At 70.8% G+C, this 113,880-nt stretch carries 113 protein-coding genes and 4 tRNA genes (2 of these 117 only partly in view); 33 read left to right on the top strand and 84 right to left on the bottom strand.

The features are described from left to right. From M1P99_RS15635 to iolC, 7 genes are all read right to left on the bottom strand, one after another. On the bottom strand, positions 1–717 hold the 5' portion of the coding sequence (locus tag M1P99_RS15635) for a substrate-binding domain-containing protein (protein ID WP_304453359.1). Its footprint begins 267 nt before the window's first position; 717 of the gene's 984 nt are visible here — the first part of the coding sequence; its start codon is at positions 715–717; its stop codon lies beyond the left edge, outside the window. A 117-nt stretch (positions 718–834) separates the two neighbouring features. Next, positions 835–1,746, bottom strand: a complete 912-nt coding sequence (locus M1P99_RS15630) for a TIM barrel protein (RefSeq protein ID WP_304453358.1) — start codon at positions 1,744–1,746, stop codon at positions 835–837. A 32-nt stretch (positions 1,747–1,778) separates the two neighbouring features. After that, complete coding sequence (locus M1P99_RS15625) at positions 1,779–3,275, bottom strand: CoA-acylating methylmalonate-semialdehyde dehydrogenase (RefSeq protein ID WP_304453357.1); 1,497 nt, start codon at positions 3,273–3,275, stop codon at positions 1,779–1,781. Positions 3,276–3,301: 26 nt separating this feature from the next. After that, a complete protein-coding gene (iolD, locus tag M1P99_RS15620) occupies positions 3,302–5,212 on the bottom strand; it encodes a 3D-(3,5/4)-trihydroxycyclohexane-1,2-dione acylhydrolase (decyclizing) (protein WP_304453356.1) in 1,911 nt (636 codons plus the stop codon). Beyond that, positions 5,209–6,105, bottom strand: a complete 897-nt coding sequence (iolB, locus tag M1P99_RS15615; RefSeq protein WP_304453355.1) for a 5-deoxy-glucuronate isomerase — start codon at positions 6,103–6,105, stop codon at positions 5,209–5,211. The genes iolD and iolB overlap by 4 nt, the downstream gene beginning before the upstream one ends. Beyond that, on the bottom strand, positions 6,102–6,995 hold the full coding sequence (locus M1P99_RS15610) for an aldolase (protein ID WP_304453354.1): 894 nt from the start codon (positions 6,993–6,995) through the stop codon (positions 6,102–6,104). Before M1P99_RS15610 ends, iolB begins: the two co-directional genes overlap by 4 nt. Next, entirely contained in the window at positions 6,985–7,968 is a 984-nt protein-coding gene (gene iolC, locus M1P99_RS15605) for a 5-dehydro-2-deoxygluconokinase (protein ID WP_304453353.1), read from the bottom strand. Before iolC ends, M1P99_RS15610 begins: the two co-directional genes overlap by 11 nt. 280 nt (positions 7,969–8,248) lie before the next feature. Here iolC and M1P99_RS15600 point away from each other — a divergent pair, with 280 nt between their 5' ends. Continuing rightward, on the top strand, positions 8,249–9,319 hold the full coding sequence (locus M1P99_RS15600) for a LacI family DNA-binding transcriptional regulator (protein ID WP_304453352.1): 1,071 nt from the start codon (positions 8,249–8,251) through the stop codon (positions 9,317–9,319). A gap of 2 nt (positions 9,320–9,321) precedes the next feature. On the opposite strand, the gene M1P99_RS15595 is transcribed toward M1P99_RS15600, so the two are convergent. After that, positions 9,322–10,326 carry a Gfo/Idh/MocA family oxidoreductase gene (locus tag M1P99_RS15595; protein ID WP_304453351.1) on the bottom strand — a complete coding sequence of 335 codons (1,005 nt, stop codon included), beginning with the start codon at positions 10,324–10,326 and terminating at the stop codon, positions 9,322–9,324. Positions 10,327–10,520: 194 nt separating this feature from the next. On the opposite strand from M1P99_RS15595, the gene M1P99_RS15590 reads away from it, so the two are divergent. Both M1P99_RS15590 and M1P99_RS15585 read left to right on the top strand, forming a co-directional pair. Next, on the top strand, positions 10,521–11,261 hold the full coding sequence (locus tag M1P99_RS15590; RefSeq protein WP_304453350.1) for a GntR family transcriptional regulator: 741 nt from the start codon (positions 10,521–10,523) through the stop codon (positions 11,259–11,261). A 139-nt stretch (positions 11,262–11,400) separates the two neighbouring features. Continuing rightward, positions 11,401–11,997, top strand: coding sequence for a Uma2 family endonuclease (locus M1P99_RS15585; protein WP_304453349.1), 597 nt, complete (start codon positions 11,401–11,403; stop codon positions 11,995–11,997). Between the two features lie 37 nt (positions 11,998–12,034). Here M1P99_RS15585 and M1P99_RS15580 read toward each other — a convergent pair whose 3' ends face one another. The 5 genes from M1P99_RS15580 to M1P99_RS15560 form a co-directional block, all read right to left on the bottom strand. Next, positions 12,035–13,015, bottom strand: coding sequence for an ROK family glucokinase (locus M1P99_RS15580; RefSeq protein WP_304453348.1), 981 nt, complete (start codon positions 13,013–13,015; stop codon positions 12,035–12,037). A 131-nt stretch (positions 13,016–13,146) separates the two neighbouring features. Continuing rightward, positions 13,147–14,484, bottom strand: a complete 1,338-nt coding sequence (gene glmM / locus M1P99_RS15575; protein ID WP_304453347.1) for a phosphoglucosamine mutase — start codon at positions 14,482–14,484, stop codon at positions 13,147–13,149. A 160-nt stretch (positions 14,485–14,644) separates the two neighbouring features. Continuing rightward, positions 14,645–15,154 carry a 30S ribosomal protein S9 gene (gene rpsI / locus M1P99_RS15570; RefSeq protein WP_304453346.1) on the bottom strand — a complete coding sequence of 170 codons (510 nt, stop codon included), beginning with the start codon at positions 15,152–15,154 and terminating at the stop codon, positions 14,645–14,647. Positions 15,155–15,190: 36 nt separating this feature from the next. Then, positions 15,191–15,640 (bottom strand): 50S ribosomal protein L13, encoded by a 450-nt coding sequence (gene rplM / locus M1P99_RS15565; RefSeq protein ID WP_053616342.1) that lies wholly within the window; start codon positions 15,638–15,640, stop codon positions 15,191–15,193. A 745-nt stretch (positions 15,641–16,385) separates the two neighbouring features. After that, the gene (locus M1P99_RS15560) at positions 16,386–16,952 is read right to left on the bottom strand and encodes a hypothetical protein (protein ID WP_304453345.1); all 567 of its coding nucleotides are present in this window, start codon (positions 16,950–16,952) and stop codon (positions 16,386–16,388) included. Between the two features lie 366 nt (positions 16,953–17,318). On the opposite strand from M1P99_RS15560, the gene M1P99_RS15555 reads away from it, so the two are divergent. Then, positions 17,319–18,338, top strand: a complete 1,020-nt coding sequence (locus M1P99_RS15555; RefSeq protein ID WP_369696560.1) for a hypothetical protein — start codon at positions 17,319–17,321, stop codon at positions 18,336–18,338. 60 nt (positions 18,339–18,398) lie between these two features. On the opposite strand, the gene truA is transcribed toward M1P99_RS15555, so the two are convergent. The 41 genes from truA to rplJ all read right to left on the bottom strand — a co-directional run bounded on the left by truA (position 18,399) and on the right by rplJ (position 53,983). Continuing rightward, positions 18,399–19,244: a tRNA pseudouridine(38-40) synthase TruA gene (gene truA / locus M1P99_RS15550; protein WP_304453344.1), complete on the bottom strand. Its 846-nt coding sequence runs from the start codon at positions 19,242–19,244 to the stop codon at positions 18,399–18,401. A gap of 106 nt (positions 19,245–19,350) precedes the next feature. Further along, positions 19,351–19,830 (bottom strand): 50S ribosomal protein L17, encoded by a 480-nt coding sequence (gene rplQ, locus M1P99_RS15545; protein WP_304453343.1) that lies wholly within the window; start codon positions 19,828–19,830, stop codon positions 19,351–19,353. A 67-nt stretch (positions 19,831–19,897) separates the two neighbouring features. Beyond that, on the bottom strand, positions 19,898–20,920 hold the full coding sequence (locus M1P99_RS15540) for a DNA-directed RNA polymerase subunit alpha (protein ID WP_304453342.1): 1,023 nt from the start codon (positions 20,918–20,920) through the stop codon (positions 19,898–19,900). Between the two features lie 182 nt (positions 20,921–21,102). Further along, positions 21,103–21,507: a 30S ribosomal protein S11 gene (gene rpsK / locus M1P99_RS15535; protein ID WP_053616319.1), complete on the bottom strand. Its 405-nt coding sequence runs from the start codon at positions 21,505–21,507 to the stop codon at positions 21,103–21,105. A gap of 66 nt (positions 21,508–21,573) precedes the next feature. Beyond that, the gene (rpsM, locus tag M1P99_RS15530; protein ID WP_304453341.1) at positions 21,574–21,954 is read right to left on the bottom strand and encodes a 30S ribosomal protein S13; all 381 of its coding nucleotides are present in this window, start codon (positions 21,952–21,954) and stop codon (positions 21,574–21,576) included. 211 nt (positions 21,955–22,165) lie between these two features. Further along, complete coding sequence (gene rpmJ, locus M1P99_RS15525; protein ID WP_026117481.1) at positions 22,166–22,279, bottom strand: 50S ribosomal protein L36; 114 nt, start codon at positions 22,277–22,279, stop codon at positions 22,166–22,168. Positions 22,280–22,334: 55 nt separating this feature from the next. Then, positions 22,335–22,556: a translation initiation factor IF-1 gene (gene infA, locus M1P99_RS15520; protein ID WP_013156135.1), complete on the bottom strand. Its 222-nt coding sequence runs from the start codon at positions 22,554–22,556 to the stop codon at positions 22,335–22,337. Positions 22,557–22,836: 280 nt separating this feature from the next. Further along, the gene (locus tag M1P99_RS15515; RefSeq protein WP_304453340.1) at positions 22,837–23,292 is read right to left on the bottom strand and encodes a DUF1707 domain-containing protein; all 456 of its coding nucleotides are present in this window, start codon (positions 23,290–23,292) and stop codon (positions 22,837–22,839) included. A gap of 69 nt (positions 23,293–23,361) precedes the next feature. Further along, a complete protein-coding gene (map, locus tag M1P99_RS15510) occupies positions 23,362–24,186 on the bottom strand; it encodes a type I methionyl aminopeptidase (RefSeq protein ID WP_304453339.1) in 825 nt (274 codons plus the stop codon). Further along, positions 24,186–24,851, bottom strand: coding sequence for an adenylate kinase (locus M1P99_RS15505; protein WP_304453338.1), 666 nt, complete (start codon positions 24,849–24,851; stop codon positions 24,186–24,188). The genes map and M1P99_RS15505 overlap by 1 nt, the downstream gene beginning before the upstream one ends. Next, positions 24,852–26,180, bottom strand: a complete 1,329-nt coding sequence (secY, locus tag M1P99_RS15500) for a preprotein translocase subunit SecY (RefSeq protein WP_304453337.1) — start codon at positions 26,178–26,180, stop codon at positions 24,852–24,854. It abuts the gene before it with no gap. Between the two features lie 284 nt (positions 26,181–26,464). Beyond that, positions 26,465–26,929, bottom strand: coding sequence for a 50S ribosomal protein L15 (gene rplO, locus M1P99_RS15495; RefSeq protein ID WP_304453336.1), 465 nt, complete (start codon positions 26,927–26,929; stop codon positions 26,465–26,467). Next, positions 26,926–27,111 (bottom strand): 50S ribosomal protein L30, encoded by a 186-nt coding sequence (rpmD, locus tag M1P99_RS15490; RefSeq protein WP_304453335.1) that lies wholly within the window; start codon positions 27,109–27,111, stop codon positions 26,926–26,928. Before rpmD ends, rplO begins: the two co-directional genes overlap by 4 nt. 2 nt (positions 27,112–27,113) lie before the next feature. Then, positions 27,114–27,716, bottom strand: coding sequence for a 30S ribosomal protein S5 (gene rpsE, locus M1P99_RS15485; RefSeq protein ID WP_053616311.1), 603 nt, complete (start codon positions 27,714–27,716; stop codon positions 27,114–27,116). 49 nt (positions 27,717–27,765) lie between these two features. Then, on the bottom strand, positions 27,766–28,146 hold the full coding sequence (gene rplR, locus M1P99_RS15480; protein ID WP_053616310.1) for a 50S ribosomal protein L18: 381 nt from the start codon (positions 28,144–28,146) through the stop codon (positions 27,766–27,768). Between the two features lie 2 nt (positions 28,147–28,148). Further along, positions 28,149–28,685, bottom strand: coding sequence for a 50S ribosomal protein L6 (gene rplF, locus M1P99_RS15475; protein ID WP_304453334.1), 537 nt, complete (start codon positions 28,683–28,685; stop codon positions 28,149–28,151). Between the two features lie 17 nt (positions 28,686–28,702). Beyond that, complete coding sequence (gene rpsH / locus M1P99_RS15470; RefSeq protein WP_053616308.1) at positions 28,703–29,101, bottom strand: 30S ribosomal protein S8; 399 nt, start codon at positions 29,099–29,101, stop codon at positions 28,703–28,705. 283 nt (positions 29,102–29,384) lie between these two features. Next, on the bottom strand, positions 29,385–29,570 hold the full coding sequence (locus M1P99_RS15465; RefSeq protein ID WP_017573364.1) for a type Z 30S ribosomal protein S14: 186 nt from the start codon (positions 29,568–29,570) through the stop codon (positions 29,385–29,387). 13 nt (positions 29,571–29,583) lie between these two features. Next, on the bottom strand, positions 29,584–30,159 hold the full coding sequence (rplE, locus tag M1P99_RS15460; RefSeq protein WP_073700511.1) for a 50S ribosomal protein L5: 576 nt from the start codon (positions 30,157–30,159) through the stop codon (positions 29,584–29,586). Further along, the gene (rplX, locus tag M1P99_RS15455) at positions 30,159–30,464 is read right to left on the bottom strand and encodes a 50S ribosomal protein L24 (RefSeq protein WP_121182388.1); all 306 of its coding nucleotides are present in this window, start codon (positions 30,462–30,464) and stop codon (positions 30,159–30,161) included. The genes rplE and rplX overlap by 1 nt, the downstream gene beginning before the upstream one ends. Before the next feature lie 3 nt (positions 30,465–30,467). After that, positions 30,468–30,836 carry a 50S ribosomal protein L14 gene (gene rplN, locus M1P99_RS15450; RefSeq protein WP_053616305.1) on the bottom strand — a complete coding sequence of 123 codons (369 nt, stop codon included), beginning with the start codon at positions 30,834–30,836 and terminating at the stop codon, positions 30,468–30,470. 106 nt (positions 30,837–30,942) lie between these two features. Next, positions 30,943–31,215, bottom strand: a complete 273-nt coding sequence (gene rpsQ / locus M1P99_RS15445) for a 30S ribosomal protein S17 (protein ID WP_053616304.1) — start codon at positions 31,213–31,215, stop codon at positions 30,943–30,945. Beyond that, a complete protein-coding gene (gene rpmC / locus M1P99_RS15440) occupies positions 31,212–31,466 on the bottom strand; it encodes a 50S ribosomal protein L29 (RefSeq protein ID WP_053616303.1) in 255 nt (84 codons plus the stop codon). The genes rpsQ and rpmC overlap by 4 nt, the downstream gene beginning before the upstream one ends. Then, positions 31,466–31,879, bottom strand: a complete 414-nt coding sequence (rplP, locus tag M1P99_RS15435) for a 50S ribosomal protein L16 (RefSeq protein ID WP_053616302.1) — start codon at positions 31,877–31,879, stop codon at positions 31,466–31,468. Before rplP ends, rpmC begins: the two co-directional genes overlap by 1 nt. 3 nt (positions 31,880–31,882) lie before the next feature. After that, the gene (gene rpsC / locus M1P99_RS15430) at positions 31,883–32,686 is read right to left on the bottom strand and encodes a 30S ribosomal protein S3 (protein ID WP_304453333.1); all 804 of its coding nucleotides are present in this window, start codon (positions 32,684–32,686) and stop codon (positions 31,883–31,885) included. Beyond that, positions 32,686–33,054 carry a 50S ribosomal protein L22 gene (rplV, locus tag M1P99_RS15425; RefSeq protein WP_017598542.1) on the bottom strand — a complete coding sequence of 123 codons (369 nt, stop codon included), beginning with the start codon at positions 33,052–33,054 and terminating at the stop codon, positions 32,686–32,688. The genes rpsC and rplV overlap by 1 nt, the downstream gene beginning before the upstream one ends. Before the next feature lie 72 nt (positions 33,055–33,126). Continuing rightward, positions 33,127–33,405, bottom strand: coding sequence for a 30S ribosomal protein S19 (rpsS, locus tag M1P99_RS15420; protein ID WP_053616300.1), 279 nt, complete (start codon positions 33,403–33,405; stop codon positions 33,127–33,129). 12 nt (positions 33,406–33,417) lie between these two features. Continuing rightward, entirely contained in the window at positions 33,418–34,257 is an 840-nt protein-coding gene (gene rplB / locus M1P99_RS15415) for a 50S ribosomal protein L2 (RefSeq protein WP_304453332.1), read from the bottom strand. Between the two features lie 58 nt (positions 34,258–34,315). Continuing rightward, positions 34,316–34,606: a 50S ribosomal protein L23 gene (rplW, locus tag M1P99_RS15410; RefSeq protein ID WP_121182385.1), complete on the bottom strand. Its 291-nt coding sequence runs from the start codon at positions 34,604–34,606 to the stop codon at positions 34,316–34,318. Continuing rightward, positions 34,603–35,274 carry a 50S ribosomal protein L4 gene (gene rplD / locus M1P99_RS15405; protein WP_304453331.1) on the bottom strand — a complete coding sequence of 224 codons (672 nt, stop codon included), beginning with the start codon at positions 35,272–35,274 and terminating at the stop codon, positions 34,603–34,605. Before rplD ends, rplW begins: the two co-directional genes overlap by 4 nt. Positions 35,275–35,277: 3 nt before the next feature. Continuing rightward, the gene (rplC, locus tag M1P99_RS15400; protein ID WP_053616296.1) at positions 35,278–35,928 is read right to left on the bottom strand and encodes a 50S ribosomal protein L3; all 651 of its coding nucleotides are present in this window, start codon (positions 35,926–35,928) and stop codon (positions 35,278–35,280) included. A 12-nt stretch (positions 35,929–35,940) separates the two neighbouring features. Then, positions 35,941–36,249: a 30S ribosomal protein S10 gene (gene rpsJ, locus M1P99_RS15395; RefSeq protein WP_013156110.1), complete on the bottom strand. Its 309-nt coding sequence runs from the start codon at positions 36,247–36,249 to the stop codon at positions 35,941–35,943. A 247-nt stretch (positions 36,250–36,496) separates the two neighbouring features. Further along, positions 36,497–37,690: an elongation factor Tu gene (gene tuf, locus M1P99_RS15390; RefSeq protein WP_304453330.1), complete on the bottom strand. Its 1,194-nt coding sequence runs from the start codon at positions 37,688–37,690 to the stop codon at positions 36,497–36,499. 78 nt (positions 37,691–37,768) lie between these two features. Then, positions 37,769–39,883 carry an elongation factor G gene (fusA, locus tag M1P99_RS15385; protein ID WP_304453329.1) on the bottom strand — a complete coding sequence of 705 codons (2,115 nt, stop codon included), beginning with the start codon at positions 39,881–39,883 and terminating at the stop codon, positions 37,769–37,771. Between the two features lie 45 nt (positions 39,884–39,928). Then, the gene (gene rpsG, locus M1P99_RS15380) at positions 39,929–40,399 is read right to left on the bottom strand and encodes a 30S ribosomal protein S7 (protein ID WP_053616293.1); all 471 of its coding nucleotides are present in this window, start codon (positions 40,397–40,399) and stop codon (positions 39,929–39,931) included. A gap of 2 nt (positions 40,400–40,401) precedes the next feature. Beyond that, positions 40,402–40,773 carry a 30S ribosomal protein S12 gene (gene rpsL, locus M1P99_RS15375; protein WP_014912437.1) on the bottom strand — a complete coding sequence of 124 codons (372 nt, stop codon included), beginning with the start codon at positions 40,771–40,773 and terminating at the stop codon, positions 40,402–40,404. 651 nt (positions 40,774–41,424) lie between these two features. Beyond that, on the bottom strand, positions 41,425–44,670 hold the full coding sequence (locus M1P99_RS15370; RefSeq protein WP_304453328.1) for a hypothetical protein: 3,246 nt from the start codon (positions 44,668–44,670) through the stop codon (positions 41,425–41,427). Positions 44,671–44,811: 141 nt separating this feature from the next. After that, complete coding sequence (locus M1P99_RS15365; RefSeq protein WP_304453327.1) at positions 44,812–48,690, bottom strand: DNA-directed RNA polymerase subunit beta'; 3,879 nt, start codon at positions 48,688–48,690, stop codon at positions 44,812–44,814. A gap of 34 nt (positions 48,691–48,724) precedes the next feature. Continuing rightward, complete coding sequence (gene rpoB, locus M1P99_RS15360; protein ID WP_304453326.1) at positions 48,725–52,192, bottom strand: DNA-directed RNA polymerase subunit beta; 3,468 nt, start codon at positions 52,190–52,192, stop codon at positions 48,725–48,727. A 777-nt stretch (positions 52,193–52,969) separates the two neighbouring features. After that, entirely contained in the window at positions 52,970–53,356 is a 387-nt protein-coding gene (rplL, locus tag M1P99_RS15355) for a 50S ribosomal protein L7/L12 (RefSeq protein ID WP_304453325.1), read from the bottom strand. Between the two features lie 99 nt (positions 53,357–53,455). Further along, positions 53,456–53,983, bottom strand: coding sequence for a 50S ribosomal protein L10 (gene rplJ, locus M1P99_RS15350; RefSeq protein WP_053618571.1), 528 nt, complete (start codon positions 53,981–53,983; stop codon positions 53,456–53,458). 433 nt (positions 53,984–54,416) lie between these two features. Here rplJ and M1P99_RS15345 point away from each other — a divergent pair, with 433 nt between their 5' ends. After that, a complete protein-coding gene (locus tag M1P99_RS15345) occupies positions 54,417–55,274 on the top strand; it encodes a hypothetical protein (RefSeq protein WP_304453324.1) in 858 nt (285 codons plus the stop codon). Between the two features lie 87 nt (positions 55,275–55,361). On the opposite strand, the gene rplA is transcribed toward M1P99_RS15345, so the two are convergent. The 5 genes from rplA to M1P99_RS15320 form a co-directional block, all read right to left on the bottom strand. Next, positions 55,362–56,039: a 50S ribosomal protein L1 gene (gene rplA, locus M1P99_RS15340; protein ID WP_179823082.1), complete on the bottom strand. Its 678-nt coding sequence runs from the start codon at positions 56,037–56,039 to the stop codon at positions 55,362–55,364. Between the two features lie 88 nt (positions 56,040–56,127). Next, positions 56,128–56,556, bottom strand: coding sequence for a 50S ribosomal protein L11 (gene rplK / locus M1P99_RS15335; RefSeq protein ID WP_053618569.1), 429 nt, complete (start codon positions 56,554–56,556; stop codon positions 56,128–56,130). Between the two features lie 252 nt (positions 56,557–56,808). Then, a complete protein-coding gene (gene nusG, locus M1P99_RS15330; protein ID WP_304453323.1) occupies positions 56,809–57,606 on the bottom strand; it encodes a transcription termination/antitermination protein NusG in 798 nt (265 codons plus the stop codon). A 246-nt stretch (positions 57,607–57,852) separates the two neighbouring features. After that, positions 57,853–58,107, bottom strand: a complete 255-nt coding sequence (gene secE, locus M1P99_RS15325) for a preprotein translocase subunit SecE (RefSeq protein WP_304453322.1) — start codon at positions 58,105–58,107, stop codon at positions 57,853–57,855. Between the two features lie 92 nt (positions 58,108–58,199). Next, positions 58,200–58,272: transfer RNA gene (locus M1P99_RS15320), tRNA-Trp, on the bottom strand. A gap of 326 nt (positions 58,273–58,598) precedes the next feature. Here M1P99_RS15320 and M1P99_RS15315 point away from each other — a divergent pair. Beyond that, complete coding sequence (locus M1P99_RS15315) at positions 58,599–59,798, top strand: pyridoxal phosphate-dependent aminotransferase (protein WP_304453321.1); 1,200 nt, start codon at positions 58,599–58,601, stop codon at positions 59,796–59,798. A gap of 77 nt (positions 59,799–59,875) precedes the next feature. Then, on the top strand, positions 59,876–60,919 hold the full coding sequence (locus M1P99_RS15310; RefSeq protein WP_304453320.1) for an adenosine deaminase: 1,044 nt from the start codon (positions 59,876–59,878) through the stop codon (positions 60,917–60,919). 104 nt (positions 60,920–61,023) lie between these two features. Here the strand turns inward: M1P99_RS15310 and M1P99_RS15305 are convergent, their stop codons facing one another. From M1P99_RS15305 to M1P99_RS15225, 17 genes are all read right to left on the bottom strand, one after another. Continuing rightward, positions 61,024–61,617 carry a TMEM165/GDT1 family protein gene (locus M1P99_RS15305; protein ID WP_304453319.1) on the bottom strand — a complete coding sequence of 198 codons (594 nt, stop codon included), beginning with the start codon at positions 61,615–61,617 and terminating at the stop codon, positions 61,024–61,026. A gap of 400 nt (positions 61,618–62,017) precedes the next feature. Next, positions 62,018–63,121 (bottom strand): UDP-N-acetylmuramate dehydrogenase, encoded by a 1,104-nt coding sequence (locus tag M1P99_RS15300; RefSeq protein ID WP_304453318.1) that lies wholly within the window; start codon positions 63,119–63,121, stop codon positions 62,018–62,020. Between the two features lie 35 nt (positions 63,122–63,156). Then, positions 63,157–63,585, bottom strand: coding sequence for a MaoC family dehydratase (locus tag M1P99_RS15295; RefSeq protein ID WP_304453317.1), 429 nt, complete (start codon positions 63,583–63,585; stop codon positions 63,157–63,159). A gap of 35 nt (positions 63,586–63,620) precedes the next feature. Beyond that, a complete protein-coding gene (locus tag M1P99_RS15290; protein ID WP_304453316.1) occupies positions 63,621–64,064 on the bottom strand; it encodes a MaoC family dehydratase N-terminal domain-containing protein in 444 nt (147 codons plus the stop codon). 172 nt (positions 64,065–64,236) lie between these two features. After that, on the bottom strand, positions 64,237–64,386 hold the full coding sequence (gene rpmG, locus M1P99_RS15285) for a 50S ribosomal protein L33 (protein ID WP_158613006.1): 150 nt from the start codon (positions 64,384–64,386) through the stop codon (positions 64,237–64,239). A gap of 113 nt (positions 64,387–64,499) precedes the next feature. Next, positions 64,500–64,575: transfer RNA gene (locus M1P99_RS15280), tRNA-Met, on the bottom strand. 102 nt (positions 64,576–64,677) lie between these two features. Then, a tRNA-Thr gene (locus M1P99_RS15275) sits at positions 64,678–64,753 on the bottom strand. A 256-nt stretch (positions 64,754–65,009) separates the two neighbouring features. Next, on the bottom strand, positions 65,010–67,106 hold the full coding sequence (locus M1P99_RS15270; RefSeq protein ID WP_304453315.1) for an AAA family ATPase: 2,097 nt from the start codon (positions 67,104–67,106) through the stop codon (positions 65,010–65,012). Between the two features lie 202 nt (positions 67,107–67,308). Beyond that, positions 67,309–72,132: an SbcC/MukB-like Walker B domain-containing protein gene (locus M1P99_RS15265; protein WP_304453314.1), complete on the bottom strand. Its 4,824-nt coding sequence runs from the start codon at positions 72,130–72,132 to the stop codon at positions 67,309–67,311. After that, a complete protein-coding gene (locus M1P99_RS15260) occupies positions 72,110–73,477 on the bottom strand; it encodes a TIGR02678 family protein (RefSeq protein WP_304453313.1) in 1,368 nt (455 codons plus the stop codon). Before M1P99_RS15260 ends, M1P99_RS15265 begins: the two co-directional genes overlap by 23 nt. Further along, entirely contained in the window at positions 73,468–74,880 is a 1,413-nt protein-coding gene (locus M1P99_RS15255; protein ID WP_304453312.1) for a DUF2397 family protein, read from the bottom strand. Before M1P99_RS15255 ends, M1P99_RS15260 begins: the two co-directional genes overlap by 10 nt. A 171-nt stretch (positions 74,881–75,051) precedes the next feature. After that, complete coding sequence (locus M1P99_RS15250; RefSeq protein ID WP_304453311.1) at positions 75,052–75,591, bottom strand: hypothetical protein; 540 nt, start codon at positions 75,589–75,591, stop codon at positions 75,052–75,054. A gap of 128 nt (positions 75,592–75,719) precedes the next feature. Further along, positions 75,720–75,989 (bottom strand): hypothetical protein, encoded by a 270-nt coding sequence (locus tag M1P99_RS15245; RefSeq protein ID WP_304453310.1) that lies wholly within the window; start codon positions 75,987–75,989, stop codon positions 75,720–75,722. A gap of 11 nt (positions 75,990–76,000) precedes the next feature. Further along, positions 76,001–76,255, bottom strand: a complete 255-nt coding sequence (locus M1P99_RS15240; protein ID WP_304453309.1) for a hypothetical protein — start codon at positions 76,253–76,255, stop codon at positions 76,001–76,003. Positions 76,256–76,267: 12 nt separating this feature from the next. Beyond that, positions 76,268–76,519: a hypothetical protein gene (locus M1P99_RS15235; protein WP_304453308.1), complete on the bottom strand. Its 252-nt coding sequence runs from the start codon at positions 76,517–76,519 to the stop codon at positions 76,268–76,270. 57 nt (positions 76,520–76,576) lie between these two features. Further along, a complete protein-coding gene (locus tag M1P99_RS15230; protein WP_179823114.1) occupies positions 76,577–76,822 on the bottom strand; it encodes a hypothetical protein in 246 nt (81 codons plus the stop codon). 603 nt (positions 76,823–77,425) lie between these two features. Then, positions 77,426–77,507 (bottom strand) — tRNA-Tyr (locus tag M1P99_RS15225). A gap of 233 nt (positions 77,508–77,740) precedes the next feature. Between M1P99_RS15225 and M1P99_RS15220 the strand changes: the two genes are divergently transcribed. Next, entirely contained in the window at positions 77,741–78,238 is a 498-nt protein-coding gene (locus M1P99_RS15220; protein ID WP_053618554.1) for a YajQ family cyclic di-GMP-binding protein, read from the top strand. 144 nt (positions 78,239–78,382) lie between these two features. On the opposite strand, the gene M1P99_RS15215 is transcribed toward M1P99_RS15220, so the two are convergent. Then, the gene (locus M1P99_RS15215) at positions 78,383–79,246 is read right to left on the bottom strand and encodes a M48 family metalloprotease (RefSeq protein WP_304453307.1); all 864 of its coding nucleotides are present in this window, start codon (positions 79,244–79,246) and stop codon (positions 78,383–78,385) included. Between the two features lie 497 nt (positions 79,247–79,743). Here M1P99_RS15215 and M1P99_RS15210 point away from each other — a divergent pair, with 497 nt between their 5' ends. From M1P99_RS15210 to M1P99_RS15125, 18 genes are all read left to right on the top strand, one after another. Next, entirely contained in the window at positions 79,744–81,597 is a 1,854-nt protein-coding gene (locus M1P99_RS15210; protein WP_304453306.1) for a 2-oxoacid:acceptor oxidoreductase subunit alpha, read from the top strand. Between the two features lie 58 nt (positions 81,598–81,655). Then, positions 81,656–82,642 carry a 2-oxoacid:ferredoxin oxidoreductase subunit beta gene (locus tag M1P99_RS15205; protein ID WP_304455702.1) on the top strand — a complete coding sequence of 329 codons (987 nt, stop codon included), beginning with the start codon at positions 81,656–81,658 and terminating at the stop codon, positions 82,640–82,642. Between the two features lie 217 nt (positions 82,643–82,859). Beyond that, positions 82,860–83,522 (top strand): SDR family oxidoreductase, encoded by a 663-nt coding sequence (locus M1P99_RS15200; protein WP_304453305.1) that lies wholly within the window; start codon positions 82,860–82,862, stop codon positions 83,520–83,522. A 162-nt stretch (positions 83,523–83,684) separates the two neighbouring features. Beyond that, a complete protein-coding gene (locus M1P99_RS15195; RefSeq protein ID WP_304453304.1) occupies positions 83,685–84,236 on the top strand; it encodes a hypothetical protein in 552 nt (183 codons plus the stop codon). A gap of 302 nt (positions 84,237–84,538) precedes the next feature. Next, positions 84,539–84,748, top strand: coding sequence for a hypothetical protein (locus M1P99_RS15190; protein ID WP_304453303.1), 210 nt, complete (start codon positions 84,539–84,541; stop codon positions 84,746–84,748). 75 nt (positions 84,749–84,823) lie between these two features. After that, on the top strand, positions 84,824–85,036 hold the full coding sequence (locus M1P99_RS15185; protein WP_304453302.1) for a hypothetical protein: 213 nt from the start codon (positions 84,824–84,826) through the stop codon (positions 85,034–85,036). Between the two features lie 208 nt (positions 85,037–85,244). After that, complete coding sequence (gene sigJ / locus M1P99_RS15180) at positions 85,245–86,150, top strand: RNA polymerase sigma factor SigJ (RefSeq protein WP_304453301.1); 906 nt, start codon at positions 85,245–85,247, stop codon at positions 86,148–86,150. A 4-nt stretch (positions 86,151–86,154) separates the two neighbouring features. After that, positions 86,155–87,300, top strand: coding sequence for an FAD-dependent oxidoreductase (locus M1P99_RS15175; RefSeq protein WP_304453300.1), 1,146 nt, complete (start codon positions 86,155–86,157; stop codon positions 87,298–87,300). Positions 87,301–87,558: 258 nt separating this feature from the next. Beyond that, positions 87,559–89,688: a SpoIIE family protein phosphatase gene (locus M1P99_RS15170; RefSeq protein ID WP_304453299.1), complete on the top strand. Its 2,130-nt coding sequence runs from the start codon at positions 87,559–87,561 to the stop codon at positions 89,686–89,688. Between the two features lie 262 nt (positions 89,689–89,950). Then, positions 89,951–90,742 (top strand): sugar phosphate isomerase/epimerase, encoded by a 792-nt coding sequence (locus tag M1P99_RS15165; protein WP_304453298.1) that lies wholly within the window; start codon positions 89,951–89,953, stop codon positions 90,740–90,742. 137 nt (positions 90,743–90,879) lie between these two features. Further along, positions 90,880–91,347 carry a helix-turn-helix domain-containing protein gene (locus M1P99_RS15160; protein WP_304453297.1) on the top strand — a complete coding sequence of 156 codons (468 nt, stop codon included), beginning with the start codon at positions 90,880–90,882 and terminating at the stop codon, positions 91,345–91,347. Positions 91,348–91,376: 29 nt separating this feature from the next. Continuing rightward, on the top strand, positions 91,377–91,910 hold the full coding sequence (locus M1P99_RS15155; RefSeq protein WP_304455701.1) for a PIN domain-containing protein: 534 nt from the start codon (positions 91,377–91,379) through the stop codon (positions 91,908–91,910). A 281-nt stretch (positions 91,911–92,191) separates the two neighbouring features. Beyond that, positions 92,192–92,590: a DUF427 domain-containing protein gene (locus tag M1P99_RS15150; RefSeq protein ID WP_304453296.1), complete on the top strand. Its 399-nt coding sequence runs from the start codon at positions 92,192–92,194 to the stop codon at positions 92,588–92,590. A gap of 2 nt (positions 92,591–92,592) precedes the next feature. Next, on the top strand, positions 92,593–92,976 hold the full coding sequence (locus M1P99_RS15145) for a hypothetical protein (RefSeq protein WP_304453295.1): 384 nt from the start codon (positions 92,593–92,595) through the stop codon (positions 92,974–92,976). Next, complete coding sequence (locus M1P99_RS15140; RefSeq protein WP_304453294.1) at positions 92,973–94,355, top strand: NAD(P)/FAD-dependent oxidoreductase; 1,383 nt, start codon at positions 92,973–92,975, stop codon at positions 94,353–94,355. The genes M1P99_RS15145 and M1P99_RS15140 overlap by 4 nt, the downstream gene beginning before the upstream one ends. A gap of 26 nt (positions 94,356–94,381) precedes the next feature. Next, the gene (locus M1P99_RS15135) at positions 94,382–95,182 is read left to right on the top strand and encodes a class I SAM-dependent methyltransferase (RefSeq protein WP_304453293.1); all 801 of its coding nucleotides are present in this window, start codon (positions 94,382–94,384) and stop codon (positions 95,180–95,182) included. A 65-nt stretch (positions 95,183–95,247) separates the two neighbouring features. Then, positions 95,248–95,655: a heavy metal-responsive transcriptional regulator gene (locus tag M1P99_RS15130; protein WP_304453292.1), complete on the top strand. Its 408-nt coding sequence runs from the start codon at positions 95,248–95,250 to the stop codon at positions 95,653–95,655. A 49-nt stretch (positions 95,656–95,704) separates the two neighbouring features. Further along, positions 95,705–95,980, top strand: a complete 276-nt coding sequence (locus M1P99_RS15125) for a thioredoxin family protein (RefSeq protein ID WP_304453291.1) — start codon at positions 95,705–95,707, stop codon at positions 95,978–95,980. A gap of 88 nt (positions 95,981–96,068) precedes the next feature. On the opposite strand, the gene M1P99_RS15120 is transcribed toward M1P99_RS15125, so the two are convergent. Together M1P99_RS15120 and M1P99_RS15115 are read right to left on the bottom strand one after the other, a co-directional pair. After that, on the bottom strand, positions 96,069–96,875 hold the full coding sequence (locus M1P99_RS15120; RefSeq protein WP_304453290.1) for a class I SAM-dependent methyltransferase: 807 nt from the start codon (positions 96,873–96,875) through the stop codon (positions 96,069–96,071). Beyond that, positions 96,876–98,483, bottom strand: coding sequence for a radical SAM protein (locus tag M1P99_RS15115; RefSeq protein WP_304453289.1), 1,608 nt, complete (start codon positions 98,481–98,483; stop codon positions 96,876–96,878). Between the two features lie 239 nt (positions 98,484–98,722). Here M1P99_RS15115 and M1P99_RS15110 point away from each other — a divergent pair, with 239 nt between their 5' ends. The 4 genes from M1P99_RS15110 to M1P99_RS15095 all read left to right on the top strand — a co-directional run bounded on the left by M1P99_RS15110 (position 98,723) and on the right by M1P99_RS15095 (position 103,458). After that, entirely contained in the window at positions 98,723–99,910 is a 1,188-nt protein-coding gene (locus M1P99_RS15110; RefSeq protein WP_304453288.1) for a DUF3179 domain-containing protein, read from the top strand. Positions 99,911–100,185: 275 nt separating this feature from the next. Further along, complete coding sequence (locus tag M1P99_RS15105) at positions 100,186–102,027, top strand: glycoside hydrolase family 15 protein (protein ID WP_304453287.1); 1,842 nt, start codon at positions 100,186–100,188, stop codon at positions 102,025–102,027. Between the two features lie 187 nt (positions 102,028–102,214). Then, positions 102,215–102,940: a Crp/Fnr family transcriptional regulator gene (locus M1P99_RS15100; protein ID WP_304453286.1), complete on the top strand. Its 726-nt coding sequence runs from the start codon at positions 102,215–102,217 to the stop codon at positions 102,938–102,940. Between the two features lie 209 nt (positions 102,941–103,149). Next, positions 103,150–103,458 (top strand): thioredoxin family protein, encoded by a 309-nt coding sequence (locus M1P99_RS15095; protein WP_304453285.1) that lies wholly within the window; start codon positions 103,150–103,152, stop codon positions 103,456–103,458. 275 nt (positions 103,459–103,733) lie between these two features. Here M1P99_RS15095 and msrA read toward each other — a convergent pair whose 3' ends face one another. Continuing rightward, positions 103,734–104,423 carry a peptide-methionine (S)-S-oxide reductase MsrA gene (msrA, locus tag M1P99_RS15090; RefSeq protein WP_304453284.1) on the bottom strand — a complete coding sequence of 230 codons (690 nt, stop codon included), beginning with the start codon at positions 104,421–104,423 and terminating at the stop codon, positions 103,734–103,736. Between the two features lie 70 nt (positions 104,424–104,493). Between msrA and rarD the strand changes: the two genes are divergently transcribed. The 3 genes from rarD (at position 104,494) to M1P99_RS15075 (ending at position 107,905) form a co-directional block, all read left to right on the top strand. After that, entirely contained in the window at positions 104,494–105,429 is a 936-nt protein-coding gene (gene rarD / locus M1P99_RS15085) for an EamA family transporter RarD (RefSeq protein ID WP_304453283.1), read from the top strand. Between the two features lie 116 nt (positions 105,430–105,545). Then, a complete protein-coding gene (locus M1P99_RS15080; protein ID WP_304453282.1) occupies positions 105,546–106,430 on the top strand; it encodes a hypothetical protein in 885 nt (294 codons plus the stop codon). Between the two features lie 221 nt (positions 106,431–106,651). Beyond that, complete coding sequence (locus M1P99_RS15075) at positions 106,652–107,905, top strand: hypothetical protein (protein WP_304453281.1); 1,254 nt, start codon at positions 106,652–106,654, stop codon at positions 107,903–107,905. A gap of 178 nt (positions 107,906–108,083) precedes the next feature. Here M1P99_RS15075 and M1P99_RS15070 read toward each other — a convergent pair whose 3' ends face one another. The 4 genes from M1P99_RS15070 to nuoL all read right to left on the bottom strand — a co-directional run. Beyond that, positions 108,084–109,088 carry a polyprenyl synthetase family protein gene (locus M1P99_RS15070; RefSeq protein ID WP_304453280.1) on the bottom strand — a complete coding sequence of 335 codons (1,005 nt, stop codon included), beginning with the start codon at positions 109,086–109,088 and terminating at the stop codon, positions 108,084–108,086. 140 nt (positions 109,089–109,228) lie between these two features. Beyond that, positions 109,229–110,899: an NADH-quinone oxidoreductase subunit NuoN gene (gene nuoN / locus M1P99_RS15065; RefSeq protein ID WP_304453279.1), complete on the bottom strand. Its 1,671-nt coding sequence runs from the start codon at positions 110,897–110,899 to the stop codon at positions 109,229–109,231. Beyond that, a complete protein-coding gene (locus M1P99_RS15060; RefSeq protein ID WP_304453278.1) occupies positions 110,896–112,536 on the bottom strand; it encodes an NADH-quinone oxidoreductase subunit M in 1,641 nt (546 codons plus the stop codon). The genes nuoN and M1P99_RS15060 overlap by 4 nt, the downstream gene beginning before the upstream one ends. Positions 112,537–112,539: 3 nt before the next feature. Then, positions 112,540–113,880, bottom strand: partial view of an NADH-quinone oxidoreductase subunit L gene (gene nuoL, locus M1P99_RS15055; RefSeq protein WP_304455700.1) — the 3' portion only. It continues 603 nt past the right edge of the window; the window shows 1,341 of its 1,944 coding nt (coding positions 604–1,944); its start codon lies off the right edge, out of view; the stop codon is at positions 112,540–112,542.

Raw genomic sequence — 113,880 nt, 5'->3', positions numbered from 1 at the left:
GGCGTCGATCGCGGTCATGGCGATCGGGGCGCCCAGAGTGACGACGTAGTCGATGTCGTCGTCCTCCTGGAGCTTGGCGGAGATGCTGGAGCGGACCTCCGGCATGTTCGCGCTGTCCACGTAGAGCACCTCGGAGTCGCCCTCGAAGGCCTCGCCCAGGGACGAGCAGCGGGTCTCCAGCGCGACGTGGCCCTGTTCCTGGATCACGCACAGGGCGTTCTGGGCGCCGACCTCGGTGAGCCGTTCGCCGAAGGCGGTCCCGGCGAGGTGCTCGTCGGTGCCGAAGTACTGCTGGACGCCCATGTCCGCCCACTCCTCGATGCCGGAGTTGAACGCCACCACGGGGATGCCCGCGGCCTCGGCGTCGGCGATGGCGCCCTCCAGGACGTCGGGCGTGGAGAGGGTGACGGCGATGCCGTCCACCTCCCGGTCGATCGCGTTCTGGATCAGACTGGCCTGCTCGCGCGCCTCCGGGTCGGAGGCGTACTCCAGGTCGATGTTGCTCTTCGCCGCCGCGTCCTCGGCTCCCGCCCGGACGATGTCCCAGAACGTGTCGCCCGGGACCTCGTGGGTGATCATCGCGATGGTGAGCTCCGGGGTGTCCACACCCTCCTCGGAGGCCGTGTCACGGCCTCCCTCGGACGAGCACGCCGTGCCCAGGAGCAGGAGGCTCGCGGTGCCCGCGAGCAGTGCGGTGTAGGTGGTGTTGCGCTTCATGTGTCGACCTCTTGTCGGTCTGAAGGGGATGCACTCATCTGTGGTGAAGGAGGTCACGAGGGGCGACGCGACTTGCGGGGAGCCGCCGCACCGGCGGCTCAGCGTGGTGGAACCGTGTCAGGCCTTCTGGTGGCGTGCCCCCAATCCGCAGCTGTCGAGGTACTTGCGGGTCCGCACCGCGATGGGCAGCGGGACCTCCGGCTCGCAGGGGTACAGGTCCTGCTCGACGATCACGAAGAGCCGGGCGTCGACGTCGCGGAGCGCGTCGAGGACCGCGGCGGGCGCGGGTTCCCCGGCGGGCGGCTCCACGCACACGCCGCGCTTGACGGCCTCGCCGAAGCCGAGCTTCTCCTCGTTGACCTGCCGGATGACCTCCGGGTCCATCTGCTTGATGTGGACGTAGTCCACGCGCTCGGAGTACCGGTGGATCAGGTCGACCGCGTCGCCGCCGCCGTAGGCGACGTGACCGGTGTCCAGGCACAGGGAGACGTACTCGGGGTCGGTCCCGTCGAGGAACCGCTCGATCTCCGGCTGGGTCTGGATGTGGGTGTCGGCGTGCGAGTGCAGGCACAGGCGCACGTCGTAGTCGCCCAGCAGGATCCGGCCGAGCTCGTCGGCGGACCTGGTGAGGTTGCGCCACTGCCCGTCGTCGAGCGTCGGGGACTCGCTGAACTCGCCGGTCTTCTCGTCCCGGTACATCGGCGGGATGAACACCAGGTGGTGCGCGCCCACCGCGGCGGTCAGCTCCGCCACCTTGCGGACGGTGGCGACGGTGTCGTCCCAGGCGTGCGGGTCGTGCAGGTTGCCGAACACGGTGCCGCCGGAGACCTTCAGGCCGCGCCGTCCCACCTCGTCGGCCAGCTGGGCGGGGTCGGTGGGCAGGTACCCGTAGGGGCCCAGTTCGAGCCACTCGTACCCGGCCTCGGTCAGCTCGTCGAGGAACCGGTGCCACGGTGTCTGGTGCTCGTCCTCGGGGAACCACACGCCCCAGGAGTCGGGTGCGGATCCGAGGACCAGTCGGTCGGTCATGTCTGCCTCGTTTCGGGGAGTACGTGCGGGTGTCAGCCGTGGGAAGGGAAGTGGAAGGCGGCCCCGACCGAGCGGTCGACGTGCGGCCACCGGCTGGTGACGACCTTGGCGCGGGTGTAGAAGTGCACGCCCTCGGGGCCGTGGATGTGGTGGCCGCCGAACAGGGAGTCCTTCCACCCGCCGAAGGAGTAGTGCGACATGGGCACGGGGATCGGCACGTTGACGCCGATCATCCCGACGGTGACCGCGCGCTGGAAGCGGCGCGCGGACTCGCCGTCGCTGGTGAACACGGCGGTGCCGTTGCCGTACGGGTTGGCGTTGACGATCTCGATCGCCTCGTCGAGGTCGGCCGCGCGGACCACGACCAGCAGCGGCCCGAAGACCTCCTGCCGGTACACGTCCATGTCCGCGGTGACCCTGTCCAGCAGCGACGGGCCGACGAAGAAGCCCTCCTCGTGCCCCTCCACCTGGAGGTCGCGGCCGTCGACGACCACGACGGCGCCCTGCTCCCGGCCGGAGGCCACGAACGAGGCGACGCGGTCGCGGGCCTGGGCGGTGATGACCGGGCCCATGTCGTTGGCGGCGTCCTGGCCGGGGCCGACCCTGATCGCCTCGGCCTTGGCGGCGAGCACCGGCACCAGGGCGTCGGCGGCCTCGCCCACGGCGACGGCCGCGGAGACGGCCATGCAGCGCTGTCCGGCGGAGCCGAACGCGGCGGCGGTCAGGTGGTCGGCGGCGAACTCCAGGTCGGCGTCGGGCAGGACCACCGCGTGGTTCTTGGCGCCGCCGAGGGCCTGGACGCGCTTGCCGGCCGCGGTGGCGCGCTCGTGGACGTACTGGGCGATCGGCGTGGAGCCGACGAAGGAGACCGCCTCGATCCCCGGGTGGTCGAGGATGCCGTCGACCGCGCCCTTGTCGCCGTGCACGACGTTGAACACCCCGTCGGGCAGTCCGGCGTCGGCGTACAGCCGGGCGACGAAGTTCGACGCCGAGGGGTCGCGCTCGCTCGGCTTGAGGACGAACGTGTTGCCGCAGGCGATCGCGATCGGGTGCATCCACAGCGGCACCATGATCGGGAAGTTGAACGGGGTGATGCCGGCGACCACGCCCAGCGGCTGGCGGAAGTCGAAGGTGTCGACCCCGGTGGAGATCTGGTCGGAGTAGCCGCCCTTGAGGGCGCTGATGATGCCGCACGCGTACTCGACGACCTCGCGGCCGCGGACGATCTCGCCCCTGGCGTCGTCGATGACCTTCCCGTGCTCGGCGGCGATGATCCGCGCCATCTCGTCCTCGTGCCTGGCCAGGAGCTCGCGCAGGGAGAACAGCACGCGGGTGCGCTTGGTCAGGGAGGAGTCGCCCCAGCTCTCGAAGGCCCTGGCGGCGGCCGCGACCGCGGCGTCGACGTCGGCCCGCTCGGCGAGCAGGACGGCGGCCTGCTGACGGCCGGTGGCCGGGTCCCACACCGGTGCGGTGCGGGTCGAGGCCCCGGAGGTCGCGGCCCCGTCGATCCAGTGCTGAACGGTCTTCACTGTCGTTTCCTTCTTCCGGGAGGGCGTCACAGGTAGTGGCGCTGTCCCTGCTGGTGGGAGCGGTAGGTGCGGTACGCGTCGCGGGTACTGTCCAACTCGGACACCTGGCTGACGGGCACGTCCCACCAGGCGCTGCCGGGCGGGTTGGGACCCTCCAGGTCGGTCTCGACGTGCACGACCGTGGTGGTCTCGGCCGCCTTGGCCTCGGTCAGGGCCGCGCGGAACTCCGTGATCCCGTCGGCGCGGATGACGCGGGCGCCCAGGCTGGCGGCGTTGGCCGCCAGGTCCACGGGCAGGACGGGCCCGTCGAGCCGGCCGCTGTCCGGGTCGCGGTAGCGGTACTTCGTTCCGAAGCGCTGGGAGCCGAGCGACTCCGACAGGGACCCGATCGAGGCGAAGCCGTGGTTCTGGACGATGACGATGATGACCTTCAGGCCCTCGGAGACCATGGTCACGATCTCCTGGGCCATCATCAGGTAGGAGCCGTCTCCGACCAGTACGACCACCTCGCGCGAGGGGTCGGCCATCTTCACGCCGGTCCCGGCGGCCACCTCGTAGCCCATGCAGGAGTAGGCGTACTCCACGTGGTAGGCCCTGGGGTCCCGCGCCCGCCACAGCATCTGCAGGTCGCCGGGCATGCTCCCGGCCGCGTTGATGACCACGTCGCGGTCGTCGAGGACGTCGTTGAGCGCCCCGAGCACGGCCGTCTGGGCGGGCAGCGGACCGTGGTCGACGGCGTAGCAGGCGTCGGTGGTCCTGGCCCACTCGTCGGCCAGTTCCCGGGTGCGGGCCCGGTAGCCGGCCCCGACCTCCCAGCCGGCCAGTTCCCGGCGCAGCGCCTCCAGGCCCGTGCGGGCGTCGGAGACGAGCTGGGCGGCCGCGTGCTTGGCGGCGTCGAGCCGGGCCACGTTCAGGTTGACGAACGTGACGTCGGGATCGGCGAAGACGGTGTGGCTGGCGGTGGTGAAGTCGCTGTAGCGGGTGCCGACGCCGATCACCACGTCGGCCTCGCGGGCCAGCTCGTTGGCGCTCCGGGCGCCGGTGGACCCGATCCCGCCGACCGCGCGGTCGTGGTCCCAGGGCAGCGCGCCCTTGCCCGCGTGGGTGTCGGCGACCGGGACGCCGGTGGCCTCGGCGAACGCGCGCAGCGCGGTCTCGGCTTCGGAGTAGACCACGCCGCCGCCCGCGACCAGCAGGGGCCGCTCGGCCCCGCGGATCACCGAGGCGGCGCGGGCCAGGGCGTCCGGCTCCGGGAGCGGGCGGCCGATGTGCCACACGCGCCTGCGGAAGAACGCCGTCGGCCAGTCGTGGGCCTCGGCCTGCACGTCCTGGGGCAGGCACAGGGTGACCGCGCCGGTCTCGACCGGGTCGGTCAGGACCCGCATGGCCGCCTGGGCGGCCGGGATGAGCTGCTCGGGGCGGGTGACGCGGTCGAAGTACTTGGAGACCGGGCGGAACACGTCGTTGACGGTGACGTCGCCGCCGCGGGTGTCCTCCAGCTGCTGGAGCACCGGGTCGGGGCGGCGGGTGGCGAACATGTCGCTGGGCAGCAGCAGGACGGGGACGCGGTTGGTGGTGGCCAGCGCCGCTCCGGTGACCATGTTCGTGGAGCCGGGGCCGGTGGAGGCGGAGCAGGCGAAGGTCTGCAGCCGGTTGCGGGTCTTGGCGAACGCGACGGCGGCGTGCACCATGCCCTGCTCGTTGCGGGCCAGGTAGTAGGGCAGCTCCCCCGGCCCCGGGCCCGTCCGGGCGGCCTGGAGCAGCGCCTGGCCCAGGCCGGCGACGTTGCCGTGCCCGAAGATGCCCCACGCGCCGGGGATGAACCGCTGCTCGACGCCGTCGCGCTCGCTGTACTGCGCGGCGAGGAACCGGACCAGGGCCTGGGCCGTGGTGAGGCGGACGGTCGCGGCGCCGGTGGGATCGGTGGAGTCGCTCATCGTGCCGGGCCCCCCTTCTCCACGGTCGAGGTGAGCGGGAGGCGGTGGTCGGTCTCCTGGTCGGCCCAGGTCCGGCGCACCCAGCCGTGCGCCGGGTCGTCGCAGATCCTCCACGCCCGCTCCGGGCCGGGGCCCGCCATGACGTTGAGGTAGTAGAGGTCGTAGCCGGGCGCGGCCATCGACGGGCCGTGCCAGCCGTGCGGGATGAGGACGGCGTCCTCGGAGCGCACCTCGGCGAAGACGTCGATGGGGCGCTCCGGCGTGCCGTAGACCCGCTGGTAGCCGATACCCGGGCCCACCGGCCCGTCGGCGACCTCGAAGTAGTAGATCTCCTCCAGCTCGCACTCGGTCGCGGTCGCCTCGTCGTGCTTGTGCGGCGGGTAGGAGGACCAGTTCGAGCCGGGCGTGAGGACCTCGCAGGCGATGAGCCGGTCCGCGTCGAACGTGGCGGGGGTGCAGAAGTTGTTCACCTGGCGGCTGGACTGGCCCGCGCCGCGCAGTTCGACCGGCACGTCCTCGGCGGCGCGGTAGCGCGGCTCCAGGCGCCGCTCGCAGCGCGCCGAGGGGAGCGCGAACCGGCCGCCGGACTCGCTGGAGACGACGGCGCGGGCGTCGCGCGGCAGGTAGACGAAGTCGGTGACGCGGGAGAAGACCGACCGGCGCCCCGTCACGGCGAACTCGCGCCCCTCGACCGACACCGCGCACCCGCCGGTGAGCGGCAGGACGAGGGTCTCGGCGTCGCCGGTGGCGATCTCGCGGGCCTGGCCGGGCGCCAGCTCCAGGACGTGCAGGCCGGAGTAGCCCCACCCGGCGGTCCCGGGGGTGATGACGGTGCGGAAGGGCGGGGCGGCGGTGCTCCCCGCGGGCAGGTAGTACTTGTCGTTCGAGCTCACAGCAACCCCACAGCGGTGTCGACGGCGGCCACGACGTCGTCGTCGGCCGGGTACAGCAGGGACCGGCCCACGGTCAGGCCGATGACGTTGGGCAGCTTCAGCGCCTCGCCCCAGCGGGCGAACGCGGCGTCGGGGTCCTCCGACAGCTCGCCGCCCAGCAGCACGGTCGGCAGGGTGGAGGTGGCCATGACCCGCTCCATCTCGGCGACCACCGGCAGCTTGAGCCAGGTGTAGGCCGAGGTGTTGCCGAGCCCGGAGGCGATGGCCATGGAGCGCGCGACCGAGTCCGGGGACAGGTCGTTGCGGATGACGCCCTCGGTGCGGGCGGAGATGAACGGTTCGACCATGGCGGTGACACGGGCGGCGTTCAGCTCGTTCACCGCCCGGGCGCAGCTCTCCAGTGTGGGCACCGTCCGGTCGTCGTCGTAGTCCAGACGGAGCAGCATCTTGCCGCCCTCGAAGCCCATGCGGGCGATCCCGGCGGCGTCGTAGCCGGTGAACCGGTCGTCGATCTCCCAGGCTGCGCCCGCGAGGCCGCCGCGGTTCATCGAACCGAAGACCGACTTGCCGTCCAGCACGCCCGAGCCGTCCGGGTTCCGGAGCAGCAGCAGGTCCTCCAGGATGTCCGCGGTCGCCAGCACGCCGGTGACACCGGGACGCGCCAGCGCGGCGCACAGCCGCTCCAGCAGGTCGGCGCGGTCGGCCATGGCCATCGGGCGGCTGCCCGACCGCAGGGCGCCGCGCGCCGGGTGGTCGGCGGCGACGATCATCGCCTTGCCGCCCGGGCCGACCGGAGAGGTGGGGCGCACCCGCCCGGCCGCGGCCTCGGCGATCGCGCCCGGGTTGTGCAGCCGGGTCTCGACGATGGAGCGGAAGGCGTCAACCGACATGGGCGGCCTCCCCCAGTTTGGCCTCGACCTCGGCCGAGGTGGGCATGGCGTCCGAGCAGGAGAGCCGGGAGGCCACGATGGCGCCCGCCGCGTTGGCGAAACGCATGACGCGCTCGGTGTCCCATCCGCTGAGCAGTCCGTGGCAGAGCGCACCGCCGAAGGCGTCGCCCGCTCCGAGACCGTTGACGACGTCGACAGGGACGGGCGGGACCCGGACCCCTCCGGTGCCGTCGACGGCGAGCACGCCCTCGGGGCCCTGTTTGACCACGGCGAGGGCGATCCCGGCGTCGCGGCCGGCGTCGGCCGCGGCACGGGGGTCGCGGACACCGACGGCGGTCTCCCACTCGTCGAGGTTGCCCGCGGCGACCGTGGCGTACGGGAGCGCCTCGGCGACCCAGCGCCGGGCCTCCTGGCGGGAGGACCAGAACATCGGCCGGTAGTCGAGGTCGATGATGGTGATGCCGCTCCTGCCCCGGGCCCTGAGCGCCTCCAGCGTGGCGGTGCGGCTCGGCTCCTGGCACAGGCCGGTGACGGTCACCCAGAACACGTCGGCGGCGGTGATCGCGTCCAGGTCCAGCTCGTCGGCGCGCACCTGGAGGTCGGGGGCGCTCGGGTCGCGGCCGTAGAAGTACAGGGGGAAGTCGTCCGGCGGGTGGATCTCGCAGAAGGTGACGGGGGTGGGCAGGCCGGAGACCGGTGCGACGAAGCGGTCGTCCACGCCGAACCCGCGCAGGGCCCGGTGGACGAAGGTACCGAAGGGGTCGTCGCCGGTGCGGGTCACGACCGCCGACCGGCGCCCGTGCCGGGCGGCCGCGACGGCGACGTTGGTGGGACTGCCGCCGAGGAACTTGCCGAAGGAGCGCACCGCGTCCAGGCCGACCCCGATCTGTTCGGGGTAGACGTCGACGCCCACGCGGCCCATGGTGACGACCTCGAAGGGCGCGTCGGGGCTACGGCTCGCACTGCCGTTCACTGGTACCTCCGTAGGTAGCACTGCACCGGTGGTTCTCTTCCTTGCGTCGGTCGGGGCCTCCGGCGGAACCGGCGACCGTCCTGGCGGGTCTCACGGAGGGCCGGGGAGTGTCCGGCGGGTACACGCCCTGCTGCCCGTCGCACCGGCAGCACCCGCCGCACCTTCCCTAGCGCGCTCTACTGGAGCGCTCTAGTATGAGACAGAGTGATTCACGACACATCACGTGTCAACCGTCCCCCTCCGGTTTTGGTAGAAGGGGGCAGGAACGGGAGGAGACAGCGTGAGGGGTCGAGACGGGCGCGCCGACGGCGCACCTGAGCCCGCGGGGCCGTCGTCGAACGGCGGCCGGCGGCCGACGATGGAGGACGTCGCCGCCCGGGTGGGCGTCTCGCGCGCCCTGGTCTCCGTGGTGTTCCGCGGCGCCCCGGGCGCCAGTGCCAGCACCCGTGAGCGCGTGCTGGCCGCGGCCGAGGAGATCGGCTACCGGCCGGACCTGGCCGCGCGCACCCTGGCGAGTACCCGGAGCCGCGTGCTCGGGGTCATGCTCACCGTGCACAACACCTTCCACGCGGACCTGGTGGAGGCGATGTACACCGAGGCAGAGGAGGTCGGCTACGACCTCGTGCTGTCGGCGCACGCGCCGACCCGGCACTCGGAGAAGGCGGTCGGCGCCCTGCTGGGCCACCGCTGCGACGCCCTGGTCCTGCTGGGGCCCGAGACCAGCGCGCGCTTCCTGCAGGAGCTGGCCGGACGGGTGCCCGTGGTCTCGGTCGGGCGCCGCTTCCCCGGTACGCCGGTCGACATCGTCGCCACGGCGGAGGGCCCGGCCGTGCGCCAGGCGCTGGACCACCTCCGGGACCTGGGCCACCGCGACATCGCCCACCTGGACGGCGGTGGCGGCGCCGGTTCGGCCGAGCGCAAGCGCGCCTACCGCGACTGGATGCGCCGGAGCGGCCTGGCCGACCACGTACGCGTCCTGCCGGGCGACCACACCGAGGCATCCGGCGCCGAGGCCGCGCGGCGGCTGCTCGCCGAGGGACGCGTCCCCACCGCGCTGCTCGCCGGCAACGACCGCTCCGCGATCGGCTTCCTGGACGCGATCACCCGCGCGGGCGTCCGCGTACCGCAGGACATCTCCCTGGTCGGCTTCGACGACATCCCCCTGGCCGGGCTCGCGCACATCCAGCTGACGACCGTCCGCCAGGACTCCGTCGGACTGGCCCGTCAGGCCGTGCGCCTGGCGATCGAGCGCGTGGAGGAGCCCTCCCTGCCGCCGCGGTCGAGCGTGCTGGAGCCGGCGCTGATCGTGCGCGGCACCACGGCGGGTCCCCGCGCCGACGGGAACGACTGAGGTCACGGCCGCACCTCCTCGACCAGGACGGGACGGCCCTCGCGGCGCGAGCGGTCGGCCGCGTCGGCCACCAGGACCGCCTCCAGGGCGTCGGCGACCGTACAGGGGCTCGCCCCGCCGTCGCGGACCGCCCCGAGGAACGCGGCGATCTCGGCCTCGTAGGCGGGCCGGAACCGGGACCAGAACTCCTGCCAGGGGCTCCGGCCGGGGAAGTCCACCCCGGGTTCGGCGGAGCGTACCGGCGCGCGCTCGTCCAGGCCGACCGCGATGGTCCCGGCCGTCCCGGCCAGTTCCATCCGCACGTCGTAGCCGCCGCCGTTGTAGCGGGAGCCCTGGACGGTCGCGAGCGTCCCGTCGCTCAGCCGCAGCACGGCGGCGGTGGTGTCCACGTCGCCGGCCTCGGCGAAGTACGGCGCGCCCCGGTTGGCGCCGTAGGCGTGGACCTCCACGACCTCCGCGCCGGTGACCCAGCGCAGGATGTCGAAGTCGTGCACGTGGCAGTCCCGGAAGATGCCGCCGGAGGTGGGGACGTAGGCGGCGGGCGGGGGCGCGGCGTCGCACGTCACGGCGTGGACGCGGTGCAGGGTGCCCAGTTCTCCGTCGGCCAGGGCCCTGCGGGCCCGCGCGTATCCGGCGTCGAAGCGGCGCATGAACCCGATGTGCACGAGGGCTTCCCGCTTGTCGACCTCCCGCAGGACCTCGACGGTCTCGGCGACGGTCGGCGCGACCGGCTTCTCGCAGAAGACCGGTGTACCGGCTCGTACGCCGGCGAGGATGAGCTCGGCGTGCGCGCTGGTGGCGGCGGTGACGACGAGGGCGTCGACGGCGGCGGGGTACAGCAGGTCCTGGATGGATCCGGCCACGTGCGCCCCGACGCGGCCCGCGACCTCGCGGGCACGGCCGCTGTCGGCGTCGGCCAGGACGAGCTCGTCGACCTCGGGCCGCCGAACGATCGCGGCCGCGTGCGACTCGCCGATGCGGCCGGTTCCCACCAGTCCTACGCGCATGCCCGCCCCTTCCGGTGCCCTGGATGTCGGTCGGCTGTTGCCTGGGTCACAGCCACGACCCCATGTTCACCCAGGCGAAACACCGATGTCAATACTTTGTCTAGACATATGCACGTATGGACCTCACGACAATCGGGCATCCTTACACTGATCAAGGAACCGCCTTCCTGCCCCGACGACGAACGGAACAGCCCGTGACCCCGACCCCGCTGTCGATCGCGATCGATCGCAACAGCCCCGTGCCCCTGTACTTCCAGGTCGCGCAGGAGCTCGAACGGCGCATCACGAGCGGGGAGATCGCCGTGGGCACCCGACTGGAGAACGAACTGCTGCTCGCCGAGCGCCTCGGGCTCTCACGCCCCACGCTGCGGCGCTCCATCGAGTACCTGGTCGACCGCGGTCTCCTGGTGCGCAAGCGCGGCGTGGGCACGCAGGTGGTCATGCCGCGGGTCCGCCGCCCGCTCCAGCTGTCCAGCCTCTACGACGACCTGACCCGCGCCGGGGAGCACCCCCGCACGGAGGTCCTGCGCCTGGCCGTGGAGGCGCCGCCGGACGCGATCGCCGCGTCCCTGGAGGTCGCGCCGGACACCGAGGTCTACGTCATCGAACGGCTGCGCTACACCCGCGACGAACCGCTCGCCCTCATGCACAACTACGTCCCCGTCGGGCTGGTCGACCTCGACGAGGAGACACTCGTCCACCAGGGCCTCTACCAGCTGCTGCGCGCCGCGGGCGTCTCCCTCAAGATCGCCTCCCAGAGCATCGGGGCGCGCAACGCCACGGCGGCCGAGGCCCGCGTGCTGGACGAGTCGCGCGGCGCTCCGCTGCTGACGATGGACCGCACCGTCTACGACGACGTCGGCACGGTGGTGGAGGTGGGCTCACACGTCTACCGCGCCTCGCGCTACTCCTTCGAACTCACCCTCACAGACTGACGTCCACCCGGTTTCGGTTCGCCCCCTATCCAACGTGTTCGAGAAACCGCACACACGGCCCGTCACAGAGCGCTGCGTTCCTGCCATGGCGAAACCACCAGCACTAGTGTGGGCTCAGGAATCGACGCTGGAGGTTGCGATGACCGCTGAGCCGCTCCCCGCCTGGTTCACGCCCCCGCCCGGCGGTTGGACCGCCGACGATATCGACAAGCTCCCTCCGGGCGCCCCCCGGATGGAACTCATCGACGGAGCGCTCATCTTGTTGTCCCCCCAGACCCCCTTCCACTCCAAGGTCATGCTTCGGCTGGCCCACGCCCTGGAGGAAGCCGCGCCCCGCGGGGTCGACGTCCTCCAGGAAATGACCATGAAGCTCGGCAAGCACCAGCGACCGGAGCCGGACCTGCTCGTCTACCGCTACGAGGACGAAGACGACGAACACCTCGACTGGTACAAGGCCACCCACGTTCCGCCCGAGGACGTACTCATCGCCGTGGAGATCGTGTCCGAGGAGTCCCAGGACCGCGACCGGACCACCAAGCCCCTCAAGTACGCCCTGGCCGGGATCCCGCACTTCTGGCGGATCGAGCGGGAGGAGCAGGGTCCCGCGATCCATGTCTTCGAGCTCGACGGGACGCGGGACCCGAGGTACGTCCCGACCACCATCGCTCGGGAGCGCCTCAAGCTCGATGTCCCGTTCCCCATCGACATCGAGGTCAAGGCCCTGAGTCGACGGTAGGCCGCCACACGGCCGCGACGCGGGCGGAGCCGCCGGGTCAGTCCGCGAGTGCCTCGCGGGCGAGGACGGCGGCACCGATGAGGCCCGCCTCGTTGCCGAGCCGCGCCGCCACCACCCGCGCGGTCGGCCGGTAGCCCCGCCCGGTCAGGTTGCGCTCGAACGCGGACCTGGCCGGACCGAGGAGCAGCTCACCCGCCTCCGAGACGCCCCCGCCGATGATGAACAGCTCCGGGTCGAAGGCGGCCGCCAGGTTCGCCAGGCCCGTGCCCAGCCACGTTCCGACCTCGTCCAGCAGCTCGACGCACGCCCGGTCGCCCTTGCTGGCCAACTCGCTGACCAGCGGTCCGGTGATCAGGCGCGTGTCCCCGCCCACGGCCTGGTGGAGCACCCTGGCCACCGGCGACTCCGCCCGCACCAGTTCCCTGGCCTCACGCGTCACGGCGTTGCCGCTGGCGTACTGCTCCCAGCAGCCCCGGTTCCCGCACTCGCACCGGTGGCCGCCCGGCACCACCGTCATGTGCCCGAACTCACCGGCCAGACCGTAGCGCCCGCGGTGCAGCCGACCGCCCAGCACCACCGCCCCGCCGATCCCGGTCCCCAGGTTCACCACGACGACGTTGTCCACGCCCTGGCCCGCCCCGACCCAGACCTCGGCCCAGGCCGAGGCGTTCGCGTCGTTCTCCACGGCCACCGGCAGGCCCAGCCGCGCACTCAGGGCGTCGCGCAGCGGCTCCCGGCGCCAGGACAGGTGTGGCGCGAACAATACGTTCGCGCGCTGCTCGTCCACGAACCCGGCGGCGCCGACTCCCACGGCGCGCACCCGGTACTCGCGGCGCAGGTCCCGGACGACCTCGGCGATGGTGTCCTCGACCACCGCGGGGCTCTTGCTGCGATCGGGTGTCTCGGTCCGGATGCGCGCCAGCACCCGACCGTCGCGCGTGACCACGCCCCCGGCGACCTTCGTCCCCCCGATGTCGACCCCGATCGTCAGGTCGTCCGCCCGCTGCGCGTCCGTCATCGTGACCGCTCCACTCCACCGATCATGGGCCTGTCGGCCGAAGGGGCCCGCCCCCGTGCCGGACCTCCCTGCACGACACAACGCGCGCCCGGGCGTCCTTCTGCCCGAGCGCGCGTGCGGCGTGTCCTGGGTCAGGACAGTGCCGAGCGCACGACTCCGGCCAGCCGCTCGGCCACCGCCTGAGCCTGGTGCTCTTCCGGGGCCTCGACCATCACGCGCACCTTGGGCTCGGTCCCGCTCGGGCGGATGAGCACCCGGCCGGTCTCGCCGAGCTCGGCCTCGGCCAGGCCCACGGCCTCCGCCAGTTCCGCGCTGTCGTCCACCTTCGACCGGTCCACGTCGGGCACGTTGATGAGCACCTGCGGCAGGCGGGTCATCACCTTCGCCAGCTCCGCCAGGCCCAGCTGGCGCCGGGCCATGGCGCCGAGCAGGTGCAGGCCGGTCAGCACGCCGTCGCCGGTCGTGGCGTGGTCCAACAGGATCACGTGACCGGACTGCTCCCCGCCCAGGCCGAAGCCGCCGTTCTTCATGGCCTCCAGCACGTAGCGGTCGCCGACCGCGGTCTCCACCACACGGATGCCCTCACGGCTCATCGCGAGCTTCAGCCCCAGGTTGGACATGACCGTGACGACGAGGGTGTCCTCGACCAGCCGGCCCTCCTCCTTGGCCTCCGTGGCGAGGATGCCGAGGATCTGGTCACCGTCCACCACACTGCCCTCGGCGTCCACGGCCAGGCAGCGGTCGGCGTCACCGTCGTTGGCGATGCCCGCGTCCGCCCCGTGGGTGCGCACGGCCTCCTGGAGGCGCGCCAGGTGGGTGGAGCCGCAGCCCTCGTTGATGTTGTAGCCGTCGGGCTCGTCGCCGATGGCCACGACCTCGGCGCCCGCGCGCCGCAGGGCGTCGGGCGCGACCTTCACGGCGGCGCCGTTGGCGCAGTCCACCACGACCTTGAGGCCCTCGAGGCTGTGCGGCAGCGAGGCCAGGATGTGCCCGACGTAGCGGTCGGCACCGTCCAGGGAGTCGCTGACCCGGCCGACCCGGTCTCCGACCACCGGGTTGGCTGGCACACCGAGCATGCCCTCGATCTCCTCCTCCAGGGCGTCCTCGAGTTTGTGGCCGCCGCGGGCGAAGAACTTGATGCCGTTGTCGGGCGCGGGATTGTGGCTGGCCGAGAGCATGACGCCGAAGTCGGCGCCCAGGTCCCCCGTGAGGTAGGCCACGGCCGGTGTGGGCAGCACGCCCACACGCACGACGTCGACCCCGGTGCTCGCCAGACCGGCGACCACGGCGGCCTCCAGGAACTCACCCGACGCACGCGGGTCGCGCCCCACGACCGCCAGCGGTCGGCGCTCACCGGGGTCGCGCGCGAGCACGCGCGCAGCCGCGATGGACAGATCCAGAGCGAGCGTTGCGGTCAGGTCCCGACCAGCGACACCGCGGACACCATCTGTTCCGAACAGCCGAGCCACAGGCGACAGCCCCTTTCGAGAACGGCGCCGCGTCCGGCGCCGGTGGAGAACGACGTGGCGGAAGGAGCCACGGGAAAACACGAACGCCCGCACGCCGCCCCTGCGGACAGGAGCGACGTACGGGCGGAAACTCAGCCGAGCGAGCGCCGGCGCATGAGCACTAGCGCTTGGAGAACTGAGGAGCCTTGCGCGCCTTCTTGAGACCGGCCTTCTTCCGCTCCACCTCACGGGAGTCGCGGGTCAGGAAACCGGCCTTCTTCAGCGTCGGGCGGTTGTTCTCCGGGTCCAGCGAGGCCAGCGCACGGGCGATGCCGTGACGCAGGGCACCCGCCTGGCCGCTGGTGCCGCCGCCGTTCAGACGGGCGAAGACGTCGTAGGCGCCGTCGAACCCGAGAGAGACGAGCGGGTCCTTGATGGTCTGCTGGTGGACCTTGTCCGGGAAGTAGACCTCGAGGGGCTTGCCGTTGACCTTCCACTCACCGGAACCGGGAGCGATACGGACGCGGGCGATGGCCTCCTTGCGGCGGCCGGTACCGGCGCTGGGGCCGGACGCGGTGGGGACGTAGGCGGCGACCGTCTCGTCGGACTCGCTGGTGTACTCGGAGGGGAACTCCTCCGGGTTGTCAGCGACTTCCTGCGCGACGTCTTCGATGCCGGTGGGCTCGGACACGGTTATCCTCGTGCTTCCTGTAAGTCTCGCGAACGCCTAGGCGGGCTGCTCGATCTTCCTGATTTCGAACGGAACCGGCTGCTGGGCCTGGTGCGGGTGCTCCGGACCGGCGTACACCTTGAGCTTCTTGCCCATCTGGCGGCCGAGGGAGCCCTTGGGCAGCATCCCCTTGACAGCCTTCTCGATGGCGCGCTCCGGGTTCTTCTCCAGCAGGTCGGCATATGCGACCGAACGCAGACCGCCCGGGTAACCGGAGTGACGGTAGGCCCGCTTCTGCTCCAGCTTGTTACCGGTGAGCGCGACCTTGTCGGCGTTCACGACGATCACGAAGTCGCCGGTGTCGATGTGGGGCGCGTAGTAGGGCTTGTGCTTGCCCCGGAGAAGCGTGGCAACCTGGCTCGCCATACGCCCGAGCACGAGATCGGTAGCGTCGACAACGTGCCACTGACGCTGGACATCGCTAGGTTTGGGGCTGTATGTGCGCACGATCGTTTGCCTTCGCTCTTCAGTCGGCTGCCCCATCCCATGGGCGGGATGGAGGACTCGTATTTCGAAACACTCCCGCGGGTTTGCGGGGCGTTACTTGGCCGGATGCCCATGCCAATCAGGACGACCCGGAGGTGAGTGCGCAGACGATGGTGCGTGGATCGGCGCCCGACAGTCCGGGGCCCACGGCAACTCAACGCACAACAACGGAATATCCTACCTGGCCACCGCAGCGCAGGTCAAAGCCAGCGGCGGGGTAGACCGGCAGGACCACGCTCGGCGGGGAAAGCGCCGGCACGGGGTCACATCCGTGACCTCTCCGCCTTTTATTATGCCTGTCGCCGAGAGTGCTTCGTCCTGTCCGCGTCCGGGCGTTGGCTACTCTTGCACCGGAAGGCCGGTCTCCGCAGAGCACGACGAGCCCTGACACGCACCTTGGAGACACCCGTCACGTTCGCTTCGGCACCCCGGAACCGGCAGCTTATCCGCGCCGACGGGACGGTGCCACGGACACCACGGCGCGGATCTGGTCACGGACCCGGTCCGCCGCGGTCCAGTCCCACATCCTCCAAAGCCCTCGGAGACTCCCATCAGCACGTATCCGAACCCGCCCCAGCACGGTCCCGACGGTCACCCCACCGGCCCGGAGAGCGGTGACGGCCAGGACCTCCTCGGATCAGCGCCAGGCTCTTCCGAAGGTCAGGATTCCACATCGGGGCCGAGACCGGCACACGGCGCGCCCGGATCACACGGCCTGCCCCCGCACCCGCCCGCGAACCCCTACGCCGCCCCCGACCAGGGCCAGGGGCCGTACGCCCCCGGACACCAGCCCTACGGAGCGTCGGCGCAACAGCCCCTGGCGGCTCAGGGGCAGCACGGACCCCGGGAGCCTCAGCCCGGCGCGCCGGGACAGCCACCGTTCGGGGCTCCCGGCCCCCAGGGCGCGCACCCGGGCCGACAGCCCCTGGGGGCTCCGGGCGAGCACGCGCCGTACGGACACCAGCCGGGGCAGGGCGGTGTGCCCTCCGGGCCCCAGCAGACGCCCTCGGCACCGGGGCAGCACGCCCCTCAGGGGTACCAGCCCGGCGCGCCCGGCCAGCCGCCCTTCGGAGCTCCCGGCCCCCAGGGCGCACAGCCGGGCCACCCCGCACAGCCCTCCGGGCCCCAGCAGCCCTTCGCGGGCCAGGGCCGACCCGGTGTCCTGCCCACTGGGCCGGGACAGCAGGGACACCCGTCCGGCGCTCCCGGGCAGCCGCCCTACGAGCCTCCCGGGCCGCAGGGCGCGCAGCAGCCGCCCGCGGGCCCCGGGCACCCCGGCATGCCTTTGGGACCCCAGCAGCCGCCCACGGCGCCAGGACCGCACGGGCCCCAAGGACACCAGCCCGGCGCGCCCGGCCAACCGCCCTACGCACCCCCCCACGGCCCGCACCCCGGACAGCCGGGCCCGCCCTCCGGGCCCCAGCAGCCGCACACGGCACCGGGACAACACGAACCCCCACACCAGACCGGCGCGCCGGGACAGCCTTTCGGACCTCCCGGCGACCACGGCCTCCCGGGGCACCCGTCCGGGGTGCCCGGCCAGCCGCCCTACACACCCCCCGGAACCCACGGCCCGCACCCCGGACAGCCGGGCCCGCCCTCCGGGCCCCAGCAGACGCACACGGCACCGGGACAGCAGATGCCCGGGGCAGCCCCGACCGGCGGCCAGCCCGCCGTGGGGTACCCGCCGACCGGACCGGGGATGCCGCCGAACGGCCCCGTGCCGATCGCCTCGCCCTACCCCACGGGCGGCCAGCCCGGCATGGGGCAGCCCCCCGGGCCCGAGCCGGCCTTCCCCGCGGACGCCATGGGCGCCACCGAGAGCATCCATGCCGTCCCGCCGGCCCCCGGCCGGGGCGACGACCGGCCGCTGTACCGGGACGAGCTGCCCGACGACTCCGGCGCGGACACGGCCCAGTTCGACATCGCCGCCGTGGGCGACGACGACTCCTACGACGACTACGCGGGCTACGACGACGCCCCGCCCCGGGGCGGCGGCAACCGCACCCGGATGCTGGTCATCGCGGGCTTCGTCGTCCTGCTGGTGGTCGCGGGCGGCGGCGCGTTCTTCCTCGCCAGCGGCACCGGCGGCGACAGCGGCTCGCCGGACGCCGCGTCGGTCGCCGACGAGGCCGACGACCCCGGCGCCCTCACCACCGGCGCCCTCTTCCCGGAGACCGTCGAGATCGAGGGCCAGGGCACCTTCACCCGCGTGGTCGACCAGGACACCGAGGACTGCGCCGCGGGCACCCACGGCGGTTACGGCGAGGTCCTGGCGAACAACGACTGCCGCCAGCTCGTCCGTGCCTCCTACGTCAGCGAGGACGAGAACCACGCCGTGACGGTCGGCGTCGCCGCGCTGCCCACCGAGGCCGAGGCCACCGCGGCCATGGACGCGCAGGACCTGGTCGCCGCCGAGTGGTTCGCCGGCCTGCCCGGTGAGGAGGGCACCCCCGCCGAGCGCCTGGACTACTCCGGCGGCCACGGCAGCAGCGGCCAGTGGGGCCGCTACGTCCTGTTCTCCCTGGCCACCAACAGCGACGGCACCGAGGAGGACGCAGAGGCCGAGGGTGAGAGCGAGGACGCCGCGCTCCTGCGCGACATCGGCGAGGGCTTCCTCGACGAGGCCTTCGCCCGGCTCACCGACGACCGCGCCTGACCGCGTCCCGACACGTGAGGGGGGCACCGCGCCGGTGCCCCCTCACGTCATCTCCTCACGTCATCCCGCGTGTCCCGGGCACGGCAGTTCCCGGACCCGCCGCGTGGAGCGCGCCCGCTCGGCCATCTCCCCCGCGGGCGGGAAGCGCACCTCCTCCAGGCTCAGCCCCTGCGGGCCGACCACATGGACCGACGAGTCGCGCACAGCGGCTCCGAGGACCTCTCCGGGCCACTCCGGTCCGCGCCGACCGTCCCCGACCGCCAGCAGCGCTCCCACGAGCGCGCGGACCATGTTGTGGCAGAAGGCGTCCGCCTGGATCGTCCCGTGGACGAGATGGGTGTCCACCCGCTCCCACTCCAGGCGCAACAGCTCCCGGATGGTCGTGGCGCCCTCCCGCTTCTTGCAGAAGGCCGCGAAGTCGTGCTCCCCGACCAGGCGCGCCGCCGCCGCGTTCATCCGGTCCACGTCCACCGGGTTGCGGTGCCACAGCACGTCCCTGCGCAGCAGCGGGTCCACCCCGTACGGAGCGTCGCTCACCCGGTACAGGTAGCGCCGGTACAGGGGTGAGAAGCGTGCGTCGAACCCCGGCGGCGCCGTCCGCGCCCCGGTCACCCGCACGTCCTTGGGCAGAACCCCGGCCAGTCGGCGCAGCAGGGCCTCCCCCTCGCGCTCCCAGGCCGCCCGCGGGACGTCCGCGTGCGCCGCCTGCCCCCGGGCGTGCACCCCCGCGTCCGTGCGCCCCGAGCACGTCAGCGCCACCTCCGGCAGCCGCAGCACCTTGGCCAGACCCGACTCCAGCTCCCCCTGGACCGTGCGCCGCGTCGGCTGGCGCGCCCAACCGGAGAAGTCCGTGCCGTCGTAGGCGATGTCCAGCCAGATCCGGACCGTCGTCTCGTCGTCGTCCATCGCACCCCATCGCATCCCGGAAATGACGAGTGCCCGACCCCCAGGGGATCGGGCACTCGGCGAGCGGTCCGCGCCCGGGCTGGCGCCCGGACGCGTCGGATCCGCCCTACTTGCTCTCGGAGCTCTCCTCGGCGGCCGCGGGGGCCTCCGTGGTCTCCTCGGCGGCGGCCTCGGGGGCCTCGGCGGCCTCCTCGGCGGGGGCCGTGGCCGGAGCGGCGGCGGGCGCGCTCAGCGCCTCCACCAGCTCGATCACGGCCATCGGGGCGTTGTCGCCCTTGCGCGGACCGATCTTGGTGATACGGGTGTAGCCACCGGGGCGGTTCTCGTAGCGAGGACCGATCTCGGTGAACAGCTCGTGCACCACGGACTTGTCCGTGATCTTGGTCAGGACCTGACGACGGGCGTGCAGGTCACCGCGCTTGCCGAGGGTGATGAGCTTCTCGGCGTAGGGGCGAAGGCGCTTGGCCTTGGCCTCGGTGGTGCGAATGCGGCCGTGCTGGAACAGCGAGGTCGCGAGGTTCGCCAGGATGTGCCGCTCGTGAGCGGGCCCGGAACCCAGACGGGCGCCCTTGGTAGGCGTGGGCATGGTGTCGTTCTCCTAGTGATGCGATCCGCGGCCGCACTCGGCCGTGGACCATGGGCGACGAGGTCGGTTAGTACTGCTCCGTCTCGACGAAGGACTCACCCTCGTCATCCTCGGAGCCGTAGTTGTCGGCCGCCGTGCTGGGGTCGAATCCGGGCGGGGAGTCCTTCAGGGACAGGCCCATGTCGATGAGCTTCTGCTTGACCTCATCGATGGACTTGGCACCGAAGTTGCGGATGTCCAACAGGTCCTGCTCGGAGCGGGCCACCAGCTCACCAACGCTGTGGATGCCCTCACGCTTGAGGCAGTTGTAGGACCGGACCGTGAGGTTGAGGTCCTCGATCGGCAGCGCCAGGTCCGCCGCGAGCGCGGCGTCCGTGGGCGACGGGCCCATGTCGATGCCCTCGGCGTCGACGTTGAGCTCTCGCGCCAGACCGAACAGCTCGACCAGGGTCTTGCCCGCGCTGGCCACGGCGTCACGGGGACGGATGGCCGGCTTGGTCTCGATGTCGACGATCAGGCGGTCGAAGTCGGTGCGCTGCTCGACACGGGTGGCCTCGACCTTGTAGGTCACACGCAGCACCGGCGAGTAGATGGAGTCGATCGGGATCCGACCGATCTCCTGGCCCTGCTGCTTGTTCTGCGTCGCCGAGACGTAACCGCGGCCGCGCTCGACCGTCAGCTCCATCTCCAGCTTGCCCTTGCCGTTCAGCGTGGCGATGTGCAGGTCGGGGTTGTGCACCTCGACACCGGCCGGCGGAGCGATGTCCGCCGCGGTCACCACACCGGGGCCCTGCTTGCGCAGGTACATCAGCACCGGCTCGTCGTGCTCGGAGCTGACGACCAGGCCCTTGAGGTTGAGGATCATCTCGGTGACGTCCTCCTTGACCCCGGGCACGGTGGTGAACTCGTGCTCGACGCCCTCGATGCGGATGCTGGTGACAGCCGCACCGGGGATGGAGGACAGCAGGGTACGCCGAAGCGAGTTACCGATCGTGTAGCCGAAACCCGGCTCCAGCGGCTCGATGACGAACTTCGAGCGCAGGTCCGAGATGGCTTCCTCGGCGAGCGTGGGACGCTGTGCGATCAACATGGTCCGTGACTTCCCTTCCACATGGCCGCCCGCTATTTGACGGCCACCGGATGGACACCGCCCGATCGGCGGTGCCCTCTACTCGGATTCCTACCCCGCCCGCGCGGGTCCCAGCCGGGACCGCGCGGGGCGAGCGCGACGTGGCACCCGCGTGGTAGGAGACGCGGGCACCCGCTGCCGGATCAGACGCGGCGGCGCTTCGGCGGACGGCAGCCGTTGTGCGGCACCGGGGTGACGTCCTGGATGGAGCCCACCTCGAGGCCGGTCGCCTGCAGCGAACGGATGGCGGTCTCCCGGCCGGAACCCGGGCCCTTGACGAAGACGTCCACCTTGCGGACGCCGTGCTCCTGCGCGCGGCGGGCAGCGGCCTCGGCGGCCATCTGCGCGGCGTAGGGGGTCGACTTACGCGAACCCTTGAAGCCGACCTGTCCGGAGCTGGCCCACGCGATCACGGCACCCGTGGGGTCCGTGATGCTCACGATCGTGTTGTTGAACGTGCTCTTGATGTGAGCGTGTCCGTGGACAATGTTCTTCTTTTCCTTGCGACGCACCTTGCGCGCGGCACCCTGACGGCCCTTAGGCGGCATTAGCGAAACTCCCAGAGATCATCGGTCCGTTGACGGTTCTCGGACGCGGTGGACAGTCCGAGCGGACTACTTCTTACCGGCCTTCTTCTTACCGGCCACGGTCTTCTTCTTGCCCTTGCGGGTACGCGCGTTGGTCTGCGTGCGCTGACCGCGGACCGGAAGGCCGCGGCGGTGGCGGATGCCCTGGTAGCTGCCGATCTCCATCTTGCGACGGATGTCGGCCTGGACCTCACGGCGCAGGTCACCCTCGACCTGGTAGTTCGCCTCGATCCACTCGCGGAGCTTGACCAGGTCCTCTTCGGTCAGCTGGTAGACGCGGGTGTTCCCGTCGACACCGGTGTTCGCCAGGGTCTCGAGCGCGCGCGTGCGCCCGACCCCGAAAACGTACGTGAGAGCGATCTCCACCCGCTTGTCGCGGGGAAGGTCAACGCCGGCAATACGTGCCATGTGGGCGAGACTCCATCCATGCTGTGCGGAGGTCTGACCCGTTCCACCCTCCCGTCGCCCAATCGACGAGGCCCCGGCCTCCGACCGGGGGTTGTTCCCGGGCCTCCGCGGCCCCGGAATCGGAACAGGTATTCGTTCTTTCAAGCCCGTCGGGGATGGGACCCCTCCGGGTAACTCGCTGTGCGGAAGCCGCGGACAGCGAACCGGGGAACTAGCCCTGGCGCTGCTTGTGGCGCGGGTCCGAGCAAATGACCATGATCCGGCTGTTACGGCGGATCACGCGGCACTTCGCGCAGATCTTCTTCACGCTCGGCTTGACCTTCATCGGTGACTCCGAACTCATCACATCACTCGTCACGGGCCCGGACGGCCCGCGACGGCTACTTGTAGCGGTAAACGATGCGCCCGCGCGTGAGGTCGTACGGGCTCAGCTCCACGACGACACGGTCGTCGGGAAGGATACGGATGTAGTTCATCCGCATCTTGCCACTGATATGGGCAAGGACCTGGTGCCCGTTGTCGAGCTCTACCTTGAACATAGCGTTGGGTAGGGACTCGACAACGGAACCCTCGATCTCGATGGCGCCGTCTTTCTTCGCCATGTCCTCCACGCCTCGCTCATCGATTGGTTGATCAGGACAACCCGACGCGACTCCAGCGGCCTCGCATGACGCGACGGCCCCGACGACGGCGGACCGAGCCGGACGTCGTCGAAGCCAAGACACACTGGAAGATCAGGTCAACTGCAAGAGCGTACGTCACGTGGTGGACGTGGTACAGAGATGGCAGACTGACCCAACGGCCCGCGTATGGGCAGTGCCAGTCTATCCCCTCCGGACAAGTACTCATTACCACGCCGGAGGGGGCGGGTGGAGACCGCGCTCAGCGCAGCAGCCGGGGCGCGGCGAGCACCCCCAGGGTCACCAGGCCCATCAGGATGCCCCACGGCCCCAGGACCCACAGGAACCAGGGGTAGCCGTGGCCGCCGGTGAGGAACAGGATCAGCCAGATCACGAAGCACAGGAGGTTGACCCCGCCGTAGAGCGCCCACGGCACCATCAGCGCCGGGTCGCGTATCGTCAGCTGGGGGCCGGGCGGACCGTCCTCGCCCGGGGCCGGATTCACGCCGACGCCCTGGATGTCGGCCAGGTCGCGCTCGGGCAGGTCCCGGGTGACGAGTTCCAGCTCGTCGACCGTGCGGGACTTGTAGGTGCGGCTCAACCGGTCGGTGAACTCCTCCTGGTCCAGTCGCCCCTGGGCGAAGTGCTCCTGGAGGAGTTGCGCGACACGGTCGCGGTCAGAGTCGGACGTTCGTATCGACGGCACCGGGTCGGACATTGCGCGCACCTCGCATCTTCGACCGTTCGTGGTGGCGTCCTGCGCGCGAGGCGCGTAGGGCCGGGTCCGCTACCAGGTCGGCTGGACGAAACCCATCTGTGTGATTTTATCGCGATCGGACTCGCGCGCGGTCAGGACGAGCGGCCCCTGCGCGGTGATGGCCACGGAGTGCTCGAAGTGGGCGGCCCGTCGGCCGTCGCGCGTGACCACGGTCCAGCCGTCGTCCAGTTCGACGACGTTCGGCCTGCCCAGCGTGGTCATCGGCTCGATCGCCAGGCACATGCCCTCGACCAGCCGGACGCCCCTGCCGCGCTTGCCGTGGTTGAGAACGTGCGGGTCCATGTGCATCTCGGTGCCGATGCCGTGGCCGCCGTACTCGCGCACGTTGCCGTAGCCGCCGTGCTTGCTGATGTGGCCCGCGATCGCGTGACCGATGTCACCCAGGCGTCCGCCCGGCCGCATCTGCGCGATCCCCTGCCACATGGACTCCTCGCAGGTCTCCATCATCGCCAGGTCCTCGGAACGGCCCTCGCCGACCGCGACGGTGATCGCCGAGTCGCCGTGCCAGCCGTCCAGGACGGCCCCGCAGTCGATGGAGATGATGTCGCCCTCGGCCAGCACGCGCTCGGCGCTGGGGATGCCGTGGACGACCTCCTCGTTGACCGACGCGCAGATGGACCCGGGGAAGCCGTGGTAGCCCTTGAAGGACGGCACGGCCCCCGCGTCGCGGATGACCTTCTCCGCGACCGAGTCGAGTTCGAGGGTGGACACCCCGGGCCGCACCGCGGCCCGGAGGGTGTCCAGGGCGCGGGCCACGATCTGGCCCGACGCCCTCATCTTGGCGATCTGTTCCGGCGTCTTGATCTGCACGTCCGGCTCCGCCTTCCGAAACATCAGACGCCGGTCCCGTCGGCCTTCTCCGCGATGGCGGCCTTGGCCCGGTCCGTGACCTGCTCCACGGGACCCGTGGCCGCGATGGTGGCCAGGAGTCCCTCGCGCTCGTAGAACTCCACCAGCGGAGCGGTCTGCTCGCGGTAGACCTTCAGGCGGTGCCTGATGGTCTCCTCGCGGTCGTCCTCCCGCTGGTACAGCCGAGCGCCGTCGTCGTCGCACACGCCCGCCGTCCTGGGGGCGTCGTACTCGACGTGGTAGACGCGGCCGCACTCCGGGCAGGAGCGGCGCCCGGACAGGCGCTTGACGACCTCGTCCTCGTCGACCCTCAGCTCCAGGACGACGTCCAGGCGCCCTTCGAGGTCGGCGAGCATGCCCTTGAGGGTCTCGGCCTGGGGAACGTTGCGCGGGAACCCGTCGAGCAGGAACCCGTCGGCCGCGTCGTCCTGTGCCAGGCGGTCCTTGACCATGGCGTTCGTGACCTCGTCGGGAACGAGGTCGCCACGGTCCATGAACTCCTTGGCCTTCTTGCCGAGCTCCGTACCACCGCTGACGTTGGCCCGGAAGATGTCACCGGTGGACACCTTCGGGATCGACAGCTCCGACGCGAGGATCTGGGCCTGGGTGCCTTTTCCGGCCCCAGGCGGCCCCACCAATACTGCACGCATTTATCGCAGAAAACCTTCGTAGTTCCTCTGCTGGAGGTGACTCTCGATCTGCTTCACCGTGTCCAGCCCGACACCGACCATGATCAGGAGGCTCGTTCCTTGCATCGCGATGCCCATGCCGGCACCGCCGGCGCCGCTGGCACCGAGAGCGACCATCGGAAGGAGCGCGATCACACCCAGGTAGATGGAACCGGGAGTCGTCAGCCGCTTCAACACGTAGTCGAGGTACTCCGCGGTCGGACGCCCCGGCCGGATCCCCGGGATGAACCCACCGTACTTCTTCATGTTGTCGGAGACCTCATCGGGGTTGAAGGTAATCGACACGTAGAAGAACGCGAACCCGACGATCATGGCGAAGAACGTCACCATGTACACCGGGTGGATACCTGTGCCCGTGCTGAAGTAGGTCTGGATGAAGGTCACGACCGGGTTGGTGGAGTCCTGCCCGATCAGCCCCACGACCAGCTGCGGAAGGTACAGCAGCGAGGAGGCGAAGATCACGGGGATGATGCCCGCCTGGTTGACCTTGAGCGGGATGTAGGTGGAGCTGCCGCCGTACATCCGGCGTCCCACCATGCGCTTGGCGTACTGCACCGGGATGCGGCGCTGGGCCTGCTCCATGAAGACCACCGCGGTGACGAGCACCAGTGCGGCGATGCAGATGATGGTGAAGATCCAGACCGAGCGCTCCTGGTACAGGCCCATGATCATGGCCGGGAAGCTCGAGATGACCGTGGTGAAGATGAGCAGCGACATGCCGTTGCCGACGCCGCGCTCCGTGATCAGCTCGCCGAACCACATGATGATGGCGGTACCGGCGGTCATGACGACCACGATCGTGACCAGGGTGAGGATGTCCTGGTTGGGGAGGTAGGTACTGACCGGGATGGAGCCCTGGAACAGCGCGCCCGTCCGGGCCATGGCGACGATGCTGGTCGACTGCAGGACCGCGAGCATCAGCGTCAGGTAGCGGGTGTACTGGGTGATCTTGGTCTGGCCGGACTGGCCCTCCTTCTTGAGGGCCTCCAGCCGGGGGATCACCACCGTGAGGAGGTTGATGATGATGCTCGCGGTGATGTAGGGCATGACCCCGAGCGCGAACACCGCCAATTGCAGAAGCGCGCCGCCGCTGAAGAGGTTCACCAGCGCGTACACCCCGGACTCGTCCGCCGCGGTGATGGCCTCCATCTGGTCCCGGATCGCCGCGGAGTCGATTCCCGGCGCGGGGATCACCGACCCCAGACGGAAGATCGTCAGGATGAACAGTGTGAACAGCAGCTTGTTGCGCAGGTCGGGCGTGCGGAATGCACGAACGAACGCACCTAGCACGTCTCCTCCTGCGCGGCTTCGGCGGCGGAACGGGTTCCAGACATCGCGGCCGATCCTGAATCGTCGTAGAACGTCAGCACGGGGCCCATTGCCCAGTGCTCGGAAGTTTTCACTTTACGTCAAGCGGGGAGCCCAAACAGATGGCACTGTAACAGCCATCACGCCGGTCGTGCGTACGTGAGCCATAACGATCATCGCTCACAACGCGCGAGGGCGCCCGCCGGCTGGTCGTTCTCGGACCCACCGGGCGGACGCCCCCAGTCGCTCATCGCGGGGATGATCCCCTACAGCTCGGTGACGGAGCCACCGGCAGCAGCGATCTTCTCCTTCGCCGAGGAGGAGAACGCGTTCGCGCTCACCTGCACGGCGACGGTGATCTCACCGGTACCCAGCACCTTGACGAGCTCGTTCTTGCGAACGGCGCCCTTGGCGACCAGGCCCTCGACGGTGACCTCGCCACCCTCGGGGTACAGCTCGCTGAGCCGGTCCAGGTTGACGACCTGGTAGTGCTTCTTGAAGCGCGCGTTGCTGAAGCCCTTGAGCTTCGGCACCCGGCGGATGAGGGGCATCTGCCCGCCCTCGAAGCCGGGACGCACGGTGTTACGAGCCTTCGTGCCCTTGGTGCCGCGACCGGCGGTCTTGCCCTTGGACGCCTCGCCGCGGCCCTTGCGGACCTTGGACTTGTTGGCGCCCGGAGCGGGCCGCAGGTGGTGCAGCTTGAGCAGCTCGTCGGGGTTGTAGTCGCTCATTCGGCAACCTCCTCGACGGACACGAGGTGCGAGACGATCGTGATCTGTCCACGAACCTCGGGGCGGTCCTCACGGACGGTGGACTTGCCGATCCGGCCCAGACCGAGGGTCTGGAGGGCAGCGCGCTGCTTCTCCTTGCCGCCGATCTTGGAGCGGGTCTGCGTGATCTTGAGCTTGGCCATGGTCAGGCTCCTGCCTTCGCCTCAGCGCGAGCACGGAGCATGGCGGCCGGGGCAACGTCCTCGATCGGCAGGCCACGACGGGCGGCGATCTCCTCGGGCTGGTTGATGCCCTTGAGAGCCGCGACCGTGGCGTGCACGATGTTCAGCGGGTTGGACGAGCCGAGCGACTTGCTCAGCACGTCGTGGATGCCGGCGCACTCAAGGACGGCGCGCACGGGGCCGCCGGCGATCACACCGGTACCCGGAGCGGCCGGACGGAGCATGACGACGCCGGCGGCGTCCTCGCCCTGGACCTGGTGCACGATCGTGCCCTGGATGCGGGGGACGCGGAAGAAGTTCTTCTTCGCCTCCTCGACACCCTTGGCGATCGCGGCCGGGACCTCCTTGGCCTTGCCGTAACCGACACCGACCATGCCGTTGCCGTCACCGACGACGACCAGAGCGGTGAAGGAGAAGCGACGGCCGCCCTTGACGACCTTCGCGACCCGGTTGATGGTCACGACCTTCTCGATGTAGGAGACACCCTTGTCTGCGGCGCCGCCGCGGCGATCGTCACGGCGATCACGCCGCTCGCCACCGGCGCCGCGCCGCGGTGCTGCAGCCATCAGTGGTTCCTCTTCTCGTGGTTGATCTTGTCCAGTACGAAGGTCATCCCTAGAACTCCAGTCCGCCCTCGCGCGCCGCATCGGCGAGCTTGGCAATACGGCCGGAGTACTGGAAGCCACCGCGGTCGAACACGACCGCGGAGACGCCGGCGTCCTTGGCACGCTGGGCGATGAGCTGGCCGACCTTGACGGACTTGTCCGACTTGGTGCCGTCCACGCCGCGCACGTCGGCCTCAACGGTGGAGGCCGCGGCCAGCGTGTGGCCCCGGGAGTCGTCGATGACCTGGACGACGATGTGCTTGGAGGAGCGGAACACGGCCAGGCGGGGACGCTCGGCGGTGCCCTGGATCCGCTTGCGGACGCGGAACTGGCGGCGCGCACGGGAAGTGGCGCGCTTGGCGGTCCGCTTGCGGCTCACGGTGATACCCATGCCTACTTACCAGCCTTTCCGGCCTTGCGGCGGATGTGCTCACCCTTGTACCGCACGCCCTTGGCCTTGTACGGGTCAGGCTTGCGCAGCCCGCGGATGTTCGCGGCCACCTGGCCCACCAGCTGCTTGTCGATGCCCTCGACGTGGAGGATCGTCGGCTTCTCAACGCGGAAGCTGATGCCCTGCGGAGGCTCGATCACCACGGGGTGGCTGTAGCCCAGCGAGAACTCCAGGTTGGCGCCGCGGGCCTGGACGCGGTAACCCACGCCGTGGATCTCCAGCGTCTTGGTGTAGCCGTTGGAGACGCCCTCGATGAGGTTCGCGAGCAGCGCACGGGTCAGACCGTGCAGCGAGCGGTTCTCCGGCTTGTCGTCGGGACGCGCCACCGAGATGATCTCGCCGTCCTTGGAGACGGTGATCGGCTCGGCGACGGTGTGCTTCAGTTCGCCTTTCGGCCCCTTGACAGTGACGTCTTGCCCGTTAATCGTGACTTCGACGCCCTTGGGGGCCGAGATCGGCAGTCGACCGATTCGCGACATGCTTCAATCTCTCCCTGTTACCAGACGTAGGCGAGAACTTCGCCGCCAACGCCACGCTTCTTGGCCTGCTTGTTCGTCATCAGGCCACCGGACGTCGAAATGATCGCCACGCCGAGGCCACCCAGCACCCGCGGCAGGTTCTCCTTCTTGGCGTACACCCGCAGACCGGGCTTGGAGACCCGTCGGATGCCCGCGATCGAACGCTCACGGGTGGGGCCGTACTTCAGTTCGAGGACGAGGCTCTTGCCCACGGGGGCCTCCTCGGTCCGCCAGCCCTGAATGAAGCCCTCCTGCTGGAGGATCTCGGCGATGTGCGCCTTGATCTTGGAAAACGGCATCGTCACGGTGTCGTGGTAAGCCGAGTTCGCGTTACGCAGACGAGTCAGCATGTCTGCGATCGGGTCGGTCATCGTCATGGCCGATTGGCCCTTCCTCACCGCGGTTTCCGAGTGCGGGCTTTCCCAGAGCCTGCCCTCCTGCGGGTCTCCCCTGGAGGTGCACAAACGGACCTACGGCGCGGTCGTGGGCACCGCGGTCCCTCGCGGGACTACCGTGCCCTGATGGTTGGATGTTGCCGGACCGCGGCCGCCTGGTGCGGTCACGGTCACTGCAGTGAAGCGACCAAGCAGTGGCGCTTCGGGGGGCCGACCTCGTGGAGCCCTCCCAGAGGGAGGAGCGCACGGTCGGCCCCGCCGGAAACTACCAGCTCGACTTGGTGATACCGGGCAGCTCGCCGCGGTGAGCCATCTCGCGGAAGCAGATACGGCACAGGCCGAACTTCCGGAAGACGGCGCGCGGACGGCCGCACCGAGAGCATCGAGTATACGCACGAACGCCGAACTTCGGCTTCCGCTGCGCCTTCGCGATCAGGGACTTCTTAGCCATGTGTGCTTACCCCTCAGGCTTCCTTGAACGGGAAACCGAGCCGCTTGAGCAGGCTGCGGCCCTGGTCGTCGGTCGTGGCCGTGGTGACAACCGTGATGTCCATCCCACGCTGCCGGTCGACCTTGTCCGGGTCCACCTCGTGGAACATGACCTGCTCGGTCAGACCGAAGGTGTAGTTCCCGTTCCCGTCGAACTGCTTCGGGGAGAGTCCGCGGAAGTCCCGGATCCGGGGCAGGGCCAGCGAGAGCAGCCGGTCCAGGAACTCCCACATCCGGTCGCCGCGCAGCGTGACGCTGGCGCCGATCGGCTGTCCCTCGCGCAGCTTGAACTGCGCGATGGAGTTCTTGGCACGGTTGATCTTCGGCTTCTGCCCGGTGATCGCCGACAGGTCGGCGACCGCGCCCTGGATGAGCTTCGCGTCACGAGCCGCCTCGCCGACACCCATGTTGACCACGATCTTCGTCAGACCGGGGACCTGCATGATGTTGGCGATGTCGTGCTCTTCCTTGAGAGCAGCGACGATCTCGTTACGGTACTTCTCCTTCAGCCTCGGCATCGGAGGGGCCGTGATGTCGTTGGTAACCGTCATCAGATGTCCTTACCGGTGCGGCGGGAGACCCGAACCTTGGTTCCGTCTTCCTCGAAGCGGTAGCCCACCCGCGACGCCTTGCCGTCCTCCGCGAGCGCAACGTTGCTCACGTGGATGGGGGCCTCCTTGGTGACGACCTCGCCCTGCTGGCCGCCCGCCGGGTTGGCCTTCCTGTGCTTCTTGACCAGGTTGACGCCCTCGACGACGACACGGTCCTCCCTCGGCAGGGCCTTGACGACCTTGCCGGTGGCACCCTTGTCCTTGCCGGCGATGACGATAACCTCGTCGCCAGATTTGATCTTCATCGCCTACAGCACCTCCGGCGCCAGCGAAATAATGCGCATGTACTTCTTGTCACGCAGCTCACGGCCCACCGGGCCGAAGATGCGGGTGCCTCGCGGGTCCCCACCGTCCTTGATGAGCACGGCAGCGTTCTCATCGAAGCGGATGTAGGAGCCGTCGGGCCGGCGGCGCTCCTTGACGGTGCGCACGACAACGGCCTTGACGACGTCGCCCTTCTTGACTGCAGCGCCAGGCTGGGCGTCCTTCACCGTGGCGACGATCGTGTCGCCGATCCCGGCGTAGCGCCGACCCGAGCCACCGAGTACACGGATGGTCAGGATCTCCCTGGCACCCGTGTTGTCGGCGACCTTGAGTCGCGACTCCTGCTGAATCACGTCTGCTCCTGATGTGATGCGTGCGGTCCACTGCCGCACGGCTAGGTGGTCTCACCCCTCGCGGCGGCGGCCGACAACGTGTGCCGGCCGCCACCACAGGCTGGGGTTACTTAGCCTTCTCCAGGATCTCCACGACGCGCCAACGCTTCGTCGCGGAAAGCGGCCGGGTCTCCATCAAACGGACCCGGTCACCGACGCCACAGGAGTTCGCCTCGTCGTGCGCCTTGTACTTGGTCGTCCGACGGATGACCTTGCCGTACATGGCGTGCTTGATGCGGTCTTCGACCTCGACGACGACGGTCTTGTCCATCTTGTCGCTGACGACGTAGCCCTCGCGCACCTTGCGGTAGTTGCGGGTCGCGGTCTGGTTCTCACTCATTCGGCTGCTTCCTTCGTCTCCTCAGCCGACTCACCAGACAGCGGGACGATGCCCAGCTCGTGCTCCCGGAGGATCGTGTAGATCCGCGCGATCTCTCGCTTGACGGTACGCAGCCGGCTGTGGTTGTCGAGCTGGCCTGTGGCGGCCTGGAAGCGGAGGTTGAAGAGCTCGGTCTTCGCTTCCTTGAGCTTGGCGACCAGGTCCTCGACGGACTGGTCACGCAGCTCCTGGGCAGTCACGGACTTCGCCATCACTCCCCCTCCCGCTTAACAAACTTGCACTTCATCGGGAGCTTGTGCATCGCACGGCGCATGGCTTCCTTCGCCACGGCCTCGGGCACGCCCGACAGCTCGAACATCACACGGCCGGGCTTGACCGGGGCGACCCACCACTCGGGCGAGCCCTTACCGGAACCCATGCGGACCTCGGCCGGCTTCTTGGTCAGCGGACGGTCCGGGAAGATGTTGATCCACACCTTGCCGCCACGCTTGATGTGCCGGGTCATGGCGATACGAGCGGACTCGATCTGCCGGTTGGTGACGTAGGCCGACTCCAGAGCCTGGATGCCGAACTCGCCGAAGTTGACCGACGTGCCGCCCTTGGCCTTGCCGCGCAGGTCCGGGTGGTGCTGCTTGCGGTACTTGACCTTACGAGGAATAAGCACGGCTCAGCTCCCCTCGGTCTTCGCGGACTCGGCCGGGGCCTTGGCCTCGGCTCCCTGCTGCTGGGCGCCACCGGGAGCGGCACCGCCGCGACGACGCCGCTGCGGGCGCTCACGACGCTGGCCGCCGCCACCGCCGCCGGCGGAACGCTGGGCGGCCTGGGCCGCCTCGCGCTCGGCGCGGGTCGCGGGAGCGTCGCCCTTGTAGATCCACACCTTCACGCCGATGCGACCGAACGTCGTACGGGCCTCGAAGAAGCCGTAGTCGATGTCGGCGCGCAGCGTGTGCAGCGGGACCCGGCCCTCGCGGTAGAACTCCGAGCGGGACATCTCAGCCCCGCCCAGGCGGCCACCGCACTGGATACGGATGCCCTTGGCACCGCTCTTCATCGCGCTCTGCATCGCCTTGCGCATCGCGCGGCGGAACGCCACGCGGCTGCTCAGCTGCTCGGCGACGCCCTGGGCGACGAGCTGCGCGTCGATCTCGGGGTTCTTCACCTCGAAGACGTTCAGCTGGACCTGCTTGCCGGTCAGCTTCTCGAGATCCGTCCGGATGCGGTCGGCCTCCACGCCGCGGCGGCCGATGACGATGCCCGGCCGGGCGGTGTAGACGTCCACGCGAACACGGTCACGGGTGCGCTCGATCTCGACCTTGGAGATGCCCGCGCGCTCCATGCCACGGGTCAGCATCCGACGGATCGCCACGTCTTCCTTGACATAGTCCTTGTAGGACTTGTCCGCGTACCAGCGACTCTTGAAGTCGGTGGTGATGCCGAGGCGGAACCCGTGCGGGTTTACCTTCTGCCCCACTATCGGGTCCTTTCCTTCGTCTTGGACGAGGCGCCCGAGTTCTCAGCGACCACCACGGTGATGTGGCTGGTGCGCTTGGTCACCCGGAAAGCGCGGCCGAAGCCTCGCGGACGAATGCGCTTGAGGGTCGGACCTTCGTCCACCCACGCGCGCTCGACCACCAGCGTCTCGCGGTCCAGCTTGTCGTTGTGCTCAGCGTTGGCGATAGCACTAGCCAGTACCTTGCCAACAGGCTCGCTCGCCGACTGGGGCGCGAACCGGAGCACCGCCTGTGCCTCGTCAGCGGGCAACCCGCGAATAAGGTCCACCACCCGGCGGGCCTTCCGGGGCGTAACACGGACGAACCGTGCCTGTGCCCTCGTTCCCATCGCTTTTCCCTCGCTCACGGAAATTCATCCCCACTCACCGTGGAGAAATGGTTCTTACTCCTGCTGCAACCGCTAACGGCGGCTACGGCGGTCTTCCTTGACGTGGCTACGGAAAGTACGCGTGGGAGCGAACTCGCCGAGCTTGTGGCCGACCATCGACTCGGACACGAACACGGGAACGTGCTTGCGGCCATCGTGGACGGCGATCGTGTGACCGATCATCTCCGGGACGATCATGGACCGCCGGGACCACGTCTTGATGACGTTCTTGGTCCCCTTCTCGTTCTGGACTTCCACCTTCTTGATGAGGTGGTCGTCGACGAAGGGACCCTTCTTAAGGCTACGTGGCATCAGACGTGCTCCTTACCGCTTCTTCTTACCGCTACGCCGACGCCGCACGATCAGCTTGTCGCTGGCCTTGCCCTTGGTCCGGGTCCGGCCTTCCTTCTTGCCCCAGGGGCTGACCGGGTGGCGACCACCGGAGGTCTTGCCCTCACCACCACCGTGCGGGTGGTCGACCGGGTTCATGACCACACCGCGGACGGTCGGGCGCTTGCCCTTCCACCGCGAGCGGCCGGCCTTGCCCCAGTTGATGTTGGACTGCTCGGCGTTGCCGACCTGTCCAACGGTCGCGCGGCAGGAGATCTCCACCATGCGCATCTCGCCGGAGGGCATACGCAGCGTGGCGTAACGGCCCTCCTTGGCGAGCAGCTGAATCTGGGACCCGGCGGAACGGCCCAGCTTGGCACCGCCGCCCGGCTTCAGCTCGACCGCGTGCACGAACGTACCCGTGGGGATGTTGCGCAGCGGGAGGCAGTTGCCCGGCTTGATGTCGGACTGCGGGCCGTTCTCGACCCGGTCCCCCTGCTTGAGGCCGGCGGGCGCCAGAATGTAGCGCTTCTCACCGTCCACGTAGTGCAGCAAGGCGATGCGAGCGGTGCGGTTGGGGTCGTACTCGATGTGAGCGACCTTGGCCGGAACGCCGTCCTTGTCGTGGCGACGGAAGTCGATCACGCGGTAGGCGCGCTTGTGGCCGCCACCCTGGTGGCGAGCCGTGATCCGGCCGTGGCCGTTACGCCCACCCTTGGAGTGGAGCGGACGCACCAGGGACTTCTCCGGCTCGGAGCGCGTGATCTCGACGAAGTCGCTCACGCTCGAACCGCGACGACCCGGCGTCGTCGGCTTGTACTTACGAATGCCCATCTTCTTCGCGCATTCCTTTACGTATTGCTTGGTGTGTAGCGGTCAGACCCGAGAAAGGTCAGACACCGAAGATGTCGATCCGGTCGCCTTCGGCGACGCTGACGATCGCGCGCTTGGTGTCGGGACGCTTCCCGTAACCGAAGCGGGTGCGCTTGCGCTTGCCCTTGCGGTTGATCGTGTTCACCGAGGTGACCTTCACTTCGAAGATCTTCTCGATGGCGATCTTGATCTGCGTCTTGTTGGCGTCGGGGCGGACGATGAACGTGTACTTGTTCGCGTCCATGAGCCCGTAGCTCTTCTCGGAGATCACCGGCTCGACGATGATGTCGCGGTGGTCAGCGATCCTCACTGGTCGTCCTCCTCGGACTCAGCGGCCTTGGAGGTGCCGGCCGCGTGGGCCAGGAACTCGGCGTAGCCCGCCTCGGTGAAGACCACGTCGTCCGAGTACAGGACGTCGTAGGTGTTCACCTGGTCCGCGTCGAGGATGTGCACCTCGCCGAGGTTGCGCAGGGCGCGCCGGTTGTGCTCGTCCTCGCGGGCCAGGACGACCAGGACCTTGTCGGACTCGGTCACCTGACGCAGCGCCTTGAGAGCGGTCTGCGTGAGCTTGCCGACCGCGTCCTCGGCCACGAAGTGGCTGACGACGTGGATACGGCCGTGGTTGGCCCGGTCGGAGAGGGCTCCGCGCAGGGCGGCGGCCTTCATCTTCTTCGGGGTCCGCTGGCTGTAGTCACGCGGCTGGGGACCGTGGACGGTTCCACCACCGGTGTACTGCGGGGCGCGGATCGAGCCCTGACGGGCCCGGCCGGTGCCCTTCTGGCGGTAGGGCTTCTTGCCACCGCCGCGGACGTCACCGCGGGTCTTGGTGGCGTGCGTGCCCTGGCGGCCGGCGGCCATCTGACCGTTCACGACCTGATGGATCAGCGGAATGCTGACCTTCTGGGCGAAGACGCTCTCCGGCAGCTCGACGCTGCCCTTGGCGCCGCCCTCGGGGTTCTTGACCTCGATCTGGGCCATGGCTTACTTGTCCCCCTTCACAGCGGTACGGACAAGCACCAGACCGCCGTTGGGACCGGGCACAGCACCCTTGACCAGGATGAGGCCCTTCTCCGCGTCGACGGAGTGCACGGTCAGGTTCTGGATGGTCTTGCGCACGTTGCCCATGCGCCCGGCCATCCGCATGCCCTTGAAAACGCGGCCGGGTGTGGCGCAGCCGCCGATGGAACCGGGCGAGCGGTGCTTGCGCTGCGTGCCGTGCGATGCGGACAGACCACGGAAACCGTGGCGCTTCATCACACCGGCGAAGCCCTTGCCCTTGCTCTTGCCCGTGACGTCGACCTTCTCGCCGATCTCGAAGCTGTCCGCGGTGACCTCCTGGCCGAGCGTGTACTCGGTGGCGTCGGTCGTGCGGACCTCGACGTAGTGACGGCGCGGGGTCAACTCGTTCTTGCGCAGGTAGTCGCCGAGCGGCTTGTTGACCTTGCGCGGGTTGATCTGCCCGTAACCGATCTGGACAGCGGAGTATCCGTCGGTGTCGGGAGTCCGGATGCGGCTGACGACGCACGGACCGGCCTTCAGAACCGTCACGGGCACCATCTTGCCCGCGTCGTCGAAGACCTGGGTCATGCCGAGCTTCTCGCCCAGAACTCCCTTGATCTGCTTGGTGGCCATGTCTGTGCGTCCTTAAAGCTTGATCTCGATGTCAACGCCGGCCGGGAGGTCGAGTCGCATGAGCGAGTCGACCGTCTTCGGCGTGGGGTCGATGATGTCGATCAGCCGCTTGTGGGTGCGCATCTCGAAGTGCTCGCGCGAGTCCTTGTACTTGTGCGGCGATCGGATGACGCAGTAAACGTTCTTCTCCGTCGGCAGCGGCACCGGGCCCGCGACCTGTGCGCCAGTTCGCGTCACAGTCTCAACGATCTTGCGCGCCGAGCTGTCGATGACCTCGTGGTCATAGGCCTTTAGCCGAATGCGGATCTTCTGTCCCGCCATATGGCCTGTTCGTCCTTCGCTTCAGTGTCCGTAACGGTGTCCGGTCACAGACGCCCCAGGCCCGACGGAATCCGCCGTGTGCCGTGAGCCCCTATTTCCTTGAGAAACCGCAACAGGGCTTGCCCCTGCGGTGCGTCACCGTCACAGAGCCCGATGACGTCTTGAGTGTGTGGGGGCGGGCCGTGCGGGACACGGCCCGCCCACCACGCCGGGGCGGCTCCATGAGGGGGCCACCCCGGCTTGCGTACTACTTGATGATCTTCGTGACGCGACCGGCGCCCACGGTCCGGCCACCCTCGCGGATGGCGAACTTCAGACCCTCTTCCATCGCGACCGGCTGGATCAGCACGACGGACATCTCGGTGTTGTCACCGGGCATGACCATCTCGGTGCCCTCCGGCAGCGTCACGACGCCGGTGACGTCGGTGGTGCGGAAGTAGAACTGCGGGCGGTAGTTGTTGAAGAACGGCGTGTGCCGGCCACCCTCGTCCTTGGACAGGATGACGACCTGGCCCTCGAACTCGGTGTGCGGGGTGGTCGTACCGGGCTTGATGACGACCTGGCCGCGCTCGACGTCCTCGCGCTTGATGCCGCGCAGGAGCAGACCGACGTTGTCGCCGGCCTGGCCCTGGTCGAGCAGCTTGCGGAACATCTCGACACCGGTGACGGTGGTGCTCTGCTTGTCTTCCTTGATACCGACGATGTCAACGGTCTCGTTGACGTTGACGATACCCCGCTCGATGCGGCCGGTGACGACGGTGCCGCGACCGGTGATCGAGAACACGTCCTCGATCGGCATGAGGAAGGGCTTCTCGGTGTCCCGCTCGGGCTCCGGGATGAAGCTGTCGACGGTGCCCATGAGCTCGAGCACCTTCTGGCCCCACTCGGCGTCGCCCTCGAGGGCCTTGAGCGCGGAGACCTTGGTGACCGGAACGTCGTCACCGGGGAACTCGTACTCGCTGAGCAGCTCGCGGACCTCGAGCTCGACGAGCTCGAAGATCTCCTCGTCGTCCACCATGTCGGCCTTGTTGAGGGCGACGACGATGGCGGGGACGCCGACCTGGCGGGCCAGGAGCACGTGCTCCTTGGTCTGCGGCATCGGGCCGTCGGTCGCGGCGACGACCAGGATGGCGCCGTCCATCTGCGCCGCACCCGTGATCATGTTCTTCACGTAGTCCGCGTGACCGGGGCAGTCGACGTGGGCGTAGTGACGCGCCTCGGTCTGGTACTCGACGTGGGCGACGGAGATGGTGATACCGCGCTCGCGCTCCTCGGGAGCGTTGTCGATGTCCTCGAACGGCGTGTACGGGTTCAGGTCCGGGTACGCGTCGTGCAGCACCTTGGTGATGGCCGCGGTCAGCGTGGTCTTGCCGTGGTCAATGTGACCGATGGTGCCGATGTTGACGTGCGGCTTAGTCCGCTCGAACTTTTCCTTCGCCACTGGATGTCTCCTAGACGTACAGAGCTATCTGGTGTCCTGCCCCGCGTGGGCAGAACAGGACTGGTTACGTGTTCGCGACTACTCGCCGCGAACCTTCGCCACAATTTCTTGGGCGACAGCGGACGGAACCTCCGCGTAGGAGTCGAACACCATCGAGTAGTTGGCTCGACCCTGCGTACGGCTGCGCAGGTCACCCACGTAGCCGAACATTTCGGAGAGGGGCACCTGGGCCTTGACGAGCCGGACGCCGGAACGCTCGTCCATGGACTGGATCTGTCCACGGCGGGAGTTCAGGTCACCGATGACGTCGCCCATGTACTCCTCAGGAGTGGTGACCTCGACCGCCATGACCGGCTCCAGGAGAGTCGGCTTCGCGAGCTTGACGGCCTCCTTGAAGGCCATCGAACCGGCGGTCTTGAAAGCCATCTCGGAGGAGTCGACCTCGTGGTACTGGCCGTCCTGCAGCGTCACCTTGATGCCGACGAGCGGGTAGTGCGCGAGCACACCCAGCTCCGCGGCCTCCTGGGCTCCGGCGTCCACCGACGGGATGTACTCCCGCGGGATACGGCCACCGGTGACGGCGTTGACGAACTCGTAGCCGGAGGCGTCGCCGTCCCCGGTCTCGAGCGGCTCCAGGTCGATCTTGACCTTGGCGAACTGGCCCGACCCACCGGTCTGCTTCTTGTGGGTGTAGACGTAGCCTTCGACCTTCTTGCGAATGGTCTCGCGGTAGGCCACCTGGGGCTTACCGATGTTCGCCTCGACCTTGAACTCGTCGCGCATGCGGTTGACCAGCACCTCGAGGTGCAGCTCGCCCATGCCGGAGATCACGGTCTGGCCGGTCTGCTCGTCCGAGGCCACCTGGAACGAGGGGTCCTCGTCCGCCAGGCGCTGGATCGCGATGCCCAGCTTCTCCTGGTCGCTCTTGGTCTTGGGCTCGATGGCCACCTCGATGACCGGAGCCGGGAACGTCATGGACTCCAGGACGATCGGCTGGGACGCGTCGCACAGCGTCTCACCGGTCGTGGTGTCCTTGAGACCCATGACCGCGACGATGTCGCCGGCGCCCGCCTCGGCGATCTCCTCACGCTTGTTCGAGTGCATGCGGTAGATCTTGCCGATGCGCTCCTTGCGGCCCTTGAGACTGTTCAGCACCTGGGTGCCGGTCTTCAGGACGCCGGAGTAGATGCGCACGTAGGTGAGCTTGCCCAGGTGGGGGTCGCTCATGATCTTGAAGATCAGTGCCGACATCGGCTCGGCGTTGCTGGGCTTGCGGACCAGCTTGGTCTGCTCGGTCTCGTCCTTGGGGTCGTGACCTTCGACGGACTCGACGTCCAGGGGCGAGGGAAGGTAGGCGGTGACCGCGTCGAGCAGGGGCTGGACGCCCTTGTTCTTGAACGCCGTGCCGCAGACGATCGGGATCGCGGTACCGGCGATGCACGCGCGGCGGATCGCCGGAACGAGCTGCTCCAGGGTGGGCTCCTGGCCCTCCAGGTACAGCTCCATGATCTCGTCGTCGGCCTCGGCCAGCGTCTCGATGAACTGGTCGCGCGCCTCGCGGGCGGCGTCCACGTGCGTCTCGGGGATGTCGACGGTGTCGTACATCTCGCCGAGCGCGGCCTCGTCGTTCCAGATGTAGGCGACCATCCGGACGAGGTCGATCACGCCCTTGAAGTCGCTCTCAGCGCCGATGGGCAGCTGGATCGGCATGGCGTTGGCGCCGAGGCGCTCACGGAACATGTCGACGCAGCGCTGGAACTCGGCGCCGATCTTGTCCATCTTGTTGACGAAACAGATACGCGGAACGCCGTACCGGTCAGCCTGGCGCCAGACCTGCTCGGACTGGGGCTCGACGCCTTCCTTGGCGTCGAACACCGCGACGGCACCGTCCAGAACACGCAGCGAGCGCTCGACCTCGATCGTGAAATCGACGTGGCCGGGCGTGTCGATGATGTTGATGGTGTGGTCGTCCCAGTGGGTGGTGGTAGCAGCCGAGGTAATGGTGATACCCCGCTCCTGCTCCTCCTTCATCCAGTCCATCGTGGCGGCGCCATCGTGGACCTCGCCCACCTTGTGGGTCACACCGGTGTAGTAGAGGATCCGCTCGGTGGTCGTGGTCTTGCCCGCGTCGATGTGGGCCATGATCCCGATGTTGCGGACCTTGGCCAGGTCAAGCTCAGTCTTAGCAGCCATGAGGCTCGTCTTCCCTAGGTCTCAAGGAATCGAATCGCCGCGGGGTTACCAGCGGTAGTGGGCGAAGGCCTTGTTCGACTCGGCCATCTTGTGCGTGTCTTCACGCTTCTTGACGGCCGCGCCGAGACCGTTGCTGGCGTCGACCAGCTCGTTCATCAGACGCTCGGTCATGGTCTTCTCACGGCGCTTGCGCGAGTAGTCGACCAGCCAACGCAGAGCCAGCGTGGTGGAACGGGAGGCGCGAACCTCGACCGGCACCTGGTAGGTCGCGCCACCGACACGGCGGCTGCGGACCTCGAGCGCGGGCTTGACGTTGTCCAGGGCGCGCTTGAGAACAACGAGCGGGTCCTGTCCGGTCTTCTCGCGAGCACCCTCCAGGGCGTCGTAGACGACGCTCTGGGCGATGGAGCGCTTGCCGTCGAGCAGCACCTTGTTGATGAGTGCGGTGACGAGCGGCGAGCCGTAGACCGGGTCTGTGATGAGCTGGCGCTTCGGCGCCGGTCCCTTGCGCGGCATGCTTACTTCTCCTTCTTGGCGCCGTAGTGGCTACGTGCCTGCTTGCGGCCTCGGACGCCCTGGGTGTCGAGCGAACCGCGGACGATCCGGTAACGGACACCCGGCAGGTCCTTCACTCGGCCACCGCGCACGAGCACGATGGAGTGCTCCTGCAGGTTGTGGCCGATGCCGGGGATGTAGGCCGTGACCTCGATGCCGCTGCTGAGCTTCACACGAGCGACCTTGCGCAGAGCGGAGTTCGGCTTCTTCGGCGTAGTGGTGTAGACACGCGTGCACACACCACGACGCTGCGGACTCCCCTTCAGCGCCGGGGTCTTGTTCTTTGCGACCTTGTCCTGTCGGCCCTTGCGGACCAGCTGCTGGATGGTGGGCACCGCGTCTCCGTCTTCCTCGTGACCTACGCCGGTTCTCTTAGCCGATATCGCTATTGACCTGCTGGATTTCCCGAACCTCCCCGACCCCCGATGTCGGGCGTGTCGCGCTAGTTCCCAAGCACGGCAAAGCCGATGACACCCGGCCGGAGGCCGATTTACGGGAGGGGGTTCACGCACGCGGCGCGCCCTGTGCCTACTCGGGAAGGCCTGAAGCCACTCCCGAGGAACGAAGGGTGCCGCACACATACGTGATGACCCGTCGACTCACGGGCACAATCACACAGGCTACCGCCTGCCGACTACGCGGTCAAAACGGTGTGCGACAGGGCGAGAACCGCATGAACAGTCCTCGCTCAGCCGTGGGTCACCCCTAGTCTACGCGCTTCGTGACTGCTTTCGTCCGTGGTTTTCGCGGATCGGCGGTCCGACTCGGGAGGTTTCGCTCCGGTATGCGTTCCGTCACTACGGCGGGAACCCGTCCCGAGGTGCACAGAGTCCGCCCCGTAGGAGATCCGGCCGAACACGTCCTGGCCGGCCCGGGGCGCGTGGTGACGGAGGTCATGGGCGACGGCACGGCTCTGCGGTCCTCGGCCGACGAAAAAGGTCCGTGTCCGGTGGAGGGAACCCACCGGACACGGACCTCACTCCGGTTCAGAGCAGGAAGAACACCAGTGCCGAGGCCACGGTCACCAGGATGCCGACCACCGCGAACACGGTTCCGGTGGTGATGAAGCCGAGACCGTCGAGCTGTCCGTTCGACCCGCGGATCGCGCGCTTGGCCCTGGGGCCGGTGACGACCAGCGCGAGGACGGCCGTGATGAGACCGATGCCGGGCAGCAGCGAGGCGAGACCCAGCCACAGGGTGACCACCGCCCCCCGCTCGGTGTCCGCGAGGTAGTCGATGCTGTCGTACCCCGGGTAGGCGTCGCCGGCCTCGCCCCCGAGGGGACGGTCGCCGAATCCGGGGAAGTCGTCGGCGATCGGGTCCTTGCGTCGCTTCCTCGGTTCGGGCCGCGCGGGCATCCCGTAGTCCGCGGGAGTGAAGCCGTCGTCGTACTCGGACTCGTCCCGCAATTCCTGGGGAACGACGTCCGACGGTGCCCCCTGGGCCACGGGTGCGTCGTACTCGCCCTGGTCGTCCTCGTCGTAGGCGTCGAACATCTGCGTCGCGCCGCCGCCGTGCGGACCGTCGTGGGCCGGTTCGTCATGGCCGGGGGCGTCGTAGGCGGGGTCGTCGTAGCCCGGAGCCTCGTAGGCGGGAGCGTCGTAGGCGGGAGCGTCGAACATCTGCGTCGCGCCCTCGTCGTACCGGGCCGCCGGCTCGTCGTAGCCGCGCGCACCCGGCTCCGCGGCCCGCGCCTGCATGTCCGCGATGGCGGCCAGCGGGTCGGCCGGCGCCTCGGGCCCGCCGCCCCAGTCCTGGTACTCCGGGCCGCCCGCCGCCTCCCGGCGGCGCTGCTCCGCCTCGCGCACGACGTCGGGCAGCCGCATGTCGTCCCGGCCGAAGGCCCAGGTGTTGCCGCTCGCTCCCGGACCGGGGTCCGGTGCCTCGGGCGACAGTTCGTCGGCGTAGCGGTCACCGTTCCAGGGCTCGGGGTCGGCCGGGGGCGCCCAGGCGTCGTCGCCCTCCCGGGCGGGTGCCCAGGACTCCAGGCCCTCGGTGCCCTCGTCCCGCAGGTCCGAGCGCCGTTCGTCCCCCCAGCTACGGGAGCCGAGCTCGTCGTGGTCCCAGTCCCGTGAGGGGCCGCGGAAGGGGTCCTCGGCCGCGGGAGCCGGGGACCACCCCTCGGTTCCCTCCGGCCGTTCCGGGCTCCACCCGCCAGCCTCGGGCGCGTCCGGCCCCACGGCGGCGGTGCCCCACGGGGTGTCCTCGGCGGTCGGAACCGGGGTCCAGCCGTCCGTGTCCTCCGGCTGTCCCGGGTTCCACGAACCGTCGTCCTGCCCGGCACCCGTGCTCATGGCGCCGTCCGGCGAGCCCCACGGCGCATCGTCCGCGGGCCGCTCCTGGTTCCACCCGCTCGCGTCGGGTGCGACCGGTCCGTCCAGCGTCGGATCCGCGCCGAGGCCGGTGCCCGGATCCGCCTCCGGGGTCCAGCCGGTACCGCTCTCCGCCGGGGCGGCGGCGCCCCACGGGGCGTCGTCCGCACGGGACGGGGGATCCCAGGGCGCGTCGCCCGCGGGCTCTCCCGGGGTCCAGGCACCCGTGTCGGGTGCGAGCGGGCCGTCCAGGCTCGGGTCCGCGCCCACCGGCGCCTCCCACGAGACGTCGGAGGTCCCCGACGACGCGGCGCCACCCCACGGCACATCCGCGTCGGGCCCCGGATCCGGCGCCGGGGCGGGCGCACCCCACGGAGCGTCGTCGGAGGGGTGAGCCGGGGTCCAGGCTTCCTCATCGGGCCTGACCGGGCCGTCCAGGCTCGGGTCCGCGCCCACCGGCGCCTCCCACGAGACGTCGGAGGTCCCCGAGGACACGGCGCCACCCCACGGAGCGTCATCCGCGGAGGGGGACGGAGTCCAGGTCTCGGCGTCCTCCGACCGGTCCGGGCCACGCGAACCCGCGTCCACGTCCGGAACCGCACCGTCCGGCGCACCCCATGGCGCGTCGGCGCCGAGGCCCTCTTCCGGGGCCGGGTGCGGGCCCCAGTCGCCACCGGTCTCGGCGGGGGCACCCCACGGAGCGCCCGCACCAGGGGTCGGGTCCCCCACCGGGGCGGAGGCTCCCCACGGCGTATCGTCCGCGGCGGCCGGGGTCCACGGAGCGTCGTCGGCGGGTTGCGCGGGGGGCCAGGCACCCGCGTCGGGGCCGACCGGACCGTCCAGGCTCGGGTCCGCGCCCACCGGCGCCTCCCACGAGACGTCGGAGGTCCCCGACGACGCGGCGCCACCCCACGGAGCGTCCGCCTCGGGCGCCGCATCCGACACCGGAGCCGGCGCACCCCACGGCGCGTCCGCGTCGAGACCGGCGTCCGGAGCCGTCTGCGGGCTCCAGTCGGCACCGCTCTCCGCCGGGCCGGCGGCACCCCACGGAGCGTCATCCGCGGAGGGGGACGGAGTCCAGGTCTCGGCGTCCTCCGACCGGTCCGGGCCACGCGAACCCGCGTCCACGTCCGGAACCGCACCGTCCGGCGCGGCCCACGGCGACTCTCCCGCCGCCGGGGCACCGGAAGCACTCCACGGGGCGTCAGCGCCCCGCACATCGTTCAGTGGCGCGTCCAGGGCGGCCCAGGGAGCACCCTCGTCGGCCCCCGGAGCCGTGTTCCACGCCGAACCGGCCTCCTCCGGCCGACCGGGGTTCCACGCGCCCGCGTCCGCCTCGGCGGTCGCCGGGTTCGCGGGCGCGCCCTCCGGCGCGTCCCACGAGAAGTCAGTGGTCCCCGACGGCTCCGCAGAGCCCCACGGGGTGTCGTCCGCCGCCGGCTCCGCGCCCTCGGAGCCGGCCTGTGCGCGGGAGTCGGGCCGGGCCCAGGAATCGCGACCCCACACCTCGTCGCCCGTCCGACCCGACTCGTCGGGCGGCAGGGGCACCTGGGCGCTCGCGGCGACACCGGGGAACTCCCGCTCCCCCGCGTCCTGGGACGGGTTGTCGTCGTCGTACTCCCCCGGCACGCGGGTCAGGGGCTGGAAAGCCGCCTGGCTCGCGCCAGGGTAGGAGATGGAGGGTGTCGACGGCGGAGCGGCCGGCGGGGGGCCGCCGAGCGCCTCCGGGTACGGCTCCACCATGGGCGGGCGCGACGAGCTCAGCCCGGCGTAGCCCCCGCTGTCCGGGAAGACCGTCGCGTCCTCGTTCTCTTCCTCGAGCGGGTCCTGGTACTCGGACTGCGTGCGGTAGCGGTTCTCCGTCGGCTTGAACCACGAATCCGCCGCACCGGAGCCCCGTCCGCCCCCGTTATCAGTCACTGTGTGCCTGCTCTCCAGCCGGCGCCGCAGCGCCCTCTACCCCGTCCACACCATCGTGTGCGGACCGACCACGACGAACGGCGGCGGCACCACCCCCAGCCGGGGGTGGCTGACCGCCGCCGTCAGTTCAGCCAATCGCTCTTACCTGTTGTAGGGACCGAAGTCGTACTCCTCCAGCGGGACGGCCTCGCCCGAACCCTGTCCGAAGGTGTACTCGCTCGGCTCCTCGTACCCGGAGACCGAGTACATCGAAGCCTTCGCCTCCTCGGTCGGCTCCACCCGGATGTTGCGGTACTGGGGGATGCCCGTACCGGCCGGGATGAGCTTACCGATGATGACGTTCTCCTTGAGGCCCAGGAGCGGGTCGCTCTTGCCGTGGATCGCGTTCTCGGTGAGCACCCGGGTCGTCTCCTGGAAGGAGGCCGCCGACAGCCACGACTCCGTGGCCAGCGACGCCTTGGTGATACCGAGCAGGACCGGACGTCCGGCCGCGGGCTGACCGCCCTCGGAGACGACGCGGCGGTTGATCCGCTCGAACTTCGGCCGCTCCACCATCTCACCCGGCAGGAGCTCGGTGTCACCCGACTCCAGGATGTTCACCCGCTTGAGCATCTGGCGGACGATGATCTCGATGTGCTTGTCGTGGATGGACACACCCTGCGACTTGTACACCTCCTGGACCTCCGACACGAGGTGCTGCTGCACCGCGCGCGGGCCCTGGATACGGAGGACCTCGTGCGGGTTGATCGCACCCTGGATCAGCTGCTGGCCGACCGTGACGTGGTCACCGTCACTGACGAGCAGCTGGGCACGCATCGGCACCGGGTAGGCGATCTCGTCCGTGCCGTCGTCGGGGATGACGACGATCTTACGGCTCTTCTCGGTGTCATCGATCCGGATCCGGCCCTCCATCTCGGAGATCGGGGCCACACCCTTGGGGATGCGGGCCTCGAAGAGCTCCTGGACACGGGGCAGACCGTGGGTGATGTCCTGACCGGCCGAACCACCCATGTGGAAGGTCCGCATGGTCAGCTGGGTACCGGGCTCACCGATGGACTGGGCCGCGATGATACCGATCGCCTCACCGACGTCCACCGGCTTGCCGGTGGCCATGGAGCGGCCGTAGCAGGTGGTGCACACACCGATCTTCGCCTCACAGGTCAGCGACGAGCGGATGCGCACCCGGGTGAGCCCGGCCGCCACCAGCTTGTCGATGTTCTGCTCGGAGGTGTCGCTCAGCGCGGGCAGCACGAGGTTGCCGTCGCTGTCGAACGTGTCCTCGGCCAGGGTGCGGCCGAAACCGGTGTTCTCGACGTTGTGCTTGCGCACCACGGTGCCGGCGGCGTTCTTCTCGCCGACCTCGTGCCACAGCGACCGGTCGGTGCCGCAGTCGATCTCGCGGACGATGACGTCCTGCGCCACGTCCACCAGACGACGGGTCAGGTAGCCCGAGTCGGCGGTACGCAGGGCGGTGTCGGCCAGACCCTTGCGCTGACCGTGCGTGGAGATGAAGTACTCCAGCACGGACAGGCCCTCACGGTAGGAGGACTTGATCGGACGCGGGATCGTCTCACCCTTGGTGTTGGAGACCAGACCACGGATACCCGCGATCTGACGCACCTGCATCGGGTTACCACGGGCGCCGGACTGGACCATCATCCACACCGGGTTGTCGGCGGGGAAGTTGTCCTCCATGTTCCGCGCGACCTCGGCGGTGGCCTGGGTCCACACCTCGGTGAGCTCCTGACGGCGCTCGTCGTCGGTGATGAGACCGCGGTCGAACTCCCGCTGGATCTTGTCGGCCTTGCGGTCGTACCCGTCGAGGATCTCGGCCTTCTGCGGCGGCGCGACGACGTCCTCGATGCCGATGGTCAGGCCGGACCGGGTGGCCCAGCGGTAGCCGGCGTCCTTCAGGGCGTCCAGGGTCGTGGCGACCTGGACCTTGGGGTAGCCCTCGGCGAGGTCGTTGACCAGGGTCGAGACCTGCTTCTTGCCCACCTGGAAGTTGACGTACGGGTAGTCGACCGGGGTGGCCTCGTTGAAGAGGTACCGCCCCAGGGTCGTCTCCAGGGTGTACGGCTCGCCCTCTTCCCAGCCCTCCGGCGGCGTCCAGTCCTTCGGCGCCGGGGCGCCGTCGGCGATCCGCAGGCGGATCTTCGCCTGCAGGTCCAGGGCGCCCAGGTCGTAGGCCATGATCGCCTCGGCCGGGGAACGGAAGGCCCGTCCCTCGCCCGCGGCACCGGGCTTCTCCGTCGTCAGGTAGTACAGGCCGATGATCATGTCCTGGGTGGGCATGGTCACGGGCTTGCCGTCGGACGGCTTGAGGATGTTGTTCGTGGCCAGCATCAGCAGCCGCGCCTCGGCCTGGGCCTCGGCGGACAGCGGCAGGTGCACGGCCATCTGGTCACCGTCGAAGTCGGCGTTGAACGCCGTGCACACGAGCGGGTGGATCTGGATGGCCTTGCCCTCGACGAGCTGCGGCTCGAAGGCCTGGATGCCCAGGCGGTGCAGCGTGGGAGCACGGTTCAGCAGCACCGGGTGCTCGGTGATGACCTCTTCGAGGACGTCCCACACGACCGGACGGGACCGCTCCACCATGCGCTTGGCGCTCTTGATGTTCTGCGCGTGGTTCAGGTCGACCAGGCGCTTCATCACGAACGGCTTGAAGAGCTCCAGCGCCATCTGCTTGGGCAGACCGCACTGGTGCAGCTTCAGCTGCGGGCCGACGACGATGACCGAACGGCCGGAGTAGTCGACGCGCTTGCCGAGCAGGTTCTGACGGAAGCGGCCCTGCTTGCCCTTGAGCATGTCGGACAGCGACTTGAGCGGACGGTTGCCCGGTCCGGTGACCGGACGGCCGCGGCGGCCGTTGTCGAACAGCGCGTCGACGGCCTCCTGCAGCATCCGCTTCTCGTTGTTGACGATGATCTCGGGCGCACCGAGGTCCAGCAGCCGCTTGAGGCGGTTGTTCCGGTTGATCACCCGGCGGTACAGGTCGTTGAGGTCGGAGGTCGCGAAGCGGCCACCGTCCAGCTGCACCATCGGACGCAGGTCCGGCGGGATGACCGGGATGCAGTCGAGCACCATGCCCATGGGGCTGTTGGTGGTGTTGAGGAACGCCGAGACGACCTTGAGCCGCTTCAGGGCGCGGGCCTTCTTCTGGCCCTTGCCCGTGCGGATGGTCTCCCGGAGCTTCTCCGCCTCGGTGTCCAGCTCGAAGTTGGCGAGCCGGTCCTGGATGGCCTGAGCGCCCATGCCGCCGCGGAAGTACTTCCCGAAGCGGTCCCGCATCTCGCGGTAGAGCATCTCGTCGCCCTCGAGGTCCTGGACCTTGAGGTTCTTGAAGCGGTTCCACACCTCGTCGAGGCGGTCGATCTCCCGCTGCGCGCGGTCGCGCAGCTGGCGCATCTCGCGCTCGGCACCCTCGCGCACCTTGCGGCGCGCGTCACCCTTGGCGCCCTGCTCCTCCAGCTCGGCGAGGTCGGCCTCCAGCTTGCGGTGGCGCTCCTCGATGGTGGAGTCGCGGCGCTGCTCCAGGTGCTGCTTCTCGACCGAGATCCGCGCCTCCAGGGACTGGAGGTCGCGCTCGCGGGCGTCGGTGTCCACCCACGTGACCATGTAGGCGGCGAAGTAGATGATCTTCTCGAGATCCTTCGGCGCCAGGTCCAGCAGGTAGCCCAGACGGGAGGGCACACCCTTGAAGTACCAGATGTGCGTGACGGGAGCGGCCAGCTCGATGTGGCCCATGCGCTCACGGCGCACCTTGGCCCGGGTCACCTCGACGCCGCAGCGCTCACAGATGATGCCCTTGAAGCGGACGCGCTTGTACTTGCCGCAGTAGCACTCCCAGTCCCGGGTCGGACCGAAGATCTTCTCGCAGAAGAGTCCGTCCTTCTCGGGCTTCAGGGTGCGGTAGTTGATGGTCTCGGGCTTCTTGACCTCGCCGTGCGACCACTGGCGAATGTCGTCGGCCGTGGCCAGGCCGATGCGCAGCTCGTCGAAGAAGTTGACGTCGAGCACTTAATTCGTCCCCTGCTCTCGAAACATGCGGAAGTTAGACCTCTTCGACACTGCTCGGCTCGCGCCGACCCAGGTCGATTCCCAGTTCTTCCGCGGCGCGGAAGACGTCCTCGTCGCTGTCCCGCATCTCGATGGACATACCGTCACTGGACAGCACCTCCACGTTCAGACAGAGCGACTGCATCTCCTTGATGAGCACCTTGAAGGACTCAGGGATGCCCGGCTCGGGGATGTTCTCGCCCTTGACGATGGCCTCGTAGACCTTGACCCGGCCCACCACGTCGTCGGACTTGATGGTGAGCAGCTCCTGGAGGGCGTAGGCGGCGCCGTACGCCTCGAGGGCCCACACCTCCATCTCACCGAAGCGCTGGCCGCCGAACTGTGCCTTACCGCCCAGCGGCTGCTGGGTGATCATGGAGTACGGACCGGTGGAGCGCGCGTGGATCTTGTCGTCCACGAGGTGGTGGAGCTTCAGGATGTACTTGTAGCCGACGGAGATCGGCTCGGCGAAGGGCTCACCCGTGCGGCCGTCGAAGAGCAGCGCCTTGCCGTCCTCGTTGATCAGGCGGTTGCCGTCCTTGTTGGGACGCACCGACTGGATCAGGCCGGCCAGCTCGTCGCCGTGCAGGCCGTCGAACACCGGCGTGGCGACGCGGGAGTTCGGCTCGACCTCGGCGGCGCCGATGTCGTGCAGCGACTTCTGCCAGGCCTCCTCGGCCCCTTCGACCAACCAACCGTTCTTGGCCAGCCAGCCCAAGTGGACCTCGAGCACCTGTCCGACGTTCATCCGGCCGGGCACGCCCAGCGGGTTGAGGATGATGTCGACGGGCGTGCCGTCCTCCAGGAACGGCATGTCCTCCTGGGGCAGGATCTTGGAGATGACGCCCTTGTTGCCGTGACGGCCGGCGAGCTTGTCACCGTCGGTGATCTTGCGCTTCTGGGCCACGTAGACGCGGACCATCTCGTTGACGCCGGGCGCCAGCTCGTCGCCGTCCTCGCGGCTGAACACGCGCACGCCGATGACCTTGCCGGTCTCGCCGTGCGGCACCTTCAGGGAGGTGTCGCGGACCTCGCGCGCCTTCTCACCGAAGATGGCGCGCAGCAGGCGCTCCTCCGGGGTGAGCTCGGTCTCGCCCTTGGGCGTGACCTTGCCGACGAGGATGTCGCCGTCGACGACCTCGGCGCCGATGCGGATGATGCCCCGGTCGTCGAGGTCGGCCAGGACCTCCTCGCTGACGTTGGGGATCTCGCGGGTGATCTCCTCCGGGCCCAGCTTGGTGTCGCGGGCGTCGACCTCGTGCTCCTCGATGTGGATCGAGGACAGGACGTCGTCCTGCACCAGGCGCTGGGAGAGGATGATCGCGTCCTCGTAGTTGTGGCCCTCCCAGGACATGTACGCCACGAGGAGGTTCTTGCCCAGCGACATCTCGCCCTGGTCCGTGGAGGGACCGTCGGCCAGGACCTGCTTGGCCTCGACCCGCATCCCCTCGGCGACGATGGGGCGCTGGTTGAAGCAGGTGCCCTGGTTGGAGCGCTGGAACTTGCCCATGCGGTACGTCTTGCGCGTGCCGTCGTCGGCCATCACGGTGACGTAGTCGGCGGTGACGTCCTCGACGACACCCGCCTTCTCGTTGAGGACGACCTCACCGGCGTCGGTGGCGGCGCGGTACTCCATGCCGGTGCCCACGAAGGGCGACTCGGCGCGCAGCAGCGGCACGGCCTGGCGCTGCATGTTGGAACCCATGAGCGCGCGGTTGGCGTCGTCGTGCTCCAGGAACGGGATCATGGCGGTGGCGACCGACACCATCTGGCGCGGCGACACGTCCATGTAGTCGACCTCGTCGGTGCTGACCTGCTCGAACTCGCCGCCCTTGCGACGGACGAGCACGCCGGCCTCGGCGAAGGTGCCGTCCGGGTTGGTCGGCGTGTTCGCCTGCGCGATGACGTAGAGGTCCTCCTCGTCCGCGGTGAGGTAGTCGACCTGGTCGGTGATCCGACCGTCGACGACCCTGCGGTAGGGGGTCTCCACGAAACCGAACGAGTTCACGCGGCCGTACCCGGCGAGCGAGCCGATCAGACCGATGTTCGGTCCCTCAGGCGTCTCGATCGGGCACATGCGGCCGTAGTGGGAGGGGTGGACGTCGCGGACCTCGAAGCCGGCGCGCTCACGGGACAGACCGCCCGGGCCCAGCGCCGAGAGGCGGCGCTTGTGGGTCAGACCCGCGAGCGGGTTGGTCTGGTCCATGAACTGGGACAGCTGCGAGGTGCCGAAGAACTCCTTGATGGAGGCGACGACGGGACGGATGTTGATCAGGGTCTGCGGCGTGATCGCCTCGACGTCCTGGGTCGTCATCCGCTCGCGCACGACGCGCTCCATGCGGGCCAGGCCCAGGCGGACCTGGTTCTGGATCAGCTCGCCGACGGTGCGCAGACGACGGTTGCCGAAGTGGTCGATGTCGTCGGTCTCGATCGGGCGGAGGCCGCGGACGGTCTCCTTCTCCACCTCGCCCGCGTGCAGGCGGACCATGTAGTCGATCGTGGCGACGATGTCCTCTTCGGTCAGCGTGCCCTGCGTGTAGTCGGCGTCCAGGCCGAGCTTCTTGTTGATCTTGTAGCGGCCGACCTTGGCTAGGTCGTAGCGCTTGGGGTTGAAGTAGAGGTTCTCCAACAGCGCCTGGGCCGACTCCTTCGTGGGCGGCTCTCCCGGACGCAGCTTGCGGTAGATGTCCAGCAGGGCGTCGTCGGTGCCGGCCGTCGGGTCCTTCTCCAGGGTGTTGCGGATCGACTCGTACTGGCCGAACCGCTCCAGGATCTGGTCGGTCGTCCAGCCCAGCGCCTTGAGCAGGACGGTGACGCCCTGCTTGCGCTTGCGGTCGATGCGGACGCCGACGAAGTCCCGCTTGTCGACCTCGAACTCCAGCCAGGCACCCCGCGACGGGATGACCTTGCAGCCGAAGAGGTCCTTGTCCGAGGTCTTGTCGAGCGACTTGTCGAAGTACACGCCCGGGGAGCGGACCAGCTGGGACACGACGACGCGCTCGGTGCCGTTGATGATGAAGGTGCCCTTGACGGTCATGAGCGGGAAGTCGCCCATGAACACCGTCTGGCTCTTGATCTCACCGGTGTCGTTGTTGATGAACTCCGCCGTGACGAACATCGGGGCGGAGTAGGTCATGTCCTTGTCCTTGCACTCCTCTTCGGAGTACTTGGGCGGCTCGAACCGATGGTCGCGGAACGACAGCGACATCGTGCCCGAGAAGTCCTCGATAGGACTGATCTCCTCGAAGATCTCTTCGAGGCCGGACTGCTCCGGAACGTCCTTGCGGCCAGCGTTTCGGGCCGTCTCTACCCGGGTCTTCCACTTGTCGTTGCCCAGCAGCCAGTCGAACGACTCGGTCTGCAGAGCAAGCAGGTTCGGGACCTCGAGTGGTTCCTGAATACGGGCGAAAGAAACGCGGTGCGGACCAAGGGCGTCAGCGGAGGCGTTGCGCGAGGCTGCCAACAGGGGTCCTTCCGAAGGCTTGTGGCGGTTGAAGCGCGCACGCCAGACGATCCGTCACGAGAAGGACCGCCGCAACGCGGTTGAGACGGTCACATCGAGCGGGAACGGGCCTACCGTGTCCAGACGAAACGGGATGGGCGGCAGCCGTACTCCGACACAGGGATCACCAAAGGGCAGCGCAAAAGAGCAGTGTAGCCGAACACTACACCGCTGTCCACTCACGCTTCACAGCACCACTCACGACACCGGCAGGATCGCCCGCGAAGGGCGATCCGTCAAGCCCACCGGCCTCCATACTTTCCCGGAGGACGGATTCGGACCCGATCCGGAGCCTGTGGCCCCATGGGTGAGCGAACGCGCCTGCCCTGGCTCCCAGGGGGTCGGGGAGCCGTCGGACACCCGGAAGGATTCCCCCGCCCCATGCGGGTAAACACTCTGCCCGGAGCCCGTCAAGAAACCCGAGACGGGAGATTATCGCGTCCCACCGACCTTTCGCACACGAGGGTGCCGACCTGCGGTCGCGACCGGCCCAGCATGCCACACGCCCCGGCGGAGTGACACCGGACACGTCGGCCCATCACGACGAAAGGGACCGCGCACCCCCGGATGACGGGCCGGTCCGGTGGGAGTGTCGCGAGGGACCCCGTGGGGTCCTGGGTGGTGGCGGGCGACGGCGTGGGCACGAGCGGAGGCCCAAAGAAAACACGCGGCCGCCCCTCCCGCAGGAGAGACGGCCGCGTGTACGCAGACCAGCGGGACTCTGGGCCCCGCGGAGGGCTACTTGAGGGTGACGGTGGCGCCGGCGCCCTCAAGGGCGGCCTTGGCCTTCTCAGCGTCCTCCTTGTTGGCGCCCTCGAGCAGAGCCTTCGGAGCGTTGTCGACCAGGTCCTTGGCCTCCTTGAGACCCAGGCTCGTGAGGCCGCGAACCTCCTTGATGACCTGGATCTTCTTGTCACCGGCGGACTCGAGGATGACGTCGAACTCGGACTGCTCCTCGGCGGCCTCGGCGGCGCCGCCACCGGCACCCGGGGCGGCGACGACGGCGGCCGGCGCGGCGGCGGTGACGTCGAACTTGTCCTCGAAGAGCTTCACGAACTCGGACAGCTCGAGGAGGGTCATCTCCTCGAACGCGGCCAGCAGGTCCTCGTTGCTGAGCTTCGCCATGATGCGATCTCTCTTTCTCTACAGACACGCGCACCCGACGGCGTCACGTGCGAGCCTTCGGCCGGGCGCCGTCGCGGCACCCGCCGTGGTTCAAAAGGTTTAAGCGGCTTCCTCGTTGCGCTTGTCCGCCAGAGCCTGCGCGAGACGCACAGTCTTGGACGGCAGCGCCTGGAAGACGGCGGCGGCCTGGCCCTGCTTGGCCTTGAGCGCACCGGCCATCTTCGAGAGGAGAACCTCGCGGGACTCCAGGTCGGCCAGCTTGGTGATGTCCTCGGCGCTCATCGACTTGCCGTCGATGACACCGCCCTTGATCACCAGAGGCGAGTTCGCCTTCGAGAAGTCACGCAGACCCTTGGCGGCCTCGACCACGTCACCGTGGACGAAGGCGATGGCGGAGGGGCCCTCGAACAGGTCCTTGACCTGCTCTTCGAGACCCGCCTGGTTCGCCGCGATCTTGGTCAGCGTGTTCTTGACGATGCGAAAACGCGCGTTCTGGCCGAGGCTACGGCGCAGCTCGGTGAGCTGAGCCACACTGAGCCCCCGGTATTCGGTCAGCACGGCACCGTTCGACTCACGGAACTCGTCCGTGAGTTCGGCGACCGCAGCTGCCTTGTCCGGCCTCGCCATGGGACTCCTTCCAACAGTGAACGCTGGTTGGTTCCCCAAGGACTCACGCGATCGGCGTCAGCACGAGAAAAAGCCCCGAGCGCGAGGCGCACGGGGCACATCCGCGTCCACTCGGGCCAGGGGCCCCGGAACGGGAAAGCTTGAGTGACACCTGCGCGGGCGCCCATCGCGGATGGGTCCTTAGGTCACCCGTTCGGGTGACGACCAGCGGTCTTCGGCAAGAACCCAGCGTACCGGACGACGGGCGGCCTTCGCACACCGATGCGGGCGCCCGGGGACGAGTCGTCCCTCACCCCGCCGCGGGGCCGCCGCCGACCGCGTGCGGTGCCCCGTTCGTCCGGTTGTGTCGCTCGCGCGTGCCACCATAAGACGGTACGGGGCATCCCCGCTCTCCTATGTGCCCCTCCCCCGACACGAGAAAGCGAATTCTCCCGTGAAGACCCCCAAGCCGGCCCTCTTCGCCGCCGGCTCCCTGAGCCTCGCCCTCGCTCTGAGCGCCTGTGGCGCCCCGGAGGAGGAGACGGAGGCGGCCCCGTCCGACTCGGCCGCCGACGAGGGCGAGAGCGGCGGTGGCGGCGTCCTGGACCTGCTCGGCGACCTCGCCTCGCGCACCGAGGCCGTCGACAACTACACCCTCGACATGGACATCACGTCGACCGACCCCGAGCTCGGCGAGACGGAGATGACCTTCACCTACGAGGTGATGGCCGACCCGCAGGCGGCGCAGGTCACCGTGTACATGCCGGCCATGGGCGAGATGCTCGAGGGGTTCGCCGAGCTCGGCGGCCAGGGCTCGGACCTGAGCGCCGAGGAGCTCAGCACCTCGATCGTCATCGTCCCTGCCGAGGGCGAGATGCTGGTGTCCAACCACCACGGCCTCCAGGAGGCCGACACCGCCTGGACCCGCGGCGGCGCGGGCGAGGGCCAGCAGCCCGCCACCGAGAACATGTTCGACACCTCCGAACTGCCGAAGGTCGCGGGCGCGGTCGCCGCGATCGAGTCCATCGAGGAGACCGGCAGCGAGGAGATCGACGGGGTCTCGACCACCGTCCTGGAGGGGTCGTTCACCGCCGAGGAGCTCGACGCCCTCGAAGCGGACCAGCGCAGCGCCCTGGAGGAGCTCGTCGGCGGCGCCACCGGCGCCATGGACGTGTCGATCTGGGTGAGCGACGACGGCTTCCCCATGCGCATGGACTTCAGCGACGACGTCTCCGAGATCTCGATGGTCTACTCCCAGCTCGGTGAGACCTCCTTCGAGATGCCCTCCGAGGACGAGATCACCGACCTGTAGCGCCCGCCCCGCCGGTACCGGCCGAGCGGGACGACGACGGCCCCCGGATCCCCTGCGGGATCCGGGGGCCGTTCGGCCTCGCGAAGACTAGGCTTCGAGCGGGATGCTCGGACCCATGGTCGTGGTGACCACGGCCTTCTTGATGTAGCGGCCCTTGGCGGCGGACGGCTTGAGGCGGTTCACCTCGTCGATCGCGGCCTGGTAGTTCTCCAGCAGCTTGCTCTCGTCGAACGACAGCTTGCCGATGATGAAGTGCAGGTTCCCGTGGCGGTCGACGCGGAACTCGATCTTGCCGCCCTTGATCTCGGTGACGGCCTTGGCGACGTCCGGGGTGACGGTGCCCGTCTTGGGGTTGGGCATGAGGCCACGCGGACCGAGCACGCGGCCGAGGCGGCCGACCTTGCCCATGAGGTCCGGGGTGGCCACGACGGCGTCGAAGTCGAGGAAACCGTTGAGGATCTCCTGGACGAGGTCGTCGTCACCGACGTAGTCCGCTCCGGCGGCGCGAGCCTGCTCCGCACGGTCACCGGTCGCGAAGACCAGGACCCGGGCGGTCTTACCGGTGCCGTTGGGCAGGTTCACGGTGCCGCGGACCATCTGGTCGGCCTTGCGCGGGTCGACGCCCAGGCGCAGGGCGACCTCGACGGTCGGGTCGAACTTGACGGTGGAGGTGTCCTTGGCGAGCTTCACGGCCTCGGCGGGGCTGTAGAGCTTGTCACGGTCCACCAGCTCGCTGGCTTTGCGGTGGTTCTTGCTGCGCTTCACGCTGTTCTCCTTGAGGGAACGTGTGGTCGGTGGGCCAGCGCCTGGCCCTGCCACGGTGGTTCTGTTCGTCGAGCGCCCCGGTGGGGGACTACTTGACCTCGATGCCCATCGAGCGGGCGGTACCGGCGACGATCTTGGCGGCGGCCTCGATGTCGGTGGTGTTGAGGTCGGGCAGCTTGGTCTGCGCGATCTCGCGGACCTGCTCGGCGGTGATGGAACCGGCGTTGCCGCGCCCCGGAGTGGTGGCGGCCTTGTCCAGGCCCGCCGCCTTCAGGATCAGCTTGGGCGCCGGAGGCGTCTTGGTGACGAAGCTGAAGGAACGGTCCTCGTAGATGGAGATCTCTACGGGGATGACGTTGCCGCGCTGGGCTTCCGTGGCAGCGTTGTACTGCTTGCAGAAGTCCATGATGTTGACGCCGTGCGGACCGAGAGCGGTACCGACGGGCGGCGCCGGGGTCGCCTGACCGGCGGGGAGCTGCACCTTGACGAGTGCGGCCAGTTTCTTCTTCGGAGGCATATCGGGTCCTTTGCCTGATGTGCGGTGTGAGCTGGTCCCCACCCTCCCCTACGGCGTCGGGCATCCGCGCAGAACGCGGCCGACGCCGGTGCCGAAGAGGGCGCGCCCCCGTGCTCTGGACACGGGAGCGACGGCCCGCCGGGACCGGGCGGACCGGAGTACACCCCGCCGGAGCGGGGTGCTGGAGTGGGTCCGCCCGGAGGCGGACCCACCAAGTCTACGCGTCCCGGGCAGGTGCCCGGGCTGGACCTATCAGATCTTGGCGACCTGGGTGAAGGACAGCTCGACCGGGGTCTCACGGCCGAAGATCGACACGAGCACCTTGAGCTTCTGGGTGTCCGGGTTGATCTCGCTGACGGTGGCGGGCAGCGTGGCGAACGGGCCCTCCATCACGGTGACGGACTCGCCGACCTCGTAGGCCACGTCGGAACGCGCCTCGGAGACACCGCCGGCCTTGGCCTGCTGCGCCTGCTCCGGCTCCACCTCGGGCTCGGGCGCCAGGAGCTTGGCGACCTCGGTGAGGCTCAGCGGAGCGGGCTTGTTGGACAGGCCCACGAATCCGGTCACACCGGGGGTGTTGCGGATGGCCGACCAGGACTCGTCGGTGAGGTCCATCCGGACCAGCACGTATCCGGGCAGGACCTTCTCGGTGACCTGCTGGCGCTTGCCGCTCTTGACCTCGGTGACCTCGTGCTCGGGCACCTCGACCTGGAAGATGAAGTCCTCCATGTTGAGCGACTGGGTGCGACTCTCGACGTTGGCCTTGACCCGCTTCTCGTAACCCGCGTAGGTGTGCACGACGTACCAGTCGCCGGGGAGCAGGACAAGCTCGTTCTTGAACTCTTCGACGGGGTCCAGCCGGGGCTCTTCGGTCTCAGTCGGCTCGGCGGACTCGCCGCTCTCGACGTCGGTGTCCTCCTCGGTCGCGTCGGACTCGGCCGCGACCTCCGAAGGCTCCTCGACAGGCTCGCCCAGGCCGGTCTCATCCGCCGACGACTGATCCGGCTCCTCTTCGGGGAAGTCGTCAGAGGTCAGTGGGGACTCGGACACGGCTGCTCTTTCTCTCGTCGGATTCGCTGGTGCGGGCCGACGCACGCCGAACAGCGCTCCGCGTCGAACCCGGTTCTGCCAGCTTACGGTCTTTCCGGGCGGCACGGGACCAACGCGCGGACGAGGAGGGGCCGGGGCCGGGATGTGCGCCGCGGGCTGGTGCCTCAGGGCGTGTGCGGTGGATGCCGCCCGTCGCGAGCGGCGCCGAGGCGGCGCGCGGCGGGGAGGATGTCCGTCACATGGGCCCTAGACGCCGGCGGGGCGACCGAAGGTCGCGTAGAGCCAGGTCACGGCCTCACCGAAGGCGAAGTCCAGAAGGGAGACGTAGGACAGGATGATCGCCACGAACACCAGGACCACGATGGTGTAGGTCACCAGCTCCTGGCGCGTGGGCCAACGGACCTTGCGCAGCTCGCCGACGACCTGCTTGACGAAGTCCACCGGACCCGTGCGACGCTTGGGCTCCTTGTGGGGCTTGGCGTCGGCGTCAGTCTGAGTCACGTGGGGTCCTTAGGGTCGCGGGCTGCTCGATGTCCCCGTTGTTCCTTGGCCTGTCGCCCGGTGCGCGTGCGCGCACCGGGCTTGCGAACTTGCAGGGCAGGAGGGACTCGAACCCCCAACCGCCGGTTTTGGAGACCGGTGCTCTGCCAATTGAGCCACTGCCCTTAGCGGAAACTGCGTTCCCCACCATAGCCGGTCCGCACGACGTACGCACACCGTGAACCATGTAACACCCTGGCCACGACCGACCGGCGCGAGAGAGTCTAAGCCCAAGCGCGCACTCCGGCCAAACCGGTTCTCACGGTCGCGCCGTTCGCGGGCGCGGCGGGCCGGCGGGGTCGACACGCGCTCGGGGCCGTCGCGTCGCGTCCGCGGGGGTGGGCCCGACCGGCCCCGATGCCCCCGGTACACCGTGCCCGACGCCGCTTCCCCGCCGCGGCCGCCCGCCCGGTATCCCCGACGGCCGGGGCGCCGCGTGACACCATGGATCCATGACTGACCGACCCCGCATCTCCGCACGTATCGGTGCCATCTCCGAGTCCGCCACCCTGGCCGTGGACGCGAAGGCCAAGGCCATGAAGGCGGAGGGCCGCCCCGTCATCGGCTTCGGTGCGGGTGAGCCGGACTTCCCGACGCCGGACTACATCGTCGAGGCCGCCGTCGCGGCCGCCCGCGAGCCCCGGTTCCACCGCTATACGCCCGCCGGCGGCCTGCCCGAGCTCAGGAGGGCGATCGCGGAGAAGACCGCGCGCGACTCCGGCTACCAGGTGGAGCCCGCGCAGGTCCTGGTCACCAACGGGGGCAAGCAGGCGATCTACGAGGCCTTCGCCGCCATGCTCGACCCGGGCGACGAGGTCATCGTCATCGCCCCGTACTGGACCACCTACCCCGAGTCCATCAAGCTCGCGGGCGGCGTGCCCGTCTACGTCGTCACCGACGAGAGCACGGGCTACCTGGCCTCGGTCGAGCAGCTGGAGGCGGCGCGCACCGAGCGGACCAAGGTCCTGGTGTTCGTCTCCCCCTCCAACCCCACCGGCGCCGTCTACCCGCGCGAGCAGGTCCGCGCGATCGGCCGCTGGGCCGACGAGCACGGCCTGTGGGTGCTGACCGACGAGATCTACGAGCACCTGGTCTACGGCGACGCGGAGTTCTCGTCCCTGCCCGTGGAGGTCCCGGAGATCGCCGACCGCACGGTCATCGTCAACGGCGTGGCCAAGACCTACGCCATGACCGGCTGGCGCGTGGGGTGGCTCATCGGCCCCGCGGACGTCGTGAAGGCCGCGGCCAACCTGCAGTCGCACGCCACCTCCAATGTCGCGAACGTCTCCCAGGCCGCCGCGCTGGCCGCCGTCTCGGGCGACCTCACGGCCGTGGAGAGGATGCGGGAGGCCTTCGACCGCCGGCGCCGGACGATCGTGCGCATGCTCAACGACATCGACGGCGTGGTCTGCCCGGAACCGCAGGGCGCGTTCTACGCCTACCCCTCGGTCACGGGGCTGCTGGGCCGGGAGATCCGCGGCGGGAGGCCCCAGAGCTCCGCGGAGCTGGCCGAGCTCATCCTGGAGCAGGCCGAGGTCGCCGTGGTCCCGGGCGAGGCCTTCGGGACCCCGGGCTACCTGCGGCTGTCCTACGCCCTGAGCGACGGGGACCTCGCCGAGGGCGTCGGCCGGATCCAGAGGCTCCTGGAGTGAGCCGCCGCGGGGGCGCCCCGCGGGGTGCTCTCGAGTTCCCGCCCCCGCGGGGTCCCCATATGAGGCAGACTCACGTCATGGAGACACCGATCAGCGCCCGCCGATTGGACCGGCTGCCCAAAGCGCACCTGCACCTGCACTTCACCGGCTCGATGCGGCACTCGACCATGGTCGAACTCGCCGCCGACCACGGAATCCACCTCCCCCAGGCCCTGGTGACGGAGTGGCCTCCCCGGCTCCGGGCCACGGACGAACGCGGCTGGTTCCGCTTCCAGCGGCTGTACGACATCGCCCGCTCGGTCCTGCGCCGCCCGGAGGACATGTACCGCCTCCTGCGCGAGGCCGCCGAGGACGAGCGGGCGGCGGGATCGTCCTGGCTGGAGATCCAGGTCGACCCGAGCGGTTACGCGGCGCTCTTCGACGGGCTGACCGCCACCCTGGAGCTGATCCTGGACGCCGCCCGCGCGGCCGAGCGCGACACGGGCGTGGCGATCGGCCTGATGGTCGCGGCCAACCGCACCAGGCACCCGCTGGACGCCAGGGCCCTGGCCCGGCTGGCCAGGCAGTACGTCGGGCGCGGCGTGGTGTCCTTCGGCCTCAACAACGACGAGCGGCGCGGACGCGCCCGTGAGTTCGAGGCGGCGTTCCGGATCGCCAGGCGCGCGGGACTGCTCTCGGCGCCGCACGGGGGCGAACTCCAGGGGCCCACGAGCATCCGGGAGTGCCTGGACGAGCTCAACGCGGACCGGGTGGGCCACGGGGTCCGCGCGGTGGAGGACCCGCACCTGGTCGAGCGGATCGCCACGCAGGGCGTCACGCTGGAGATCTGCCCCACCTCCAACGTCGGCCTGGGTGTGTACAACGAGATGGAGCACCTGCCGCTGCGCCGGCTGTTCGACGCGGGCGTCCCGATCGCCCTGGGTACCGACGACCCCCTGCTCTTCGGGCCCCGCCTGGAGGAGCAGTACCGGCTCGCCCGCGAGGTCTTCGGCTTCAGCGACCCCGAACTGGCCGAGCTGGCCCGCATGTCCATCCGGGGCTCCGGTGCCCCGGACTCCCTCAAGAAGGACCTCCTGTCGGGCGTCGACGCCTGGCTGGCCGCGGAGCCCTCGGCGGTCTGAGCGGTGGGGCGGGCCGCGATCAGCGGTCGGCGGACGCCGTCGGCGCGGTCGCGCGCCCGCCGGGCGGAGCGGTACGGGGCCGGTCGGATCCCTCCCGGCCCCGGTCACCCCAGCAGCATCCACGCGCCCTGGCCGACCATGGCCGCGCCGGCGACGAAGAACAGCACGGCGGCGCCGACCTGGATCGCCCGTTCCGGCAGCTTCTTGCCGAGGACCGCGCCGATGGCGATGGCGATGGCGTCCGCGGCGACCATGCCGACCGTGGAGCCGATCCACACCGGCAGCCAGTGGTACTGGGTGCCGACGGTGATGGTGGCGAGCATCGTCTTGTCGCCGAGTTCGGCCACGAGGAAGACCACGAACACCGTGAGGAAAGCGGAGCGGATCCGCCGGGACGCCGCGCGCTCCTCGTCCTTCTGCGTCATCTCGTCGCCGTGCAGGGTCCAGAAGCCGAAGATCAGGAAGGCCAGGCCCGCGACGAGCGTGACCCAGTCCGTGGGAATCGCGGAGCCCAGGACCTCGGCGATGAACACGCTCGCCACGTGTACGACCGCGGTGGCGGCGGTGATGCCCAGGAGGACCGTGAGCGCGCGGTAGCGGCTCGCCAGGGACATCGCGACGAGCTGGGTCTTGTCGCCCATTTCCGCGATGAAGATGGCGAGGGCGCTGACCGCCAGGCCCATCGAGAATGCGGTCACGGATCCTCCTCCTTGCTTCAGAGGTGCTCTGGGGCAGAAGGAGGCGGCGGACGCCCCTCCAACCCGGTCGTTTCCTACCGGGTCAAAGGTCTCGTCCGCCCTTCACTCCGAGTTCCGGCCGGAAGGGCCCGGGCGGGTCCGCGACCCACGTGGGCCGAGGCCTCCGTGCCGGTTCACGCGGATTCGGAGTGGGCTCGTGCGACCGGGCCGCCGGGCGGCCAGTGTGTCGATCGCACGCATTGGGGACTACTCCCCTTCGACTGATCCGACTTTATCAAAGAATGGCGGACTCGCAATTCATTGCGATGTCTCATTAAACTATCAGCTTGCCCTTAGAAACAAGTTTGCCGCGCCTAACTCAAGAATGAGGCGCGGCAGAATCGTGACTTGTCGCGGGGCGCTACAGCGACGCCCCCACCATGACCGGCTCGTTGACCAGGCGGACGCCGAACGCCCGCTCCACCCCGGCGCGCACCTCACGGGCGAGCTCCAGCAGGTCCCGGGTGCTCGCGCCCCCCGGGTTGGTCAGCGCCAGGGTGTGCTTGCCGGAGATGCGGGCCGGGCCGTCGCCGTAGCCCTTGGTGAACCCGGCCCGGTCGATCAGCCAGGCGGCGGAGAGCTTGACGTCGCCGGCGGCGTCCGGGTGGCCCGGAACCTCCACACCGGGGCCCAGCAGCGCGGCGGCCCGCTCCCGCACGGCCTCGAACTCGGCGGCGCTCACCACCGGGTTGGTGAAGAAGGAGCCGGCGCTGCGCGTGTCGGGATCGGCGGGGTCCAGGACCATGCCCTTGCCCCTGCGCAGCCCGAGAACGGTGTCCCTGGCCCGCTCCAGCGGCACCCTGGACCCGGCCTCGGCACCCAGGGTGCGGGCGACCTCGGCGTAGCGGACGGGGCGGCTGAGCGGAGACCGGCGCAACGCGAAGACGACCTCGCAGACCACGTACCGGTCGTCGCCCTTGAAGACACTGTCCCTGTAGGTGAATCCGCAGTCGGCGTTGCCCATGACGCGGCGCTCGCCGGTCCGGCGGTCGTACACCAGGACCTCGCGGACGGTCTGGCTGACGTCCTGGCCGTAGGCGCCGACGTTCTGGATGGGGGTGGAGCCCACCCGCCCGGGGATCCCGGACAGGAACTCGATTCCGCTGAGCCCCTCGGCGACGGTCCGCTCGACGAGGGGGTCCCACTCCACACCGGCCTCGGCCCGCAGCAGGACGACGTCCTCGCCCGCCTCCGGGTCGGCGCCCGCCTCCTCGAAGGACACGCCCCGCGCGTCGGCGTGCACCACGGTGCCCGGGAAGCCGTCGTCGGCGACCACCAGGTTGCTCCCACCGCCCAGGACCAGGACGGGCTCCCCCGCGGCGTCGGCGGCGGCGACCGCCGCGACCAGCTCGTCGGTGCTGCGCGCCGTGACCAGGGTCTTGGCGGGGCCGCCCAGACCGAGGGTCGTGTAGTCGGCGAGCAGCACCCGCTCCCCGGGGGCGGTGGCTTCGTGGACTGCGGACACGGTGTACCTCATCGCTTCGCTGTGCTGGGGCCGGCTCAGGCCAGGCGGACGAGGGCCTTGGACTGCACCAGGACCTTCGCGCCGCCGGAGCGTGCGGTCAGTAGGACGGCGACCGTCCCGTCGCCGTTCTTGGCCTTGACCTTCCCGCCCACGGTGATCTCGGCCCCCTCGTCGTCGTCCGGGACCACCACGGGAGCGGAGAAGCGCACGGAGTAGTCGACGACGCAGCCGGGGTCCCCGGTCCAGTCGGTGATCACCCGCGCGGCCTGGGCCATGGTGAACATGCCGTGCGCGATCACGTCCGGCAGACCGACGGACTTGGCGAAGCGCTCGTTCCAGTGGATGGGGTTGAAGTCGCCGGAGGCGCCCGCGTAGCGGACCAGGTCCAGGCGGCGGACCGGGAAGGTCCGCTCGGGGAGTTCGGTGCCGACCTCGACGTCGGCGTGGCGCAGCCTGCTGCTCACGGTCACGTACCTCGCGTTCCTGGTGCTCGAAGAATCTACTCGCCGCGGACCACGAGCATCATGCTCGTGGTGACGACGTGTTCGCCGTCGTCGGCCGTGGCGACCGTCTCCAGGGTGAGCAGCTCGTTGCCGCCGAGCGCCTTGATCCCGGTGATGCGGGTGACGGAGCTGAGCACGTCGCCCGCGTGCAGCGGACGCGTGTAGTGGAAGCTCTGGTCGCCGTGCACGACGCGCGAGAAGTCGACGCCGAGCTCGGGGTCGGCGATCGCCTGCGCGGAGCCGGCCATGCCCAGGATGACCGGGAAGGTCGGGGGCGCGATCACGTCGGGGTGGCCCGCCGCCTTGGCCGCGGCCTGGTCGACGTAGACCGGGTCGGGGTCGTTGACCGCTTCGGCGAACTCGCGGATCTTGCCCCGGGTCACCTCGTAGACCTCCGGCGCGGGGTACTCCCGGCCGAGGTAGTCAGGGTTGATCGCCACGCTCTCCCTCTCCTGGGTTCTCCTGACCGGGAGGCACGGTCCCGGACACACGAACAGCCCGGTGAGTGCATCACTCACCGGGCTGGAAGTCTAGCCTGCCCCCCGTGTGACGGGAGGCGGCGCAACGGCTCACGCGTGACCGGCTACGGGAGCCGGTTCCGAAAGTCGGCGACTAGCGGGTCTCGCGGTGCTCGTTGTGCTTGCGGCAGTTCGGGCAGAACTTCTTGATCGCGAGCCTGTCGGGGGTGTTCCGACGGTTCTTGCGCGTGATGTAGTTCCGGTGATTGCACTCCTGGCAGGCCAGGGTGATCTTCGGCCTCACGTCTGTGGCAGCCACTTCGGAGTGCCTTTCTCGCTGGAGACAGTACCTAGGCGCAGTAGAACACTGCAAAGCGCCCGCGACGACCCCTGAGGAAGTCTCAGGGGTCAGCGGGTTGGTAGCGGAGGCCGGACTTGAACCGACGACACAGCGATTATGAGCCGCTTGCTCTACCGACTGAGCTACTCCGCCCCGATCAACGGTCGATAATACGATACCTCGTATCTCTCCCGGTTCCGGCCGGTAGATGCTCCACCGGCCACCCACCTGAGTGGACCGGACCGCATCAAGTGGTGGAGCCCCTTTACGGAATCGAACCGTAGACCTTCTCCTTACCATGGAGACGCTCTGCCGACTGAGCTAAAGGGGCGCGCTGCTGGGCTTTCTCTCGTCCGCCCCGGGGGTGTTGCCCCCTTGCGCTGGTCATGACTATACAGGTCTTCGGGGGTGGTCTGCCAAATCGAATACCGGGCCGCCTCGGGCACCGCGCCGCCGCACTCCCCGCACTCTGCCCGCACGGACACGAAAGCCCTTGTCAGAGGGCCTTCCGCCTGTCGGAGAGGGCACTCGGGGGGCCGTGGAAACGGCCTGGCGTGTGACTCAGACCGCTTCCCCGCGGCGCACCCTCAGGCGTCCCCGTCCGACAGCCACACGTTCGACATCGCGTCCCGGTTGATCGTCCGGATGGCCGCCGGCAGGCCCAGCCTCCGCAACGCGTCCGAGAGCCGTGTGTCGTGCGTGAACACGATGAGCTGCCGGTGCCGCCCCACCTCCGCCAGGACCGTGGCCAGGCCCTCCACGGTCTCGGTGTCCATCGCCTGGACGGGGTCGTCCAACAGCAGGAACCCGAACGGGTTGCCGTCCACGAGTGTGCGCGGGAGGCAGATCGACAGCGCCAGCGCCTGGAACTCCCCCTGACTGAGCAGTCCGGGCGCGCTGGTCTGGTCGCCCACGCCGTCGACGGCCACGTCCACCTCGACCCGGCGCCGGGCGCCGCGACCGATCAGCCGCATGCCCTGGAGGTCGATGTGGCGTTCCTGGCGCAACCGGAACCAGACCTGTTCCGCCTGGGCGGCCACCGGGCCGAGCCGCTCCGCCCGCAGCGCCCGCGCCTGGTCCGCCAACCAGGTGAGCGCCGCCTCGGCGACGGCGAGGGTGTCCCTGGCGGCGATGGCGTCCTGTGCGTCGTCCAGCCAGCTCGAGAGCCGCTCCGCCAGCTCCGACCAGCCGTCGGTGGGGTCCTCCAGGCGCTCACCGGCGTCCCTGCGGGCGCTGAGGGCCGCCGAGCGCAGTTTGCGGCCGACCGACTCGATGTGCTCGGCCAGCTCCGCGAGGTCCTCGATGTCGGAACCGGACTCCCACAGCGCCCAGACCTGCCCGAGCTCACTGTCCGGCGGCAGCCAGGAGGGCGTGGGCGAGAGCAGGAAGCGGGCCTGGTCGCGGGCGGCGTCGGCGCGCTCGTAGGCGGCCGCCGCCGTCGCTGCCTGGGCCCGCAGGCCGCGCAGCTGGGCGTTGGCCCGGCGCACCCAGTCGGCGCCGATCGCGCCGGGCGCCGAGCAGGTGGGGCAGGTGGTGTCCGTGGGGTGGCGCTTGTGGTGTTCGAGGGCCTGTTCCAGCAGCCGGACCACGCCGTGGGCGTGGTCGCCCTTGCTGCCCGCGGCCATGGCCAGCTCCATGGAGGCGCCGCGCAGCTCGTTGACGACGTCGCTCATGACGACGCGCTCGGGCACCGAGAGCCGCCGCAGCCGGCGCAGCACCACGTGGTGGGCCGGGTCGGCCGGGCCGTCGTCGGCGGCGATGCGGCGCAGGGCCTCGACGTCGAGGGAGGGCCCCGTGAGGATCTGGGCGGCCTGGGCGGCGCGCGGGTCGCTCGACGCGCTCAGGGCGTCCACCAGCAGCCGCGACTCCCGACCGGGGCGGTCGCGGCGTTTGGCGAGCGCGTCACAGACCTTGGCCAGGCGGCGCTCGGCCTGGGCCAGGCCGGTGAGTCCGAGGAGCGCCGTGAGTGTGTCGTAGAGCTCCGCCGAGCGGCCGGTGACCGTGCGTCCGAGCTCGTCGTAGGACAGGAAGGGGCGGTAGCGGACGAGGTTCTCGCCCCAGTCCAGGGTGCGCAGGGCGGAGGTCTCGCCGCTCGGGTGGACCACCTCGCCGCGCGCCGAGCGCACGCTCTCACCCGTCCAGCGGCGGCTGATGCGGGTGGGGCCCGCGTCGCCGGCGATGTGGATGTCGACGCTGGCCTCGGTGCGTTCGTCGTAGTGGAGGTTGCGCCAGCCGTCGCGCCATCCGGTGGGCATGGCGTCCCAGCGGGGGTTGCGGCCGGTGAGCGCCGCCTCGGCGGCCTCGGCGAAGCTGGACTTGCCGGAGCCGTTGCGGCCGACGATGACCGTCAGCCCGGGGCCGGGCGGGAAGGACAGCTCCGCGGGTCGGCCGATCCCGCGGAAGCCCTGGACGCGGATGCCGGTGAGGTAGGCGCGGCGCACCCGGCCGGGAGGTGGGGTCGCGGTTCCGCCGGGGTGGATCTCGGGAAGGTGCTCGCCCTCGAGCAGCGCCGCCAGGGCGTCGTCGCCCCAGAGCGCGGCGGTGACCCATGACCGCACGCTCGCCGACAGCCCCGCGTGGGCCAGGGCGTCCAGGATCTTCGTCGTCGTGGGGTCGTCGGAGTGCGGTGGATCGTTCCGTCCGCCGCCGTCGATCACCTCGGTTCCCCGAGTCACCTGCGCCACCCCGCTCCGTCGTCGTACCTGCACAAGCAGACTAGGACAGAAAGGAAGATCTGGAGCCGCAGGCTCTCGATTGAGGGCGGAAGCCCGCCCCCGCGCGAAGCGCCCTCCACGGGCGATGGTGGGCGACGGGCGGGAAGATCTGGAGCCGCAGGCTCTCGATTGAGGGCGGAAGCCCGCCCCCGCGCGAAGCGCCCTAGACGCCCTAGACGCCCACGAGCCGTCTCCTGCTGCCGTCCCAGGTGAAGTGCAGGGTGGCGATCCCGGGCACGTTGGGATCACGCAGACACTCGTAGATGTTGAGGCTCGGCACGCTCGCGAAGCAGCCCCAGACGCGTTCGGAGGTCAGGACGAAGTCGAGGTCGAGTTCCACCAGCAGGCCCAGGAGCCGCCCGTGCGTGGGCTCGTCGACCTTCGCGAAGGCGTCGTCCAGGAGGATGAGCCGGGGCGCCCAGGGAGCACGGGCGGCCAGGGCGTCGAACTGCGCGGCGGCGGCGGCGAAGAGGACGAGGTAGGCCACGACCCGCTGCTCGCCCTGGCTGAGCGCGGTGCGGTGGCCGAGACGGCGCTCGTCGCCGGTTCCGTCGGTGACGTAGACGGTGAAGGTGAACCACGACCGGTAGTCCAGTGCGGCGCGCAGCTGGGCGCCGCCGGTGGCGGTCGGGTCCAGCCTCCGGATCGCCTCGATGCAGCGGCGCAGGGCGTCGCGCAGACGGGTGGTCTGCACGCGCGTGCGCTCCTCGGGCGGGGTGGCCAGGAGCGGGACGACGGCCTCGATGTCCGCCCCGGCGTCGGGGGCGAGCCGCCAGTCCAGCCGCACGCCCAGCCCCGCCGAGGTGGTGACGTCCTTCAGGACGTCGTTCATCGTGTGGATGAGGCCGTGGGCCTCGTCGATCTGGCGGGACAGGTGTCCGGCGAGTTCGCCCAGCAGGTGGCGTTCGAAGGCCTCCTCCTCGGCGATGGCGACGGTCTCGTCGGCACGGGCGACGGCGGCGGCCACCCGGGCGGCGTAGGCGGTGACGTCGTGGGCCCCGTCCTCGTCGTGGACGGTGAGGCGTTTGAGGCCGCGGGGTTCGGTGAGCTCGGTCCGGGTCTGTGCCCAGTCGGCCGAGGTCAGCAACCGGTGCAGCTCCTCACGGCTGCCGAGGATGGCGCTGTCGTCGACCTCGGGGAGGTCGGTCTGGGCGTCGAGCCCCTCCTCCAGTTGGGCGACGAGCTCCTCCAGGAGAGCGAGCCGGACGTCGGGGCCGGAGGCCGGGGCGTCGCCGGCGGCGGTGCGGGCCGCGAGGTAGGCGGCGAGCGGCGCGTCGTCGGCCGCGCAGTCGGCCAGCCCGGCCGCGCCCAGCAGGACCGCGTCGGGTGCCGTCCGGTTGGCGTCCCTCCCGCCCGTCGCGGACGCCTCGGACACCGCGTGGGCCGCCGAGCCCTCCGCGTTCCCTCCGTCGTCCGCGTCCGGTGCGATCCCGGCGCCGCGTGGGTCCTGACCGCCGGCCGGGGCGGTGAGGGACGCGACGAGGACGTCGCCGACGGCCAGGGCACGGCGCACCTGCTCCGCGCGCTCCTGGGTGGCGACGTCGAGCCGGACCTCGGCGCTGACGCGTTCGTCGCGGGCGCGCTGGGCTCCGCGTTCGAGTTCGGGCAGGCGGCGGGCGGCCTCCTCCGCGCGGTCCTTGACCTGTTCGCGCGCGGCGTCGATCTGCTCGTCGGGGACCCCTCGGGCGCGGTCGCCGAGCTCGATCTGGCGGCGGACCGTGATCATGTCGTCGATGGCGGCGGCGCGGGCGTCCTCCGCGAGGACCCGGTCGGCGCGGATCCGCCGCCAGGCGGCGACGTGGCGCTCGTGGTCGGCCAGCTCCCAGGCCAGGACGTCGAGGTCGCGCAGTGCGGAGGCCACCAGGACCCGCAGGTGGTCGAGGGCGCGCAGCGTGCTGTCGAGATCGGCGCGGGCGGTGGGCAGCGGGTGCTGCTCCGCGGGCGTCCGCCGGAGGCCCTCCTCTCCTTGGGACTCCTGGCCGCCGGCGGGCGACGGTGCGGGGGGCCGGGCGGCCTCGTCCCTGAGCCGGGCGCGGACCCGGAGCAGTTCCTCGCGGGCCTCCTCGGCCGTCCTCTGGGCGAGGCCGTGGGCGCGACGGGCGGCGGCGACGTCCGTACGTGCCACGTCCAGGGCGGCCCAGGCCCGGATGAGCGGGGCGGAGTCGGGCAGGTCCCGGGAGACCTCCAGCAGTTCCGAGTACGAGCGCTCGACCGCCCAGCGGCGCTCCCCCGCCTCGGCGAGGAGGGCCTCGGCGATGGCCATCCGCCGGTCGGTGTTGGCGGATCGGCGGTCGCGGGCGCGCTTGCGGGCGACCTCGCCGATGAACTCGGGCTCGCTCTTGTAGTGGGCTCCGGAGGCCACACCGAGGCGCCAGCCACCGGTGAGCGACATGGAGCTGACGGTGGTCACGGAGCTGTCGCGGCGGTGCTTGGCCTCGGTGTCCTCGGCGGAGCCGGGGGTGTCCGAGTGCAGGGCGATGGAGGACAGCAGGGTGCGGACGTTGTCGGCCTGCACGCCGCGGTCGGGGACGGCGACGGGGACGAGGACGTCCAGGAGCGTGCGGCCCTTGGCGGGGCGGGCCGGGGTGACCATGAGGTCACGGGTGCTGGGGTCGTAGAGGGTGCCGTCGGCGCGGACCCACCCGGCCAGCAGGCCGCTGGCCTCCAGTGCGGCCTCCAGACCCGCCTGTTCGCGCGTGGTGAGGCCCTCGGCGAAGTCGACGGCCAGGTGGAGGGGGACGCCGTCGGCCTCGGGGCGCGGGTAGGTGGCCCAGGCGGGCCGGTCGGGCGCGTGGTCGGCGTTCTTGGCACGGCGGTCGGCGAGCTCGGCGAGCTCGTCCGAGAGCTGGCCCTCCTCGTTGACGGCGACGTCGCGGCGGGACCGGAGCTCCTCCAGGAGCGGGTCGACGGCCGCGTGGGCGAGGCGGGCGACGGCCGCCGGGACGTCGGGGTCCAGGACGCGCAGGGAGTCGGTGATGGGCAGTTCGACGCTGCCCTCCAACTCGTGGATGGCGTCACCGAGGGCGTGGGCGTGGCTGGAGTCGCGCAGGCGGGCGGTCCATGCGCGGACGCCGTCCGCGTAGTCGGCGCTGGCGCCGCGCAGGTCCGCGATGGCCTCCTGCTCGCGGGTGTGGGCGTGGTCGAGGGCGGCGTCGGCGCTCTCGGCCTCGCTGGTCAGCGCGACGAGGCGGCGGTCGGTGGCGGCCTCGGCCGTGGTGAGGGCGGTCAGGCGGGCCGCTTGGTCGGCCCGGTCGGCGGCGTGGCCGGCGGCGGTGGTGAGGTGGTCGTGGAGGCGGCCGAGGCGCTCGCGCAGGGCGTCGAGGTCGATGCCCTCGACGGGCTCGCGTTCCACGGCCTGCTCCAGTCCCTGGAGGTCGACCCGGGTGGTGCTCTCGCGCGGGGCGTGGACGGTGGCGGAGGGGTCGGGGACGACGCCGAGGGACTCCGGGGGGATTCCGGCGGCGGTGGCCGCGCGGTCGGCGTCGGCGTGGGTCTGGCGCAGGATCTCCAGGGCGCGCTCGATGGCGGCGGTGTCCTCGGACATCCGGTGGACGGCCTGGTGCTCCGCGCGCTCGGCGTGCTCGGCGGCGGCCCAGGCGGCCTCGGCGGCGCGGATGTAGGCGCCGACGGCGGCGTCGTAGGCGCGGCGCTCGTTGTCGGTGGCGTTGGCGGCCCCGGCCTGGGCGGCGGCGAGGGTCTTCTCGTCGGCCCCGGCGGTGTCGCGGGTGCGGCGGGCCTGGTCGCGCTCCTCGGCGATGTGGCTCTCGGCGGTGATGAGGTCGTCGAGCTCGGAGCGCAGACGGTCGGTCTCGGCGGTGCGGCGGGCACAGGAGTCCAGCTGTTCGCGGACCTCGGCGGCGCGCCCGCGCAGGGCGTGGACGAGGTAGGCGTGGTAGTCGGCGAGGAAGGCGTCGACTCCGGTGCCGGCCTGGGCGAGGGCGGTCTGGTCGGCCCGGGCCAGTTCGAGGTCGGCGATGTTGCGGCCGACCTCGTCGAGGACGGAGTCGTCCATGGGCGGCAGGGCCTCGGAGAGGACGCTGACGAGCTCCCCGGCTTCGAGGCGGTCGCCGATGGTGGGACGGCGCAGCCGGTAGAGCAGGTGGATGAGGTTGCGGTAGCGGACGGAGTCGTCGATACCGAAGAGGCTGTGCATCACCCGGGCGCGGTAGGGCACGGCGCTGGTGAAGCAGTTGTCGGCGCCGACCTCGGCCCGCAGCCGGTCCACGGGCATGGGGCGGCCGTCGGTGACCAGGTGGAGCTCGTGGCCGATCCGGCGTTCGGTGACGAAGAACACGCAGCGGGGGTCGGAGTCCCCGACCGCCATGACGGCGGCGCCCAGGGTCAGGTGCCGCGGCGGCGCGGCGGCGCGGGAGTCCGTGCCGGTGCCGTCGTCGTCCTGGTCGGTGCCCCCGGCCGGGTCCGGATCGGCGGCTCGGGGGTCTGCGGCGCCGCGTGCGGCGCTGGAGGCGGCCAGCAGCGCGGAGGCGGTGCTGGGCCCGTGGGCCGAGCGCGCGGCGGCGTCGAGGCCGCGTTCGCCGCGGTCGGTGGTGAACTCCACCCACAGGTAGCCCAGGCGGGTGACGGGGGCGGACTCCTCACCGGCCCCGGCGCCCCCCTCGTCGGGGGCCGTGCCGGCGGTGTCCTCCTCGGGGCCGCCCAACAGGTCGGGGCCGGTGTCCTCCAGGTCGGGCAGGCGGTGGGCGCGGTGGTCCTCCGCCATGAGCCAGCGCAGGCTGGTGCGGTTGGTGCCCGTGGTGTCCAGACGTCGGACGTCGCCGTCCAACAGGAAGGGGAGCAGCATCTCCAGCGCCTTGGACTTGCCCGCGCCGTTGCGGCCGCGCAGCAGCAGGCGGCCCTCGGCGAAGTCGAGGACGTGGTCGTCGTACTGCCAGACGTTGCGGATGCCCGCGCGTTCGAGCCGGTAGCGGGGGGTGGGGGTGCCTGCGGGGACAGCCGGAACTTCCCCTGGGGCCTCACTGGTCTCCTGGGTCACCACTGGTCGCGCTCACCTTCTCGTTCGCCACCGCTTGCAGCACGGACGTCACCCGGCTCAGGTCACCGCGGGGGTCGGCAGGGGGCTCGGGCGCACCGTGTTCGTCACCGGAACCGCGCGGTTTCGCGGTGAGTGTCCGGCTGTCATCGTCATTGTCCTGGATGCGGGGGATGCGATCGTCCACGTCCGCACCGAATCTGGCGGCCGCGGCGGTGAGCCGCCACTCACCCGGACCGCCCTGGAGCAGCCCGAGACCGGTCAGCAAGCGCAGCACACGTGCGCGGAGCCGTTCGGGGTCGGGGACCTCGGGCCCGGCGGTGCGCGCCCACTCGCCGCGCACCGCGGCGCCGGGGCCGCCGAGCGCGTCCAGTGCGGCGTCCAGGTCGCGGTCGGGGACGCGGACCGAAGTGGCGGGTCGGCCGGGGTGCAGGCGGCCGGACAGATGGCGGACGAGCGCGAGCGCGACCTGGCCGACGGGATCGTCGGAGGGGAAGCGCGTGCCGTCGGAGGCGGCGTCGGGCATGACGAGGGCGACGCCCTCGGCGCGGATCTCGGTGTCGCAGCCCAGGAGGTTGCCCAGGGCGGCGGCGGCCCGCCACTGGTGGGCGGCGAGGCGGTCCCGCTGGCGGTCGGGGAGTTCCTCCCGGTAGACCACGGCGGTCTCGGCCAGGCGGCGGCGCAGGGCGATCTCACCCTGGTGGTCCCTGTCGGGGTCGTGGTCGCCGGCGTCGGCGAGGAAGGAGTCGGCGTCGTCCGAGGCCCGGGGCAGGTGGACGGCGACGGCCCGGGCGGCCTGCGCGTCGGCACGCAGACCCGGGTCGGCGGCGGTGTCGATCTCGTGGTCGCGGACGGTACCGGACACCTCGCCGAGGACGCCCAGGCGCACGAGGAGCGCCAGCGCGGCGCAGAAGGCGCGCCGCTCACCGAGCCCGCGGCCGGGGTCGGCGTCCACGAGGGCCTCGTGGGCGGCGGCCCGGACCCGGGCGGCGAGCGCGCGGACGGTGGTGTCGCCGTCCTGCTCGACGAGGACCGCCAGGACCAGGGCGAGGTAGGTGTGCGTGCGGGGGGTGAACGGGGCCCCGTGCCGGCGGGTGAAGGGCGCGGTGGTCGACGCGGCGGCACCGCGTTTGACCAGGCGGGCGTGGTCGTCGGCGACGGTGAGCCGGTAACCCAGGACGCGTTGGAAGCGCTGGACGAGCCATTCTGCGTGCGCCCTCACGAGGGAGAACTCCGCGGGGTGCGCGCGCCGGGTGAGCAGGGGGTGCGCCATCAGGGCGCGCGCGGCGGCCTGGCGCTCCCCGATGAGCGCGGCGTCCTCGCTGTAGGCGTCCGTCTCGATCACCCCCATGCCGACCGCTCCCCGTCACGGAGGGCGGAGAGGTCGATCGGGCCGGTCGTCTCGGTGTTCGGATCCGGGCCTTGGTCCCGGTCCGGTTCGGCGAGGCTATCGCCGGTCCCGGGGGCCTCGACAGGGCTGTCGGAGGACGCGTCGTCGGACGCGGACCCTGCGCGCCGGTGACGGCGGCCGACAGGGGCCGGCGGCACGTCGTCGTCGCCGCCGGCGTGCGCGGTCGCGGGATCCCCGGGCCCGGGCGCCGGGTCCGGGCCCGGGTCGGCCGACCGCTCTTCGGCCCGGGCGAGGGCGAGTGCTTCGGCGACCGCGCCGGCGAGTTCAGCGAAGCCGCCGGGGTCGGCGGGATCGGACGACGCGTCGGCTTCGGTCGGCTCGGACGACGCGTCAGAGGCAGGCCCGAGGAGGTCGTCGGCGCCGGGCCCGGAGAGAGCCTCGGGTGCGGACCGGTCGGGGCGGCCGGTGAGGGCGTCGGACACCGGCTCCTCGGGACGGTCGGTGGCGGTGTCGGGCCGCGCGGGGCGGTCGGCGGGAAGGGCGGCGGCGGAGCCCGTGGGAACGTCGGCTGCGGGTTCCGCGGGGGCGTCGGGACCGGGCTGCGTGGGACGGGCCGCCTCGGGCCCGGCGGGGGCGTCGGCTCCGGGCTCGGCTGCTCCGGGAGTCCCGGACGTCCCCCGCTCATCGGCCGCCGCGGCGCCCCGCGGCCGCCCCAGGCCGAACGTGGCACCGCCGCCGGGGCCGGCGGACTCGGGCAGGTCCAGTACGTGCTGCTCGTAGGGCGTCACGCACAGGCGCACGCCCTCCAGCGTCAGGTCCCCGCCCTCGCCCTGGACGGTGACCTCGGCCCCCGGCGCCGACACCACGTGCAGGCGCAGGGAGAACTCCAGGTCCCCCGCCGAGGTGGAGCTGCGGGCGGCGTCCCCGGCGCCCAGGGCCGCGGTGAGCAGCTCCATGAGCACCTCCATGCCGGCGCCGGACAGGTCCACGTGGGCGCGGTCCCCGGTGGGTTCGGTGAGCAGCGCGCGGATCTGTGACGCTCCGGCCCTGCGCCAGTGGGCTGAGGACTCGGCGGCGTCCCTCAGTCGCGCCTGCTGGGCGCGGTGGTCGCGCACGGGCGCGGGCGGACGGGTCCCGGGGTGCTCCACGACGGGGCTGCGATCGGGTTCGGCCTGCCACCATCCGGTGGTGGCGGCGACGCTCTCGTCCACGCGGCCCTCCAGATGGAGTGCGGGGTGGAGGGCGTAGGCGGCGCGGGCGAGGTCGTCGGCGCGGTCGGTTCCGGCCTCCTCGAACCAGGACGCCAGGCGCAGCAGAGCGGCGCGCCCGTGCCGGGGCGCCGGGTGGTCGCCCGTGCCCTGTCCGTCGTCCGCGCGATCGTCCGTCCGCTGGTTGAGTCCCACACCTCAGCAGACTAGAGACCTCCCGGCGCCACCACACCCGGATCGGCCCGGTCTGGTCCTTCTGAGCCGGGTGTACCACCCGTTCTGAGCAGGCAATTCATGCTTTTTATGAAGTTTGGAATGAATCCTCTCGGACACGTGGAAACGGAGGCCGCCGACACGTGGCCGGCCTCACTCCTCGACGGGGACCCCGAGGCGTCCGTTGTCGCTGTGCTCCAGCGCCTCACGCGTGTCCGCGGGCATGGCGTCGTCGTACTCGGTGACCGTGTAGGCGGAGAAGTACATGGTGCCGTCCACCTCCACCGGCTCCCCGAGTTCGATCTGGACGTCGTAGGGATCGCGCGAGCAGTCCTCGTCCAGGCACCACGTGCCGGACACCTCGCCCTCCCCCCGGGCAGAGGTGTCGGTCCACTCCTCCCATTCCAGGCCGCGGAACGTGGTGAACTCCGTCGCGACGTAGTCGGTGGGCCGCTGGTCGGCGAAGCCCGCCTCGTCGCCGTACCGGTTGAGGACGAACACCCCCTCCTTCGGTTCGGCGGCGCCCTCGTCGCCGCCCTCCCGGCCCGGGGCCCCGTACCCGGCTCCCGGAGAGTTCTGGTCCGTCCCCGGGGAGTCCTGCCCGGTCGGACCGGGGTCGGCCTCCTCCGCCGCTCCCCTGCCGCAGGCGGCCACGGCCAGCAGCAGCGCGCCGGCCAGGATCATGCTCCTCATTCCACCCTCCTCGGTCGCGCAACGCGCTCTCGGCACACGGCAAGGCCCCCCGGCACACGCCGGGGGGCCTCACAACCGCTCTGTTCCGTCACTGTGGGGCCGAGGGCCCCGTCACACGAGGACTGTGGCTAGTAGTGGTGGCCGTCGTCGCTCATGTTGGTGGTCACCGGACCGTTGATGCAGTCGCCCGTGGTCTGCGGCGACAGGATCGGCACGGTCACACCGACCAGGCCCACGGACAGCTCCGTGTTGCAGAGCTGGACGGGCACGACCTGCAGGTTCTGGTTGAACTGCTGGTCGCCGCCGTGCGAACCGGAGGCGGAGGCCGGAGCGGCCGCCAGCATCGCGCCGAGCGCGATCCCGGCGATGGCGCCCGCGGCGGTGAGCTTGCGCATCATGGCAGGCCCTCCTAGTCGATGTTGGTGCTGACGGGCCCGTTGACGCAGTCGCCCGTGGTCTGCGGCGACAGGATCGGGATGTTCACGCCCGCGAGGAGGCCGACGGCCGCGCTCGTGTTGCAGAGCTGGACGGGCACGACCTGCAGGTTCTGGTTGTACTGCTGGTCGCCGCCGTGCGAACCGGAAGCGGAGGCCGGAGCACCGGCGAGCATCGCGCCCAGGGCGATTCCGGCGATGGCGCCGGCAGTGGTGAGCTTGCGCAGCATGGCAGGAATCTCCTAGTCGATGTTGGTGCTGATGGGGCCGTTGACGCAGTCGCCGGTGGTCTGCGGCGACAGGACCGGGACGTTGACGGCGACCAGGCCGACGGCGGCACTGGTGTTGCAGAGCTGAACGGGAATGCCCTGCAGGTTCTGGTTGTACTGCTGGTCGCCGCCGTGGGAACCGGAGGCGGAGGCCGGGGCGCCCGTGAGGGCGACACTGAGAGCAGCACCAGCGATGAAGCCGGCAACACCGAGCTTACGCAGCATTGAATTACCCTTCGAAAGAATGTGAGATATCTTCTCGGTCGAACTTGTTGCCGGAACCTAGCTGATGTTGGTGCCGACGGGGCCGTTGACGCAGTCGCCCGTGGTCTGGGGCGACAGGATCGGCACGGTGACCGCAACGAGGCCGACGCTGCCGGTCAGGTTGCAGGACTGGATGGGAACGACCTGCAGGTTCTGGTTGAACTGCTGGTCACCACCGTGCGAGGCCTGGGCGGGAGCTCCCATCAGGAGCGCGCCCATCGCGGCACCGGCGACCAGGCCAGCAGCGGCCATCTTCTTGATCATGTTTCCCCCGGAAAGCATTCGCGGCGTTGACAGAAAAAGACGCAGGCGCTTCTTGCACCTGTGTCGCGGTGGACTGGAGCAATCATCTGCCGCTCCCCGCTTTTTGTCAACGCCGAAACTCCGACCGACGCATTGTCCACATTGCCCGGAGAATGCTTTTTGCCGCACCGACGAATATGCTTTTGAGAACCTTTTGGAACGACTCGCACAAGAGGCCGATGTGCACATGGGACACCACGGGACGGTCGAAGCCGGACAGACCGTCCGCCAACACCATCGATCACCCTGAGAGTCAGGGTAGCTACCGTGAGCAACCAGGCCAAACCGCCGCTCCTGCACCCGCAGAGCGACTCGTCCCCACCCTTCGGCGGCGACCGCACGCCGGATCCCGCGTGATCTCCCCGTGTCCCGAACGCATCCGATCCGCGACCATCCGAATCCCCGCCCGCCGCCGGCCCGAGCGGGCACGTCCGGACAGAGCCGGACGGAACCGCCCTGGGCGGCCGACCCCCGCGGCCGCCGCCCGGGACACTCCCGGCCCCGTACACACAAAAGACCCCGGTGGCCAGCGTGTCCGCTGATCACCGGGGTCTCTTCCCAGCGTGGCAGGTCAAGGATTCGAACCTTGGAAGGCTAAGCCGACGGATTTACAGTCCGCTCCCATTGGCCGCTCGGGCAACCTGCCTGGGCTGCGGCGACGTGTTCGTCGCGACGCATGACTGAGAATAGCGGATGATCCGCCCGAACCTGAAATCGTTTGGCCGGGCGCGCGCCCACCTGGGGCTTCGGGCGCCCTGAGCAGCGCACGGCTAAGCTCGGAGACCAACCCGCGCCGGGGTCCGGCGCGGGCCGAGAACCCCTCGGGCGCCCGCGTCGGCGCCCGTGATCCATGAGACACCTAGCGGGATGTGAGCGTACGTGGCCGCCGAATCCAGTTTCGACGTCGTGTCCAAACTCGATCGACAGGAGGTCGACAACGCCCTGAACCAGGCGGGCAAGGAGCTGGCCCAGCGGTTCGACTTCAAGGGCACCGGGACCACCATCGCCTGGCAGGGCGAGGACGGCATCGAGATCAAGAGCTCCTCCGAGGAGCGGGCCGCCGCGGCCCTGGAGGTCTTCAAGGAGAAGCTGATCAAGCGCAAGATCTCCCTGAAGGTCCTGGACGCCGCCGACGAGCCCAAGCCCTCCGGCAAGGAGTACCGCCTCCCCGTCGGCCTCAAGGAGGGCATCACCTCCGAGGACGCCAAGAAGATCTCCAAGCTCGTCCGCGACGAGGGCCCCAAGGGCGTCAAGGCCCAGATCCAGGGCGACGAGCTGCGGGTGAGCTCCAAGAAGAAGGACGACCTCCAGGCCGTCATGAACCTCATCAAGGAGAAGGACTTCGACCTGGCGCTGCAGTTCGTCAACTACCGGTAGCCCCGCACACCGGCCCCTGAACGACGGAGGCGGCCGCCCCTCCCGGTGGGGGTCGGCCGCCTCCGTCGTGTCCCTGCGGCCCTCAGGCGCCGCTCAGAGCCCTCGGGCGCCCCGCCCGGGGCCCAGGGCGCGCCCTGACCGCCCCTAGCGCCCCATGTCCCACTTGTGCCGCAGATCCCGCAGCCGGCGGATGCGCTCGGCCACCGGCGGGTGCGCGGCGAACAGGCGGCCCACGCCGTCGGGGAACGGGTTGGTCGTCATCAGGTGCGCCGAGGCCAGCAGCGACCGCTCCATCGGCAGCGGGTGCGAGCGCGCGCCCTCCTCCAGCTTGCGCAGCGCGGAGGCCAGCGCCAACGGGTCCCCCGTCAGCTCGGCCGCCCGCTCGTCGGCCCTGAACTCGCGCCGGCGGCCCACCCCGCAGTAGACCACCGCCGCCGCGAACGGGGCCAGCAGGACCACCATCAGACCGCCCAGCAGGTTGGGCATGTCGGTCTCCTCGGACTCCCCCAGCGGCAGCAGGAAGGTGATCGCGCTCAACGCGGTGATGAGCGCGGTCAGTGTCGCCGCCACCGCACTGATCAGGGTGTCGTGGGACCGGATGTGCGCCAGCTCGTGCGCCAGCACGCCGCGCAGCTCCTCGCGGTCCAGCGTCCGCAGCAGCCCCGTCGTGCAGCACAGGGAGGCGCGGCGCGGGCTGATGCCCGTCGCGAAGGCGTTCGGTGAGCGGACCGGCGACAGGTACAGGCGCGGCATCGGCTGTCGGGCGGCCGTGGCCAGCTCCCGGACGAGTCCGTACAGCTCCGGCTGCTCGATCTCGCTGATCAGCCGGGCGCGCATGGCGCGCAGGGCCAGCGACTCGCCGAACAGGTAGACCAGGATCCCCGCGCACCCCACCAGGGCCAGCGAGATCTGGGCGCCCTTGTTCGAGCCGCAGACCCAGCCGACCGCGACGACGAACACCGCGGCGCTGACGAACAGGCCGACCGCGCGGGCCGCACTGACGTGCACGCCGTCACCTCCAGGGTCTCGTCGCCGATGCGTACATGGTGACAAACGTGCGGATCCGCGTCGTGCGTTCCCCAACGGGCCGGCTGTCCGCCACCACCCGCACGCACCCCAACAGCCCCAGCCGTCGCGAACGGGTGTGACAATGGCCACCCGACTCGCGCGACCCGTGGACGGACGACCTATAGTGCCAACGTGGCCCTTATCACTACGCGCACCAGGCTGGCGGGACCCTCCCTCTCCCAGGTGGGCGGTTGGCCGTGTCGTTGAAGCGAGGCCCCCGGCCCTCCTGGGCGAGGACTCCTCATCGACCCGGCCGCACGCGGCGGAGCCGCACCGCGCGACACCGGGTTGGCGCACCCGGTGCGGGCGAGGGGCCACGAACGCTGTCCTGACGTTCCGACCGGACTCCCGTTTCCGACGGCGGGATCCCCGGGACGGACACCCGAGCGCCGCCGCCCGACACGACCGGCGGCTCACCAAGGAGGTCGTCGATCTCAGTGGCCAAACAGATCGAACAGCTCGACCGCGTCATCATTCGCTTCGCCGGGGACTCCGGCGACGGCATGCAGTTGACCGGTGATCGATTCACGCAGGAGACCGCGTCGTTCGGCAACGACCTGTCGACCCTGCCGAACTTCCCCGCGGAGATCCGCGCCCCCGCCGGAACCCTTCCCGGGGTCTCCAGCTTCCAGGTCCACTTCGCCGACCACGACATCATGACGCCGGGCGACGCCCCGGACGTGCTGGTGGCGATGAACCCCGCGGCCCTGAAGGCCAACCTCGCCGACGTACCGCGGGGCGCGACGGTCATCGTCAACACCGACGAGTTCACCCGGCGCAGCCTGGCCAAGGTCGGGTACGAGTCCGACCCGGTCACGGACGGGTCGCTGGACGCCTTCCACGTCAGCGCCGTCCCGCTCACCTCCATGACCGTGGAGGCGCTGGCGGGCACGGACCTGTCCAAGAAGGACGCCCAGCGCGCCAAGAACATGTTCGCCCTGGGCCTGCTGTCGTGGATGTACAACCGGCCCACCGAGGGGACGACCTCGTTCCTCAAGCAGAAGTTCGCCGGCAAGCCGGACATCCTCGCCGCCAACCTCACCGCGTTCCAGGCGGGATGGAACTTCGGCGAGACCACCGAGGACTTCGCGGTCTCCTACGAGATCAAGCCCGCCCGGCTGCCCGCGGGGACCTACCGCAACATCACCGGCAACCTGGCCACCGCCTACGGACTGATCGCGGGGTCCCAGCGCTCCGGGCTGCCGCTCTTCCTGGGCTCGTATCCGATCACCCCCGCTTCGGACATCCTGCACGAGCTGTCCCGGCACAAGCGGTTCGGCGTGCGCACGTTCCAGGCTGAGGACGAGATCGCCGGGGTGGGGGCCGCCCTGGGCGCCGCGTTCGGCGGGTCCCTCGGCGTCACCACCACCTCCGGCCCCGGCATGGTCCTCAAGCAGGAGACCGTCGGCCTGGCGGTGATGACCGAGCTGCCGCTGGTGATCATCGACGTGCAGCGGGCCGGGCCCAGCACCGGCATGCCGACCAAGACCGAGCAGACCGACCTGCTGCTGGCGCTGTACGGCCGCAACGGGGAGTCCCCCCTGCCCGTGCTGGCGCCGTCCTCACCCGCCGACTGCTTCGACACCGCGTTGGAGGCCACCCGGCTCGCGGTCACCTACCGCACGCCCGTCGTGGTGCTCTCGGACGGCTACCTCGCCAACGGGTCGGAGCCCTGGCGGCTACCGGAGGTCGCCGACCTGCCGGTGATCGACCCGGGCTTCGCCACGCGCGCGAACGGGCCCGACGGAGCCTTCCTGCCCTACGCCCGCGACGAGAGTACCCTGGCCCGGCCATGGGCGGTCCCCGGCACGGCGGGACTGGAGCACCGGATCGGCGGGATCGAGAAGCACGCCGAGACCGGCGACATCTCCTACACGCCCGCCAACCACGACCTCATGGTCCGCACCCGCCAGGCCAAGATCGACGCGATCGCCCGGGACCTGCCGCCGCTGGAGGTCGACGACCCCAGCGACGACGCCCGGGTGCTCGTCCTTGGCTGGGGCGGCACGTACGGGTCGATCACCGCGGGCGTGCGCCGGGTCCGCCGCGCCGGCGGCCGGGTCGCCCAGGCCCACCTGCGGCACCTGAACCCCTTCCCGGCCGACCTCGGCGACGTGCTGCGCCGCTACGAGCGGGTGGTCGTGCCGGAGATCAACCTGGGCCAGCTCGCCCTGCTGCTGCGCGGCAGGTACCTGGTCGACGTCATCGGTTACAACAAGGTCCGCGGCCTGCCGTTCAAGGCCGAGGAACTGGCGGACGTGCTGCAGGAGGTCATCGACCGTGACGAGTGACAACGGCCACGGGTTCGCCGGGCTCGGCCTCGTACCCAAGACCGACACCGCGTACAAGATGAAGGACTTCAAGTCCGACCAGGAGGTGCGGTGGTGCCCCGGGTGCGGGGACTACGCCATCCTGGCCGCCTTCCAGTCCTTCCTGCCCGAGCTGGGTGTTCCACGCGAGAACATCGTGATGGTGTCCGGAATCGGCTGCTCCTCCCGGTTCCCGTACTACCTGAGCACCTACGGGATCCACTCGATCCACGGGCGCGCCCCGGCGATCGCGACGGGGCTGGCGACGAGCCGCCCCGACCTGTCGGTGTGGGTAGTGACCGGCGACGGGGACGGGCTGTCCATCGGCGGCAACCACCTCATCCACGCGCTGCGCCGCAACGTCAACATCAACGTCCTGCTGTTCAACAACCGCATCTACGGGCTCACCAAGGGGCAGTACTCGCCCACCTCCGAGCCGGGCAAGATCACCAAGTCCTCACCGGTGGGGTCGCTGGACCACCCCTTCAACCCGGTGTCGCTGGCGCTGGGCGCGGAGGCGGGGTTCGTGGCGCGCACGGTCGACTCCGACCGCAAGCACCTGACGTCGGTGCTGCGCGCGGCGGCCGACCACCCGGGCGCCTCGTTCGTGGAGATCTACCAGAACTGCCCGATCTTCAACGACGACGCCTTCGAGCCGTTGAAGGACCCCTCGGCGCGCGACGCCCGTCTGCTGCGGATGGAGCACGGCGAGCCGTTGCGGCTCGGACCGGACCGCGGCGTGGTCTCCGGGGAGTTCGGCGGCCTGTCGGTCGTGGACGTGGACTCGGTGGGCGAGGACCGGCTCATCAGGCACGACGCGCACCGGGAGGACCCGGGGTACGCGTTCGCGCTGTCCCGGCTGGACTACCCGGCGTTCGAGCACGTGCCGATCGGGGTGTTCCGCGACGTGCGGCGCCCCGTCTACGACGACCTGATGAACGAGCAGATCGCCGACGCCCGCGCCGAGCGGGGCGACGGCGAGCTGGCGGCCCTGCTCGCCAGCGGCGACACCTGGACCGTCGACTAGGGCGGTTCCGTGGATGCCGCCCGTCGCGAGCGGCGTTCCGGTGTGGCTGTCGACTGATGAGAACGCGGCGGGAGTCGTGCCGGGGCGCCGCGCAGCAGGGTGAGTATCCGCGGAACATGCCCTGGGGCGTGTTCGGCGGACGTGGGGCGTCGTGGCCGAGGCCACGGCGCCCGCGCCGCGTCCCGGTCCGCGTGAGGAGAAGGACTACCCTTCCCCCATGCGTATCGTCATCGCCGGGGGACACGGGAAGATCGCACTGCGGCTGGCCAGGAAGCTGGCCGACCGCGGGGACCGGCCCGTCGCCCTCATCCGCAATCCCGACCACACCCAGGACGTCGTCGACGCCGGCGCGGAGCCGGTCGTCATCGACCTGGAGCAGGCCACGGTCACCGAGCTGACCGAGAAGATCATGAACGCCGACGCCGTGGTGTTCGCTGCGGGCGCCGGTCCGGGCAGCGGCGCGGACCGCAAGTCGACCGTCGACCACAAGGCGTCGGTGCTGACCGCCGACGCCGCCTCCCTGGCGGGTGTGCGCCGCCTGGTCCAGATCTCCGCGATCAACGTGGACCGGCCCGTGCCCGAGGGCACCGACGAGGTCTGGGCCGCCTACGTGGAGGCCAAGCGGCTGGCCGACGCCGACCTGCGCGAGCGCTCCCTGGAACTGGACTGGACGATCCTTCGCCCGGGCCGTCTGACGGACGAGCCCGGCACCGGGAAGGTGGCCCTGGGCGAGGAGGTCGAGCGGGCCTCGGTCACGCGGGACGACGTCGCGTCGGTCATCGTCGCGCTCCTGGACGAACCGGGGACGGTCGGCCGGGTTCTCAACCTGGTGAACGGAGACGATCCCGTCGCCGAGGCGGTCCGCGCCGCCGCCTCCTGAGGCCCCTTCCGGCCGTTTGAGGCGTTCTGTGGCCAGAAGCGCGCATAGGAGGCATGATGGGGCGGAGCCCGGCGGAGTCCCGCCACGGTGGACGCGGATGACCGGGTCGTCAACCCGACGGGTACAGCACGCTCTGGCCAGAGCAGATGGGTACGGTTATTCATGAGCGTCACGCAGGTCGTGAGGGACAGCACGGTCGTCGAGCACGCCAAGGTCGCGGCTCAGCAGAAGCGGCGGATGTTCATCATCCAGCTCGAGGTCAACGCCTACGACGAGACGTCCAGCAAGCTGCGCCCCGGGCTGACGCGCATCCTGGAGGGTATCGAGGAGGCGGGCTGGCGCCTGGACCTCATCACTCCGAGTGAGGCCGGTGACTCCAAGCCCGCCCGACTGTTCATCTTCCGCCCGGACACCTCGGGCAAGGAGGAGGCGGCCCGGGCCGCGGCCCAGCAGCAGCCCGCTCCGGTCCAGGACCCGTCCGGTCAGCAGCAGCCCTACCCGCAGCACCCGACCGGCGCCCACCAGCAGGACCCGTACGGCGGCTACGGCCAGCAGCAGCCCGGCTACGGGCACCAGCCCGGCTACGACCAGCAGCAGCACCCGGGGTACGACCAGCAGCAGTACCCCGGCTACGGGCAGCAGCACCCGGGCTATGGCCAGCAGCCCGGCTACGGGCAGCAGTACCCGGGATACGGGCAGCAGCAGGGCTGGTAGCCCGCCACCTTCGGACAGGGCCCGCACGGCACACGCCGTGCGGGCCCTTTTTGTCGTACTCCGGGACCGGGAGTCGGTTTCCGATGTGTTCGTGAAGCATGGGCACCCGCCACTCTTTCGGTTCAGTAACACGGTGGCGACGCGGGACCCCGTCTTGTCCCCCATGTCGGTTATGACGCGAGGAACTGGCGACTCGCCTCAGGATCGCCTCGCGAAAGTACCCGTAGCATCGCTCTGACTACGCTAAGTTATTTCCGGCGGGGGCAGTCGCCCCGTTCCGTACCTTCCGAAAGGTGGACCTCATGTCCCGTATCGCCAAGGCTTCCGGCTTCGTCCTGGCCACCGGTCTCGCGTTCGCTGCCCTCACCGGCACCGCGGCGGCCGACAACAACGCCCACATCCAGAACATCACGGTCCCCATCTGCGTGGACGTCCTGCAGGCGGCCGGCATCAGCGCCGACGGCTGCAACGTCGTGTCCAAGACGTCGACCTCGGGCATCTCCGTCAACTAGCCGCGTCCCGACACGCTGCGGGACCCCCGGCCCTGACAGATCCACGCTGTACACCACGAACCGAAAAGGAACACCATGAAGCGCATCGCCACCGTCTCCGGTCTCTTCCTGGCCACCGGCCTCGCCGTCGGCGCCCTGGCCGGCCCGGCCGCGGCCGACAACAACGCCCACATCCAGAACATCACGGTCCCCATCTGCGCGGACGTGCTGACGTTCTCCTTCGTCAACGTGGACGGCTGCAACGTCGTGTCCAAGACGACGACCTCGGGCATCTCCGTCAACGACTAGTCGGACGGACCCCACCCCGGTGGACGCGGGGCGCGGCACCTGCCGCGCCCCGTACGTGTGTCCGGGCCCCGTCGGGAACGACGTCCCACTCCTCGAAAGGCACCTCCGTCCACCGGGCGTGGAGCACCGACGAAATCGCCGAGCAGACCCCTCCTCCGGTGAACGCGGGCGTGTCACACCCCGACCGGTGTGATACGTCTTCTCTGTCATGACGACCGATGTCTTCGTTGAGCACCGCTCCGCCCTCACCGGGGTCGCCTACCGCGTCCTCGGCACCGCTTCCGACGCCGAGGACGTCGTGCAGGAGGCCTGGCTGCGCTGGTCCAAGGTCGACCACGCCACGGTCGACGACCCCCGCGCCTACCTCGTCACGGTGGTGTCCCGGATCGCCGTCGACCGGCTGCGCTCCGCGCGCGCACGTCGCGAGTCCTACGTCGGTGAATGGCTCCCCGAGCCCGTCAGTACGGCCCCCGACGGCTCCGAGCGGGCCGAGATCGCCGACTCCGTCGAGTTCGCCCTCCTGGTGGTCCTGGAGACGCTCAGCCCGCTGGAGCGCGCGGTGTTCGTGCTGCGCGAGGCCTTCCAGTTCCCCTACGCGGAGATCGCCGAGATCATCGGCCGGGAGGAGGCCGCGACCCGCCAGCTCGCCCGACGGGCCCGCGCGCACGTCGAGGAGCGCCGCCCCCGGTTCGAGGCCGACCGGAGCGCCCGGCGCCGGATGACCGAACGCTTCCTCGCCGCCTGTCTGGAGGGCGACCTGGACGGGATCACCGGTCTGCTCGCCGAGGACGTGACCCTCATCGGCGACGGCGGCGGACGGGCCAAGGCCCCGCTGCGGGCCCTGCACGGCATGTCCAAGGTCGGCAGGTTCCTGGCGTCGATCACCACGGAGCCCAACACCCGGCGGTTCCTCGACTCGGTCGGGCTCGACTCGATGGACGGCCTGTGGACCGGGATCGTGGAACTCAACGGCGGCCCCGCCGCGGTCATCGCGGTCGGGGACCACGTACTGATGGTCACCATCCTGGAGGTCGTCGACGACCGCGTCCACGACGTGTACATGGTCGCCAATCCCGAGAAGATGTCACGCGTACGCCTGCCCCGGTCGTCCTAGGGGTATGGATCTCACCGTTGTGGGCGGTGGCCTCGCCGGACTGACCGCGGCCATCGCCAGCGCCGAGAAGGGCGCGCACGTCACACTCCTCGAAGCCCATCCGACCCTGGGCGGCCGGGCGCGGTCCACCCCGGCGCCCTACGTCGCCAACGAGGGGCCGCACGTCCTGTACAGCGACAGCGCCCCCTTCGCCTGGCTGGCGGAGCGCGGCCTGCTGCCCCCGCTGCGCCGTATCCCGCCACGGGCCCTGGTGGGATCGCGCTTCCGGTACCGCGGCCGGTTGGGCGCCCCGCCCGCCGGACTGCTGTGGGCCGCGGCCCACCGGGGGCTGCGCGCCCCGCACGACGTGGACTTCACCACGTGGGCCGCCGGCCGGTTCGGCCCGGACACCGCCGCGGCGGCCGCCCACATGATGGGCGTGGTCGTGTTCGACCACGACCCGGGGCGGTTGTCGGCGTCGTTCGTCTGGGACCGGTTCCTGCGTGTGGCCTCGCCCCGCCTGCCCTCGCCGCGGTACCCGGTGGGCGGTTGGTCGGCCCTGGTGGAGCACATGGCCGCGCGCGCCCGCGCGAGGGGCGTGCGGATCGAGACGGGCACCCGGGTGGACCGCCTGCCCGACACTCCCGTGATCGTGGCCACCTCGCTGGCCGCGGCCCGCACCCTGCTCGGCGACGACTCGCTCACCTGGGAGAGCGGCCACTCACTCCTGGTCGACGTGGGCCTGCGCCAGGGCCGGGACCCGTTCCTGGTCCTGGACGCCGACCAGTGCGGGTTCCTGGAGCGCCAGTCGCTGGTGGACCCGACCCTGGCCCCGTCCGGGGAGTCGGTGGTCCAGGCACAGATGCCGGTGCGGCCCGGTGAGTCGAGGGCCGCGGTGACGGAACGGCTGGAGGAGCTGTTCGACGACGCTCTGCCGGAGTGGCGGGAGCGGCTGACCTGGCGCCGCGACCAGGTGGCCCGGGACCGCACGGGCGCGATCGACCTTCCGGGGAGCACGTGGCGGGACCGTCCGGCGGTCGACCGGGGCGACGGGGTGTACCTGGCCGGGGACTGCGTGGCCGCGCCGGGCCTGCTGTCCGAGGTGTCGGTCACCAGTGCGGTCGCCGCCGCCGGCGCGGCGCTGAGCCGCGGACGGACCGCCGTGCGCTGAGCCGGTGCCTCGGATGCCCCGTCCGCCGTCGCCGGTGCCGGCGGCGGCGACGACGGCGACGGCCGTCGGCGGTCCCCGTAGCGGGTCACGGACACGGTCGCGCCCGCCGTCCGCCGCCGGGTTCCGTGCCGGGTCCGGCGCGCGCATGGGCGGACTTGGCAAGTCCGTAGCGCGCAGTTGACCTGCACAGGTACGGGTCCGCGCGTATCGTCGGACGGAGAACCGGCGGCAGCGCGAGCGACCGGGACGGGGGTGTCCATGAAGGTCTCGACCAACCGGCGTACCCCCGGGCTGGACCACCTGGCCGACACGCTCCGGGCCGTGCTCCCGGAGGTCGGGGCGCACGCGGGCGGCCTGTACCTGCGCGCCCCCGACGACACGACGCTGGCCCTGTCCGTCCTCATCGGCGTGCCCAGGGACCTCCTCCTCTCCTGGACCAGGCTCGCCCGCAGCGCCAAGGTCCCGATCAACGACGCGATCCGCGAGCGCCAGGTCGTGTGGCGGCCCAGCGGGGCCACCCTGGGCCGGGACTATCCGCGGATCGCGATCACCCTCCCCTACGACTTCTCCGTCGCCTGCGTCCCCCTGGTCTCGGACGGCGAGGAGTACGGCGCCTACTTCACGTTCGGCGTGGCCGACGACCCGGCCGAACTCTCGGCGCGGGCGCGCGCGGCCCTGGCCGACACCGCGGACTCGATCGTGGACCAACTGCGGGAGGCCCGCGACCGTGGACGCCCCGTCCGGCCGCCGTCCAGGCCACGCGTGGTGAACGCGGCCGAGGACGAACAGGGGGAACAGGACCCGATCGCGCGCATGGTGCGGCCGATCCGGGAGGGGCTGTGCGCCCTGGACGTCGACGGCCGGTTCACGACCGTGACCGACGCCGCCGCCGACCTGCTCGGCAAACCCCGCGAGCGCCTGATGGGATACCGCCCGTGGAACGCGCTGCCCTGGCTGCGCGACCCCGTCTTCGAGGACCGCTACCGCGCCGCGATCATCAGCCATCAGCCCGTCCAGTTCACCGCGCTGCGTCCGCCCGACCGGTGGCTGTCGTTCCACCTCTATCCCGGCGACAACGGCATCAGCGTGGTCATCACCCCCACCGACGTGGACCGCCGGGGCAAGGCCGGCCTCGGCCGCCGCACGCCCACGCGCGCGGGTGAGCTGTACCACATCCTGCACCTGTCGTCCGCGCTGACCGAGGCCGTGACCGTCGGCGACGTGGTCGACCTGGTCGCGCGGGAGATCCTGCCGGCGGTGGGCGCGAACGGGCTCGCCCTGTTCCGCAAGGACCGCCGCCAACAGCGGCTCCGGCTGCTCGGCGAGCGCGGATTCGACCAGGCCGTCCTCGAACACGTGGACGGCGCTCCGCTCGACAGGCGCGCGCCCATCACCCAGGCGGCGACCTCCGGTGTCCCGGGGTTCTTCCGTTCGCGCCTGGAGCTCGAACTGGTCTATCCCGAGGTTCCGCACCGGCCCACCGGGCCGCAGGGGTGGGCGATCCTCCCGCTGGTCGCGTCGGGGAGCCCGATCGGCGTCTGCGTCCTGACCTTCCCCGAGCCGCACGTGTTCACCGTGCAGAGGCGCGCGGTGCTCAACTCCCTGAGCAGCCTCATCGCGCAGGCGCTGGAACGGGCACGCCTGTACGACTTCAAGATGCACCTGGCCCAGGGGCTGCAGTCCGGGCTGCTGCCCCACTCCATGCCGGACCTGCCGGGCCTGCACAGCGCCTACCGCTACCTGCCGGGCACGGAGGGCATGGACATCGGCGGGGACTTCTACGACCAGGTCGCGCTCGGCCCCACGGTCTCGACAGCGGTGATCGGCGACGTCCAGGGGCACAGCGTCTCGGCGGCCGCGCTCATGGGACAGCTCCGCACCGCGGCTCTGGCCTACACCACGGTCTTCGACGGGGACCCCGGCCAGGTCCTGGCGCACACGAACCGGCTCCTGTGCCTGATGGAGTCGGAGCTCTTCGCCAGTTGTGTCCACCTGCGCCTGGACATGGCGACCGGCCGGGTCCGCATGGCCCGGGCCGGGCACCCCGAGCCGCTGCTCAGCGCCCCGGGCGGCGGGCGCGTGATGGACGTGCCCGACGGACTGCTTCTCGGCATCGACCCCGAGGCGGAGTACCCGGTCCTGGAGTTCGACCTGCCGCCGCGCTCGATCCTGGCGCTGTACACCGACGGGCTGATCGAGACGCCGGGCACGGACCTCGACGTGGCCAAGCGGGAGGTGCTGGGCTGCCTGGACGCGGTCCGGGGCCTGCCGCTGGACGAGGTGGCCGAGGAGATGATCGCGCGGGCGCGCTCGGGCCCCCGCGAGGACGACATCGCGCTCCTCCTCCTGGAGCCGGTCTCCCCGGAGGACGAACCGCGGGAGGGGTAGGACGCCTCGTCAGCGCCGCCGGTGTCTGTACGACCGCCGGTCCTGGGGCTTAGCGTCGGGTCGACCGTTCGAGTCCACGCGCACAGAAGGTCCGACATGCCGCCACGCGAGCGCCACGGGTCCCCGCTCCGCCGGATCGGCGCGCGTGGGAGCGTTCGGTCCGGGGACATCGCGGAGGAACCCGATGTGTCACGGGCCGCGACCCGCCGACGGTGACACCGGAACACGACACGAACGCGGCGGAGCCGCGACAGGAGCCACGATGAGCTGGAAGTTCGCGGTCAGCACCCTGGGAATGCCGGGTGTGCCGGTGGAGCGGTCCGTTCGTACCGCGGTCGCGCACGGATGCGACGGGATCGAGATCCGCGCGCACGCGGACGACGAGGTCCGACCGGGCCTGTCCGAGCCGCGGGCCCGGGCCGCCCGGGCGCGCGTCGAGGACGCGGGACTGGAGGTGTCCTGCCTGGCGGGCTACGCCCAGGTGTGCGCGCCCGGTCCGGACGGGCCGGCGGTGGCGGAGCTGCGCTCCCTGATCGAGCTGGCGGCGTGGATCGGCGCTCCCTCGCTACGGGTGTTCCCGGGCGGACGGGACGGAGAGGACGGGCCCGCCCTGGAGCGGATCGGCGCGGTCCTGCCGGACCTGCGCTCACACGGCGTCCGGCTGCTCGTGGAGACCCACGACTCCCACCCGACGGGTGAGGCGGCGCTGCGCCTGGCGGAGCAGTTCGGCGACCCCGGCCTGGTCGCCGTGCTGTGGGACGCGCTGCACCCCTGGCGCAGCGGGGAGGAGCCCGCCCGCACGCACGCGGTGCTGGGCTCCCACCTCGGCTACTTCCAGGTCAAGGACGCGGTGGCGGCCGCCGGTGACCGGTGGACCCCCGTGTCCCCGGGCGGGGGCGCGGTTCCGATCGACGCGTGCGGGGCCCTGCTGGGCCCGTGGTCGGGGTGGGTGTCCCTGGAGTGGGAGCTCGCCTGGCACCCGGGGATCGGTCCGGTCGACGCGCCCCTGCGCGCCGCGGCCGAGTGGTACCGGCGCTGGAGCCCGTCCGCGTGAGCTCCCGCCGCGGGCTCCACCGCGAGCACCGCCGGGGGCCGCCCCGAACCGGATCCGCGCCCGGGCCCGCTCGAAAGTCGGCCGCTCCCTCCGTCGGGGCAGGCTTTCGTTTTTTTCGAACAGGGTAGAATGGGTGCATGGCGACGACACTGCGTGAACGAACGGTCCTCCCACCCGACGACCGATCCGAACTGAACAGACTCGCGCGGGGCTTGAACGACGACGAAGGCCCGCGCGCCCGACTGGTGGGACCGGACGGCTCGGAGATCGCGGTTCCCGAAGAACTCTACGGAGTCCTGCGCGACGTCGTGGCAGCCCTCTCCCAGGGACTGGCGATCTCCATCGCTCCGCACAACACCATGCTGACCACACAGGAGGCGGCCGACCTGCTCAGCATCTCCCGACCCACTCTGGTCAGACTCCTGAGCGAGGGCGAGATCCCCTTCAGCATGCGCGGGCGACACCGCCGCGTACTGCTCCGGGACGTCCTGGAGTACCAGGAACGGACTCGTCGGGAGCGGGAACAGGTGCTGGACCAGATGGCCGTGGAAGCCGAGGAAGCAGACCTGTACGACCTGACCGCTGCTCCCGAGAACATCAGGTAGGGCCGGAAGACCATGGCCTCCCCGCCTTCCTGGACACCTGTGTGCTCTATCCCGCCTACCTGTGCGACACGCTCCTACGACTCGCGGCCGCCGGCGCGTACCGCCCCCTGTGGTCGGCAGACGTCCTCGACGAGCTCCGCCGCAACGTCGTCAAACGAGGCATCACGCCTGACAAGGTAGAACGCAGGGTCACCCAGATGAACCGCGCCTTCCCCGACGCGACCGTACGCGGCTACGAAACGCTGATCGACGGCATGGAGAACGACCCCAAGGACCGCCACGTCCTCGCGGCGGCTGTCAGCGCCAACGCCGAAGTGGTCGTCACCTTCAACACCGCGGACTTCCCGGGATCAGCTCTCAAGCCCTACGACATCCTGGCCGTACATCCCGACGACTTCCTCCTCGACCAGCTCGACCTCTACCCGGGGTTGACCCTCGGTGTCATGGAGGCGCAGGCCGCTTCCTACCGCAGGGAGCCAACCACCATCCCCGGTGTACTCGCCCTGCTCGAACGAACCGGTGTGCCCCAGTTCGCCGCCGAGGTCCGCCGACACCTGCGCTGACCCCTCCAGGGCTGCGCGACCCCGTGGCCACCGGGAACCGAAGGTCATCTGCCGCGCCCCAACCCGGCGGTCCAAGGGAAACCAGGGCGCCTGACCACCCTCGTCACCGTGGCGCAAGAGCCTCCAGCCACCGGTCGGGGACGTCTCCGGCACGGAACACGACGAGCGCTGCATCGTGTCGTGTCGCTGACAGTGTGCGGGGAAGACCGGTCGATAGGCGCGTTACTGGTGTTCCCACGGGCGGTACCGGCCGCTCCGAACGCAGAAGGCGGTGACCACCGATGATCCGAGCCGTGTGGAACGGTGTCGTGCTGGCCGAGGCCGAGCGCACCGTGATGGTGGACGGCAACCACTACTTCCCCCCTGACTCGGTGCACCGGGAGCACCTGGCGGACTCGGCCTCACGGACCCTGTGCCCGTGGAAGGGCGTGGCGCGCTACCACGACGTGACCGTGGACGGCCGGACCTACTCCGACGCCGCCTGGTACTACCCCGAGCCCGGCCCGCTGGCCCGACGGATCAAGGGCCACGTGGCCTTCCACCCGGGCGTCTCCATCGAACGTACGCGGCAGCGGCAGGAGCGCTCACGCGAGCGCGGCGGCCCCCGGCCGCACGCTGACGCGCCGCAGGACGGCTCGGGGCGCGGTTGGCTGCGCACTCTCCTGGAAGGGCGGGCGTGAACGTGAGGTTGTCACACGCCGATCGCGGTCTTCTCCGGGCCCCTGCCGGGAACGGGCTCCCCACGGTCCGGATCGGCGTGGTCGGCGGCCTGGTGGGGATGCTGTGCTGTGTCGGACCCACCGTGCTCGCCCTACTCGGCGTGGTCGGCGCGGGGACGGCCTTCGTCTGGGCCACCGACCTCTACGACGGCTACGCCTGGTGGTTCCGCCTGGCCGGGCTGGCCGTGGTCGTGGCCCTGGTGTGGTGGGCGCTGCGCCGCCGGGGCCAGTGCTCCGTGGCGGGCGTGCGCAGGGTCCGCTGGCGGATCCTTGGCGTGCTGGCGGTCGCCGTGGTCACCTACGCCGTGTTGTACGCGGTCACCACCTGGCTGGGGACTCTGGCGTGAGCTATGGCCTGGTGGTGATCGGGGGCGGAGCCGCCGGGCTCTCCGCGGCCCGGACCGCCACCGCGCGCGGAGTACGGGCGCTGATGGTCAGCGAGGGGCCACCGGGCGGCGAGTGCACGTTCACCGGCTGCGTGCCGTCCAAGGCGCTGATCGAAGCGGCGGCGCACGGCGCCGACTTCAGTGCGGCCATGGGCCGGGTGCGCTCGGCCGTGTCCCGCATCGCCGCCACCGAGGACGAGTCGGTTCTGGCAGGTGAGGGGATCGAGGTGCTGCGGGAGCGCGCGTCGTTCCTGGCTCCGAACCGGATCGAGGTCGGCGGGCGCGTCCTGTCCGCGCCCCGGGTGGTGGTCGCGACCGGTGGCGGCCCCCGTCTACCGGACATCCCCGGACTCGCCGAGGCCGGCCCGCTGACCACCGACGACGTGTTCACCCTGACGGAGCCGCCGGAGAGCCTGGCCGTCCTGGGCGCGGGGCCGGTGGGCTGTGAGCTCGCCCAGGCCCTCGCCCGCCTGGGCGTCGCGGTGACGGTGGTCGAGCGGCGCGATCGGCTCCTGCCCGGCGAGGACGCCGAGGCGTCGCGGGTGATCGCCGAGCGGTTCGCGCGGGAGGGGGTCACCGTACGGACCGGTGTGTCGGCCACGGGGGTCTCCCGTGAGGCGGGCCGGTGGAGGGTGGAGGTCGGCGACGGTGCGCCGGTGGTCGCCGAACGGATCCTGGTCGCGGCGGGCCGCACACCGGGCACGCAGGGCATGGGTCTGGCCGAGGCGGGGGTCGAACTCGACGAACGCGGATGCGTCCGCACCAGCGACCGGCTGGCCACGACCTCCCCGTCGGCCGTCTACGCGGCGGGCGACGTCACCGGGCGGATCGCGCTGACCCACGCCGCCCACCTCATGGGGCGCGTCGCCGCGGCCAACGCCCTGCGCCGGGGCAGGGGTACGCGCTTCGACGACGCGGTCATCCCCCGGGTCGCCTTCACCGACCCCGAGGTCGCGCAGGTCGGACTGACCGAACACGAGGCGGCACAGCGCCACCCCGGATCGCGGGTGGCGTACCTGCCGATGAGCGAGGTGGATCGCGCCGTCGCGGCGGGGCGCACCGACGGGTTCGTCAGGATCGTCGCCGGACCGCGCCCGTTCCTGGGGCACACCGGCGGCGGCCGGGTCCTGGGGGCGACGATCGTCGGCGAGCGGGCCGGGGAACTCGTGCACGAGATCGCGCTGGCCATGCGCACCGGCATGTTCGCCGGGCGCCTGGCGCAGACCGTGCACGCCTACCCCACCCACGCGATCGCGGTACAGCAGGCCGCCGCGCAGTTCGTCATGGAGTACGCAGGGCGCAGGGCCCGTTCCGCCCGACACGGGGATCACCCGTCCTGAGCGGGCAGGGGCAAGGCGGAGGGGACATGGACGATCGGGAGTGGCGGCGCTACCTGGGTGACTTCCACGACACGCGCCCGGGGGTCACCGAGCGGCTCCTCGGCCTGGCCGAGGAGGACCCGTACGCGTGGCTGGCCGAGCCACTGCGTTCGGCCACCGGGACGGTCCTGGACCTGGCGTGCGGTTCGGGTCCCACACGCGCCGCACTGCCCCGGGTCCGCTGGGCCGGTGTGGACTCCTCGGCGGGCGAGCTGGCCTACGCCGCCGCGCTGGGGCGGGGCCCACTCGTCATGGGCGACGCGGCCGCGCTGCCGTTCGCCACGGGGTCGGTGGACGCGGTGTGCGCGGCGATGGCTCTTCAGGTGCTCACGCCCCTGGACGCGGTCATGGACGAGGTCGAACGGGTTCTGCGCCCGGACGGTGTGCTGGCCGCGCTGACCCCGGCCGGGCTGGGTGCCCCTCCCCGGGGAGCGCTCGCGTGGGTACGGGTCCTGTTCGCGCTGAGGGAGACCCGACTGTCCTGGCCCAACCCGCACGCCTGCGACGGCGCGGACCGGTTCCTGGCCGCACGCGGGTGGACCGTCGTGTCGAGCAGCCGCCGCGTGCTGCGACTGCCCATGGCCACGCCCGAGCAGACCGCCCTGCTGCTGCGCGGCCTGTACCTACCGGACACGGGACCGGGCCGTCTGCGGGCCGCCGAGCGCTCCCTCGCCGCCTGGGCGCGGCCCGGACGGTACCTATCCCTGCCGCTCCGCAGGGTCGTGGCCTCCCCACCTCGGCGGGTGTGTGGACCTTCCACACGGTGGAAGGCACGGGCCGGGGAATGATCAGAGGCAGGTGCCGCACCGGCAGGACGGCCGCGCGGTCGAGGCCGTGGGGAGGGGGGTGTGCCATGCGTGTCAGTGAACTGGCCCGCCTGACCGGGGTGCGGCCGACGACCGTCCGCTACTACGAGGACATCGGCCTGCTGCCCCCGGCCCGCCGGACGAGCGCGGGATACCGCGACTTCGGTGAGGAGGACGTCGAGCGGCTGGATTTCGTCCGGGCCGCCCAGGGGCTCGGGATGCGGTTGGACGAGATCGCCGAGGTCCTGGCGCTGCGGGACGGCGCCACGCGCCCCTGCGACTACGTGCGGGCCCTGTTGCGCGATCACGTGTCCGATATCGACCGCCGCGTCGCCGGACTGGAGCGCCTGCGGGCCCGGTTGGTGGACCTGGACGCACGGGCCGACCGCCTCCAGAACGACTCGGGCGCCGGGTCGGCGTCGTGTCCCATCATCGACCACGTCCGCCGGACTTGACCTTCCACCCGGGTGCGGGGCCTAGCGTCCGGAGCAGGAGGTGGAAACCATGGTCATGCGCGAGATCGAGGTGTTCACGACAGGGTGCGCCGGGTGTGCGCCGGCCGTCGACCTGGTCGAGGACCTGGCCGGTCCCGGCTGTGAGGTCGTCGTCCGCGACATGCGCGAGGGCGACACGGGCACAAGGGCACGCGGATACGGAATCACCCGTGTCCCGGCCGTCGTGGTGGACGGCCGGGTGGCGCCGTGCTGTCGGCAGGGCGGCCCCACCCGCGAGGGACTGGCCGCCGCCGGGATCGGGCGCTGCCGCGACACGGGCGAGTAGGCGGCTCGTACCCTGTGCGGGCGGGCATCGGCGTCCGTCCGGGGAGGGGACCGCCGGGAGCGAGGGCCCCTGCCCCGACCTGATTCGCTCAGACGTCCGCCTTGCGGGCGACGATGAGCGCGTAGCCGATGCGGCCGTCCGCGACGGCGCTCCGGGCGGCCTCCAGGTACGGGGTCAGGGCGTCGGCGTCCACACCGGCCTCTGCGAGCCGTTCGGGTGCGGTCATCCGCAGGAGCCGCACACGCGCCTCGATCTGGTCGATCATCCGCGCCAGCGCGTCGTCGTGCCGCTCCGTGGCCACGGTGACCAGTCCGGCCTCCGCGAGCAGAGCCGAGTAGTCGGCGACGGGGCGGGCGTCGGCGACGCACGCCACCCACCCGGCCAGCCCGGACAGCTCCTCGGGCAGGCCGTCCTCGGCGACGGTGACGTCGGTGATCCCGACCCGCCCGCCCGGGCGCAGGACCCGGGCGAACTCGGCCGCCGCCGCGGCCTTGTCGGGGAAGGTGCACAGCGCGCACTCGCACACCAGGGCGTCGTAGGCGGCGTCGGGCAGCGGGAGCCTTTCGGCGTCGCCCCGGTGGAAGCGCACCCGGTCGGACAGTCCGGCACGCTCGGTCTCGGTGCGGGCCGTGGCCAGGGTGTGCTCTCCGAGGTCGACGCCGTCGACGCGCACGCCGTGTTCGACGGCGAGCAGTCGGGCCGTGGCGCCGGGGCCGCAGGCGATGTCCAGGACGTGCCCGTCCTCGCGCAGGACCAGCCGGCCTGCCAGGCGGCGGGTCAGCGACAGCCCGCCCGGGTGGTAGGACTCGCCGAGCAGCAGGGCGACGGCGTCGCGGCCGTAGGCGGCCGCGCAGCAGGACTTGGTCTCCTCGGGGCCGAGGTCCCGGGGCTCCATTCAGTCCACCGCCCGTCGGCCGGTGTTGGTGGAATCGGTGACGACGGGTGCGGCCGGGTCGGTGGTCGCGTCACCGTCCGGTGGGAAGGGTCGCGCGATCCGTGATCCGTAGGGGGATTCGACGGTGACGTCGGTGAGCTGACGTGCGTTGGGCACGACGTCGGCGACGGGCACCCCCGACATCTGGGCGCGGACCTGTTCGCGGTAGCCGACGGAGTTGTAGGCGCAGAAGGGGATGATGCGCCCGTCGGGGGTGATCTCCTCCACGCAGCACTTCATGAGCTGCTTGACGTTGAGCGTGTAGGGGTCCAGGAAGTCCTGGACGACGATCATGAACACCTTGTCGCCCAGGTCCTTGGCGGCCTGGGGAAGATCGATACCGCAGGAGGCGCACTCGGCGGTGGCCGTGGCCAGACTGTCCATGGTCGAGGGGGCGCCCATGAACGCCGAGGCGCTCCACAGCTTCTCCAGCGACTCCCGCAGGGCCGGGTCGGGCAGCACCCGGTTGCTCACGTAGTCGAGGTAGTCGTCCACGTCGACCAGGCGGGGCAGCGGAACGACGTCGGTGCGGTCCTCCTTGCGGTCCACCAGCAGGTAGGTGATGGAGCGGCAGGTGGGGAAGCAGCAGGGGACGGGGACGAAGTCGCCGGGCCGGAACCAGTCCGGCCGCTGGGCGTTGATCATCTCCATCACGTCGGAGTTGGTCAGCCGCGTGAGCGGGTCGAACTCCACGTGCCGCCCCGAGTGCGTGACCGGTTGGAAGGACACCGCGCCCACGGCGGGGTGGTCGATGCCGTACTCGATGATGTCGCCCAGTTCGTGGTCGTTGAGGCCGCGCTCGACCGCGGCGACCAGGGTGACGGTGAGCCCGGCCTCGGCGCAGTGGTCGAGTGCCCGCCGTTTGCGTTCGCGCAGGTCCTTGCCCCGGATCTCGCGGTGGGTGCGCTCGTCGAACCCGTCGAACTGCAGGTAGACGTTGACCGCGGTGCCGCCTCGGCCGTCGAGATCGGCCAGGGCGGCGACGAAGCGCCGGTCGGCGGCCAGCCGGATGCCGTTGGTGTTGAGGTTGACGACCTTGATCGGGCGGTCGGTGGCCATCTCCACGAAGGTGAGGATGTCCTTGTGGATGGTGGGTTCCCCTCCGGAGAACATCACCACCTCCGGCTCGCCCTCGGCCTCGACGAAGGTGTCGAGCATCAGGGCGCACTGCTCCCGGGTGATGGAGTACCCGTCGGGCTGGTGCCCGGAGTCGGCGAAGCAGATGGGGCAGTCCAGGTTGCAGCCGGTGTTGACCTCGATGATGCCCAGGCAGGCGTGCTGCTTGTGCTCGGGGCACAGGCCGCAGTCGGACGGACAGCCGTCCCTGACCTCGGTCTGGAAGGCCAGCGGCAGGGTGCCCGGCTTGTTGAACCTGGTCGAATCCGTGTAGAGCTGCGCGTCGCCGTAGACCAGGACCTCGAACCACCCGTGCTCCTTGCAGCGTTTGCGCAGGTAGACCTTGTTGTCGCGGATGTTGACCTGTGCGTCGACCACCACCTTGCACACCGGGCAGACGCTCTTGGTGAACTCGACGAAGATCTCGTCCCGGTCCCGGGAACCCTGGGTCACGTTGGTCGTTCCTCTCCTCTGGGTGAGCTGCCCGGCCATCGACGCACCGGTGGGACACGCGGCGGACGCCGCGTCCCCGAGTGGTCCATGCCCGTCACACCCCGTAGTGCACCCCGTCCGGGCCCGTGGCCGGGCGAGAGTGTCCGCCCGCTGACATATCGCGGCGCCGACCACCGCGATCGGCACAGACTCGAACCACACGCGCCCGTGGGCGTGCCGGAGGCGAAGAGGTGAGACACATGCGGGGGTCGAGGAACGGGCTCACCATGCGCGGGGCGTGCGCCGCGGCCGCTCTGGTACTGGCCGCCGCCGCCTGCGCGGCGCCGGCCGGGGAGGACGAGCGCTCGTCCTCGCCGCCGGCCTCACCGGGCTCCGGCCCGGTCGAGGACGTCGTCTCGGCTCTGGACGACCCGGCCGATCCCGGACTCCCCGAACCACTGGTGGACGTGGACCGCCTGGTCAGCGGCGGCCCGCCGCCCGACGGCATCCCGGCACTGGACGATCCCGCGTTCGAGGACGCGTCCGACATCGACTGGCTGGAGGACACCGAGCCGGTCCTGGGGGTGTCGGTGGAAGGAGAGGACCGCGCCTATCCCGTGCGGATCCTCATCTGGCACGAGATCGTCAACGACACCATCGGCGGCCGTCCGGTCGCGGTCACCTACTGCCCGCTCTGCGACTCGGCACTGGCCTTCGACCGAAGGGTCGGTGACCGGGTGCTCGACTTCGGGGTGTCGGGGATGCTCTACAACTCCGACCTGGTCATGTTCGACCGCCAGACCCACTCCCTGTGGCCCCAGATCGAGGGCCGCGCCGTCGCCGGCACGCTGACCGGTACCGAACTGGAACGCGTCAGCGTCACGGTGCTCCCGTGGGAGCGGTGGCGGGCCGACCACCCCGAGGGAGCCGTGCTCAGCCAGGACACCGGCCATGAGCGCGACTACGGACACAACCCCTACGTCGGCTACGACGACCCCGACAGCGAACCGTTCCTGCTCGACACCGACGCCGACCCGCGCCTGCCCGCCAAGACCCGCGTCATCGGCATCGGCACCGGGGACGAGGCGCTCGCCGTGCCTGTGGACGACGCACTGGAGCGGGGTGTGGTGGCCACCGAGGCCGACGGGGACGCCGTGACGGTGTGGGCCCAGCCCGGCGCCGCGTCCGCGCTGGACGAACCGGTGATCGCACAGGGCCGCGAGACGGCCTCCACCGGCGTCTTCCGTCCCGTCCTGGACGGTGAGGAGCTCACCTTCGAGTCGGACGGCGACGGGTTCACCGACCACCAGACGGGGAGCCGCTGGAACATCTCCGGCCGTGCCGTGGACGGCGAACTGGCGGGCCGCGAACTCACCCCGGTCGACCACGTGGACACGTTCTGGTTCGCATGGGTGGCCTTCACCCCCGACACCGAGATCCTGAGGTGACGATGGGAACGATCCCGCGTGCGACCGCCACGGCGGCGGCCCGGTCCACCGGCCCACTGGGGATGGTCGGGTTTTCGTGGCCCACGCGGCGGGGATGGGCCTGGTGCCGGTCGCTCTGACCGCGGTCAGCACGGCAGCGGTACTGCTCCGGCGCCGACGCCGGGGCCACGCCCCGGGCGCGCGGGCGGCGGACCGCCTCCCGGAGGGGTGACCGGGCGCGCGGACCGCGCCGGAGCACGCGTGGTCCCGCTTGGCCAGCACGGGAGGCGAACACGATGACCGGCGACGACATCGAGGACCACGCCCTGCTCTCCGACCGGCACGGCGCCGCCCTGGTGACCCGGTCGGGGACCGTCGACTGGCTCTGCCTGCCCCGGTTCGACTCGCCCTCGGTGTTCGGATCGCTGCTCGACGGCGACGCCGGCCACTGGTCGCTCCGTCCGGACGCGCCGACCCGCTCCCGGCGCCGCTACCTCGATGGCACCCTGGTCCTGCGCACCGAGCACACCTGTGCCGAGGGCGCGCTGGTGGTGACCGAGGCTCTGGCCACCGGTCCCCCGCTCGACCCCCACCGCCTGGGCGCCGAGGCACCGCACGTCCTGGTCAGGGCGATCGCCTGCACCGAGGGCCGTGTCCGGGTGCGGACGTCGTTCCAGCCCCGCCCCGAGTACGGGGTGGTGGTGCCCCTGGTGTCCTCCGCCGACGGCGGGGTGCGCTGCGACGGCGGACCCCTGGCCCTCTCCCTGTCGAGTCCCGCCCCACCCGACGTCACGTCGGCCGGGGCGACGTGCGCGCTCGATCTGAGCGCCGGTGAGGAGGGGTACTTCGCCCTCCAGTGGTCTCCCATGTCCAGGAACGGACCCGGCCCGTGGAGCCAGCGCGAACTCGCGGACCTCCTTCGGGACACCGTGGAAGCCTGGAGAGGGTGGTCGCGGGCCCACGAGGGGTACACGGGGCCCTGGCGCGACCTCGTCTCCCTGTCGGGACGCGTCCTGCAGGGCCTGTCCTACCAGCCGACCGGAGCGATCGTCGCCGCACCCACCACCTCCCTGCCCGAGCAGCGCGGCGGCGAACGCAACTGGGACTACCGCTACGCGTGGGTGCGCGACGCCGCCCTCACCATGGACGCCCTGTGGGTGGCCGCCTGCCCCGACGAGGCCGACGAGTTCTTCTCCTTCATGACCAGAGCCGCGGCCACCGGACGGTCCGACGCGCCATTGCAGATCATGTACGGCGTCGGCGGTGAGCACGACCTGGCCGAGCGCGAGCTGCCCCACCTCGGCGGCTGGTACGGCAGCCGGCCCGTGCGCGTGGGCAACGCCGCCTGGGACCAGCACCAGCTCGACGTGTACGGCGAACTCCTCTCCACCGCCGCCAGATTCGCCGACCAGGTCCGCGCGGCGGATCCGCCACTGCGCGCGTTCCTGGTGCGCCTGGCCGACACCGCGGCCAGGGCCTGGCACTCAAGGGACCACGGGATCTGGGAGGTGCGCGGCCGCCCCCGGCACTTCCTGCACTCCAAGCTCATGTGCTGGGTGGCGCTGGACCGCGCGCTCGGCATGGCCGATCACCTCGGAGCCGACCAGGCGCGGGTTCGTGCGTGGGAGCAGGAGCGGGAGCGGATCCGGACGGCGATCCTGGAACAGGGGTGGAACGCAGGTGTCGGAGCCTTCACCCAGTCCTTCGGCGACCCCTCTCTCGACGCCGCGGCGCTGATGCTGCCCATCACCGGTTTCCTGCCCGGCGACGACCCCCGCGTGGCCGCGACCATCGACGCGGTCGCCGAGCACCTGACCGGCGACAGCGGGCTGGTCCGCCGCTACGACACGGCCAGCGGGGTGGACGGGCTGTCCGGACAGGAGGGGGACTTCCTGCTGTGCACGTTCTGGCTCGCCCAGGCCCAGGCCCTCGCGGGCCGTACCGGCCAGGCCAGGGCCACCTTCGAGCGCGCCGCCGCCCGCGCCAACGACCTGGGTCTGCTGGCGGAGCAGACGGAGGCCGGCACGGGCCGGATGCTCGGCAACTTCCCCCAGGCGCTCAGTCACATCGGGCTGGTCAGCGCCGCGTGGACCATCGCACAGCGCGAAGGGCCGCACGGATCGGCGGTTCGGCGCTGACACCGCCCCCTTCACCACCCGACGGGGCCGAGCCGGGGCATCCGCACACGTCCAGGCCGGTCCACATCAACGGGATCGGCAGGTTCACCGCTGCGGCGTCCCCGGATCCGGTAGCTTCGGTCCAACGGGAACTTCCGCGCTCGCGATCGACGGGTCCACAGGCCCGACACGACGAGGGGCGATCGGCATGCACTTCGACCAGTCATCGGCGATGGAGCGCGCGCTGCGGCTTCTCGGCGGCGCACGTGAGGATCCGCGGCTCCAACAGGCCGCCTGGGTGGCCCGTTGCGTGGGTCGCGGTAGCTCCGCCCCGCTCACCGGCCGTGACGTCTCCGCGCTGGCCTCCACACTGCGTCGGCGCACCGTGCCCCGGTCCGGTGTGGTGTTCGGCGGGGGCAACGGCGGCTCAGGGGTGTGGATCGTGCGGTCCGGACAGGTCGAGCTGTCGGCCGGATCGGGCACCGGACGCGTCGTCGTGCAGATCCTCAAGCCCGGAGACGTCGACGGTGACATTCCGTTGCTGCTGGGCATGCCCATGCCCTACATCGGCCACGCCGTGGAGGACGTCGAACTGCTGGAACTGGGACCGGAGGAGTTCGAGCGGCTGCTGGCGTCCCACCCGGCCATCGCACGGCGCTGGCTGTCGAGTGTGGCCGAACGCCTCAACACCAGCCACATGCGCATACTCGGCCTGCTCGGCAAATCCCTGACCCAGCAGACGGCGCAGCTCCTGCTGGACGAGTCCGACTCCGGCGTCGTCGCCCTCCCCCAGCGCACACTGGCGGCCATGCTGGGCGTACGCCGACCGTCGTTGAACAAGGTGTTGAAGGAGTTCGAGAGGGCGGGGCTCGTCCGGGTCCGCTACGCGGCGATCGACCTGCTCGACCGTTCGGCTCTGTCCTCGCGCGCCTGAGGGCCGCTCGTCGGTCCCCGGCTTCGCGCGGGGTGCCGCGGCGATCAGCAGCGGACGCCCGGGTGCGTGCTCCTGCCGCCGCCCGCGGAGAGCGGCTCCGCGCGTTCGGAGCCCGGCGGCCGGTGGTCGGCTGGGGCGGGAATTGCCAACGCCAACGGAATGCGGTGCACCCGGTGTACTTCAGGATCGATCCGGCCCATCATGGGAGAGTGGAGGTCGAGCTTCTGTACTTCTCCGGGTGCCCCAACTGGCGGGTGGCCCAGGAGCGCCTGATCGAAGCCCTCAGGCTCACCGGGCACGCTGAACAGCCGATCGCCCTGGTCGAAGTGGACACCGACGAACGAGCACGCCAGTTGCGCTTCCCCGGCTCACCGACGATCCGTCTCGACGGCCGGGATGCTCTTCCCACACCTGTACAGAACCACGGAATGAGCTGCCGCGTCTACGCGGGCCCCGATGGCCTCAGCGGCGCTCCGAGCCTCGACCAGCTCGTGCGGGTCCTCACCGACGGCCCCTGAGCCGTCATCGTGTCCGTCGTGGCGCGCGCGTGCCACCGGTCGCGCTGGGGAGGCCGGTCGCCGAGGGAGCGTTCGGCCTGCCCGGAGCGCAGGGCCGAGCACGTCCTGGCCTTCGCCGGCATCGCCTGCACACTGATGTGCCACCCCGGACTCACCACATGAGATGAGCTGAGGCCCCGCCCCGGACGGGGCCGCCCACGTCATTCACGTCGCGCCGTGGGCGCCCCAGCCATCATCCGAGCGTGCGCGGGCGTACTCGCAGGTGCTCGGACGTACTACTCGACTGCACGCCCGGAAGACGCGTCGTCCGAGGTCACGACGCCGATCGGGCAACTGGCGCCGGTACCGCCGATGCCGCAGTAGCCGTTCGGGTTCTTGGCGTCGGAGAGGTACTGCTGGTGGTAGTCCTCGGCGAAGTAGAAGGCCGTCAGGGGCGCGATCTCCGTGGTGATCGCACCGAAGCCCGACCGGGTCAGGGCCGGCTGGAAGGCGTCCCGCGTGGCCTCGGCGGCGGCGCGCTGGGCGTCGTCGTGGTAGTAGATCGCCGACCGGTACTGCGTACCGACGTCGTTGCCCTGGCGCATGCCCTGGGTGGGGTCGTGGCCCTCCCAGAAGACCTTGAGGATCTCGCCGTAGGTGATGCGGGCCGGGTCGAAGACCACCCGGACCACCTCGGTGTGGCCGGTCAGGCCGGAGCACACCTCCTCGTAGGTGGGGTTGGGGGTGAACCCGCCCGCGTAGCCCACGGCGGTCGTGATGACGCCGCGGTCGGCGCCCAGGCGCCAGAAGGTGCGTTCGGCCCCCCAGAAGCAGCCCATCGCCACGTCGGCGATCTCGCTGCCCTCCGGGTAGGGCGGGGTGAGCGGAGTGCCCAGCACGGTGTGCTCGGCGTGCACCGGCATCGGGGTGTCCCGACCGGGCAGGGCGCGTGCTGGATCGACCATGGTCGCTTTTCTCCCGAACATGTGCCCAGCGTATCCGCGGGCGCAAGAAACGGGGGAGACACACCGTCCGATTCGTCCTACCATTTGACCTGTGCCGGAATCCAACCACGGCGTCGCCCTCGGGGCGGGCGCCTTCCTCATGTGGGGCCTCGCCGCCCTGTACTGGCCCTTCCTCTCCGCCGCCGAGCCCTCAGAGATCCTCGCCCACCGCATGGTCTGGTCCCTGCTCGCCATGTGCGTGTTCCTCCTGGTCGCGGGACGGGGGTGGGCGTGGCTCCCCGCGGTGGTCCGCAGCCCCCGGCGCCTCCTGCCGATCGCCGCGGCCGCCGCCCTGATCTCCCTCAACTGGTGGGGGTTCATCTACTCGGTCTCGATCTCGCAGACCCTGCAGGCCTCGCTCGCCTACTTCATCAACCCGCTCATGTCGGTCTGCCTCGGCATGGTGTTCTTCTCCGAGCGCCTGCGGACCGCCCAGTGGATCGCCGTCGGGCTGGGCGCCCTGGCCGTGGTCGTGATGACCGTCGCCTACGGGTCCGCGCCCTGGCTCTCTCTACTGATGGCCTCGTCCTTCGCCGCCTACGGCGCGGTCAAGAAGTACGTGGACCTGGACGGGATGCGCAGTCTCACCGTCGAGACCCTCATCATGTTCCTGCCGGCCCTGGGCTTCGTCCTCTACCTGGAGTTCGGCGGCTCGGGGACGATGTTCTCCGTCTCGCCCGGCCACACGGCCCTGCTCATCGGCGGCGGCTTCGTGACCGCACTGCCGCTGCTGCTGTTCGGGATGGCGGCCCAACGGGTTCCGCTGAGCATCATCGGGATCCTCCAGTACATCGCTCCGACGATGATCTTCCTCGTCGGCTGGCTCGTCCAGGGCGAGGAGATGCCGCCGAGCCGCTGGATCGGCTTCGCGATCGTGTGGTCGGCCCTGTGCGTGTTCGCCTTCGACCAGATCCGCGGTGCCCGCTCCCGTGCGGCCGCCCGGCGGACGGACCTGGCGGCGCGGGAGCGGGGCGCGGCCGAGACCTGATCGGGTTCCCCGTTCGAGCAAACCGAAACTACTCTCAGTGACATTGTGCTAACGTCTGGTCGTGAGCGGGGACGTGTCCCCGCTGCGACCTGGCACATGCCGCGGAGGGCCCATCCATGCAGAGCACCAGCCGAACGCCACGCGCCACGCGCGTCGCCTCGGTCCCGTGCTCGGAAGCGTCCTCCGCGCTGCCGTCCCCGTCCTCGCTGCTCTGCCTCGGGCTGCTGGTCGGCGCGGCCCTGGCCGCTCTGTGGCTGCTGGGCGGCGCCCCGGCGCACGCCGACTCCGGCCGCGACGCGGCCGACGCGCTCGTCTCGGCCGCCCCGGACGGATCGGCCCCGCTGGACGGCGTCGTTCCCGCCGAGGTCGCCGAACCCGTCACCACCACGCTGGGCACGGTCCACCAACGGCTCCAGGCCGACCCCGGCGGACGCACCGAACCCGGCGGCGCCCTGAACGGCGCCACCCGACCGGTCGCCGACGTCGGCGCCGAGGTCATCGAGGCCGTCGGCGACGCCGACCGGGCCCTGCCCGAGACCTCCGATCTCGGAACCGTCCCCGCCCTGCCCCTCGACGAGCCCCGCCGCTCCGCCGCCACCACCGCGGAGGAGGCCGGGGCCGCCGGTACCGCAACCGAACCGGCCACCGACGCCCAGGACCGTTCCGGGGCGGCCGACGACCCGGAACGCGGCCACAGCGCGCCCCCGGCCTTCGCCGCGCCCGCCGGTACCCCGTCCGACCCCGCCCACGCCGCCGTCGGCGGCGGTGACCGCGAGGACGCCGGCCCCGAACCCCGCTCACCCGAGCCGCCGGTCGGGCAGCCCGCCGCCGGGTCGCCCGCCACCACGGGGTCGTCCCCCGCACCGGCCCCCGGCATCGCCGGGTACCTCACCAGCGCGCCCATGACGGCGCCGGACTCCGACGCGCTCCGTCCGGCCCCGCGCCACCACCGCGCGGCGCCCGCGGTCGGCGCTGACGACCCCACGGTCTCGCCCGACTAGGACGTCCGGAGGACGCCGGAGGGACGCCACCCGAGCCCTCCGCCCTCCCCGGACCGTCCCAGCCGCGGCCGCGCCGCACCCGTTCTGGGAGCTGACCTGAGCCCCGTGCCCACCGCTCACGTGGCTCATGTCAGCCGGAGGTCCACGACTCCCCGGCTTCGGCCTACCGCGTCCCGCGCGCAGGCCGCCCCGATATCCACGAAACTTCTGGAAGGACACCCATGACGCAGGCCAAGCGCACCTCCGCCCGGGCCGTACTCCTCGCTGCCGGAACGGCCGGATTCGTCGCCCTCGGCGCCGGAGTCTCGACCGCCGACACGATGGCCACCCCGATGCACGAGGTCGCCCCCACCGTCGAGCGGGCCCTCGTCGAGGGCGTCGCTCCCACCATGCACAGCCTCGCCCCCGAGGGCGTCGGGCCGATCGCGGACAGCGCGCTGAGCGAGCTCCAGGAATCGGCCACCCCCGCCAAGCCCGCCCCCGACCTGGCCGCGCCCCTGCCCGACGGCCGCCCCGTGGCCACGCCGCTGGGCTCGGTCCCCAACCCCACGGGCGACCTGGCCGACGCCGTGGCCGAGGCCCAGTCCGCCACCGGGCTGGACGGCGTCACCGAGGAGACCGCCGCCCACCGGGCCGGCGCCTCCGTGGAGCAGACCTCCCTGAAGGCCGGGACCCTGGTGGAGGACATGGGCCACGGCACCGGCGCCTCGCTGGAGGAGACGGCCACCGACCTGCTGCCGCACACCGTGGAGGCGACCCGGGCGCTGCCCGAGGAGCTCGAACTGGACCAGGCCACCGACGCGGTCCGGCTGCCCGACACCGCGGAGGCGCCCGACCTGGGCGGCATCACCGACCTGACCGGCGACAACTCGCTGGCCCTGAGCGACGCCGCGGACCTGCAGAACACCCTGTCGCCCCTGGACTCCACCGACGAGGTCGTGCCGCAGAGCGCGGGCAAGCCCGTCACCCCGAACATGTGGGACCTCGCGCACGCCTTCGGCGTCGAGACCCCCGACCGGGTGCAGGACGTCGTCGAGTCCAACCGGCTGACCGACGACAACTACGTGGACGTCGGCGTCGACGACGCGCTCGGGATGGTCGGCAACCGCAACCTGGAGGACGGTCAGACCCTGCCGCAGGCCGCTCCGTCCGCTCCCGCCACCCCTGGGCTGGCCGACCTGACGGGCGCGCTGCTGGAGGGCGCCGGGTCCCTGGACACCACGCAGCCGGTGGGGCTGGACGGCCCCCTGGCCGGTACCGAGCTGCCGCAGGTGGCCGAGGGCGCCGAGGCGCGGACGGCCGAGGACCTGGTGTCGGGTCTGGGCCAGGGCACCGACCTGCTGGACCAGGTCGACACCAGCGACCTGGTCTCGGTGGAGGGCGGCTCCCCCGAGCAGGCCCCGGCCGAAGGAACGACGCAGCACCCGACCTTCACCGAGCTGCCCGGCTCCGAGGCGCTGCCCGTCGTCAGCTGACACCCGCCACGGTCACGGCGCCGCCCCGTTCGCACCACGGGGCGGCGCCGTCCGCGTGTCACCGGACGCGGTCCTCTGACCCGCCGGGGCACGGACGCGGACCCGCAGGGGCCCGGACACGCGAGGACCCCGCCGCCCGGTACGGGTGGCGGGGTCCTCGTGCGACGCCGGTCCGGACTCAGCCGGAGCGTTCGACCACGTAGTCGCACAGGGCCTCGAAGGCGACCCGCGCGCGCCCCTCCGGCAGCGTCGCCAGCTCGGCGCGCGCCCGGTCGGCCCAGCCGCGCAGGGTGGCGTCGGCCTCGGCCATCGCGGGGTGCACCTGCAGGAGCGCCAGTGCCTCCTCGGCCTCCGCCTCGTCCAGCGGCCGGCCCAGCAGCGACTTCAACCGCTCGTCGGCGGGGTCCGTCGAGCGCAGGGCGTAGAACATGGGCAGGGTCAGCACACCCTCGCGCAGGTCCGTCCCCGGGTTCTTGCCCGACTCGGAGGTCTTGCCCGCCACGTCGAGGATGTCGTCGGCGAGCTGGAAGGCCATGCCCAGCGCTTCACAGGCGCGGGTCACCGTGCCCACCGTCTCGGGGTCGACCTTGCCGAACATGCCGCCGAACTCGGCGGAGGAGGCGATCAGCGACGCGGTCTTGTCGCTGATCACCCGCAGGTAGTGGTCGAGGGGGTCGGTGCCCTCGGGCGGTCCGGAGGTCTCCAGGATCTGGCCCTGGACCAGTCGGCCGAACGTGGCCGCCTGCAGCCGGACGGCTTCGGTGCCCAGGTCGGCGAGCATCTCCGACGCCCGGGCGAAGACGTAGTCACCGGTGAGGATGGCGACGCTGTTGCCCCACCGCTGGTTGGCGCTGGGCTCGCCCCGGCGCAGGTCCGCCTCGTCCATGACGTCGTCGTGGTAGAGCGTCGCCACGTGGGTGAGCTCCACCACGGCCGCCGCCGAGATGAGGTCGGGTACCGTCGGGTCGCCGAAGTGCCCCGCCAGCAGCACGAGCGTGGCACGGAACCGCTTGCCGCCGGCCGCGAGCAGGTGGGAGGCGGCCTCGGTGAGCAGGGGGTCGGAGGACGCCACCGACTCCCTCAGCAGGTCCTCGACCTTCTCCAGGTCGTCCAGGATCTCCCGGGCGAGGGTCGGGTCGACTCTCGGCAGAGCGAGAAACCCGCTCGGGACAGCACCGCTCACCGTAAAGCTCCACCTGTCGAACGGGCGTGCGGTCGACCGTCGAAGCGAAGGCCAACCGCACGCTCAGCACATGAACATGATCCGACTTGCCACGGTATCCGACCCGGATTGAACCTCCAAAGCCACACCCGGGTAGTGAGTCACTCCCCGCCGGAATCCCCTGTGACCTGCGAGACCATGACCGCGGTCGGCTCCGGCCCGCTGTCCGGAGACGGCACGAGGTTGTCCAGCACGAGACCGGGGAACACCCCGAGGACGAGCGTGGCCGCCACACCCAGGGTGATCACCCCGCCCGTGAGCACGCCCGCCCGTACCACCGTGGGGGCCTCGTGCTCCGGGTCGCGGAAGAACATCACCACGATGATCCGGACGTAGAAGAACGCCGTCACCGCGCTGCTCAGGACACCCACGACCACCAGCGGGGCAGCACCCGCGGCCAGCGCGGCCTCGAACACCGCGAACTTGCCGATGAACCCGCTCGTGAGCGGGATCCCGGCGAACGCCAGCAGGAACAGGGCCAGCGCACCGGCCAGAGCCGGGTGGCGGCGGCCCAGTCCGGCCCACCGGTCGATCTCGTTGAGCTCCTGCGCCCCGTCCTTGGTCCGCACCAGCGTGATCACCGCGAAGGCGCCCAAGGTGGTGAACCCGTAGGCGCCCAGGTAGAACATGGCGCCCGCGAGCCCGTCCGTGCTGCCCGCCACCACGGCGGTCAGGATGAACCCGGCGTGCACGACCGACGAGTAGGCCAGCAGCCGCTTGATGTCGCGCTGTGAGACCGCGACCACGGCGGCGACGACCATCGTGAGAACGGCCACCGTCCACAGCATCGGCTCCCACACGTCCGCCGAGCCGCCGAAGGGCACGAAGAACACCCGCAGCAGGGCGCCGAACGCGGCGACCAGCGTGCAGGAGGCCATCAGGGCCGTGATCGGGGTCGGGGCGCCCTGGTAGACGTCCGGCTTCCAGTTGTGGAAGGGCACGGCGCCGACCTTGAACAGCAGGCCGATCGAGACCAGGCCCACCCCCATCAGCAGGAGCGGTTCCCCGTTTCCGCCGTCGGCGAAGATCGGCGCTCCCCCGGCCTCCACGGCCTCGCGGACCGCCGCGAAGCCGACCGACCCCGCGTAGCCGTAGACCATCGCGATGCCGAACAGGAAGAACGCCGAGGCGAACGCGCCCAGCAGGAAGTACTTGACCGCGGCCTCCTGGGAGAACAGGCGACGGCGGCGGGCCAGCCCGCACATCAGGTACAGCGGCAGGCTCATCACCTCGAGGGCGACGAACATGGTCAGGAAGTCGTTCGACGCCGGGAACATCAGCATGCCCAGCACCGCGAACAGCACCAGCGGGTACACCTCGGTGTGCTGGGAGCCCGCCATGATGTGCGCGCGCTCCTCCTCGCTGCCGGGCACCGTCGCCGCCTGCGCGGCGAAGGCGTCCCGACCGTCCCCGCGCTCGGTGATCAGCACGAGGCTGACGAGCGCCAGGACCGTGATGGTGCCCTGGAAGAACAGGACCGTGCGGTCCACCGCCAGTGCTCCGGCGGCGACCGTGGTGCCCTCCTCCCCCACCGAGCCCACCTGCAGGACGAGCAGGACGAAGGTGGTCAGCAGCGCCAGGACGGCCAGGCCGACCTGGGGGCCGCGGCGCCGCTCCCGGGGCAGGAAGGCCTCGAACAGGACCGCCAGCACCCCGGCCGCGAAGACCGTGAGCAGGGGTGCGAGCAGCCACCAGTCCAGCTGGGGCGCGGCCTCGGTGATGGTGCGCTGCGCGGCCGTGTTCACCGCCTGCGCGGGAATGAGGGGGATCACTCCTCTTCTCCTTCCTCGGAGGCGCCGTCGGCGGCCACGTCGGCCTCGGGCACGATCTCCACCGTCCGTTCGACGGCGGGGTTCACCGCGTCCAGCAGAGGCTGCGGGTACAGCCCGAACGCGATGATCAGCGCGATGAGCGGGCCGACCGCCCACATCTCGCGCACGGACAGGTCACGCAGACCCGTGAGCTTCTCGGGGGTGGGGCCGTTCATGGTGCGCTGGTACATCCACAGGATGTAGAGCGCGGCCAGCACCACACCCGCGGTGGCCAGCACCGCCGGGATCGGGCTGAAGGCGTACACGCCCACGAACACCAGGAACTCGCTGACGAACGGCGCCAGGCCGGGCAGGGCCAGGCCCGCCAGACCGACCACCAGGAACGCCCCGGCCAACCGCGGCGCCACCTTCTGCACGCCGCCGTAGTCGGCGATGCGCGCCGACCCCTGGCGGGCGATGAGGAAGCCCACGATCAGGAACAGCGCACCGGTCGCGAACCCGTGGTTGACCATGTACAGCGCCGCTCCGGCCTGCGCCTGCGGGGTCAGCGCGAAGATGCCCAGGGTGATGAACCCGAAGTGGGAGACCGACGTGTACGCGATCAGGCGCATCATGTCGCTCTGCCCGATGGCGAGGATCGCCCCGTAGACGATGCTCACCAGGCTCAGCGCCACCACCGGCCACACGAACCAGGACACGGCGGACGGGAAGAGCTCCAGGCAGAAGCGCAGCATCCCGTAGGTGCCGACCTTGTCCAGCACGCCGACCAGCAGGACGGCGGTGCCCGGCCGGGAGGACTGCGCGGCGTCCGGGAGCCAGGTGTGCACCGGCCACATCGGCGCCTTGATCGCGAAGGCGATGAAGAAGCCCAGGAACAGCCACCGCGCGGTGGACGGGTCGATCGCGGCCAGCGCGCCGCCCGGGTCGGTCAGTTCGGTCCACAGGAACGTGCCGCCGTGGACGTACACGCCGATGACCGCGACCAGCATGATCAGACCGCCGGCGAGGCTGTAGAGCAGGAACTTCACGGCCGCCTTGGCGCGGTCGTCGCCGAGCCCGTACCGCCCGATCATGAAGTAGACCGGGATCAGCATGGCCTCGAAGAACACGTAGAACAGGAAGACGTCGGTGGCGGCGAAGACGCCGACCATCATCGCCTCCAGCACGAGGATCAGCGCGAAGTACCCGCGCCCGCCGTCCTCACGGTCGTCGTGCTCGTTCCAGGCGGCGACGATGACCAGCGGCACCAGGACCGCCGACATCAGGATCAGCACCAGGGCGATGCCGTCGACGCCCACCGCGTAGTGGACGCCGAAGCGCGGGATCCAGGGGACGACCTGCTCGAACTGGAGGCCGCCCGCCTGCGAGGTGTCGAAGCGCAGCGCCATGGCGGCGACCACGAGCAGGGTCGCCAGCGAGGTGCCCAGCGCGATCCGCTTCGCGGTCCGCCCGTCGGCCGAGGCGCCCGCGCCCGGACCGGCCGGGGGCCGGACCCGGGTGGCGGTGCCCGCGCCTCCGGCCTGCGCCGAGGCGGTCGCGACGGCCGGCTCGGCGGGCGCCTTGGCGCGTGGCAGCGCCCAGATCAGGATCGCGCCCACGACGGGCAGCGCGATGGCGATGGTGAGCCAGGGGAACATTGTCTAGAACCTCACAACCAGCGTCGCGGCGACGATGACGGCGCCGAAGAGCATGGTGAGCGCGTAGGAGCGGGCGAACCCGGTCTGTGCCCTGCCGAGCCCGGACGAGGAGTCGCGCACGCTCGTGCCGAGCCCGTGGACGGCGCCGTCGATGACCTTGTCCTCGATCACGACCAGCGCCTTGGTGAGGACCTGGCCGGGTCGCATGAACAGGCCCTCGTTGATCTCGTTGCCGTACAGCTCCCGGCTGGCGGCGACCGTGACGAGGTTCCCCTTCGGGGCGGTGGCGGCCACCGGCCGCCGCAGGTACATCGCCCAGGCCGCGGCCACGCCGAGGACCAGGACGGCCAGCGCGGCGATGCCGTAGGGGGCGGTGAACGCGTGCGCCACGTCGAAGTGGTGCGGGTGCGCTCCGGTGGCGGGGGTGAGGAACGCGGCGAACCGGTCCCCCAGCATCAGGAATCCGCCGAGCGCCACCGAGCCGATCGCCAGCACGACCATGGGGGCGGTCATGCTGGTGGGCGACTCGTGCGGGTGCACGCCCTCCTCCCAGCGCTTGGCGCCGAAGAAGGTCATGAACATCATCCGCGACATGTAGAACGCGGTCAGGGCGGCGCCGACGATGACGGCGGTGCCCAGCACCACGCCCTCCGTGCCGCCGATCCCGAAGGCCGCGGAGATGATGCTCTCCTTGGTCCACCAGCCCGACAGGAACGGCACGCCGATGATGGCGAGGTAGCCGAGGCCGAAGGTGGCGAAGGTGATCGGCATCTTCGTGCGCAGGGCCCCGTACCGGCGCATGTCCACGCCGTCGTTCATGGCGTGCATGACCGATCCGGCGCCCAGGAACAGCCCGGCCTTGAAGAAGCCGTGCGTGACCAGGTGGGCGATGGCGGCCACGTAGCCGACCGGGCCGAGCCCGGCGGCCAGGACCATCATGCCGATCTGGCTCATCGTGGACCCCGCCAGGGACTTCTTGATGTCGTCCTTGGCCGAGGCGATGATCCCGCCCGCGAGCATTGTCGCGGCGCCGACCACGGTGACGGCCGTCTGGGCGACCGGGGCGCCCTCGAAGATGGGCCCGGCCCGGACGATGAGGTACACGCCGGCGGTGACCATGGTGGCGGCGTGGATGAGCGCCGACACCGGGGTCGGGCCCTCCATCGCGTCGAGCAGCCACGCCTGGAGCGGGAGCTGCGCGGACTTGCCGCAGGCGCCCAGGAGCAGGAGCAGGCCGATCGCGAGCAGGACGCCGTCGCCGGCGGTCGGGACCGCGGCGAACACGTCGCTGAAGCTGATCGCACCCAGCACCGAGAACATGATCATGATCGCCACGAGCAGGCC

The sequence above is a fragment of the Nocardiopsis sp. YSL2 genome (assembly GCF_030555055.1).
Taxonomy (GTDB): domain Bacteria; phylum Actinomycetota; class Actinomycetes; order Streptosporangiales; family Streptosporangiaceae; genus Nocardiopsis.
Note: the sequence above shows the minus strand (reverse complement) of the source record. Positions and strands in the feature narration are given on the sequence as shown.

Bases quoted from the DNA above. Each gene is read 5' to 3' on its own strand.
- M1P99_RS15630 (WP_304453358.1), bottom strand. From the start codon at position 1,746: ATGACCGACCGACTGGTCCTCGGATCCGCACCCGACTCCTGGGGCGTG.
- iolD (WP_304453356.1), bottom strand. From the start codon at position 5,212: ATGAGCGACTCCACCGATCCCACCGGCGCCGCGACCGTCCGCCTCACC.
- M1P99_RS15610 (WP_304453354.1), bottom strand. From the start codon at position 6,995: ATGTCGGTTGACGCCTTCCGCTCCATCGTCGAGACCCGGCTGCACAAC.
- M1P99_RS15595 (WP_304453351.1), bottom strand. From the start codon at position 10,326: ATGCGCGTAGGACTGGTGGGAACCGGCCGCATCGGCGAGTCGCACGCG.
- M1P99_RS15585 (WP_304453349.1), top strand. From the start codon at position 11,401: ATGACCGCTGAGCCGCTCCCCGCCTGGTTCACGCCCCCGCCCGGCGGT.
- M1P99_RS15580 (WP_304453348.1), bottom strand. From the start codon at position 13,015: ATGACGGACGCGCAGCGGGCGGACGACCTGACGATCGGGGTCGACATC.
- M1P99_RS15555 (WP_369696560.1), top strand. From the start codon at position 17,319: ATGCCCGGGGCAGCCCCGACCGGCGGCCAGCCCGCCGTGGGGTACCCG.
- truA (WP_304453344.1), bottom strand. From the start codon at position 19,244: ATGGACGACGACGAGACGACGGTCCGGATCTGGCTGGACATCGCCTAC.
- rplQ (WP_304453343.1), bottom strand. From the start codon at position 19,830: ATGCCCACGCCTACCAAGGGCGCCCGTCTGGGTTCCGGGCCCGCTCAC.
- M1P99_RS15540 (WP_304453342.1), bottom strand. From the start codon at position 20,920: ATGTTGATCGCACAGCGTCCCACGCTCGCCGAGGAAGCCATCTCGGAC.
- rpsK (WP_053616319.1), bottom strand. From the start codon at position 21,507: ATGCCGCCTAAGGGCCGTCAGGGTGCCGCGCGCAAGGTGCGTCGCAAG.
- rpsM (WP_304453341.1), bottom strand. From the start codon at position 21,954: ATGGCACGTATTGCCGGCGTTGACCTTCCCCGCGACAAGCGGGTGGAG.
- rpmJ (WP_026117481.1), bottom strand. From the start codon at position 22,279: ATGAAGGTCAAGCCGAGCGTGAAGAAGATCTGCGCGAAGTGCCGCGTG.
- infA (WP_013156135.1), bottom strand. From the start codon at position 22,556: ATGGCGAAGAAAGACGGCGCCATCGAGATCGAGGGTTCCGTTGTCGAG.
- M1P99_RS15515 (WP_304453340.1), bottom strand. From the start codon at position 23,292: ATGTCCGACCCGGTGCCGTCGATACGAACGTCCGACTCTGACCGCGAC.
- map (WP_304453339.1), bottom strand. From the start codon at position 24,186: ATGTTTCGGAAGGCGGAGCCGGACGTGCAGATCAAGACGCCGGAACAG.
- M1P99_RS15505 (WP_304453338.1), bottom strand. From the start codon at position 24,851: ATGCGTGCAGTATTGGTGGGGCCGCCTGGGGCCGGAAAAGGCACCCAG.
- rplO (WP_304453336.1), bottom strand. From the start codon at position 26,929: ATGAGCGACTACAACCCCGACGAGCTGCTCAAGCTGCACCACCTGCGG.
- rpmD (WP_304453335.1), bottom strand. From the start codon at position 27,111: ATGGCCAAGCTCAAGATCACGCAGACCCGCTCCAAGATCGGCGGCAAG.
- rpsE (WP_053616311.1), bottom strand. From the start codon at position 27,716: ATGGCTGCAGCACCGCGGCGCGGCGCCGGTGGCGAGCGGCGTGATCGC.
- rplR (WP_053616310.1), bottom strand. From the start codon at position 28,146: ATGGGTATCACCGTGAGCCGCAAGCGGACCGCCAAGCGCGCCACTTCC.
- rplF (WP_304453334.1), bottom strand. From the start codon at position 28,685: ATGTCGCGAATCGGTCGACTGCCGATCTCGGCCCCCAAGGGCGTCGAA.
- rpsH (WP_053616308.1), bottom strand. From the start codon at position 29,101: ATGACGATGACCGACCCGATCGCAGACATGCTGACTCGTCTGCGTAAC.
- M1P99_RS15465 (WP_017573364.1), bottom strand. From the start codon at position 29,570: ATGGCTAAGAAGTCCCTGATCGCGAAGGCGCAGCGGAAGCCGAAGTTC.
- rplE (WP_073700511.1), bottom strand. From the start codon at position 30,159: ATGACGGTTACCAACGACATCACGGCCCCTCCGATGCCGAGGCTGAAG.
- rplX (WP_121182388.1), bottom strand. From the start codon at position 30,464: ATGAAGATCAAATCTGGCGACGAGGTTATCGTCATCGCCGGCAAGGAC.
- rpsQ (WP_053616304.1), bottom strand. From the start codon at position 31,215: ATGAGTGAGAACCAGACCGCGACCCGCAACTACCGCAAGGTGCGCGAG.
- rpmC (WP_053616303.1), bottom strand. From the start codon at position 31,466: ATGGCGAAGTCCGTGACTGCCCAGGAGCTGCGTGACCAGTCCGTCGAG.
- rplV (WP_017598542.1), bottom strand. From the start codon at position 33,054: ATGGGAACGAGGGCACAGGCACGGTTCGTCCGTGTTACGCCCCGGAAG.
- rpsS (WP_053616300.1), bottom strand. From the start codon at position 33,405: ATGCCACGTAGCCTTAAGAAGGGTCCCTTCGTCGACGACCACCTCATC.
- rplB (WP_304453332.1), bottom strand. From the start codon at position 34,257: ATGGGCATTCGTAAGTACAAGCCGACGACGCCGGGTCGTCGCGGTTCG.
- rplD (WP_304453331.1), bottom strand. From the start codon at position 35,274: ATGGCCCAGATCGAGGTCAAGAACCCCGAGGGCGGCGCCAAGGGCAGC.
- rplC (WP_053616296.1), bottom strand. From the start codon at position 35,928: ATGGCCACCAAGCAGATCAAGGGAGTTCTGGGCGAGAAGCTCGGCATG.
- rpsJ (WP_013156110.1), bottom strand. From the start codon at position 36,249: ATGGCGGGACAGAAGATCCGCATTCGGCTAAAGGCCTATGACCACGAG.
- fusA (WP_304453329.1), bottom strand. From the start codon at position 39,883: ATGGCTGCTAAGACTGAGCTTGACCTGGCCAAGGTCCGCAACATCGGG.
- rpsG (WP_053616293.1), bottom strand. From the start codon at position 40,399: ATGCCGCGCAAGGGACCGGCGCCGAAGCGCCAGCTCATCACAGACCCG.
- rplL (WP_304453325.1), bottom strand. From the start codon at position 53,356: ATGGCGAAGCTCAGCAACGAGGACCTGCTGGCCGCGTTCGAGGAGATG.
- rplJ (WP_053618571.1), bottom strand. From the start codon at position 53,983: ATGGCGAGGCCGGACAAGGCAGCTGCGGTCGCCGAACTCACGGACGAG.
- rplK (WP_053618569.1), bottom strand. From the start codon at position 56,556: ATGCCTCCGAAGAAGAAACTGGCCGCACTCGTCAAGGTGCAGCTCCCC.
- M1P99_RS15315 (WP_304453321.1), top strand. From the start codon at position 58,599: ATGACTGACCGACCCCGCATCTCCGCACGTATCGGTGCCATCTCCGAG.
- M1P99_RS15310 (WP_304453320.1), top strand. From the start codon at position 59,876: ATGGAGACACCGATCAGCGCCCGCCGATTGGACCGGCTGCCCAAAGCG.
- M1P99_RS15260 (WP_304453313.1), bottom strand. From the start codon at position 73,477: ATGGGGGTGATCGAGACGGACGCCTACAGCGAGGACGCCGCGCTCATC.
- M1P99_RS15250 (WP_304453311.1), bottom strand. From the start codon at position 75,591: ATGAGGAGCATGATCCTGGCCGGCGCGCTGCTGCTGGCCGTGGCCGCC.
- M1P99_RS15245 (WP_304453310.1), bottom strand. From the start codon at position 75,989: ATGATGCGCAAGCTCACCGCCGCGGGCGCCATCGCCGGGATCGCGCTC.
- M1P99_RS15240 (WP_304453309.1), bottom strand. From the start codon at position 76,255: ATGCTGCGCAAGCTCACCACTGCCGGCGCCATCGCCGGAATCGCCCTG.
- M1P99_RS15235 (WP_304453308.1), bottom strand. From the start codon at position 76,519: ATGCTGCGTAAGCTCGGTGTTGCCGGCTTCATCGCTGGTGCTGCTCTC.
- M1P99_RS15230 (WP_179823114.1), bottom strand. From the start codon at position 76,822: ATGATCAAGAAGATGGCCGCTGCTGGCCTGGTCGCCGGTGCCGCGATG.
- M1P99_RS15205 (WP_304455702.1), top strand. From the start codon at position 81,656: ATGAAGGACTTCAAGTCCGACCAGGAGGTGCGGTGGTGCCCCGGGTGC.
- M1P99_RS15200 (WP_304453305.1), top strand. From the start codon at position 82,860: ATGCGTATCGTCATCGCCGGGGGACACGGGAAGATCGCACTGCGGCTG.
- M1P99_RS15195 (WP_304453304.1), top strand. From the start codon at position 83,685: ATGAGCGTCACGCAGGTCGTGAGGGACAGCACGGTCGTCGAGCACGCC.
- M1P99_RS15190 (WP_304453303.1), top strand. From the start codon at position 84,539: ATGTCCCGTATCGCCAAGGCTTCCGGCTTCGTCCTGGCCACCGGTCTC.
- M1P99_RS15185 (WP_304453302.1), top strand. From the start codon at position 84,824: ATGAAGCGCATCGCCACCGTCTCCGGTCTCTTCCTGGCCACCGGCCTC.
- sigJ (WP_304453301.1), top strand. From the start codon at position 85,245: ATGACGACCGATGTCTTCGTTGAGCACCGCTCCGCCCTCACCGGGGTC.
- M1P99_RS15175 (WP_304453300.1), top strand. From the start codon at position 86,155: ATGGATCTCACCGTTGTGGGCGGTGGCCTCGCCGGACTGACCGCGGCC.
- M1P99_RS15170 (WP_304453299.1), top strand. From the start codon at position 87,559: ATGAAGGTCTCGACCAACCGGCGTACCCCCGGGCTGGACCACCTGGCC.
- M1P99_RS15165 (WP_304453298.1), top strand. From the start codon at position 89,951: ATGAGCTGGAAGTTCGCGGTCAGCACCCTGGGAATGCCGGGTGTGCCG.
- M1P99_RS15160 (WP_304453297.1), top strand. From the start codon at position 90,880: ATGGCGACGACACTGCGTGAACGAACGGTCCTCCCACCCGACGACCGA.
- M1P99_RS15150 (WP_304453296.1), top strand. From the start codon at position 92,192: ATGATCCGAGCCGTGTGGAACGGTGTCGTGCTGGCCGAGGCCGAGCGC.
- M1P99_RS15135 (WP_304453293.1), top strand. From the start codon at position 94,382: ATGGACGATCGGGAGTGGCGGCGCTACCTGGGTGACTTCCACGACACG.
- M1P99_RS15130 (WP_304453292.1), top strand. From the start codon at position 95,248: ATGCGTGTCAGTGAACTGGCCCGCCTGACCGGGGTGCGGCCGACGACC.
- M1P99_RS15125 (WP_304453291.1), top strand. From the start codon at position 95,705: ATGGTCATGCGCGAGATCGAGGTGTTCACGACAGGGTGCGCCGGGTGT.
- M1P99_RS15120 (WP_304453290.1), bottom strand. From the start codon at position 96,875: ATGGAGCCCCGGGACCTCGGCCCCGAGGAGACCAAGTCCTGCTGCGCG.
- M1P99_RS15110 (WP_304453288.1), top strand. From the start codon at position 98,723: ATGCGGGGGTCGAGGAACGGGCTCACCATGCGCGGGGCGTGCGCCGCG.
- M1P99_RS15105 (WP_304453287.1), top strand. From the start codon at position 100,186: ATGACCGGCGACGACATCGAGGACCACGCCCTGCTCTCCGACCGGCAC.
- M1P99_RS15100 (WP_304453286.1), top strand. From the start codon at position 102,215: ATGCACTTCGACCAGTCATCGGCGATGGAGCGCGCGCTGCGGCTTCTC.
- msrA (WP_304453284.1), bottom strand. From the start codon at position 104,423: ATGTTCGGGAGAAAAGCGACCATGGTCGATCCAGCACGCGCCCTGCCC.
- M1P99_RS15080 (WP_304453282.1), top strand. From the start codon at position 105,546: ATGCAGAGCACCAGCCGAACGCCACGCGCCACGCGCGTCGCCTCGGTC.
- M1P99_RS15075 (WP_304453281.1), top strand. From the start codon at position 106,652: ATGACGCAGGCCAAGCGCACCTCCGCCCGGGCCGTACTCCTCGCTGCC.
- M1P99_RS15060 (WP_304453278.1), bottom strand. From the start codon at position 112,536: ATGTTCCCCTGGCTCACCATCGCCATCGCGCTGCCCGTCGTGGGCGCG.